The sequence below is a fragment of the Cribrihabitans neustonicus genome, from assembly GCF_048820895.1.
GTDB lineage: Bacteria > Pseudomonadota > Alphaproteobacteria > Rhodobacterales > Rhodobacteraceae > Cribrihabitans_A > Cribrihabitans_A neustonicus.
This window is the reverse complement of record NZ_JBMERQ010000004.1, coordinates 1-110,447: the sequence shown is the minus strand read 5'-3', so window position 1 is coordinate 110,447 and position 110,447 is coordinate 1. Positions and strand designations below refer to the sequence as shown.

Below are 110,447 nucleotides of genomic sequence, written 5' to 3'. Positions count from 1 at the left end.
ACCGAGCAGCCGCGCGAACAGGCCGACAGGCACTTCACGCCGCGCACGGTCACGCCCTCGGGGATGCCTGCTTCCTTGAGGGCTGCAAGCAGGATGCTGCCGGGGCGCGGCGCCTCGGGATCTGTGCCCTCGCGGCGGCAGGTCAGGCAAACGGTCAGGGTCACCGGGTCTTGCGGGCTGGCGGGGTCTGCCGCCTGATCATCAGCCATCTCGTGCGTCTCCTGTCGCGGCAGGCAGGCGGGGACGGCCAGAAAGGGGCGCACGGGTGCAGGCCCCTCAACCGGTCGCGGCACACCCCGTCCGCCCGTTGAATTCACGTCGCTGGCAGGTCTCCCGGCTTACGGATCCCAGAGCCGGTTGGCCCTGACGGTCATCCTGCCTTCCCGGCGCGCAGATGCGCGGCCAGTGGCATGGCAACCTCTCCGGTCACGGTCGCGGGGGCGGCTGTTCTTGAGCCCTCCCCCAAATTCATGGGGGCCGGGCCTTCACATTCCCTCTTCGCCTGCGGTTGCAGGAACCAGCAAAACCCCCTTGCGCTATCGCGGGCTTCTTTGTCAAGACATGGGTAAACCAGCAGGAGGCCCCCCGTGAGTGAAAAGTCTGAAACCGGCATTTCGGAGCAAGAAGCCGCCCGCCACGCGTCGAAGATGGCGAAGAAGAAGGCTGCGCGCGACCGGATGATGAAAACAAAGGAGGGCGAGAAGGGGCTGATCATCGTCAACACCGGCCCGGGCAAGGGCAAATCGTCCTCCGGTTTCGGCATGATCATGCGCTGTATCGCCCACAAGATGCCTTGTGCCGTGGTGCAGTTCATCAAGGGCGCCTGGGCCACCGGGGAGCGGACGCTGATCGAGGAGAACTTCGGCGATCTCTGCCAGTTCTACGCGATGGGCGAGGGCTTTACCTGGGAGACCCAGGACAAGGCCCGCGACATCGCTGCCGCGCAGAAGGGATGGGAGAAGGCCAAGGAGATGATTCTGGATGAGCGCAACGCAATGGTGCTCTTGGATGAAATCAACATCGCGCTGCGCTATGAATACCTCGATTTGCAGGAGGTGCTGGAGTTCCTGGTGGAGCACAAGCCGCCGATGACCCATGTGGTGCTGACGGGCCGCAACGCCAAAGAGGAGCTGATTGAGGTCGCCGACCTGGTGACCGAGATGGGCCAGGTGAAGCACCCGTTCCGCGCAGGCATCAAAGCGCAGAAGGGCGTCGAGTTCTGAGGATTTCGCGGCCGTTTTCTCCGGAGGCTCCGGCAGGCGGCATAAGCTCGGACGCGGCGCCAGGCCTTGAAACGTTCCGGCTTGGGGTATCTCGGCTTGCGTTGAAATCACCGGCTTGAGGTTTTGCGCTTTGCTTCGCAAATCGCGGGGGGCGGGGGCGGCGCCTGCGGCGCCGCCCCCGCCCGGCCCAACGCTTTCCGGGGCGCCGCGAGGCGCATCGCGGAAGGGGCGGGAGTGCTTCCGGTTCGTTCGGCACCTAAGGTCAGAAATGCTGCCCCGTTGTTTCGCGTGCGAAACATCGGGGCAGGCGGGCTGATACTTTTTGTAGGCGCTGCAGTGCCTGCGGGCGCGGATATCTGGGGCGGGGCAACGCGGGCAGGTGATATACCGGTCTGCCGGGCGCCAGCGGGCGGCAGGCGGTCCGGCACGGACCCGGCTTTGCCGAAACGGTGGAAGAGGAATAAAAGGGTGGAAGAGGAATAGAAGCCGCGCATCGCAGGCGCGCGCGGGGGCGGTCCATCGGGTTCTGGCTGCCAGTTTATCCCAGCCAAATCCGCACGCCCTTTCGAGGAACCGCTTTGCCGCAGCCAAACCGCCGCCGCGTGCGAGCGCGCCGGCGATGCGCGGCGGCCTCCGGCCTTGTTCCGCGCGTACCGGTGCTCAATGCCTGGCCTGCCCTTGATGGGGGCAACTGGGCGGGGAGAAACCGCGCGCCCGGCTGAAGGCCGGGGAGCGTGCGTCCGTGATACGCAGCCGGTGTTTCGCACCGGACCGAAGCCGCGCGCACCCTGCGCCTCAAGCCGCCAGCTGCGCGGCCTTGCCCTCGACATAGGCATCCACCGCCGAGCGCTGGGTCTCGTCCAGGCGCAGGCCGAGCTTGGTGCGGCGCCACAGGTAGTCGTCGCCGCTCCGCACCCATTCCCTCTGCACCGCCCAGTCCAGCTCGCGCGCGGTGATGGTGGCGCCGAAGTCCTGGCCCAGGTCCGCGGCCTCCCTGGCGTCGCCCAGCACCTGCCAGGCCTCGGTGCCGTAGGCGCGGATCATCCGGCCGGCCCAGTAGGGGGTGAGGAAGGGGTAGTCGGCCGCGAGCTTCTGCGTCAGCGTCTCGACCTCCGTCACCGCGAAATCGCCGCCCGGCAAGGCCACGCCCGTGGTCCAATTGCCCGGGATCTGCGGGAAGACCTCGCCGATCTTGGCAAGCGCGGCCTCGGCCAGTTTGCGGTAGGTGGTGATCTTGCCGCCGAAGACGTTCAGCAGCGGTGCTTGCGCCTTGTCCAGCGTCAGCACGTATTCGCGCGTCGCCGCAGTGGCGGAGCTGGCGCCGTCGTCATAGAGCGGGCGGACGCCGGAGTAAGTCCAGACGATATCTTCGCGCCGGACCGGCTGCTTGAAGTAGCCGGACGCGAAGTCAGCCAGGTACTGCTGCTCCTCGGGCGTGCATTCCGGGGCCGTGTCCGGGTCCGGGTGGTCGGCGTCGGTGGTGCCGATCAGGGTGAAATCGGTCTCGTAGGGAATCGCAAAGATGATCCGCCCGTCCGTTCCCTGGAAGAAATAGCAGCGGCCGTGGTCGAAGAGCTTGGGCACCACGATATGGCTGCCGCGCACCAGGCGGACGTTCTCGCGGCTGTTCTGGCCGAGCTTCTGGCGCAAGACATCGGCCACCCAGGGGCCGCCTGCGTTGACCAGCATCCTGGCGCGGCGCTCGAAGGTCTCGCCGGTGGCGCGGTTCTTCAGATGGATCACCCAGTGATCGGATTTGCGCTCGGCGCTTGTAACTTCGGTGCGGGTCAGGATCTCGGCGCCGCGGGCTTCGGCGTCGCGGGCGTTCAGCACTACGAGGCGGGCATCCTCGATCCAGCAGTCGGAGTATTCGAACGCGGTCTGGAACTTGTCCTGCAAGGGCGCACCCGCGGGGTCGGTGCGCAGATCCAGCTTGGCGGTGCCGGGCAGGATGCCGCGCTTGCCGAGACTGTCGTAGAGAAACAGGCCGACGCGGATCAGCCAGGACGGGCGGCGCCCCTTCATCCAAGGCATGAAGGTGGTGAGCAGCTTAGACGTCGGCGTATCGCTATCAAAGCGCATGTCCTTGTGGAAGGGCAGAACGAAGCGCATCGGCCAGGAAATGTGGGGCATCGCCTTGAGGAGGACCTCGCGCTCGATCAGGGCCTCGCGGACCAGGCGGAACTCGAAATATTCCAGGTAGCGCAACCCGCCGTGGAACAGCTTGGTGGAGGCCGAGGATGTGGCAGAGGCGAGATCGTTCATTTCCGCGAGGCTCACCGACAGACCGCGGCCGGCGGCGTCGCGGGCGATGCCGCAGCCGTTGATGCCGCCGCCGATAATGAAGAGATCCGTGAGCTGGGTGTCGTCAGGCATTTTCGCTGCTTTCGTTTTGGCTGGCGGTTTCGGGGGCGGTGGTTTCGGGCGAAGCGGTGACGATTCGGGTGCCTGCGGCGCGCGCCGCGGCGGCAAACTCCTGCGGCACCGGGCGGTCGGTGATCATCACGTCGAGATCGCAGACGTCGCAGATGCGCACCGGGGCGGAGCGGGTGAACTTGCTGCCGTCGCAGACCAGCACTTTCTGCCGCGCGTTCTTCAGGATCGCGCGGGCGACGGAAACTTCGCGGGCGTCATGGTCCAGCACCGCGCCGTCGGCATCCAGGGCAGAGGCACCGATGACGGCGAAGTCGACCTTGTAGCGGGAGATGAACTCCACCGCGTCCTCGCCCACCACGGCGCCGTCGCTTTGCCGCACAGTGCCGCCTGCGAGAATCAGCTCCTGCGGCTGGCCGCCCAGCATCATGTTGATGATGTTGATATTGTTGGAGATTACCGTGAGGCCCCGGTGGCCCGAAAGCGCGCGGGCGACCTGCTCGGTCGAGGTGCCGATGTTGAGGGTGAGCGAGCAGTTGTCGGGGATCAGCTCTGCCGCGGCCAAAGCCATTGCCTGTTTCGCTGCGGCGTTCAGCTTGCGGCGGTCGGCGTAGCCCTGGCTTGCGGCGGAGGAGAGCCGCACGGCGCCGCCGTGCACGCGGGAAAGCACGCCGCGGGCGGACAGGTCGCGCAGGTCGGCGCGCACCGTCTGGAGCGAGACGCCGAAGCGGCGGGCGAGCTCCTCCACCTCGACCCGGTCGTGCCGGTCGAGGAGCGAGACGATTTCGTTTTGGCGGCGTGTGGCGTCCATTTACTTTCCTTTCGCCGCCGATCACTAGCGTATCGCGTTCGATATGTCACGGGGCGTTTTCGTTTGGCGGCTAGGCCATATTTTTGCCGCCAGCGCGGAACAAGGCCGAAGGCCGCCGCGCATCGCCGGCGCGCCCCCTCGCGGCGGCGATTTGGCTGCTGCTTGGCGGTCCCTTTATGGGGCCTACGGACTTTGCGGACATGAACTGCCAATCATGCCAGTCGGGATCGCCCCCGCGCGCGCCAGCGAAGCGCGGCTTGCGGAGGCTCTGATGCCCGGGTTTTCCGTGTCGATCACGGCGGCAAGCGTGCGGAGGATTTGCCGCGTCGATCGGGCCAGAAGGCGAAGGCGCGGGGCAGAAAGCAAAAAGTGGTGGTTAGTCAGAGGCTTTCGAGGAAGGCGATCAGCGCGGCGCGGTCCTCGGGCGCGGCGCCCACGACGCGGGACTTTGCCGCCTCCGCCTCGCCGCCGTGCCAGAGGATGGCTTCCAGCAGGCTGCGGGCGCGGCCGTCGTGCAGATAGGTGGCGCGGGGCGAGACCTGCTGTGTGAGGCCGATTCCCCAAAGCGGCGCGGTGCGCCATTCGCGGCCCGTGGCGCGGCCCTCGGGGCGGCCGTCGGCGAGCCCTTCGCCCATGTCGTGAAGCAGCATGTCGCTGTAGGGCCAGATCAGCTGGAAGGAGTGCTCGGGCCGGTCCGCGAGCCGGTGGGTCACGAATTTCGGCACGTGGCAGGACGCGCAGCCGCTGGCGTAGAACACCTGCTTGCCGCGCAGCGCCTCTTTGGCCCCGGCGCCGCGGCGTGCGGGCACCGCGAGGTTGCGGGCGTAGAAGGTGACGAGATCCATGTTGGGCTGGTCTATCTCGGTCCCGCGCGCGTCGCCGCCGCCGTGCGCTGCGGCCCGGCAGGCGGCCTGGGCGGCGGTGCAGCCGCCCGCGTGGCCGGGGAACAGCGGAGTGGAGATGCCGATGTCGCCGGAGAAGGCGGCTGCGGATTGCTCGTGCACCGTGGGCATCCCTGCCTTGTAACCGAAGCGGCCCAGCATGATCTGGCCGAACTCGCGCGACCAGACCAGGCTGGCGCGGCCGGAGATGCCGTCGCCGTCCATATCTTCGGGGTCGGCGTGGGCTAGGATGTCTGCGGCGGGGATTGCCTCCAGAAGGCCGAGGCCGATCATCGGCGGCGCCATCCTGGGCGACAGCATCGCCTGCGGGTTCAAGGGGCCGTAGCCGAGGTCCGTGGCGGCATAAGTGGGGCGACGCAGGGTGGCGGTTTCGCCGCCGGCAAGCGGCACCTCGAATTCGTCATAGGTCACTTGCAGGCGGTATTCCGGGGCCACTCCGGGGGCGGAGAAATCTTGCATCTGGCCGCCGTAGGCCGGCTCCGGCGCGGTGCCGATGTAGTCCTTTATTGCGCTGAGCTCTTCCGGTACCTGGCCGGGGACGGAGACCCGCAGGAACATCGTGGAGGCAGCGTAATCGGGCTGCTCCGGCACGTGGCCGCGGCCGTCCTTCAGGTGGCAGCGCTGGCAGGAACGCGCATTGTAAAGCGGGCCGAGCCCGTCCGAGGCCAGGGTCGAGGCCGGGGAGAACACCCAGACCTTCTTGAACAGCCCGTTGCCAAGGTGGAAGGCAAGCTCCTGCTCGAAGCTGAGGTTGGCAGAGGGCAGGGAGAACGCCTCGGTATCCTTGCGGGCGCGCACGGTCGCGGCTCCGGCGGAGAGCGTCTCGAACCGCTCGGGTGCGGTGAAGTCCTGTGCGGCCGCGGTCACGGCGCGGATGCGGGCGCGTTCAGCGGTCGTGCGGGGCAACGCGGAGAGGTGAGGGTCTGAGACCGGAATGCCGGCGGCGGTGGCAGCGGGCTCGGGCGCGGAGGGTGTCGCGGCGTCGGGGGCGGCGGGTTCCGAGGCGGCAGGGGGGCAGGCGGCGGCCGCGAATACGGCCGCCAGGGCGGCGCTAGCCGCCGGCCTCTTCCATCTTGGTCGCGTTGAGCTGGGCATAGTTTTCCGCACCGATCCGGTCGTGCAGCTCGAGCTGCGTTTCGAGGAAGTCGATGTGGCCCTCTTCGTCCTTCATCAGCTCCTCGAACAGTTTCATCGAGACGTAGTCGCCGGCGCTGTGACAGGCATCACGGGCCTCCTTGTAGAGGTCACGGGCCTCGCGTTCGGCGGCCAGGTCGCATTCCAGGGTTTCCTTGGGCGTCTGCCCGATCCGCAGCGGGTCGAGCTTTTGCAGGTTCGGGTGGCCTTCCAGAAACAAAATCCGTTCAATCAATTTGTCCGCGTGCTCCATCTCCTCGATGCTTTCTTCGCGGCTTTTCTTGGCCATGCTTCCGAGGCCCCAGTCCTCCTGCATGCGGTAATGCAGCCAGTACTGGCTGACGGCCGTCAGCTCGTGGCGCAGGGCCTTGTTAAGGTAGTCGATGATTTTGGTGTCGCCCTTCATGAACTTCCTCCCGAATGTGGCCTGCGCGCAAATTCCGAAGGTGCGCAGGCACTTCCAGACTAGCGCTGGTGCGCATCGTGTCGAGGAAAAGGGGCATGCAGCCGCCGCAGTCGGCGGTCTTGCCCAGGGCGTGGTAGATCTTGCCGGGGGTAATAATCGTTGCCGGGTCTGCACTTCGCATCCAGTCGATCGCGGCGAGGATGTCGTGGTCCGAGATGTTGGTGCAGTGGCAGACGATCATGTCGCGGCGTCCTTACAGGGCGGCCCGGCGGGCAAGTGATTCCGTTGGTTAATCATATCTGACAGTTTTGCTGAGGTTTCAAGGGTGATCCAGAGTGTTTTGCTTTGGTATGGCGCGGCAGTTGGTCCCGGGCCCCGGCTGCGGGGGGATGGGGGGCTTCCGGAGCCCGGGGGGGGCGACGGCGCTTACTCGAATACCGCGCCCGGATTATCGAGGCTGTCGGAGCCTTCAATGCCGACCCCCTCCAGCTTCAGGGCCGCCACAACCTGTTCCAGCGTGCGGGTCTGGGCAATGAGCCCGTTGACGCCCGCCATAATCAGTTTTTCGCCCGCGTCATTACCCGGCGCCAGCATCTGATCGTAAGAGAAGCCGGCCTCAGCCGCGGTTTTGATACTGCCGAGCGCGCGCATGGTCTCCGACAGCTTGCCCTGCATCTGCGCGTCCAGCGCGGGGTCTGCGGCAGTGACCAGATCGCTCAGCGCCGGACCGGAGATTATTTCTCCGTTCAGCCGCACGTATTTGCCGAGGTAGACGTTCTGCACGCCCAAGCCGTTGTAGTAATGGCTGTTGTGGGTGTTGTCGGAGAAGCAGTCGTGCTCCTCCTCGGGGTCGTTCAGCATCAGGCCGAGACGCATGCGCTCGCCCGCCTGCTCGCCGTAGGAGAGCGAGCCCATGCCGGTGATGACCGCGGACAGCCCTGCGTCCGCGTCCGCCATCAGGGTGGCGCGGGCCGCGCCGCCGCCGGCCCATTGCGCGGCCATCCATTCGAGGTCGCTGACCAAAAGGTCCGTCGCGGCCTTCAGGTATCCGGCGCGGCGGGCGCAGCTGCCGCCGGTGCAGCCGCTGCCTTGCGCATAGTCGGTCCAGGGACGGCTGCCTGCGCCGTGTTCCGTGCCGTTCAGATCCTGACCCCAGAGCAGAAATTCAATGGCGTGGTAGCCGGTGGCAACGTTGGCCTCGATGCCGCCGGCCTCGTGGAGGGTGTTTTCGAGGAGCGCGGGGGTGATCTCTGAGGCGTCGATCTGCTGGCCGGAGAGTTCGAAGACCGGGTTTGCGATGACGTTGAGAGTGGCTTGCGCGTTTTCACTGCGCGTACCGCCGTAGGAGGCATCGACGTAATCGATCAGCCCTTCGTCCAGCGGCCAGGCGTTCACCTTGCCTTCCCAGTCATCGACGATGGCGTTGCCGAAGCGGAAGACTTCGGACTGCTGGTAGGGCACGCGGGCGGCGATCCAGGCTGCGCGGGCTGCGGTGAGGTTTTCGGCGGAGGGGGCGGCGATCAGCGCCTCGACGGCGGACTGCAGACGCTGCGCGGCGGTGAGGCTGTCCTGGTAGGCGGCTTCGGCGATGTTTGCGTAGGTGGCCAGAACCTCGGGTTTGCTGGCGGGCTGTGCGGCAAGGGCCGGGACGGCGAGGGTGAGCGCGGCAAGCGCGGTGCCTGCGCGGAAAAGCGGTTTCATAAAGTATGTCCTGATAACAGAGGTTTTGGAGGTGATTTCAGTGCAGGGTGCGGGCGAGCGGCACCGCGGCCTGCTGGAGCGGCGGCAGGGGCTGGTGCAGGAGATCGGCGTAATGTGCCGCAAGCTCCGCCAGCGCGGGGGCCTCCGCCGGGCGCACGATCAGCGCGGCGAGCAGCCGGGCGTCATCCTCCGCGCCCTCGGCGGCGGCGGCCACGAGGTTGGCAAAACAGGCCTCGTCTGCGCCGAGGCAGACGCAGGTGAGCCCGTGGCGCACCAGCGGGCGGCGGCCATGGGTGGCGCAGAAGTTGCAAAGCGTGCCGAAGGTTTCAAAGGCGGCTTGCCCGGCGGCTGGGCCGAGGGTGTCCTCGAAGTCCGCGCGCAGCTGCGCCCGCGCATCCGGGCCGGAGAACCAGTGGCGGAAGTTCACCACTGCGCCGGCCTCCAGCGGCGGCAGGGAGCCGAGCTGGCCGACCGCCGCGCCGCCACGGGGCTGAGGGCTTGCGCGGCTCATTTGGTCAGGATCAGCTTGCCGGCGCGGGTGATGCGCAGCGAGTAGATCTGGCCGTTGAGCAGGATGCGGGCCTGCACACCGCCGCGGGTCAGCTCCTCGGCGTGGTAGGTCGGGTAGACCTCGGCGGCAGCCGGGGCTGCGGCGGCGGCCGAGGGGGCGGGGGAAATCTGGTTCATGGGAGTAAACTGATTCATGACGGGCATCCGTTGCTGAATTCCGCCCGGTCCAGAAGCCAATCCAGACAGAAGCCGGACAGCACCCCGGAGGCCGCGAACACCCCGCGCCAGAGCTGGCGGGCGTCTTCAGGGTCCTGGGGGGCATGCTTGGGGCCGCGCGGGCGGCGGGAGTGGTCCGGCATGGGGCGATCTCGGTTTGTTTGCACAATTCGGGCTCGCCTGACGCGGAGCAGGCTGGCTGGAATGGGATTATTCCTGATCGGTTTGCTCGGGAATGTCAATCCGAGTTTTTTAGTCGGAATTAAATTTTTTTGCGGGAGGCTTCCGCGGAGCGGTGAGCCGCGCATTGCCGGCGCGCGCGGTGGCGATCCGAATGGGAGTGGCTGGCAGTTTATGTCTGCCAAGTCCGTAGGCCCTATCGAGGGAGCACCAAGCCGCAGCCAAACCGCCGCCGCGTGGGGGCGCGCCGGCGATGCGCGGCGGCCTGTCGGCCTGGTCCCGCGCTGGGAAGCGGTGGTGAGGGCGGATGCCTCCGGCGGGAGTATTTGGGGAAAGATGATAGGGGCGGGGGAGGTCAGCGGCCGGGGGTTTGCCCGGGAGGGGCGGGCACGGGATGTGAAAAGGCCGCCCCGGAGGGCGGCCCTTCATGTCAGCTGCGGGTGCCGGAGAAGCGGGACTGCCAGTCCTCGCGCTGCTCGTCGGTGATCTTGGCAAAGAGCACCTCAGGCACGGTGAAGCCGTGGCCTGCGGGCAGGGCAGAGAGCGCAGCCGCCACATCCTCCGGCCAGCTGCGGTCGTCAGAGTTCAGCGCCTCCATCAGCCGGTCGGCCGCGTGCGGGATGAAGGGGGCCGACAGCACCGCGTAGAGGCGGATCAGGTTGAGGCCGAGGCGGACCTGGGCGGCGGCGCGCTCGGGGTCTTCCTTGAACACCGACCAGGGGGCAGCGCTTTGCAGGTATTCGTTGCCGGCCACCCAGATCGCCCGCAGTTCCTGTGCCGATTTGCGGACCTCCATCGCCTCCATGTGCTTTTGATAGGCATGGATGCGGGTGGAGAGTTCCGCAATGAGGTTCTGCTCCTGCGGCCCGTATTCGCCGCCTGCGGGCACCTCTTCGCCGAACTTGGAGCGGCAGAACTTGGTGATGCGGGAGACGAAGTTGCCGAGCACGTCGGCGAGGTCCTTGTTCACCGACTGCTGGAAGTTCTCCCAAGTGAACTCGGAATCGCTGCTTTCCGGCGCGTGGCTCAGCAGCCACCAGCGCCAGTAGTCTGCGGGCAGGATCTCCAGCGCCTGGTCCATGAAGACGCCGCGGCCCTGTGAGGTGGAGAACTGGCCGCCGTCGTAGTTCAGGTAGTTGAACGATTTCAGGTGGTCGACCATCTTCCAGGGCTCGCCCGAGCCGAGGATCGTCGCCGGGAAGGACAGCGTGTGGAAGGGCACGTTGTCCTTGCCCATGAACTGCACGTAGCGCACGTCTTCGGCGCCTTTGTCGGTGCGCCACCAGCTTTGCCATTCGTCCTCGGACTTGCCGTTGGCCTCGGCCCATTCGGCGGCGCAGGCGATGTATTCGATCGGCGCGTCGAACCAGACGTAGAAAACCTTGCCCTCCATGCCCGGCCAGTCCTCGCTACCCTTCTTCACCGCGATGCCCCAGTCGAGATCACGGGTGATGCCGCGGTCCTGCAGCCCGTCGCCGTCGTGCAGCCACTTCTTGGCGATCGAGGTGGTGAGCACCGGCCAGTCGGTCTTGGTGTCGATCCAGGCGTCGAGCTGATCGCGCATCGCGGACTGGCGCAGGAACAGGTGCTTGGTCTCGCGCACTTCCAGGTCGGTGGAGCCGGAGATCGCCGAGCGCGGGTTGATCAAATCCGTCGGGTCGAGCTGCTTGGTGCATTCCTCGCACTGGTCGCCGCGGGCGCGCTCGTAGCCGCAGTTGGGGCAGGTGCCCTCGATATAGCGGTCAGGCAGGAAGCGGCCGTCGACGTTGGAATAGACCTGCTTCTCGGTCACTTCCTCGATCAGCCCGGCCTCGGCCAGCTTGCCCGCGAAATGCTGGGTCAGCGCGTGGTTCTGCGGGCTGGAGGAGCGGCCGAAATGATCGAAGCTGAGACCGAAGCCGCGGGCGATCGCGGATTGCACCCCGTGCATCTCGGCGCAGTACTCGGCCACAGGCTTGTCCGCCTTGGCGGCGGCGAGTTCGGCGGGGGTGCCGTGCTCGTCGGTGGCGCAGAGGAACATCACCTCGTGGCCGCGGCCGCGCTGGAAGCGGGCATAGAGATCCGCGGGCAGCTGGCTGCCGATCAGGTTGCCGAGGTGCTTGATCCCGTTGATGTAGGGAAGCGCCGATGTAATCAGAATGCGTGCCATGCCATCCATCCAGGTGAACTGTCAGCCGCCCGTCTAGCGCATGCGGCGGGGCGCGGAAACCCCCGGGCGGGCTTCGCACGGCAATTTACGGCGGCCCTGCCCGCGCCGGGCTAGCGGTTTTCGCGGGCGCGTTTCAGCAGGCGGCCGATGGTGAAGGAAGTGCGCGGGGCGTAGACGTAATGAGTGCGCGCCTCGGGCGCCGGCCGGGCGCGCATGCGGCCGAGGCCGAAAACGATCAGCAGCACATGGCCCAGTGCGACGAAGGCAAACAGCGCGCCCGGCCCGTAGGCGTCGATGAGCGCCGAGGAGACGTAGGGCGAAGCGATGGCGCCGAGCGCGTACCAGAACATCAGCGCAGCGGCGAGCTCGACCCGTTCCGGCGAGGAGGCAAAGTCGTTGGCATGGGCGGCGGAGACCGAGAAGATCGGGAAGGTGGTGACCCCGAAGAAGCTGGCCGCGAGCATCACCCCCAGCATGCCGGTGCCGCTTGCAGCAATGGTGACGGTGCAGCTGACGATAGCGGCGGCGGAGAGCCAGATCAGCACCCAGCGGCGGTCGTATTTGTCGGCAAGCCAGCCCATCGGGTATTGCGCCAGCGCGCCGCCCAGAACGTAGGCGGCGAGGAAGAAGGCGATCTGGCCGATTTCCAGCCCGACCTCCTGGCCGTAGACCGGACCGACCATGCGGAAGGACGCCGAGCTGAGCGCCGAGACGATCACCCCGGCCACCGCCAGCGGTGAGCAGCGCCAGGCCAGTTTCGGGCGCAGCCGCGGCGCCTCGGGGGTTTCCGGCTGGTTCGCCTTGGTCAGTGTCAGCGGCAGCAGCGCCGCGCAGCAGAGAATCGCCAGCAGGTTGTAGGAGACGTAATAAGCGGGCGGCAGCACCGCGATGATCAGCTGCGCGCTGAGCGAGGCGCTCATGTCGGCGATCCGGTAGGTGCCGGTGGCGCGGCCGCGGGTGGCGTTAGTGACCTTGGCGTTGAGCCAGGCCTCGATCACCGTGTAGCAGCCCGCAACGCAGGTGCCGGAGGCGATCCGCAGCAGCGCCCAGACATAGGGGTTCTCCGACAGCGTATGGCCGAGGATGCCCATCGCGCCAAGCGCGGTGCAGACGGCGAAGGCACGGGCGTGGCCGACGTCTCCCATCAGCCGCGGCGCCCACCAGCAGCCGATGAAGAAGCCGAAGAAATGCGCCGAGCCGAGGAGGCCGATCTGCTCCTTGCTGAAGCCGAGCGTGAGGCCGGAGATGGCATCGAGCGGGCCGACGCCTCCGGTGGAGAGCTGCAGCAGGATGACGGACAGGAACAGGGCGGCGAAGGAGATGATCAGGCGCATGACGCGCCGACCATGGCAGCCTCGCGGGGCAATGCCACCCCGGCAGCGTCCCGGGGGTGTCGGTTTCGGGCCGTCTGCGGGTTTTTTGGCGCGCGTGTTGCGGGTGGCTATCGGGGCAAAGGCGCGGGCGGCTCAGCCTGCGGCCAGCAGCCGGGCGCGGATATCCAGGCCGACGCGGTCGCCTACCAGATCCGGGTAGCCGCTGGCGCCGAAGGCCGCCCGGCTCAGCGCGCCGGAGAGGCGGATGTCGAGCAGAGCAAGGTCGGTGGGCGCGCTGCCGGGCGGGCGGTAGAGCGCCGCGGCGAGGCTCAGCGGCCGGGTCACCCCGCGCAGGGTGAGCAGCCCATGAAGCCGCGCCCCGCCCGAGAGCCGCCCGCCCGGCCCGAGCTGCACGCGCAGGGTCACATAGCGGATATTGGGAAAGTGCGCCGCATCAAGCACCTGCGGGCTGCGCAGGGCCTCGGTAGCGAAGCTGATCCCGGTGCGGGCCTGGTTCGCGGCGAGGGTGACGTCGGCGCGGCTCTGTGTAAGGTCCTGCGCGTCGATGCTGATGCGGGCGGCGGTGATTGGAATGCTGCCGCGCTGCGCCACGCCGTTGAGGGTGAAGATGAAGCCCGCACTGGTCGCCGCAGGGTCGAGCCGGTAGGGCCGCGGCGCCGCCTTGAGCGCGGGCGCGGGAAGGGCCGCCGCGGCGAGGGCGGCGGCGAAGGCGGCGGCGGCCTGCTTCAGAACCCTCCTGCGGCGGAGCATTGACGGCTTTCCTTTGCTGGGGCGGGCGCGGGCTTTGAACCTAGCGCGAAAGTGCTGCGCGGCAGATCACGTTGCCGCGGGCATTCGTGAGCAGGCGGCGCGCTGCCCCCGGTTGCGCCGGGCGCCGGGCGGGCGCCCGGCGCGGGCAGCTTGCAGACCGTGGGGCGGAGGCTTGGCGGGGGGCAGCTTGCGGGCGGTTTGCAGCCGGCCTGGAGTCCGCCAGCTCCAGCGCCAGCGTGGTCCGCGGGCGCGGCAGGGCTGGGTTCAATGCGCCGGGCTGGCGGAGTGCCGGGCTCGCGGGAGGACCGCTTGCGGGTCCGCCTCTGCGAGGGCGGGGACCGGGGCGGCGAGCAGCGGGGCGCCGGGGGCGGCCTGGCGGATCTGCCAGCGGCGCGGCGGGCTGGTGCGGGCGCGCAGGCATTGCAGCTGCCACTGCCGCGGCTGGGCCCATCCCGGGGCGGGTGCGGGGGAGGGGGCGTCCGGAACCACTGCGTGAGCCTCGCGGGGGGCGGCTCCGGGGGCATCTGCCCGCGCAGGGGCGCCAGCGGTCCGGGACACGGCTGCCGGATGGGCCGGGGCCAGGTGCCAGCGGCTTTCGATGCCGCGGGCGCCGCCCTCGCCCGGGGTGAGCAGCAGCCCCAGCGGCAGGCGCGGCGTGCGCCCGGCGTTTGCGCCGGCGCTTTCAGCGGCCAGGTGCAGGCGCCGCACCGGGGTCATCCCGGGCGGCTCGGGCAGCTCGGCCACCACCAGCGGCGCGGCGCCGCTGCGCAGGGCTTCCTCCATGCTCCACAAGAGATCCTCGGGCCGGGCGGCCTGCACGAAAAGAAAGCGGCCGGGGCCCGTGCACTCGGCCATGCCGTCGGGGTTCAGCCGGGTGCGGCTCCAGGCCGGGGCGATCCACAGCACCGGGCCTTGCACCGCGGCTGCGAGCCAGAGCGCAAAGCGGTGGCGGGCGGGGCCGCAGGCCTCATGCGCGCGGCCCTGCGCGAGCGTCACGCCTTTCAGCGGGGAGAGCTGCGGGCGGGCATGGCGGCTGCAAGCGGGGAACAGGTGAGTCGGCATGGGGGCATGATACGATGTTCTGCAATTGTTCTCAACCGCGGGCTGCGGGGGGGGAGGCGGCAGGGCCGGAGCGGAAGAAGAGCGGAGCGCAAGAAGAGCGGGGAGAGACAGGGCACACGGAGGGGAGCGCGCGGAGCGGCAGGCGGGCGGCTCCCGCCCGGCCCGGCACCGCCGCAGGCGGCACCGCGCCGGTTGGGCCGGGCGCCGCGCTGGCGCGCGGCGCGGGGTGGCGTGGGCGGCGGGCGGAGCGGCTACCCCGGAAGCCGGGCGCGGCGGGGCGCCGGAGAGTGGCAGGGCCGCGGCCTGGGGTAGTCGGGGGGCAGACTGGGGAGAGGGGGCTGGGGGCAGTGCAAGGCGGCAGGCCGGGCGGCGTCAGCCTTTGCGCGGGGCTGCGGAGCTTCAGCCTTCGCGCGGGACCACCGGGCCGCCCTGTTTGGCCCATTCGGTAAAGCCGCCTTCCAGGTGCATCACCGGCTTCAGCCCCATCTCCATCGCCGTCCTGGCGCTGAGCGCCGAGCGCCAGGCGCTGGCGCAGTAGAAAACATAGGTCTTGTCCTGGTTGAACACCGGCTTGTGGTAGGGGCTTTCGGGGTCGATCCAGAATTCCAGCATGCCGCGCGGGCAGGAGAAGGCGCCGGGGATCATGCCGGAGCGCTGCAGTTCGCGGATGTCGCGCAGGTCGATGAAGACGTAGGCCTCGTCCTGGGCTTTCTGCAGGGCTTCGGCCACCGGCATGGCCTGCACGGTCTGGTTTGCTTCGTCGAGGAGCGCCTTCACGCCCCTGGTGATGTGTTGCGGCATTGTCCCGGTCCTCTCTGTGCAGCCGGGCGCAGGCTGCCGGGGTTTTTGCCCCGGCGCAAGCCTCGCGGCGCTGCCGGGCGGGAGTGGCTGCCTCAGTGTGAGCAGCAGGGCGACAGTGCGCCCGCGCCCCCGTGCGCAGCCCCGGCTACCACCTGTAGGGGGCCGCGGCCCCGCCCGCGGCGATCCACGCCTCGAAGCCGCCTTGCAGGTAGGAGACCTTCTGCAGGCCCATCTCCATGGCCGTCTTTGCCGCCAGCGCCGACCGCCAGCCGTTGTCGCAGTAGAAGATAAACCTCCGGTCGCTGGCAAAGATTGGCTTGTGATAGGGGCTTTCCGGGTCGATCCAGAATTCCAGCATGCCGCGGGGGCAGGAGAAGGCGCCGTCGATGGTCCCGGTCCTTTCGACTTCGCGGATGACCCGCAGGTCGATGAACTTGGTCTTCGGGCGGGCCTGCGCCGCCAGCGCATCGGCAACGGTAGTGCAGGGCACCACCGCTTCCGCTTCGGCGATCAGGTCCTTGCTGCTTTTTGTCATGGCTTTCGTCATCAGGGACTCCTCTTAACCCGCGAGGGCAGCTGGTGCAGGTGTTCTTCGGCAGCCGTAACTGTAACACGCGCAGGTAAATACACTCTGTAGCTGGAACGGGGTTTTTTGCAGGGCCCTCCCGGGCGGGGCAGCCGGTTGCACTCCCGCCGTGCCCGGGTAGTCTGCGCGCCAGACCCCTACCTCCCCGTCCCGGAAAGGACCGCGCAGATGAAGATGAACCCGCTTGGCCGCACCGGCATCATGGTCTCGGACCTGTGCCTCGGCACCATGACCTTCGGCACCCAGACCCCCGAACCGGAGGCGCATCAGCAGATCGACCGCGCGCTGGCGGCGGGGATCAACTTCCTCGACACTGCGGAAATGTACCCGGTGAACCCGGTCAGCAAGGAGACAATCGGCCGGACCGAGGAGATCATCGGCAACTGGAACGCAAAAACCGGGCGGCGCGGGGACTATGTGCTCGCGACCAAGCACTCGGGCGCGGGGCTGGAAGCGGTGCGCGATGGCGCGCCGATCACCTCCGAGACGATCGCGCCCACCATCGAGGGCTCGCTCCGGCGGCTGAAGACCGATTATATCGACCTCTACCAGTTCCACTGGCCCAACCGCGGCAGCTACATGTTCCGGCAGAACTGGAGCTATGACCCTTCGGGGCAGGACCGCGGGGCCACGCTGGCCAATATGGAGGACTGCCTGGAGGCGCTGCAGCGGCAGGTTGAGAAGGGCAGCATCCGTGCCTTCGGGCTCAGCAACGAGACCGCCTGGGGCACGGCGCAGTGGCTGCGCATTGCCGAAGAGCGGGGCTGGCCGCGGGTGGCGTCGATCCAGAACGAGTATTCGCTGCTGTGCCGGATGTTCGACACCGACCTTGCGGAGCTGAGCGTGAACGAGGATGTGGGGCTCCTGGCGTTCTCGCCGCTGGGCACCGGGCTTCTGACCGGCAAGTACGAGGGCGGCGCGGTGCCGGAGGGCTCGCGCAAGGCGATCAACCCCGAGCTCGGCGGGCGTGAAACGCCGCGGGTGCACGGGGCGGTCGCGGCCTACCTGGAAATCGCGCGGAAGCACGGCCTGGACCCGGTGCATATGGCGCTGGCCTGGTGCCGGGAGCGGCCGTTCATGGCGTCGGTGATCTTTGGCGCCACGACGCTGGCGCAGCTGGAGCATGCGCTGGGCGCGGCGGAGCTGAGCCTGAGCGCGGAACTGCGCGAGGAGCTGGACGCGGCGCACAAAGCGCATCCGATGCCCTACTGAAGGGAGTACCGGGGCGGGGGCGGCACACGCCCCCGGGCGCTCTGTGGCGTCCGCGGGGAGACGCTCTGCCGGGTGGTTCCCGCGCCTGCAGCTGCACCGGCTGCCCCCGAGCACCGCTTGGCGGCCTGCGGCGGCACGGGAGAGGCCGCCACGGCATCGGAGCCGCCGAGGATGTTTCCGATTGTAAATTAGGAGCCTGCGAAGCCGGGCCGGAGGCGTTTGGCTGGCGTTGCAGACGGTCCATGAAGCGGATCAGGCGGCCCGGGATTTGCCGGGCCGCCTGCCAGCGGGTGGGCGCGGGCGCAGGCGGCCGGCACCCGCGCTGACTGGGCCTTCCGGGCGGCAGTCCGCGCCTTGTCCTTCTCGCCTGCGGCTCTCAGTGCGCTGGCGAACGCGGGTAGGGCTGCCCTGCGGCGGTACCGCTGCCGGTACGGCCGTAGGCGCCTGCACCCTCGCGGCTCTGGCGCAGCTCGCGGGCCGAGGTGCCATGCGCGGTGCGGAAGGCGCGGGCGAAGCTTGACTGCGAAGTGAAGCCGGTCGCCATCGCCACCTCCATCAGCGGCAGGTCGGTATCGGTCACGAGGCGCCGCGCCTCAGCCAGGCGCAGCTGCAGGTAGTGGTCCTGCGGCGTGGTATTGAGTCGCAGGCGGAACTGCTGCTGCAAGCTGCGCGGGCTGGTGCCGAGGCGCTCGGCAATTTCGGCAAGCGGCATCGGCTCGTCCAGCGAGGCCTCCATCAGCGCGTTGGCCTTGGCCGTCAGGGCAGTGTGCTTCTGGCCGCCAAGACGGCTTTGCGGCCGGGTCCCGGCGGTGAGCCCGTCGTAGAGGAAGAGACCCGCCACACGGGCGGCAAAGCCGGCCCCGTGGCGGGCGGCGATGATGTGCAGCATCATCTCGATCGCGGGGGTGGCGCCGCCGGAGGTGAGACGGCCTTCCGAGACGGTGAAGCGGTCGTTGCGGCAGTCGACCTCGGGGAAGCGGGCGGCGAAGTTTTCCAGATCCTCCCAATGGGTGGTGGCGGCGTGGCCGTCGAGCAGACCGGCCTCCGCCAGGAGCCACGGGCCGCCGTCGATCCCCGCAAGCGTGGCGCCGGTGGCAGCGATGCGGCGCAGGCCGGCCAGCAGGCTGGGGGTGGCATGGCGGGCAAGCTGGAAGCCCGCCACCACGATCAGCAGCTCGCAGCCCTCCAGCCGGGCCAGCGGGATGCTGGGCACGGTGAGGCCGCTGGTCAGCATCGGCGGCTCGGCGGTGGCGCTCACGTAGTCCCAATCGAACGCGCCGCGGCCCGCCAGCCGGTTGGCCGCGCGCATCGGATCGACGGCGGCTGCGAAGGAGAGCGTGTTGCACTCGTCCAGCACCAGCACCGCGGTCTTCAGCGGGCGGTGTTCGGGCTGGAGGATGTTTTTTGCGGATTTCATCAAGTTCGATTCGCATGTTGTGAAGTTCAGGTATCAAGGCTGCGGCACAGTCGGCTTCAGCGCAAATCGGAATCTGGGGAGCAGCCTGGGGATAACCCGCTGCAAAACCCTGTACATCGAGGGGAAAGGCAAAATGCCTCTGAATATGAACCGTGAGGTCTTCATCACCTGTGCCGTGACCGGCTCCGGCGGCACCCAGGACCGCAGCCCGCATGTGCCGCGTTCGCCCAAGCAGATTGCCGAGTCGGCCATCGCCGCGGCGAAGGCCGGCGCCGCGGTGGTGCATTGCCACGTGCGCGACCCGGAGAGCGGCGCGCCGTCGCGGGATCTCGGGCTTTACCGCGAGGTGACGGAGCGGATCCGCGAAGCCGAGGTCGACGTGGTCCTGAACCTGACCGCGGGGATGGGCGGCGACATGGTGTTTGGCGATCCCGAGAACCCGCTGCCCCTGAAGGAGGCGGGTACCGACATGATCGGCGCGGCCGAGCGGGTCGCCCATGTGGCGGAGTGCCTGCCCGAGATCTGCACGCTCGACTGCGGCACCATGAACTTTGCCGAGGCCGACTACGTGATGACCAACACGCCGGGCATGCTGCAGGCGATGGGCCGGATGATGACCGATCTCGGCGTGAAGCCCGAGATCGAAGCGTTTGATACCGGGCATCTTTGGTATGCCAAGCAACTGGTGAAGGACGGTATCCTGGACAGTCCGGCGCTGGTGCAGCTCTGCATGGGGGTGCCCTGGGGCGCGCCGGATGACCTCAACACCTTCATGGCGATGGTGAACAACGTGCCCAAGGACTGGACGTTCTCCGCCTTCGCTTTGGGGCGGAATCAGATGGCCTATGTGGCGGCTTCGGTGCTTGCAGGCGGCAATGTGCGGGTCGGGCTGGAGGACAACCTGTGGCTGGACAAGGGCGTGCTGGCGGAGAATTGGCAGTTGGTGGAGCGGGCCGGGACAATCATCGAGAACATGGGCGCGCGGGTAATCGGCGCCCAGGAGGTGCGCGAGAAGCTGGGGCTGGTGAAGCGGGCGCCGGCGTCGAAGTAGGCCGTGCAGGGCGGTGACATCTATGCACCGCCCGTACACCCCCCGTACAGCGCCGCGCTGCGGCAAAAGGGGCGGATTGGGGGCTAGCCCCCAAACCCCCAGGATATTTACGGCAAGAAGAAGAGCCGGATGGGTCGCAAAGGAAGTCACATGAAAACAGCAGCAATCATCGGCGGCGGGGTGATCGGCGGCGGCTGGGCCGCGCGGTTCCTGCTCAACGGCTGGGACGTGCGGGTGTTCGACCCGGACCCGGAGGCCGAGCGCAAGATCGGCGAGGTACTGGAGAACGCGCGCCGCTCCTTGCCGGGGCTTGGAAACGTGGCGCTGCCGCCGGAAGGCGCGCTCTCGTTCCACGGCACGCTGGCCGAAGCCGTGCAGGGCGCAAGTTGGGTGCAGGAAAGCGTGCCGGAGCGGCTGGACCTGAAACAGAAGGTCTATGCCGGGCTGCAAGAGCATTGCGAAGCGGATGCGGTGATCGGCTCCTCCACCTCGGGCTTCAAGCCCTCGCAGTTGCAGGAAGGGTGCGCAAACCCTGGCCAGATCGTGGTCACGCACCCGTTCAACCCGGTTTACCTGCTGCCGCTGGTCGAGCTGGTGACTACGGACGCGAATTCCGAACGCACCATCGCGCGGGCAAAGGAGATCATCTCTGCCATCGGCATGTACCCGCTGCACCTGAGGAAGGAGATCGACGCCCATGTCGCTGACCGTTTCCTGGAGGCGGTCTGGCGCGAGGCGCTGTGGCTGGTCAAGGACGGCATCGCCACCACCGAGGAGATCGACAACGCGATCCGCTACGGCTTCGGCATCCGCTGGGCGCAGATGGGCCTGTTCGAGACCTACCGGGTGGCTGGCGGCGAAGCGGGCATGAAGCATTTCATGGCGCAGTTCGGCCCTGCCCTCAGCTGGCCCTGGACCAAGCTGATGGACGTGCCGGAGTTCACCGAGGAGCTGGTCGATCTGATCGCCGGGCAGTCCGATGCTCAGTCCGGCCAGTATTCGATCCGCGAGCTGGAGCGCATCCGGGATAGCAACCTCGTCGGCATGATGCGGGCGCTGTCGGCGAACGATTGGGGCGCGGGCGCCTTGCAGAACGCCCATGACGCGGGCCGGATGGGCGAGGCGGGGCTGGCACGCCGCCTCGAGGAGGTCGCGGACCTGTCCCAGCCGGTGCTGACCCAGTCGCGCGTGGTGCCGCTGGACTGGACCGACTACAACGGCCACATGACCGAGAGCCGTTATCTGGATGCCTTCGCGCAATCCACCGACCGGCTGATGGAGATCATCGGCTGCGATGCGGAGTACATCGCCTCAGGCGGCAGCTATTTCACCGCCGAAACCCATATCCGCCACCTCGACGAGGTGCATGCGGGCGACGCGATCCAGGTGCGCACGCGGGTGATCATGGGGCAGGGCAAGAAGATGCATTTGTGGCATGAGATGTTTGCGGGCGAGCGCCTCTTGGCGACGGGGGAGCATATGCTGCTGCATGTGGATCTGAAAACCCGCCGCTCGGCCCCGCCCGCGCCGCATGTCGAGGCCAATCTGATCAAGCTGGCCGAGGCGCATGCCGCTTTGCCGGCGCCGGAGGGGCTGGGCCGTGCAATCGGGTCGCCGCGCTGATGGCGCGGGTGCTGATCACCGCCGGTGGCTCTGGCATCGGACGGGCGATGGCGGAGGGCTTCTCCGCCGCCGGGCACGACGTCTGGATAACGGACGTGAACGCGGAGAGCCTCGCGGGTTTGCCGCAGGGCTGGCGCGGCAGCGTGGTGGATGTGGCGGATGAACCCGCGATGCGGGCACTGTTTGCCGAGGTGTCGGACACTTGGGGCGGGGTGGATGTGCTCTGCGCCAATGCCGGCATCGCCGGGCCCACCGCGCGGATCGAGGACGTGGACCTCGCCGACTGGCGCGCCTGCGTCAGCGTCAACCTGGAGGGCGCCTTTCTTGCCGCGAAATATGCAGCGCCGATGATGAAGGCGGCCAATAGCGGGTCGATCATTATCACCTCGTCGACGGCGGGCCAGTACGGCTATCCCAACCGGGCGCCTTATGCGGCAGCGAAGTGGGCCGTGATCGGGCTGATGAAGACCTTGGCGATGGAGCTCGGCCCCTTCGGCATCCGCGCCAATGCGATATGCCCCGGCGCGGTGGAAGGGCCGCGCATGGAAGGCGTGCTGGAACGCGAGGCCGCGGCCAAGGGGATGACTCGCGATCAGGTTTATGCAGGCTATGCCGCGGGCACCTCGATGGGGCGTTTCGTGGAGGCGCGCGATATTGCCGGTATGGCGGTATTCCTGGGTTCGGACGCGGCGCGGCTGGTCTCCGGCCAGGTGATTGCGGTGGACGGGCACACGGTGAATCCGGACCCGAAGGTGTAGCAGCCGTTCTTCGCGTTCCGTGCCCTCTTGGAGCCGGTACCCGGCAGGTTGTACACCTGCATAGCCTGAGCCTGGGCCGGGCGCCTGCTGCCGCACGACGGCTCAGGACGATTATCTTCTGGTACAGTTTCCGGATGACGGGTGCGCGGCGGTCTTGGACCGTGCTGCGCGCCGGGCATTTCTCCCGCTCACCCCCCGATCGCGGCCCTCAGCGCCCTGAGCCGGCCGGGCAGCTGGCGCGCCGTGATCGTCGCCTCGCGCACCAGCTGGTCGAAATGGCTGGTGAAGGTCTCGATCCGCTCCTTGTCGCGGAAGGCCATGTAGTGTGTGCCGGGATAGAACACGCACAGGAGCGGCCCGAAGATGGTCAGCGGTGAGGAATAGAGCCGTCTGGCATCGAACAGGTAGATCCTGAGCCGGGGGTAGAGCTGTTCGCAGATCTGCTCGAACTGCGCCAGCTGCTCCAGCCGCACCTCCAGCGGCAGCCCCTCGTAGTACCCAGTGGCATGGGCAAAGCTGTCAAGCTCATAGAGCGGCATGGCGATTTCATAGTCCGAGGGCGAACGGCGCATCCAGGTGAGCCGGTCTTCCGACGCGCCGATGGCCTGATCGGCGGTGCGGCCCAGGTGCGGGGAGTATTCCCATTCCAGCAGCGCGCGCGTCTTCAGCATGTCGGGCAGGGCGGCTGGCACGTGGCGGATCTTGTAGCCCGCAGCCTCCTGGTGCCATTCGAAAATGCGCTCGTCCACCAGCGCCCGCGGCGCTTCGGTCAGGGTGAGGCTGGCAGCCAGCAGCTCCGCGGCGCTTTCGGGCCGGTCGGAAAGCGACAAGAGCCAGTCGGCCGAAACCCCGAGCGCAGCGGCGCAGGCGCCGATCACATGGGCATTGGGCAGCCGCGCGCCTTCGCCGGTAAGGAGCTGCGAGATGGTGGAGCGGTCGACGCCCACGTGGCGCGCGAGGGCGCTTTGGCTCAGCCCGCTGTCGCGCAGCGCAATGGTGAGCCGTTGCCGGAATTGTTCTGCGCGTACTCGTTTGTCGATATTTGCCTGCATGTGTTGATCAATATCATCATTGCGGGATTTTGTTAACCGCATTCGGAATTCCGCACACCCCGTTACAAGCGTACCCTGCTGACAGGACGTATCCCGAAAATCTACACCCGATAACCTAGGGAGGCAGCATGGAAACGCGCAAGCGCTCCATCGTGAAGGCAGTGATCTGGAACCTCATCGGCCTGGTGTTGATGACGCTGGTGGGGCTGGCGGCCACCGGCTCGGCCAAGGCGGGCGGGGCGATGGCGCTGGTCAATACCGGTATCGGTTTTGCGGCCTATCTGCTTTATGAGCGGCTCTGGGCCCGGATCGGCTGGGGGCGGCGGCATGTCTGAGCACACCGCCCCGGAGTGGACGCCTGCCGAGGCGCTGCCCGGGCTGGCGCTGCCGCGCGCCTATCTGCCGGACGGAGTGGAATGGGGCACGCTGGCGCTGGCCTCAGGGTGTTATGGCGGCTGGCTCGCCGCGCTGTGGCTGCTGCCGGAAGTGAGCCTCGTCCTGACCGCCCTGGCGCTGGCACTGCTGGCTGCGCTGCATTCCTCGCTTACTCATGAGGCACTCCACGGCCACCCGTTCCGGCGGGCTTGGGCCAATGAGGCGCTGATGTTCCTGCCCTTGAGCCTCGCGGTGCCTTATGGCCGCTTCCGCGACACCCACCTGGCGCACCACCGGGACGAGCGGCTGACGGATCCCTATGACGACCCGGAGAGCAACTTTCAGGACCCGGCGGTTTGGGCGTTGCTGCCCGGATGGCAGCGGCGGCTATTAGCGGCGAACAACACGCTGCTGGGGCGGATCCTGCTGGGGCCGCTGATCGGGCAATGGGCCTTCATGCGCGGCGACTGGCGGCTGATCCGGGCGGGAGACAGTGCTGTGCTGCGCGACTGGCTGCTGCATGCCGTAGGCGCAGCGGTGGTGCTGGGCGTGGTCTGGGCCTCGCCCGCGCCGCTTTGGACGGCGCTTGTCGGCGCCTATGGCGGGCTGGGGCTGTTGAAGATCCGCACCTTCCTCGAACACCGCGCCCATGAGGCCGCCCAGGGCCGCAGCGTGGTGATCGAGGACCGCGGGCTGCTGGCATTCCTGTTCCTGAACAACAACCTGCATGCGGTGCATCACCGGCACCCGGGGGTGCCCTGGTACGCGCTGCCGCGGCTTTACCGGGCGCGGCGGACAGCCTATCTCGAGGCCAATGGCGGTTACGTCTACCGCAGCTACATGGAGATTTTCCGCAACTACCTGCTGCGCGCGAAGGACCCGGTGCCGCATCCGCTCTGGCAACGGGAGAAGTAAGGCCGGATAAGCGGGGGCATGATCACCTGGGTCCCCGTCACCATCGCCGCCGCGGCGTTCCAGACCGTGCGCTTCATGCTGCAGAAGGTCCTGAGCAGCGTCACCCTGTCGCCGGGGGGCGCGACCTTCGCGCGGTTTGCCTATTCGGCACCCTTCATCCTTGCAGGGCTTGGCGCCTACCTTGCGCTGTCGGGCCGCAGTTTGCCCGCGCTGCCCGCGTCCTTCTGGGGGTTTGCGGCGGTGGGGGGGCTTGCGCAGATCCTCGCCACCGTCTGCGTGGTGGCGCTGTTCAAGGCGCGCAATTTCGCGGTCGGCATCACCTTCAAGAAGACCGAGGTGATCCAGACCGCGATTGTCGGCCTTTTGGTGCTGGGCGATGCGATCAGCGGCTGGGGATGGGTGGCGATCCTGACCGGGCTTTTCGCCGTGCTGGTGCTGTCGCGCACGCCCGGGGCGGCGGGACCGTGGTGGCGGCATCTGACCGGGCGGGCCTCGCGGCTGGGGCTGGGCTCGGGGGTGCTGTTTGCGTTTTCTGCGGTGAGCTACCGCGGGGCGTCGCTCGAGCTGGGGAATCTGGAGCCCGCCTTCCGCGCCGGGATCACTCTTGCTGCGGTGGTGGTCCTGCAGACGGCGATGATGCTGGTCTGGCTCGCCCTGCGCGAACGCGGCGAGATCACCCGGGTCTGGCGGGCGCGCAAGGTGGCGCTTTGGGTGGGGCTGACCAGCATGGGCGGCTCGTTCTGCTGGTTCTGGGCCTTCACGCTGCAGAACGCGGCCTATGTGAAGGCGCTGGGCCAGGTGGAGCTGGTGCTGTCGCTGATGGCCTCGGTGCTGTTCTTCAAGGAGCGCATCACGGCGCGCGAAGTGGCGGGCATCGCGCTCCTGGTCTTGTCGATCCTGGCGCTGGTGCTTGCCGTCTGAGCCGCTCCGCCCGCCGCGGGCGCCGGAAAACGCTAGGCCTCCTGAGGCATCGGGTAGCCTTTGAGGCGCAGGAACAGGCTGGCTTCGTCATTGTTGTGGAAATAAGGCACGCTCTGCGGCGGGTTGGCGTCGCGGATGCGGCGGGTGACCTCTGCCAGCACCACCTCTGTGATGAAGGGCAGATCGAAGCTGCGCACCCGGCTGAGCGGGATCCATTGCAGATGCGCAAGCTCATCCTGAGCCTGGGAGAAATCATCGTTGCTGCCCGCGATCCGGTCGGCATCCACCAGGAAGAAACGGGCATCGAACCGCCGCGGCCGGCCCGGAGGCGTGAGGGCGCGGAAGACGAACTGCATCGCCTCAGCCGAAGGCAGGTGGCCGGTAGCGGCAAAGCCCTTCCAATCGGCGGGCACCGGTCCGGGCCACTGCCCGGGCGCGCCGAGGATCAGCCCGGTCTCCTCCCAGAGCTCGCGCACGGCGGCCACCGCCAGCGCGTGGGCCGTGCCTTCGGGGGCGTGATCGTCGAGCCGCGCGCGGCAGACCCCGCTGATGGGCGCGGCGAGCGGCACGCTGGCGTCTTCTGGGTCCACCGCGCCGCCGGGGAAGACGAACTTGTTGGGCATGAAAGCTGCCTTGGCACCGCGCTGGCCCATCAGTACCTGCGGGTCATCGCTCAGCCTCCCGCGCACGGCGATCACCGTGGCCGCGTTGCGGATGGCGGTCTTGTCAGTGCTGGTGATCCCGCTCAGGGGGGTGCCTGCAATGGTGCTGCCTGTCATGATCCTGCCTGTCCTTCTTTGGTTTCTGCTTTCGCGCCCGGAGTCCCTGCGGCCTCTGCGGGCGCCTCCCTGCCGAAGCCATGCATGCGGCGCGCCCATTGCCAGGCCACCACCACGCCCTTCATTCTCGGCAGAAGATACAGCGAAGCGGCGAGGCAGCCAATCGCGAAGACGGAAAAGGTGACGAGCGGCGCCGGGCGCCACGCGAAATAGACCACATGCATCAGCGGCGCCATCAGGTGGCCGACCAGGAGGATGGTGAGGTAGGCCGGCCCGTCGTCGGCGCGGGCATGGTGCAATTCCAGTCCGCAGTGGCCGCAGCACTCGTGGATCTTGAGGTAGCGGTGCAGGAGCGCGCCTTCGCCGCAGCGCGGGCAGCGCAGCCGCCAGCCCTTGGCCAGCGCGGGCAGAGCCGGGCGGTCGGCCGCAGCTGAGGCGGGGTGGGGGACAGTCATCGGGGGCGGGCTCCTCCATGCGGGGCTGCGGATGATCATCGCAGCCCGCGGCCGCCAGCGCAAACGGCAGGATGGCACACGGGGGCGCCAATTCACAGAGGTCCGGACACCGGTGCGGGCCGGAGATGTGCGGCTTGGGATGGGCGGCTCGCGGTAACGGATCCCCCTCCTTTCAAAATTTTTCTTCCCTGCCCGCGACGGAACGGCAGGCCCCGGGCGTTTGTCTTCTCACATAGGGCAGCGAGGGGCTGCCGCAGGACCAGAGGAAAGAGCATATGAAACATACCGCATTCATCGCGATGATCCTTGCCGCTGCCGGAACCATCGGCGCGGGCGCCGGAATGGCCAGCGCGGGCCATCATGGGCATGGGCCCATAATGACGTTCGAGGAGATCGACGCCGACGGCAACGGCGAGATCACCAAAGCTGAGATGCAGGCGCTGAAGCAGGCCCATTTTGCCAAGGCCGATACGGATGGCGATGGCAAGCTGACCCTCGCGGAGATGCAGGCCCAGGCGCGCGAGATGGCCGATGCCCGCGCCGCGCGGATGCTGGAACGCTTTGACAGCGACGGCGATGGCGCGTTGACTGAGGCGGAGCTGCCTTCGCCGCCCCGCGCGGGCCGGATGTTCGGCCGCGCTGACAAGGATAACAGCGGCGGGCTTTCGAAGGCGGAGTTCGATGCGGCGCGGGAGCGTCATGCGGACCGCCCCGGCGGGGGCCACAAGCCCGGACAGGGCAAGGCAGGTGAGATGGAGGCGGAGCAGAACTGATCGGCCGGACGTGCTGCAGAAGCCAAACACCGGATTGCGCCGGCCTCCCACGGGGAGGCCGGCTGCGGTGAGCGTGCCGTCCGGGGAACTGGACGACGCGGCGCTGCTAGCGCGCTTCGCCGCCGGAGATGGCGCTGCGGCGGCGGAGCTGACCCGGCGGCTGGGGCCGCGGGTCTTCGGAGTCGCCATGCGGGTTCTGGGCAGCCCCGCCGAGGCCGAGGACATCACTCAGGAGGCGATGCTGCGGCTGTGGAAGATGGCACCGCGCTGGCAGGAGGGGCAGGCGCAGGTTTCGACCTGGCTCTACCGGGTGGCGATGAACCTCTGCATCGACCGCAAGCGGCGCGCCCGGGGCGGCCATGTGGATCTCGACGCGGTGCCTGAGCCGCCGGATCCGGGTCCCCCTGCGGCGGAGCGGCTGCAGGAGGGCGCGCGCCAGGATGCGCTGCAGGCGGCGCTGATGCAGCTGCCCGAACGGCAGCGGCAGGCGGTGGTGCTGCGGCACCTGGAGGAGCTTTCGAACCCGGAGATTGCCGGGATCATGGACATCAGCACCGAGGCGGTGGAGAGTCTCACTGCCCGGGGCAAGCGGGCGCTGGCAGCGGCTCTGGCCGGGCGGCGCGCGGAATTGGGGTATGGCGATGGCTGACAAGGACAAGAGGCCTGACATGGGGGCCGGCATGGGTACTGACCCGGGCCTGCGGGAGCTCGAGGACCTGTTCGCGGCGGTGCGCGCGGAGCGCCCCGGGCTGCCCCGGAAGCTGGAGGCGGCGATCCTGGCTGATGCGGTCCGGGTGCAGCAGAGCTATGCGGAAAAGGGCCGGGCGCCAGGCGGGCGTGCCTCCCGGACGCGGCCCGGGCCGCACCGGCAGGGCTGGCGCCAGCTTGCGGCGGCGGTTGGCGGCTGGCCTGCGATGGGCGGGCTGGCGGCAGCGGGCCTTGCCGGGCTGTGGCTGGGGCTGGCGCCGCCTGACTTCGTGCCGGACCCGGTGGCGCTGGCCGGGCTGGACACGGCGGGGACGGAGGCGGATTTGCCCTACGACGGTTTCGACCTTGCCATCGTGCTGGACGGGGATCTGCAATGAGCGAAGAAGGAACGACCGGCATGAAACCCTGGCAGAAATGGCTCCTGGCGCTCTCGCTGGCTCTGAACCTCGCGGTCATCGGCCTCGCCGCAGGGGCGGCGATCCGCTTTGCCGGGCATGAGCGGGGCTGGCACCGGCCGCCGTCGGTCGGGGCGATGATTTTCCGTGAGCTGGACCCGGGCACCCGCGCGGCGCTGCGGCGCGAGGCGGGCGGCGGCCATGGCAGCTTCCCGGCGCGGCGGCGGGCCGAAGCAGAGGCGGTGATTGCGGCGCTCAGCCGTGAACCGTTCGATGCAGCGGTGCTGATGCAGCTTCTGCAGGAGCAGGCCGCGGTGCGGCACCGGTTCCATCTGCGGATGCAGGAAGCCTGGGTCAGCCAGGTGAGCGCGATGACGCCGGAAGCGCGTGCGGCATTTGCCGCCCGGATGCAGGCGCGGCTGGAGCGGCGCGGCAAAAAGGCCGGCAAAGCGGGCGCCGGAGAGGGCTGAGGCCCGCCTACAAGCCGCTGGTGCTGGCCGGATCCGGACCGCCGCGCGGACTCCGCCTCTCAGGCGGCTTGAGCCCGGCCTGGTTTGGGGCCTATCGCGCCGTCCTCTCCGCCTTGGTCAGGCGGCGGCGGTGCAGCCGGGCCCAGCGGCGTTGAGCGTCACCTGGTTGCGGCCCGCGTGTTTGGCGTCATAGAGCGCCTGGTCTGCCTCCTCGATCAGCCGCGCCGCCGGAGGGCGCTGCCTCTTGGGGCCGCCGCCGATCACTGCGCCGATGCTGATGGTGATCTCCACCGGCGCCTCCGCGCCCGGGACCTCGAAAGGGGTGGAGTTGATCGCGTTGCAGAGCGCGAGGGCGGCGAGGCTGGCCTCGGCCTCGGCAGCGCCGGGCAGGATGATCATGAACTCCTCGCCGCCGATCCGCGCCAGCATGTCCTGGGCCTTGAGTTCCGCACCGAGCCGCCTGGCGGTTTCCATCAGCACCGCATCGCCCGCGGGGTGGCCGTAGAGGTCGTTGATCCGCTTGAAGTGGTCAAGATCGGCAAGCATCACCGCGAATTTGCTGCCGCTGGCCTCTGCTTCGCTGGCAACGCGGTCGAGGAAGGGCGTGGCGTAGCGGCGGTTGTAGAGCCCGGTCATCGGGTCCTGCACCGCGGCGCGCAGGCCGTTGCGGAGGCTGTCGCGGAGCTGGTCGTCGTGGCGCTTGCGGGTGAGCTGGGCGGAAAGGCGCAGCGCCAGCTCTGCCGCGTCGAAGCCTGCGTGTAGCACGTCGTGGGCGCCGCGGTCCAGCGCCTCGGCGGCGGTCTGGGCGTCTTCGGGCGCGGTGACGGCGATCACCACCGAGCGGCGGGTGGCGGCGCGGGCGCGCAGCTCGGCCAGGAGGCGCAGGCCGGGCGCGGCGGTGGCGGCATCCAGACCGATCACGAAGACTTCCGGCACCGGCGCGTCCATCAGCGGCTGGATGTCGCCGAAGGGGTGGCAGCGGATCGAATGAGGCAAGGCTTCGGCCAGTGCCGCTTTCCAGTCACCGGCCAAAACGCTGCTGCCGGTGACCACCGCGGTAAGCGCAGGGGCGGTCAGCTCCCGGGAGGCCGCGGCAGGGCCGCCCTCCGGAAGAGGCGGCAGCCAGTCCTGCGAGGCAGCGCGCTGCAGGGTCAGCTCCTCGCTGCTGCTGGCGCTGCGCATGAGACCGCGCAGGCGCGCCTGCAGCAGCCCTTCGTCGACCGGCAGCAGGAGAACGTCGTCGATGCCTGCCGCAAGTGCCGCGATCCGCGCCTGCGGGGCAGGCGTGCAGGTGACGGCGATGACGGGCAGATCGGCGAGCGCTTCCTCATGGCGCAGCCCCCGTTTCACCGAGACCGCGCTGCCGTCGGGCAGGGAGAGGGCGGAAATCACCAGGTCGGGGCGGCAGCGGCAGGCTTCCGCGAGCCCGGCGGCGGCGGTGTCTGCCTGCACCACGTCGTAATAGGCTGCGGCAAGCTGAGCTTTCAGCATGATGCGGCTGGGGCCGCTAGCGCCGATGAGCAGGATGGTGCCTTGCACGCGGTATCCTTTCGCCCCTTGCAAATCCTCTGCTTGGAAGTCTTCCTGAGACTGGTTAAGAAACTCTTTCGGATTTTTACTAAATTGGCAGCAATGTGCCGGGAATAAGGTGAAGATGCAGCTTTCCGCCGACAAAGCAGAGACCCTGGCGCTGACCGCGCTGGCTTGGCTGGCCGCAAATGAGGAGTTAATGCCGGTGTTTCTGGGCGCAACCGGCGCCAGTGAGGCCGACCTCAGGGCGCGCGCTGCGGAGCCGGAGTTCCTGGGCTCGGTGCTCGATTTCTTATCGATGGACGACGCCTGGGTGATTGCCTTCTGCGACGCGCAGGGGCTGCCGTATGAAATGCCGATGCAGGCCCGGATGTCGCTGCCGGGCGGTGCGCAGGTGAATTGGACCTGATAGGGTTGCGGCGGTAAGGGCCGCGCGCCGCGGCTGAGCCCGCGCCAGGCTTATCCTGCCCGCGGCATTCTGCACAAAGGACACCTCATGCCCGTTGATGCCTTCCTGTTCGACAAGGACGGAACCCTGTTCGATTTTGCCGCCACCTGGAACGGCTGGGCCGCGGGGGTGCTGGAGCGCCTTTCGGAGGGCGACAGTGCCCGCAAGGAGGCGATGGCGGCCGTGATCAGCTATGATCTGGAGCGGAAGGCCTTCAACCCCGACAGTTTGGTGATTGCCGGTTCCAACGACGAAGTGGCGGCGGTGCTCGCGCCGTTCGTCCCTGCGATGAGCGCGCTGGAGCTGGCGGATTTCCTGGCGCTCAGCGCGGCGGAGGCCGAGCTGGCGCCCGCGGTGCCGCTGGCGGAGTTTCTCGACGGGCTGCTGGCGCGCGGCAAGGTGCTGGGCGTGATGACCAATGACGCCGAACTGTCGGCGCGCAGCCAGCTGGAGCGGGCGGGCGTGCTGGACCGCTTTGCCTTTGTTGCGGGCTGCGACAGCGGCCATGGCGCAAAGCCGGATCCGCAGCCGCTGCTGGCGTTCTGCGCTGCCACAGGCGTGGCCCCGGGGCGTACCGTGATGGTGGGCGACAGCTGCCACGACCTGGAGGCCGGGGCGGCGGCCGGCATGCTCCGGATTGCGGTGCTGACCGGCATGGCGCTGCACGACGAACTGGCGCCGCACGCCGATACGGTGCTGCCCGACATCGGCCATATCCCGGCCTGGCTCGACCGCTGAGAAGCCCCCGTATCCCGCTGCCGGAGGCGGGCAGGGGCAAAAGAACCGGCGCAGGATTCCCGTGCGCCGGTTCTTTTTCGCGGCGTACTGGGCATAAGTGTACAGAAAAATCCCCGAGCGCCGGATTTTCGCGCGAAAACGACAGCCTTGGTCGGGAACGGACAGGTTGCGGCGGGTGGGATTGGCAGAGTGGATGGCAATCGGCACTTGCGGAATTCGGATCAAGGGGAGACCGGCATGGCAGAGACAAGCCTTCGCAGAAAACGCGGCGGCGGCAGGGCAGGGGCAGCGGCGCGGCGCGGCAGTGCGGTGCTGGAGCAAATGCCCTGGCAGATTCCGGTCAACATAGACCGCCCCACCGAACCCCTGAGCGAGGATGCGGTGCAGGCGATCCACGACGGCGCCATGCGCATTCTCGAGGAGATCGGTGTCCTGTTCCTGAACCCCGAGGCGCTGGAGATCTTCAAACAGGCGGGCGTGAAGGTCGAGGGCGAGCTGGTCAGGATGGACCGCGATTTCGTGATGGAGATGGTCGGCAAGGCGCCACGCGAATTCTCGATTACGCCGCGCAACCCGGACCGCGTGCTTCCCCTTGGCGGCAATCACATGCTGTTCGGCAACGTGTCCTCACCGCCGAACTACTGGGATTTGGAGCTGGGCAAGAAGGTTCCCGGCACCCGGGAACATTGCGCCAATCTGCTCAAGCTGACGCAGTATTTCAATTGCATCCACTTTGCGGGCGGCTACCCGGTGGAGCCGGTGGACCTGCATGCCTCGACCCGGCACCTGGATGTGCTGTTCGACAAGCTGACCCTCACCGACAAGGTGATGCACGCCTATTCGCTGGGCAAAGAGCGGGTCGAGGACGTGATGGAGATGGTGCGCATCGCGGGCGGGCTCAGCCACGAGGAGTTCGAGGCGCGCCCGCATATGTATACCAACATCAACTCCACCTCGCCGCTGAAACACGACTTCCCGATGATTGACGGCTGCCTGCGGCTGGCGCGGCGCGGCCAGGCCATCGTGGTCTCGCCCTTCACCCTCGCGGGCGCGATGGCGCCGGTGACGATGGCGGGTGCGGTGGCGCAGTCGATTGCTGAGAGCCTTTGCGCGATAGCCCTGTTCCAATACGTCCGGCCAGGCACGCCTTGCGTGATCGGCACCTTTACCTCGAACGTCGATATGAAGACCGGAGCGCCCGCCTTCGGCACGCCGGAATACATGCGGTCGACCCAGATGACCGGGCAGATGGCGCGGTTCTACGGCCTGCCGATGCGCTCGTCCGGTGTCTGTGCCGCCAACGTGCCGGACGGGCAGGCGGTCTGGGAGACGTCCAATTCGCTCTGGGCGGCGGTTCAATCGGGCACCAACATGGTCTACCACGCGGCCGGCTGGCTGGAAGGCGGGCTGATCGCGAGCCCCGAGAAGTTCATCATGGACTGCGAGATCCTGCAGCAGATCGAGCGCTACATGCAGCCGCAGATCACCGCCGCGGGGCCGGACGAGATCGCGCTGGATGCGATCCGCGAGGTCGGCAACGACGGGCATTTCTTCGGCATCCAGCATACCCAGGACCGCTACACCGAGGCTTTCTACCAGCCTTTCCTGAGCGACTGGCGCAACTACGAGGCCTGGGAGGCGGCGGGGGGCACCTGGACCGCGGAGCGCGCGCACAAGCTGTTCAAGGCGATTGTCAACGAGTTTGAGGCGCCGCCGATGGACGCGGGCATCCGCGAGGAACTGGCCGATTTCGTGGCCCGCCGCAAGGCCGAGGGCGGCGCGCCTACAGATTTCTGACCGCGCCGGCCCCGAGGCGCCCCATTAAAGAAAACAAGCCCGCGCCGCGCCGCGGGCTTGTCTTCCATGTGGTCTCCAGTGCACTACAGGTCCTGGCCCGCCAGCAAGATACCGCCGCCGGAACGGGCGCGCGGTTGCGGCTTGTTGCGGAACGCGCTGCAAAAAGTGAATAAATCCGCTTGCGGGTACGTTTTGTTGGGCCTTTTTTAAGAGACACGCGCCAAAACTGAGGCATGGGTAAAGAGGGGCCAGAACATGCACGGTCTGATCAACAGAGCGATCCAGGCTTTTGTGACCAGTACCTACGGCGCGGACCGCTGGAAGGCGGTGATGGATACTGCGGGGCTCGGCTTCACCGATTTCGAGGCGATGCTGTATTACAGCGACGATCAGTCCAGCCGCATGCTGGCGGCGATGGAAGCGGTGCTGCTGCGCCCGCTGCCCGGTATGCTGGAAGATCTCGGCACCTTTCTGGTCTCCAACCCTCAGCTTGAGGCGCTGCGGCGCCTGCTCCGCTTCGGCGGGGTGAACTACGTTGATTTCCTGCATTCTTTGGATGACCTGCCGGACCGGGCCCGGCTGGCGGTTTCCGATCTGGAGCTGCCGGGGCTGGAGCTGGTGGAGCAGGCGCCGGGGCAGTTCGAACTCATCTGCCAGCCCGGCCTGCCTGGCTATGCCCGGGTGATGATGGGAATATTGCGTGCCATGGCCGATGACTACGGCGACCTGGTCTTCCTTGACCACAGCGGCAGCCAGGACGATGCCGAAGTGATTTCGATCAGTCTCGTGGAAACCGAATTTGCCGCCGGGCGGGCCTTCGATCTGGGGGCGCATTCGTTATGATGACGGTGCAGGAGCTGGCCGTGCTGGCCGATACCGTCTGCCCGATGCATGCGATGGTGGACGCCAAGGGGCGCATTACCCGGGCCGGGCCGACGCTGCGCAAGCTGCGCCCGGGCCTCCGTTGGGAAGGGCGGCGCTTCTTCCGCGTGTTCGACCTGTCGCGGCCGCGCTGGGTGCGCTCGATGGAGGATCTCGAGCGCACCGCGGGCAGCAAGCTTCACCTGCATTTCCGCGATGCGCCGCAGACCGGCCTCAAGGGCGTGTTTGCGCCGCTGCCGGACTCGGGGGGAGCCTTTATCAATCTGTCATTTGGCATTTCCGTGCTGGAGGCGGTGCGCGACTACGATCTTACCGGCGCGGACTTCGCGCCCACTGACCTCACCATTGAGATGCTCTACTTGGTGGAGGCGAAATCCGCCGCGATGGAGGCGTCCCGCCAGCTCAATTTGCGCTTGCAGGGTGCCAAGATCGCAGCCGAGGAGCAGGCTTTCACCGACACGCTGACCGGGCTGAAGAACCGCCGCGCGATGGATCACGTGCTGGCCCGGCTGATTGGCAGCGGCCGGGATTTTGCTCTGATGCATGTGGACCTTGATTTCTTCAAGGAGGTGAACGACACGCTCGGCCATGCCGCGGGCGATGCCGTGCTGCAGCAGGCCGCGCGGATCATGGTGGAATGCACGCGGCAGACCGACACCATCGCCCGGGTCGGCGGCGACGAGTTCGTGATGATCCTCGAAGGCGTTCTGGACCAGACCAAGCTGGAAGCAGTGGCGCAGCGGCTGATCCGCCGCCTGGAGGAGCCGATCCCCTTCGCCGGCAAGACCTGCCGGATATCGGCCAGCGCGGGCACCACACTTTCGACCTGGCAGCAATACCCCGACGCGGCGACGCTGCTGAACCAGGCCGACCTCGCGCTTTATGCCGCCAAGCGGGCGGGCCGGGCACAGCACTGTTTTTACCGCGGCGGCATGGAGAAGGGCGGCAGCGGCGGCAGGGCCGCCGGGGGCTGAGTCCGGGTCGGCCGCAGCGCAGAGGGCCTGGCCGTCCGCCTCGGTAAGTTCGGCGGAGAAGGCGCAGCGCCGGCAGTTCCACGGGACGGCAAGCACTTCGCGCTTTTGACCGGGCATCGCCCATCCCACGGTTGCTGCGGGCGCTATCCGGCGGGATCGCTCTTTTTTCCTGTCCTCGAATCCCTCGATTGCTTTCACGTAAGCCTCCGGGCACGGCTGACCGCCCCCGCGCGCCCCAACAGCCTGGCCGGCGGCATCCCCATATGCGGGCGGTGGAAGCGGTCCCGCAGCGCAGACGCGAGGCTGTCGGGCAGCAGGGCAGATTATTCGGGGTAAAGGCGCAGAGCCCAGGCGGCCCGGGCGTTTCCGCATGGCCGAATTGGCAGCATGTTTGTCAGCGCCGCATTCAGGAGGACGAGGGTGCGGCGGCGGGAGGGTGTTCTTGAAATACCGCCGGAATTTCGCAGCCAAGCTGACCAAGGCCCGGGTTTGCGGTTCGAAGAAATGCTGCAAAATCAGGGGAAAGTGGCAGCCCGTAGGGGAATCGAACCCCTCTTTCCAGGTTGAAAACCTGGCGTCCTAACCGATAGACGAACGGGCCACTCAGTGCGTGAGGCGGGTTCTACTGATTGCGCGGGGCGGGCGCAAGGGGATTTTTGCCGAAGGCAGAAGTTTTTTTGCGGCTCAAATTTTGGCTAAGTGACTGACGCCAAAACGGAAAAGCCGCTCGATGCAGCGCCGGTCCGGTGTGGGTATCTCTGGGGAGAAGTGGCAGCCCGTAGGGGAATCGAACCCCTCTTTCCAGGTTGAAAACCTGGCGTCCTAACCGATAGACGAACGGGCCACTCAGTGCGTGAGCGGGTATTTAGTGGGAAGGGCTGCGGCCCGCAAGAGGAAAATCACGGAATTGCGATTTTTCTTATCCACAGGCGGCAAGCCGTTGATAACTCACGCTTCGGCGGCGTCTTCGAGGCGCAGCTGGGGGCTCTGGCGGCCGCCCCATGTATTCACTTCCAGGCGGCCTGCGAAGTGGAAGCGCGCGCCGCCGTGCTCCAAAAGCCGCGGTCCCAGGGGGCTGTCGAAGGCGCCGAAACAGATTGCATCCACTCCGCCGCCCATGCCGTCGCTGAGCGACAGCTTCAGGTGGCTTTCACCCACGCGCTTGGCAAAGCGCACCTGCAGATTGGGCAGCGCGTAGCGCGGGGCGGGGGCGGCGGCGCCAAAGGGGCCCGCCTGTTCGATCTGTCCGATCAGTTCCACGCTCACAGCGCGGGGCATCAGGGTGCCGTCGAGCTTCAGGTCGGCCGGGCCGCCCTGGCCCGCGCCCTGTTTGGCGAGCAGCTCGGAGAGCCGCTCCATCGCCGGTTCCAGCTTGTCGCGCATCACGGTGAGGCCCGCCGCCATCTTGTGGCCGCCGCCCTTCACCAGCAGGCCTTCGGCGGCGAGCTTCTGGATCGCGGCGCCCAGATCGACGCCGGAGACCGAGCGGCCGGACCCTTTGCCCTCGTCGCCGTCAAAGCCGATCACCACGGCGGGGCGGTTGGCGCTTTCCTTCAGGCGCGAGGCGACGATGCCCACAACGCCGGGATGCCAGCCTTCGCCCGCGGCCCAGACCAGCGGCGCATCCAGCCCGCGGGCTTCTGCCTGCTCCAGCGCTGCGGCGCGCACCGCGTTTTCGATTTCGCGGCGCTCGGTGTTGAGTTCATCGAGCCGTGCAGCGAGGCCCTGCGCCTCCTGCGGGTCGGCGGTGGCGAGAAGGCGCGCGCCGAGGTCGGCCTTGCCGATGCGCCCGCCCGCGTTGACCCGCGGTCCGAGCAGGAAACCGAGGTGATAGGCAGCAGGCGCCGAATCCATCCGCGACACGTCCGACAGCGCGACTACCCCGGGGCGGTTGCGCGCGGCCATTACCTTCAGCCCCTGGCGCACCAGGGCCCGGTTCGCACCGATGAGCGGCGCCACGTCCGCCACGGTGGCCAGTGCCACCAGGTCGAGGAGCTGCATCAGGTCCGGCCCGCGCGCACCGGCGGCGCGCAGCTGGCGGCCGGCCTCGGCCAGCATCAGGAAAACCACGCCCGCGGCACAGAAATAGCCGAGGTCGCCGCTTTCGTCCTGCCGGTTCGGGTTTACCACGGCAACGCAGTCGGGCAGCGTCTCGCCGCCCAAGTGGTGGTCAAGCACGATCACATCTGCGCCTCTGGCGGCGGCGATCGGCTCGTGGCTGAGGGTGCCGCAATCGACGCAGATGATCAGGTCGTGCGCGGCCGCCAGCTCCTGCATGGCCGGCACGTTGGGGCCGTAGCCCTCGTCGATGCGGTCAGGGATGTAGAGCGTTGCGGAGAGTCCCATTTCGCGCAGCCAGACCAGAAGCAGCGCGGCGGAACTGCCGCCGTCGACGTCGTAGTCGGCAAAAACCGCGATCCGCTCCTTGCGGCGCACGGCCGCGAGGAAGCGCTCTGCCGCCGCCTCCATGTCCTTCATCTTGCGCGGGTCGGGCAGCAGGTCGCGCAGTTTGGGCTCCAGAAAGGCCTGCGCCTCATGCGCGGGCACGCCGCGGCGCGCAAGCACCTGGCAGACCGCGCGCGGCAGGCCGGTCTGCTGTGCCATCATCTCCGCGGCGCGGTCCATTTCAACCCCGGGGCCGACCCAGCGGCGCCCGCTCAAGGATTGCTCAATGCCCAAAAAGCTCATCATCTGCCCCCATACGCAAAAGCCGGACCCAATCGGATCCGGCCCTTCTTGTGGCCTTCAATATCCCCGCCGGAGGCAGCGGCGCAAGCCGCTTCCCGGGCGTTCGGATTCCATCCGGCGCTTACATGTGATGCGGGGCCAGCGGGGTGCGGTAGGACATGCGGCGCACCGAGCCGGTTTTCGAGCGCATCAAGAGGGTGGTGGTCTCGACCCAGCCGGGCTGGCGCTTGATACGCGGCAGCAGCGAGCCGCCGGTGACGCCGGTGGCGGCAAAGATCACGTCCTGGGTCACCATCTCGTCACGGGAATAGATGCGGTCGAGGTCGGTGATGCCGGCCTTGGCGGCGCGGGCTTTCTCGTCGTCGTTGCGGAACAGCAGGCGGCCGAAGATCTGCCCGCCCATGCATTTCAGTGCCGCGGCCGCCAGCACCCCTTCCGGGGCGCCGCCCTGGCCCATGTACATGTCGATGCCGGTCACCTCGGCTTCGGCGCAGTGCATGACGCCTGCGACGTCACCATCGGTGATCAGCCGGATCGAGGCGCCGGTCTCGCGCACCTCGGCGATCATCGACTCGTGGCGGGGGCGCTCCAGGATGCAGACGGTGATGTCGGAGGGCGCGCAGCCCTTGGCCTTGGCCAGTGCCTCGACCCGCTCGCGCGGGGACATTTCCAGCGACACCACGCCTTCGGCGAAGCCCGGACCGATGGCCAGCTTGTCCATGTAGGTGTCGGGTGCGTGCAGCATCGAGCCGCGCGGGCCCATGGCGATCACGGTAAGCGCGTTGGGCATGTCCTTGGCGGTCAGCGTGGTGCCTTCCAGCGGGTCCAGCGCGATGTCCACGCCGGGGCCGTTGCCGGTGCCGACTTCCTCGCCGATGTAGAGCATCGGGGCCTCGTCGCGCTCACCCTCGCCGATGACCACGACGCCTGCGATGTCGAGCATGTTGAGCTGCTCGCGCATGGCGTTCACGGCGGCCTGGTCAGCGGCCTTTTCGTCGCCGCGGCCGATCAGGGAGGCTGAGGCCAGCGCTGCCTGCTCGGCCACCCGGGCCAGGCCCAGCGACAGCATGCGGTCATGGAAGGGCGCGTCGGAGGTGTTCGAAGTCATACCGGAAATCCTGTGTCAGCGGGGAATGAGTGTATTTGCGTCTACTGCCGAATAGCGCGCCCGGGGGGCGGCTCGCAAGGGGCGATGGCGGGCGCCCCGCCATGAAAGCCCCGCGGCGGCGGCAGCACTGCCGCTTTCCGCCTGCCGCGGGGAAGGGGCGGCGGTCCGGGAACCAGAGCCGCCGCCGCGCGGTCAGACTTCCTCGATCCGCAGCGCCACCGGGTCGCCATCGACCACGTTGGTGGCAGCGAGCCCTTCGAGGGCTGCGTCGAGCGTTGCGCGGGTGCATTTGTGGGTCACGATCAGCACCGGGGCGACCGGCGCGGAATGGCCGTACTGGCGCATCCGGTCGATCGACACGCCGGCCTCGCCGAGCACCGAAGCGACCTTGGCCAGCGCGCCAGGTTTGTCCAGGAGCCCCATGCGCAGGTAGAAGGGCGCGGGCAGGCCGGTTTGGGCTGCAGGAGTGTCCTCCAGCATCGCCGCGGGCTTGCCGAAGGTCGCGATGCGCAGGCCGCGGGCCAGGTCGCAGACGTCGCCCATCACCGCGCTGGCGGTGGGGCCTTCGCCGGCACCAGGGCCGCGCAGAACCACCTGGTCGATCGCGTCGCCTTCGATCACCACCATGTTGGTGCCGCCTTCAAGCTGGCCGAGCGGCGAGTCGGCGGGCACCAGGCAGGGCGACATGCGCTGTTCCAGCCCGCGGGGCGAGCGCTGCGCCACGCCCAGCAGCTTGATGCGGTAGCCCATGTCGGCGGCGGCCTTGATGTCCTCGAGCTGAATGCGCTGGATGCCTTCCAGCTGCACGTTCCCGAAGGCAGGCTTGGTTCCGAAGGCGATGGACGCCAGCAGCGCCAGTTTGTGGCCCGCGTCGATGCCGCCGACGTCGAGGTTGGGATCGGCCTCCAGGTAGCCCAGGCGGCCGCATTCCTCGAACAGGGCGTTGTAGCCCTGGCCGGTGGCCTGCATCTGGGTGAGGATGTAGTTGCAGGTGCCGTTCATCACCCCCATCACGCGGGTGATTTCATTGCCGGCCAGGCCTTCGGTCAGCGACTTGATGATCGGGATGCCGCCCGCGACCGCGGCCTCGAAGCGGATCACCCGGCCCGCGGCCTCGGCCTTTTCGGCAAGCGCCTGGCCGTGGATCGCCAGCAGCGCCTTGTTGGCGGTGACCACGTCCTTGCCCGCGGCCAGCGCGGCCTCGGTTGCGGCTTTGGCGGCGCCCTCGTGGCCGCCCATCAGCTCGACAAAGACATCGACATCATTGCGGGTGGCCAGTGCCACCGGGTCGGATTCCCAAGCGTAGTCCTTCAGCGACACTCCGCGGTCCTTGGCCGCGTCGCGGGCGGAGACTGCGGAGATCACCACCGGGCGGCCGGTGCGCGCTTCCAGCAGCGCGGCATGGCGGCGGATGATCCTGACCACGCCGATGCCAACCGTGCCCAAACCTGCGATCCCAAGGCGAAGCGGTTCTGTCATAGCGGGTGGTCCTCTGTTCCGGTGGGTTCACGGCCCCGCCTTAGCCGGTTCGGCGCAAGCGTGCAACGGCGCAGCGGCAGGCAGGGCGGGCGCGGTGGCGGACGGCGGCGCGCAGGCATCAGAATTCGGCGTTTCTGAGCGCCTCTGCCCGCTGCTGCAGCCGCCTGTTGCGGGCCTCGAGTTCCGCCGGTTCCACCTGCACTTCCCGAGCGCGCTGGGGCAGAGCACGTGCCCGCCTTTGCAGCCGGCTGCTGCGGGCCCCGAGTTCCTGCTCCAGCGCCTCGCTTTGCTGGCGCGGCGGCGGCAGCGGCTCCAGCGCGGTGCCGAGCGGCAGCAGCTCCGGGTAAGGGGCATCGCGCAAATCGGGGGTGAGCCGGTCCTCAAGCTCGGGCACGCGGGTGCAGGCCGCCGCCGCGGCGAGGGCGAGAAACCCTGTCAGTTGCAGCAGCTTGCGCATGGTCGCGTTTTCCCTCCGGCACGATCCGCCGCGGCCCGCGGCGTTTCCCCTGCCGGTTCTAGGCGCTTCCTCCGGGGGGTACAAATGAATTCAATCTGTTCATGCAGGGCGCAATATTTGTTCTTTTTTCTGAACACTTGTTCAGTTATCGTCCGCTCATGGCACGCACGCAAGGTTCCCATTCCGACATCACCGGGCCGCGCATCCGCGAGGCGGCGCTCAGGCTGTTTGCCCAGCACGGCTATGCCGCGGTCTCGATGCGGCAGATCGCGCGCGAGGTCGGGGTCCAGGCCGGTGCGCTATACAACTACACGCCGGACAAGCAAAGCCTGCTGTTCAGCCTGATGGAGGGCCACATGGCGGACCTGAAGGCGGCTTGGGCCGGCGCGCCGCGGGCGCCGGATGCGCGGGCGCAGCTGCGGGACTTCGTGCGCTTCCACATCCGCTTCCATCTGCAGCGGCCGGATGCGGTGTTCATCGCCTACATGGAGCTGCGCAATCTCACCGAAGAGAACTTCGCGCTGATCGAGAGGCTGCGCCGCGACTACGAAAACGGCCTGGAGGCGATCCTGAAGGCGGGGCAGGAGGAAGGCGTCTTCGACATTGCCGACACCAAAATCGCGACGCTGGCGGTGATTGCGATGCTGAACGGGGTCAATACCTGGTACCGCTCCGAGGGGCGGCTGTCGCTCGACGAGGTCGAGCGGGTCTACTGGGAGATGGTGCGCAAGGCGGTGAGCGCGTGAGCTTGCTGGACCTGCAGACGCCGCGGCTGCGGGCGGGTCGCTGGCAGGACCTGGCGGAGGGTGATCTGGCAACGCTGTTTGCGGACCCCGTGGTGCGCTGGCTGCCGCCCGGGTTTCAGGGGCTTTCACAGGCTGCGGCGCAGCGGGGATTTCTGGGTGGCTTGGCGGAACAGGCGGAGGTGGCTGCTCTGTTCGACGAAGCCGGCCGGGGCGCCGGGCTGGTGATCCTGTCGCTTCCCGAGCCGGGGAGCCGCATCCGCAGCCTAGGGTATCTGCTGGCGGAAGACGTCTGGGGCAGGGGGCTGGCCGGAGAGCTGCTCGCTGCCCTGCAAGCACATTTCCACGGCAGCGGTGTCACCTTGCGCGGCGGGGTGATGCAGGCGAATGCGGCCTCGGCGCGGGTGCTGGCGCGCGCTGGGTTTTCTGCGGAGGCGCAGGCCGGCGAAACCGTCTACAGCTGGACTGCGGAGGCGCCCGGACACTGACGCCCGGAAACTGGTGCCCGGAGCTGGCTGACCGCGGCTGATCCGGCACAGCGGACGGGTCAGGTCAGCAGGCCGATCATGTCGTAATGCTCGATCTCGCGGCTGATCACCAGCGGGTCTTCCTCGGGCAGCACATGCGGCTGTTCCCAGTCCTCGCCCGCGAAAGCCTTGAGTGCAGCGATGCTCTCCCAGACCATCACGACGCAGAAGGTGGCTGGTGCATCCGGGCGCGGCAGCCCGGCGGTAATAGACACCAGCCCTTTCTGGCGGCGCACATGCGGCACCGCGGTGTCCTTCAGGAACGTCTTGAATTCTTCGATCTTGTCATCGCGGACCGTGGCGCGGAAGACGCGGATAATCATTGCTCCCCCCATGCTTCAATTGCATGGGAGGAGTATAGCACAAAAAACGGGTCCTATGATCATGCGCCGGGGGCGGATTTCCTGCCGTTCCGGCGCTGTCAAAACGCTGCTAATGCGCGGGCTTGATGAAGGTGCCGTTGCGCAGCTCGCGGAAGGCCTGCTGCAGCTCGGCCTGGGTGTTCATCACGATCGGCCCGTGCCAGGCCACCGGCTCCTCGATCGGCGCGCCGGAGATCAGCAGGAACCGCACGCCCTCGGGCCCCGCCTGCAGGGTGATCTCGTCCCCGGTGCCAAAGCGGATCAGGCTGCGGTTGCCGGACATGTCGCGGATGTTCACCTCCTGGCCCGCGACCTCCTTCTCCAAGAGAACCCCCTGCGGCGCCGAAGCATCCGCGAAGGCGGCGGCGCCTTCGAACACATAGGCAAAGGCGCGCCGGTAGGTGTCGATGCGGAAGGTCTTCTTCACCCCCGCGGGCACGTGGATGTCGAGGTACTGCGGATCGGCGGCGATGCCGTCCACCGGACCGCGCTTGCCCCAGAATTCGCCGGTGATCACCTTCACGCGGGTGCCGTCATCGTCGATCACCTCGGGGATCTCGGTGCCCTTCACGTCCTGATAGCGCGGCGCGCACATCTTTTGGCCCGACGGCAGGTTGCCCCAGAGCTGGAAGCCGTGCATCTGGCCCTGCGCGTTGCCCGCGGGCATCTCCTGGTGGAGGATGCCGGAGCCCGCCGTCATCCACTGCACGTCGCCCGCGCCCAGCGTGCCGCGGTTGCCGAGCGAGTCGCCATGCTCGACGGTGCCGGAGAGCACATAGGTGATGGTCTCGATGCCGCGGTGCGGATGCCAGGGGAAGCCGCGCAGGTAGTCCTCGGGGTTTTCGTTGCGGAAGTCGTCGAACAGCAGGAACGGGTCGAGCTCGGACGGATCCTGGAAGCCGAAGGCGCGGTGCAGCTTGACGCCGGCGCCTTCGATATGCGGCTGGGCGGTGCGGATGCCCGCAATGGGTCTGAGCGACATGGGCTTGTCTCCGGTTGGTGTGGCCTTGAAGGGAAGATAGGGGCGGCGGGGGCAGCTGGAAACCGGCCCGGCGTCACGGGGCCTGTGCGCGGATGAACAGAGCCCGGCCGGCGGCGCTCCGACCGCCCGGCCCAACGGGAAGCGATGCCGCAGGCGGCGCTGACGGGCGGGAGGTTCTCCGGTGTGCCTGACGCGGGACGGTCAGCCTTTGGCGAATAGTCCTGTGACCCAGTCGCGCACCCGAGCGGCCTCGGGGCTGCTGCCTGCACCTGCGGCGGCGGGCAGCAGGTAGTGGCCCTGGCCCATCGGGATCTCCGCGCCGGGCACCTGCGCGAGCCGCCCCTGCGCCAAGGGCAGTGCTGCGTAGCGGCGCATCAGCATCGCCACGCCGCCGCCCGCAGCGGCAATCTCGATCGCCGCAAGCGAGGTGTCGACGGAGACCGGCGGGGCCTGATCTGCGAGCGCCAGCCCTTCCTGCTGCGCCAGCCGCAGCCAGTGGTCCTGGTAGCCGTGGATGTGGATCAGCGTCTGTGCGGCCAGCCGGTCCAGCCCGGTAATACCCGCCGCCACCTCAGGCGCGGCCACCGCGATCACGCGCTCCGCCGACAACAGGTGCGCGCTGCGCTGGTAGCGGCCGGGCGGGCCGAGGCGCAGATCGACATCGACCTCTGCATCCTGCGCGCTGCCCGCCCAGACGGCGGAGACCAGGCGGATGCGGATCTGCGGATGCGCGGCATGGAAAGCGCCAAGCGCGGGCGCGATGCACAGGACTGCAGTGGAGACCGGCGCCCGCAGCGTCACGGTCCGCGCCTCGCCCGGCCCCAGCAGGCCGCGGGTGGAGTAGGCCAGGCCGGACAGCGCCTGGGCCACCGCCGGGTAATAAGCCTCACCCAGGTCGGTGAGCTCGAGGTGGCGCGGACGGCGGATGAAAAGCGAGACGCCAAAGCTCTGCTCCAGGCTGCGCACCTGGTGGCTCACCGCGGCCTGGGTGAGTCCGAGCTCGGCCGCGGCGGCGGTGAAGCTTTGAAGCCGCGCCGCAGACTCGAAAGCGCGCAGCCAGACGAGATTGGGAAGGCCCTGCATGTGTCACAAAAAATCCGGGGGTCAGGCGGCGTTATTATTCGTTTCGTTTTTGCGTTTGGTCAAGCTAGCGATAATGCAAAGAGGCGTAAATGCGGGAGCGCGCGGTGGCATGTGATCTGAAAGTAGGCTTCATCGGCCTTGGCAACGTCGGCGGCAAGCTGGCTGGGAGCTTGCTGCGCAACGGGGTGGACCTGTGTGTCCACGATCTGAACGCAGATTTGGTGCAGCGCTTCTCTGCGAAGGGCGCGCGGGCAGGCGGGAGTGCTGCCCGGATGATGCGGGAATGCGATGCGGTGATCACCTGCCTGCCGTCGCCCGCGGCTTCGGACGTAGTGTTGCAGCAGATGCTGCCGGAGGTCACGGCAGGCAAAATCTGGATGGAAATGTCGACCACGGATGCCGCCGAGGTGCAGCGGCTGGGCGCGCAAGTGATCGCGCGCGGCGGGCTCGCGGTGGACTGCCCGGTTTCGGGCGGCTGCCACCGGGCCGATACCGGCAATATCTCGATCTTCGCGGGCTGCGGGCGGCAGACCTTCGAAACCATCCTGCCGCTGCTCACCACCATGGGGCGGCGCATCCTGCATACCGGCGATCTCGGCAGCGCCTCGGTGCTGAAGGTGGTGACCAACTACCTCGCCACCGTGCATCTGGTGGCCAATGCCGAGGCGCTGGTGGTGGCGAAGGCGGCGGGGATGGATCTGAACGTGGCCTATGAGGCGATCCGGATCAGCTCGGGCAATTCCTTTTCGCATGAGACCGAAAGCCAGGTGATCCTCAACGGCAGCCGCGACATCTCCTTCACCATGGATCTGGTGAAAAAGGATGTTGGCCTGTTCCAGGAGGTGGCGGACCGGGCCGGGGTGCCGTTGGAGGTGAGCCCGCTAATGGTGAAGATCTTTGACGACGGCATTGCGCGCTACGGCGAGCGGGAGCTGTCGCCCAACATCATCCGCCGCCTGGAAGAGGCGACGGGGCTCGACATCCGCGCCCCGGGCTTTCCGGCGGAGATGACGGATGACGAGCCGGAAGCGCCCGGCTACGAGGTGCACGTCCGCCGCGCCGCCGCAGAATAGAGGCGGCAGGGGCTGTATCCGGCTGCGATTTCAAGCTATGCCCCGGCCGGCAGGCTGAGGGAGCAGATGATGAGCAGCGAGATTCTGGCAACGGTGGAGGCCTCGGCCCCGCGCCGGGTGATGGGCACGGTGATGCTGGGCACGGTGGGTGCCGTGCTGGTTTATGTGGCGCTGGCGGTGCCGCCGGCGCCGGTGTGGATCGTATTCCTGCTGGCGGCGGGCACGGGTGCCTTATGGATGGCGGTGCGGCTGTGGCAGGCGACCCGGCACCGGATCGAGCTGACGGAGGAGGAGCTGCGCTGCTCGGACGGGACGGTGATTGCGCCGGTCGCTGAAATCGAGGCGGTGGACCGCGGCGTCTTTGCCTTCAAGCCTTCGAACGGCTTCCTGATCCGCACCAGCACGCCGGGACCGCGCGCCTGGATGCCCGGTTTGTGGTGGCGGGCCGGGCGCCGCATCGGCATCGGCGGCGTCACCCCGGGCGCGCAGAGCAAGACGATGTCGGAAGTGCTCGCCATCATGATCGCCAAGCGCGGCTGAGCGGGTCGCGCGGCGGCGGGTCACTTCACTTTTTCGGCGTTATCATTGTGGCCGTTGCCGTTGCCTTTGCTTTCGACGAAGACCACCTGCGGCGCAAAGCGCGGCCGGGTGAAGATGAAGTTCTCGATCGCCAGTGATGGCAAGCCGATGTTGAAGGCCGGCTCAACACTGTTTTTCGTCTCGACCAGGATCACCCGCTCCTGATCGGGCATCGCGGGCAGCTTGTCCTTCACGGTGTTGATATTGGCGTCCACCCATTCTGCATAGGCTGCGCCGCGCACCTTGGACCAGTCGACGTAGTAGCGGTTGTCGGTTTCGTCCCAGCGGATCACCGAGATGCGGGTCGACAGGGCGGTGTCGCCGCGTACCAGCAGCCCGGCCAGCGCATGCATGCTGTCAATGTAGGCCTCGTTCACGTAGTTCGTTTCCCGCGAAATGAGATCCGAGATCGTATATGCGGCCTTCAGGTTCACGTTCTCCTGCCGGAATGCGTCGAAAAAAGTGTAGATCGCCGCAAACAGACTGAGCAGCAGTGGGGCGTAGAATGCGAACTCAATCGAAACGCTGCCGCGGGTGTCACGGGCGAATGAGCCGAACCGGCGCGCCAGCGCCTGGCAAATCCTGCTTTCAAACTTGCTTCGCGTGAGGGCTGTCAGCATGGTCTACCTCGGCTCTTGAACGAATGCGGAAGCGGCGGTGAGGCTGATGCGGCCGTCCGCGTCCTTGCCAAGGCTGCCGCCGAGGCCCCAGGCCGGGAAGATCGGTTTGAACTTCATGCAGGCGCGGACAACCATCAGCTCGTTCGACCGCCCGTTCTGGAAATTGCGCACCGGCTGGACATTCTCGATCTTGTCAACGCAGTCCGGCACCGGATCGATTCCGGTCCAGGCAAAAGGATCCATCTGCAACAGTTCCAGCCGCAAGGATGTCGTGCAGTCCTCGATAAAACCGGAGCGGGTGCAGACCTGGTCGCGGATCTGATTGTGGGTCATGTCGGCCCCGGTGCTGAGCCGCATGCTGCGCACGGTTTCGTCCAGAGCGCGCTCCAGCTGCGAGTGGCGGATGTTTATCAGGCCGAGCTCGACCGTGGACATCAGGATCATAAGGAAGGCGGGAATGACGATGGCGAATTCAACCGTCGCGTTGCCGTCCTCACGGGTGCGGAACCGGCGCAGCAGTGCTGACGCGCGGGCGGTCATTGGGTGAGCCTCAGCTGCCGGATGGAGGTGGCGATGGAGGAGAAGGCGTCGCTGATTTCCAGCCCTTCAACGTCGAAGAAATGCGCGGGCGAACTGGCGCAGTCCTCCAGCACCCGCATACCGTTGGACGGGGCTTCAAAGCCCACCGAATAGATGATCACCCCCTGTTTTTTGGTGATGCCGCAGATGGCCTTGGTGTGCTGGTCCTTGGCGGTGCGGTTATGAAAGTAGCGGCCCGCGGTGAACCAGTCCGACCAGGCGCTGCTGCTGAATTCGTAGATGTAGCGGGCTATCCAGGCGAGCGAGGCGCGGGCGAAGAGCTCGGGGTATTCGAGGCGGGTGGCCGTGCCTTCTTCCTGCACCGTTTGACACCCGTAACTATCGCAGACTTCATATGTGCCGTTGCCGTAGGGGTGATCCTCCCACCGGTTCATATGCGCCCAGTAATAGCTTTTCTGCCCGTTCGAATGGTACACGGAGTAAGCCCCGGCCCCGTCGTTGCCCGGGTAAGTGTTGGCATCCGGGTTATGCCAGACGTCCGACAGGCCCTCGCGGCGGGAGGGGTTCAGCATGTACTGGTTGGTGTTCTGGCCGTCCGACATCAGGATGATGATCTTCAGCGTGTCGCCGCTGCCGTAGTCCGTGGGGCGGCCGGAAAAGGCCGGGTCGATCTCGCCTTCGGCAATCAAATCGCTGACCACGCTGCGCGCGGTCGGGTCGAGCAGGGCGCTGCCCCACTTCATGCCGATATCGATCGAGGTATTGCCCTCCGCCGTCAGCGTGTCGATGTAGGCATGCAGCGTGGCCGCGTCATTGGTGAAAGGCAGGATCTGCGAGCCTGCGCGGGTCGGACAGACAGGGGAGGAGATCATGTTCTCCGAATAGGTGAACGTGTCGAAATGCGCGGTGCGCTCCAGCGGTTCGGTCCGGCTCAGCGTATGCTTGCTGAACTGGTCCTTGATGAAGTTCACGCAGAAGGAATAATTGTGTTCCTGCGAGGCGTTGTACTTGCTCAGCAGGGGTTCGCCGACGTTCACCTGCGTGGCGTAGGGAATGATCGAGATCGACAGGTTGCTGACGTCGGTGTTCTGGGTGATCTGGTCGACAAAGCTGTGCGCGGCGGTCTTCAGGTTGGTAAGGCGGTTGTTCGAGCGCATCGAGCCGGAGATATCGAGCACCATCGAGATTTCGACGCTGCCGATCGTTTCCTCGGCCCGGGCGTTGGCGTAGAGCGGCAGGTTGTCGCCGCCCGCGAATTTCAGAAGATGCGCAGGGAAGGTGGTGTCGATGGTGCTTTCCACGCTTTTGTAGCCGAGCCCCTCCTGCACCACCGGCGCCTGGTAGTAGTCTGCCAATCCGGCTTTGCTCAGGTAGTCCTGCACCACCACTGCCGGTGCCTTCGGCTGGTCAAGGTCGGCCGCCGCCAGCACCGCGCGGTCCAGCGTGTACTGCAGCACGGTGCGGTCGCGCTCCATCCGCATCAGGTCGACTCCGATACCGCCGACCGCGAGCATCGACAGAAAGAAGAACACCAGCGGCTTGGCCAGCACCCCGTCCTCGCGCTGCCGGAAGGCGCGGGCGCGCGCCAGCAGGCGGCTGGTGAGGGCGGTGGTATTGCGATGGCGTGCAGACATGTGGACATCCCCCGGGCGGCAGAGCACTGCGCGGCGCAAGGCGGGCTGCGCAATTCCTATATGTTAATGCTTGGTGAACATGGCCGAATTGGGGCGGAAGCGGGCCGCAATGCGTACAATTGTTCCGGATCCGGCGGTCCGGTACCCCGGGTTCGGCCGCCCGCGAGGGCCAGCAGCGGCGCCGGGGGGCGGGACCGAATCAAAAAAATTGCGGTGAAGGAGTGATTCTTTGCATTGGAAAAGGGTCAAAAAGGTCGCACTCGGTAATCGTCTCTGCATAAAGTGAGGGCACCATCGGCAGCGAGTCGATGTTTGAGTACGGAGAAGTTTATATGAGCAGCCGCACAGAGCCCAGTTTCCGCGAAAGCGTGGACCTGATGTTCAACAGAGCCGTTTCCCTGATGGACCTGCCGCCCGGGCTGGAGGAGAAGATCCGCGTCTGCAACGCGACCTATGTCGTGCGGTTCGGGGTCCGCCTGCGCGGTGCCATGCATACCTTTACCGGCTACCGCTCGGTGCATTCGGAGCATATGGAGCCCGTGAAGGGCGGCATCCGCTACTCGCCCGCGGTGAACCAGGACGAGGTGGAGGCGCTGGCGGCGCTGATGACTTACAAATGCGCGCTGGTGGAAGCGCCCTTTGGTGGCTCCAAGGGGGGCTTGTGCATCGACCCGCGCGAGTATGAAGAGCACGAGCTGGAGCTGATCACCCGCCGCTTCGCCTATGAGCTGGCCAAGCGCGACCTGATCAACCCGTCGCAGAACGTGCCCGCCCCCGACATGGGGACCGGTGAGCGGGAGATGGCCTGGATCGCCGACCAGTACGCGCGGATGAACACCACCGACATCAACTCGAAGGCCTGCGTCACCGGCAAGCCGCTCAACGCCGGCGGCATCTCCGGCCGGGTCGAGGCCACGGGGCGCGGCGTGCAATACGCCCTGCGGGAGTTCTTCCGCCACCCCGATGACATGGCCGCCGCCGGACTGACCGGCACCCTGGAGGGCAAACGCGTCATCGTGCAGGGGCTGGGCAACGTGGGCTACCACGCCGCAACCTTCCTGGCCGGGGAGGACGGCGCCCGCATCACCGGCATTATCGAGCGCGACGGCGGGCTTTACAGCGCCGACGGGCTCGACGTGGAGGCGGTGCACAACTGGATCGTCAAGCACGGCGGCATCACCGGCTACCCCGACGCCCAGTTTGTCGAGAACGGCGCGGTGCTCCTGGAGGAGGAATGCGACATCCTGATCCCGGCGGCGCTGGAAGGGGTGATCAACCTCGAGAACGCCGAGCGCATCAAGGCGCCGCTGATCATCGAGGCCGCAAACGGCCCGGTCACCGCGGGCGCGGACGAGATTCTGCGCAAGAAGGGCTGCGTGATCATCCCCGACATGTATGCCAACGCCGGCGGCGTGACCGTGTCCTATTTCGAGTGGGTCAAGAACCTCAGCCACATCCGCTTTGGCCGCATGCAGCGGCGCCAGGAAGAGGCGCGCCACCAGCTGGTCATCGACGAGCTGGAGAAGCTGTCGGAGAGCCTGGGCAAGACCTGGACGCTGGATCCGCGGTTCAAGGAAAAATACCTGAAGGGCGCGGGCGAGCTGGAGCTGGTGCGCTCGGGGCTCGATGACACCATGCGGGTGGCCTACCAGTCGATGCGCGAGGTCTGGCACAGCCGGGACGACGTCACCGACCTGCGCACCGCCGCCTATCTGGTGTCGATCGACAAGGTTGCCAAGAGCTACCACGCCAAGGGCCTGTAACCAGGGCTGTCGGCGAGGGATTACGGGGCGGAGGGGAAACCTTCCGCCCCGTTTTCCTTTCATTGGGCTGCAGGGCGCACTGCCAGGTATTGGGGAATGCTGGCCTGCTTTCAGGCGGTAGACCGGGCATCCCCGGCATGCGGCGCCCTACGGCCTTGTTCCGCGATAAAGGCGGAACCGGCTTGGTGTTTGGCGCGGGCAGGATCGTGTAGGGGGCAGGATCGTGTAGGCTGTCTCCCGGAGCGGCTCGCGGCGAGGCGGGACAATGCCAGAGCCGACCTTTGCGCCTGACAGCGCGCTGACCTGCCCGGAGTGCGGGCACGCGGCAGACGCCTGCCAGCGGTTTTATGGGTGCCCTACTTTTGGGCCCTGCTGCGGCCAAAGGTGGGGGATTGCTGCGTCACTCGCTCTTATGGCACGGTGCCTTGTCGGCCGGGGCAACAGGGAAAGAACTGCTGCGGGTGATCCGGCCCTCCCGGAAGGCGGACACAGGGTGGTAACTTTGGACTGGACAGATGTGCTCAGTTCGTATGTCCTGCGGCCAGCCGCGCTGCGGGGCCATTGGCGGCGCACTGATGGGGAGAATGAGCATGCGGTTTTCGGGCTGGCGCGTGCTGCGCGAGGGGATCACCGGCAACAAGGGCTGGCGGCCGCAGTGGCGCGACCCGGAGCCCAAGGCGCAATATGACGTGGTGATCGTCGGCGGCGGAGGGCATGGGCTGGCCACCGCCTATTACCTTGCCAAAGAGCACGGCATCACCAATGTCGCGGTGCTGGAGAAGGGCTATCTCGGCGGCGGCAGCGTCGGGCGCAACACCACCATCGTGCGCGCGAACTACTACCTGCCGGGCAACTCCGAGTTCTATTCGCATTCGCTGAAGCTCTGGGAGGGGCTGGAGCAGGACCTTAACTACAACGCGATGATGTCGCAGCGCGGTATCCTGAACGTCTTTCACAACGACGGCCAGCGCGATGCGGCGGTGCGCCGGGGCAATGCCATCGTGAACCAGGGCGACGATGCCGAGATCCTGGACCGCGGGCAGCTCCGCAGGCTGGCGCCGTTCCTGAACTACGAGAGCAACCGCTTCCCGATCATGGGGGCGCTGATGCAGCGCCGGGCGGGCACCGCGCGCCATGATGCGGTGGCCTGGGGTTATGCCCGCGGGGCGGACATGCGCGGGGTGGACCTGATCCAGAATTGCGAGGTGACCGGGATCGACGTGGAGGGCGGCAGGGTCACCGGCGTGCAGACCTCGCGCGGGGTGATCCGTGCCAAAAAGGTGGCGCTGGCGGCGGCGGGGCGCTCGGGGCAGGTGGCGGCGATGGCGGGGCTCACCCTGCCGATCGAAAGCCACGTGCTGCAGGCCTTCGTGAGCGAGGGGCTGAAGCCCATCATCAACCACGTGATCACCTTTGCCGAGGGGCATCTTTATATCAGCCAGTCGGACAAGGGCGGGCTGGTGTTCGGCAGCTACCTGGATTTCTACGCGTCCTACGCGGCGCGCGGCAACCTGCCGATGGCGGAGCACACGATGGAGGCCTGCATGGCGATGCTGCCCGCCATCGGCAAGGCGCGGCTGCTGCGCAGCTGGGGCGGGATCATGGACATGACGCCGGATGGCTCGCCGATCATCGATCATGCGCCTGTCGACGGGCTCTATCTGAACTGCGGCTGGTGCTATGGCGGCTTCAAGGCGACGCCCGGCTCGGGCCATGCCTATGCGCATCTGATTGCCACCGGCCGCCCGCATCCGGCGGCGGAGCGGTTCCGGCTCGACCGGTTCCGCAGCGGCCGCGGGCTGATGGATGAGGAGGGGACCGGTGCCCAGCATAACATGCATTGAACCGGCCGCTGCTGCGAAAGGGGGCGCTGCCCCCTCGGCCTGGCGGCCTCACCCCCGGAGTATTTCCGGCAAGATGAAGGAGCGGGGGACATGAGGGTCTGCTGTCCGATCTGCGGTGAAAGAGACCGGCGGGAGTTTTCCGTCAAGGGGGCCGCGGTCGTGCGGCCTGCGGAGAATGCCGGGCTGGAGGCTTGGCACCGCTATCTGCACCTGCGCGGAAACCCGGCCGGGCGGCTGGATGAGCTTTGGTATCACGAGATGGGCTGCGGCACCTGGCTGGTGGTGACCCGCGATACCGTGAGTCACGCGGTGCTGGGCGTGCAGCTGGCGGCGGATGCCGGGCTGGGAGGCGCGGCATGAGGCTGGCGGGCAAGGGGCTGAACCCGGAGGCGCGGCCGGTCTCCTTCTCCTTCGACGGGCGCCATATGATGGGGCTTGAAGGCGAGCCGCTGGCGGCGGCGCTGCTGGCCAACGGGGTACATCTGGTGGGGCGGTCTTTCAAGTACCACCGCCCGCGCGGTGTGCTGACCGCGGGCAGTGAGGAGCCGAACGCGCTGGTCACCATCGGCGGCGGCGCGCATCAGGATCCAAACGTGCGCGCCACTCGTCAGGAGCTCTACGACGGGTTGGAGGCGCGGAGCCAGAATCGCTGGCCGTCGCTGGAGCGGGACCTGCTGGCGGTGAATGACCTCGCCGCGCCCTTTCTTGGCGCCGGGTTCTACTACAAGACCTTCATGTGGCCCGCTGGGTTCTGGGAGAAGCTTTACGAGCCCGCGATTCGCCGGGCGGCGGGACTGGGTGCGCTTTCGGGCGAGGTGGACGCGGACACTTATGAGAAGGCCTATGCCTTCTGCGACGTGCTGGTGATCGGGTCCGGGCCGGCCGGGCTGATGGCCGCCTTGCAGGCCGGGCGCGCCGGGGCGGATGTGATCCTCTGCGAGGAGGACAGTCATTTCGGCGGCCGCCTGCTGGCCGAGCGGGATGAGGTTGGCGGCAAGCCGGGGCACCTGTGGGCAGAGGAGGCCGTGGCGGAGCTCGCGGCGATGGAGAACGTCCGGCTGATGCCCCGCACCGCCGTCACCGGGGCCTATGACCAGGGCACCTACGGCGCCTTGGAGCGGGTCTCCCACCACCTGCCGCGCAGCCATGCGGCAAAGGGGAGCAAGCTGCCGCGGGAGTGTTTCTGGCGGATTGCCGCGAAGCACGCGGTGCTGGCGGCGGGTGCGATCGAGCGGCCGGTGGCCTTCCGCAACAACGACCGGCCGGGGATCATGATGGCGGGTGCGGTGCGGACCTACCTGAACCGCTGGGGCGTGGCGCCGGGCGAGCGGGTGACTGTTTTTGGCAACAACGACCAGGCGCACCGCACCGCGCGCGATCTGGCGGCAGCGGGCGTGCATGTGGCGGCGGTGATCGACAGCCGCCATGACGGCCCCGCCGAGCGCGGCGGCGGCAGTTGGCCGGTGATCCGCGGCGCGCAGGTTTGCGACGCGGCGGGGCGGCGGCGATTGGAAAGCATCACCCTGCGCTCGGTCCGCGGTGAGGAGAAGATACAGACCGACTGCCTCGCGATGTCGGGTGGCTGGAACCCCTCGGTGCATCTCACCTGCCATCTGAACGCGCGGCCGGTCTGGCGGCGCGATCTGGCGGCTTTCGTGCCTGCCGAGGGGGCGGTGCCAGGGATGCTGGCGGCGGGGGCCTGCAACGGCGCCTTCTCCACCGCGGGCTGCCTGCGGGAGGGCGCGGCGGCGGCGGAGCAGGTGCTGGAGGCGCTGGGCCGGCAAGCGCCCGCGGCGGAGCTGCCGGAAGCGGAGGACGATCCCTACCGCATCACGCCGCTTTGGGCGGTGCCCGGCAAGGGGCGTGCCTGGCTCGACTTCCAGAACGATGTGACTGTGAAAGACGTTCAGCAGGCGGCGGCGGAGAACTTCCGCTCGGTCGAGCACATGAAGCGCTATACCACGCAAGGCATGGCGACCGATCAGGGCAAGAACTCGAACGTCTCCGCGCTGGCCGTGCTGGCCGATGCCACCGGGCGCACGATCCCGGAGACCGGCACCACCACCTTCCGCCCGCCCTTTGTGCCGGTGGCGATCGGGGCGATGGGGGCGGGGGCCGCGGATGCGGGTTTCAAGCCGCAGCGTTTCCTCACCTCGCACCGGGAGAGCGCGGCGCGGGGTGCCGAGCAGCTGGAGGCTGGGCTGTGGTACCGGGCTGCCTGGTTCCCCAAGGCAGGGGAGACCCATTGGCGCCAGTCCTGCGACCGCGAGGCTGCGATGGTGCGCACCTCGGTGGGGATCTGCGACGTCTCGACCCTCGGCAAGATCGACATTCAGGGGCCGGATGCGGGCAAGCTGCTGGATTTCGTCTACACCAACACGTTCCGCACCTTGAAGCCGGGCCGCGTGCGCTATGGGCTGATGCTGCGCGAGGACGGGTTTGTCATGGATGACGGCACCACCGCGCGGCTGGGGGAGAACCACTATGTGATGACCACCACCACCGCCGCCGCGGGGGAGGTGATGGCGCATCTGGAGTTTGCCTCCCAGGTGCTGCGGCCGGAGTGGAACGTGCGCTTTACCTCGGTCACCGAGCAATGGGCGCAGTTTGCCGTGGCCGGGCCGAAGTCCCGGGAGCTTCTGAGAAACCTGCTGGAGCAGGAGCTTGACAGTGCAAGCTGGCCCTTCATGGCCTGCGGCGAGGTCTCCGTGCTGGGCGTCCGGGGGCGCTTGTTCCGGATCTCCTTCTCGGGCGAGCTGGCCTATGAGCTCGCCGTGCCTGCGCGCTATGGCGAGAGCCTGTACCGGGAGCTGCTGAAACGGGCCGAGGGCTTGGGCGGCGGGGCCTACGGGATGGAAGCGCTGAATGTGCTCCGGATCGAGAAGGGGCTGATTACCCATGCAGAGATCAACGGCACGGTGACGGCTTTTGACCTAGGCCTGCAGGGAATGCTGTCGAAACAGAAGCACTTCATAGGCAAGGCAATGGCCGCGCGCGAAGGCCTGGTGGCGGAGGACCGGATGCGGCTGGTCGGCTTGAAGCCTGCGGGTGCGGCAAAAGAGATCACCGCGGGCGCGCATCTTTTCACCCCCGGCGATCCGGTCGAGCGGGCGGCGGATCAGGGCTATGTGACCTCGGCCGGTTTCTCCCCCGCGCTGGGCCATCCCATCGGGCTTGGCTTCCTGAAGGAAGGGCCGGAGCGGATTGGCGAAACGGTGCGGCTGGTCGACCACATGCGCGGGGTGGATACGCTGTGCGAGGTGGTATCTCCGGTATTTGTTGACCCCGAAGGAGGGCGGGCGCGTGGCTGAGTTGGTAGCAAGAAGTTCCTGCGCGGGGCTTCTGCCCGCAGTGACCGGCGGTATGCGGCTGAGCGAGGAGCATGTGGGGGCGATGTGGAGCGTTGCGCCCTACACGGGCCGGCAGGACGCGCTGGGCAAGGCGATGGAGGCCGCGCATGGCGTGGGCTTTCCCGAGCCAAACCGCGCCCTGACACGCGATGGCGTAGAGGCGCTGTGGTTCGGGAGGGACATGGCGCTCCTGCTCGGTGCGGCGCCGGATGCGGGGCTTGCGGGACATGCCGCCCTCACCGATCAGAGCGACGCCTGGGCGGTGGTGCGGCTAGAGGGCGAGCGCGCGGAGGACGTGCTGGCGCGTCTGGTGCCGGTGGATTTGCGGGCGCGCGCCTTCCCCGAAGGCCATACCGCGCGCAGCGAATTGAAACACATGATGGCCTCTATCACGCGCGTGGGGCCGGACGCGTTCCGCATCATGGTGTTCCGCTCGATGGCGGCGACTCTGGTTCATGATCTGAAAACAGCCATGGAAGCTGTGGCGGCGCGGGGGTAACCTCCGTGGATCACGAACTGATTCCCGGAGCTGATCCATGATCCGCATTTTCCTCGCCGCTGCGCTGCTGGCGGCGCCGGCCTATGCTTCTGAAACCAAGGAAGAAAGCTGCAAGTATCAAGGCCAGGTGATGGCCGCGGTGCAAAAGGCGCGGCTCGACCGGGTGCCGCAGGAGGAGGTGGAGCAGGTGATTCTGGCCAGCGGGCCGGACTGGCCCGACGCCTACTCCAATGCGATCCCGCAGCTTTCTGCGCATGTCTACGCGATGAAGCGGCGCGACCTGCGCAATGCGGATCTGGGTGCCATCTTTGAACAGCAGTGCCTGGAGAACTGGGATCAGATCCAGGAAATGAAGAAACATCTGAAGTCGAACTGATATGTCTCTGCCGCCCGGCTTTCTTGATGAACTCCGCACCCGGGTCAGCCTGTCTGACGTTGTCGGGCGCAAGGTCATGTGGGATCAGCGCAAGTCGCAGCCGGGCAAGGGCGACTACTGGGGACCGTGCCCCTTCCACCACGAGAAGACCGCGTCCTTCCATGTCGAGGACCGCAAAGGGTTCTATTACTGCTTCGGCTGCCATGCGAAGGGCGATGCGCTGAAGTTCGTGCAGGAGACCGAAAACGTCAGCTTCATGGAGGCGGTGGAGATCCTTGCGGGCGAAGCGGGGCTGGAGATGCCCAAGCGCGACCCGCGCGCGCAGGAGAAGCAGGACCGCCGGGCGCTGCTCGCCGACGTGATGGAGCAGGCGGTGCAGTTCTTCCGCCTGCAGCTCAAGACCGGCGCGGCGCAGGACGCGCGCGCCTACCTGCAGCGCCGGGGGCTGACGCCGCCCGCGCTCGACCGCTGGGAGATCGGCTTTGCCCCGAACGGCTGGCAGAACCTCTGGGACCACCTGCGCGGCAAGGGCGTGGCGGAGGACCTGATCCTTGGCGCGGGGCTGGGCAAGCCCTCGAACAAGGGCGGCAAGCCATACGACACCTTCCGCAACCGGATCATGTTCCCGATCCGCGACGCGCGCGGCCGGGCGATTGCCTTTGGCGGCCGGGCGATGGACCCGAATGACAGCGCAAAATACCTGAACTCGCCCGAAACCGAGCTGTTCGACAAGGGCCGCAGCCTCTACAACCACGGGCCTGCGCGGGCGGCCTCGGGGCGCGGCGCGCCCTTGATCGTGGCCGAGGGCTACATGGACGTGATCGCGCTGGCCGAAGGCGGGTTCCCGTCCTCGGTGGCCCCCTTGGGCACCGCGGTCACCGAGAACCAGCTGCAGATGCTGTGGCGGATGTCGGACGAGCCGATCATTGCGCTGGATGGCGACACCGCGGGCCTGCGCGCGGCGATGCGGCTGATCGACCTGGCGCTGCCGCTGCTGGAGGCGGGCAAGTCCCTGCGCTTTGCCTTGATGCCCGAGGGCAAGGACCCCGACGACATGATCCGCAGCGAAGGGCCCGAGGCCGTGCAGGCGGTGCTGGACCAGGCGATGCCGATGGTGAAGCTCCTGTGGCAGCGGGAGACCGCGGGCAAGGTCTTTGACAGCCCCGAGCGCAAGGCGGCGCTCGACAAAGCCTTGCGGGAAAAGATCCGGCTGATCCGCGATCCCTCGATCCGCAAGCACTACGGCGACGACATCAAGGAGCTGCGCTGGCAGCTGTTCCGCGGCAATCGCGGCAGCAGCAGTGGCGGAAGCAAGGGCAGCTACCAGCTGAAACCCGGCGGGGGCGGCGGATTCCGCGAGGGCGTGCGCGCGCCCTGGCGCGGCAAGGGCTTTCCCGGCCCGGTGCCGCAGCCGCGCGCCACTACCCGCGCATCGCTGGTCGCGGCGGCGGATGAGACTGCCTTTGCCCGCATGCGCGAGGCGGTGATCCTGGCCACCGCCATCACCACGCCCGCGGTAATCGCAGAGTTTGAAACGCGGCTGGAGCGGCTGCAGTGCGCCGACCCCGATCTGGCGGCGCTGCGTGACCTGGTCTTGCGGGTGGGGATTGAAGCGCCGGAGCGGCTGCGCGAGGAAATAGATTGGGCGCTGGGCCCGCATGCCCTTGAAAACCTCTATGCGCTGCGCCATGTGGCAATCATCCCCAGCCTGCGCAAACCCGGCGACACCGAACTGGCCGCAATGACCCTGGCAGAGGAATTTGCGAAACTGGAAGCAGGGCGCGGGCTGGACGCGGAACTGGCGGAGGCCACCGAGGATCTGAGCGGGCTGGCCGACGAGGCCCTGACCTGGCGCCTGGGCCAGGCCGCGGAGGCCCGCAACCGCGCGGTGCGCAGCGAAAATGAGGATAAGGCGCAGTATGATGTGGGTGAGAACGGTGCGCGTCTCAATCGCGAGGAACGCGACGCCTTTGGCGCCCTTTTGGACCGGATCGGCTTTTCCGGCAAATGACACAGCCACAGACGCTGATGCGTTTTGCTAAGGAAGAGCAAAAGAAAATTGGGTAAACCGGGTGACGAATCAGATCATCGCGCACATGATTCGCGCGACCCGAATCGCCCCGCAGCCCCTGATGAGGAGCAATGAATGGCCGCCAAAGACACCGACGACCGCAAGCCTGACGATCAGGAGCCCGAAATTTCCCTCGACATGAGCCAGGCTCAGGTCAAGAAGATGATCGCGGAAGCCCGCGAAAAGGGCTACATCACCTATGATCAGCTCAATCAGGTGCTGCCGCCGGATCAGGTCAGCTCGGAACAGATCGAAGACGTGATGTCGATGCTCAGCGAGATGGGCATCAACATCATCGAGGACGAGGAAGCCGAGGAAGAAGAGAACAAGGGCTCGACCGATCTGGTCACCACCGAGGGCCCGCGCGAGGTCGCGCTGGCCGGCGCGCAGGCCGAGAAGCTCGACCGCACCGATGACCCGGTGCGCATGTACCTGCGCGAGATGGGCTCGGTCGAGCTCTTGTCCCGCGAGGGCGAGATCGCGATCGCCAAGCGCATCGAGGCCGGCCGCAACACGATGATCGCGGGGCTTTGCGAAAGCCCGCTGACCTTCCAGGCGATCACCATCTGGCACGACGAACTGCTGTCCGAGGACATCCTGCTGCGCGACGTCATCGACCTGGAAGCCACTTTCGGCAACCAGCTCGACGAAGAGGGCGGTGTCGAGGAGCCGGTGGTCGACCCGTCAGCGGTGCAGGCGGCCAAGCCCGCCAAGGAAGAAGGCCCCGAGCTCGACGCGGACGGCAACCCGATCTCCCGCGAGGAAGACGAGGACGAGGACGAGCAGGCCAACATGTCGCTCGCCGCGATGGAGGCCGCGCTCAAGGACCGGGTGCTGACCACGCTGGACCGGATCTCCACTGACTTCGCCGAGCTGAGCGAGATGCAGGACAGCCGGATCTCGGCTACGCTGAACGAGGACGGCTCCTTCAGCGCCGAGGACGAGGCCCGCTATCAGCAGCTGCGTTCGGAGATCGTCGAGCTGGTGAACGGGCTGCACCTGCACAACAACCGCATCGAGGCGCTGATCGACCAGCTTTACGGCATCAACCGCCGGATCATGCAGATCGACAGCGCCGTGGTGAAGCTGGCCGATCAGGCCCGGATCAACCGCAAGGAATTCGTCGACGCTTACCGCGGACGCGAGCTGGACCCGAACTGGCTGTCGGAAATGGCTGAAAAGCCGGGCCGCGGCTGGCAGATGTTCATCGAGCGCTCCACCGACAAGGTGGAGGAGCTGCGCGCCGACATGGCGCAGGTGGGCCAGTATGTCGGCCTCGACATCTCGGAATTCCGCCGCATCGTGCAGCAGGTGCAGAAGGGCGAGAAGGAGGCCCGCCAGGCCAAGAAGGAAATGGTGGAAGCCAACCTGCGCCTGGTGATCTCCATCGCCAAGAAATACACCAACCGCGGGCTGCAGTTCCTTGATCTCATTCAGGAAGGCAACATCGGCCTGATGAAGGCGGTCGACAAGTTCGAATACCGCCGCGGCTACAAGTTCTCGACCTATGCGACCTGGTGGATCCGCCAGGCGATCACCCGCTCGATCGCCGATCAGGCACGCACTATCCGGATCCCGGTGCACATGATCGAGACCATCAACAAGCTGGTCCGCACCGGCCGCCAGATGCTGCACGAGATCGGCCGCGAGCCGACCCCGGAGGAGCTGGCCGAGAAGCTGCAGATGCCGCTGGAAAAGGTCCGCAAGGTGATGAAGATCGCCAAGGAGCCGATCTCTCTCGAAACCCCGATCGGGGACGAGGAAGATTCGCAGCTTGGCGATTTCATCGAGGACAAGAACGCGGTGCTGCCGCTCGACAGCGCCATTCAGGAGAACCTGAAGGAAACCACCACCCGGGTTCTGGCCTCGCTCACCCCGCGCGAGGAACGTGTGCTGCGGATGCGATTCGGCATCGGCATGAACACCGACCACACGCTGGAGGAAGTCGGCCAGCAGTTCAGCGTGACCCGCGAACGGATCCGCCAGATCGAGGCGAAGGCGCTGCGGAAGCTCAAACACCCGAGCCGCTCGCGCAAGCTGCGGTCGTTCCTGGACCAGTGATCCAAGACCCCCCTGACAGCCATGGCCGCGCTCCCAGCGCGGCCATTTCTATTTTATGGGCTAAGATTGGCCGCGAATGGGCGAAATGCCGAGCGAAGCCGCGCGTCGGCGGCGCGCGCGGTGGCGATCCTGACCGGAGCGACTGGCAGTTTATCCCGGCCAAGTCCGTACGCCCTCGCGAGGGCACGTCCAGCCTCAGCCAAATCGCCGCCGCGAGGGGGGCGCGCCGGCGATGCGCGGCGGCCTTCGGCCTGGCTCCGCGTTGGCGGCAAACTGAGAGCAGCGCAGGTCGGTCATGCGGCAGGTGAATGATCACACCGGAAGCCTCATCGTCTTCGATGGCGACTGCGTGCTCTGCTGCAGCTGCTTCCGCTTCGTGCTGCGCCACGACCGGGCGGAGCGGTTCTCCTTTGCGCTGGCGCAGTCGCCCCTGGGGCAGCGGCTCTACCGGGCGGAGGGGCTGGCTGGCGATGATCTCGGCACCATGCTGGTGGTGGCGGAGGGCCGCGTGCTGCAGCGGCTGGATGCGGTCGCAGCGGTGCTGCGGGGGCTTGGCGGGCCGTGGCGCCTGCTGGCGCTGTGCCGGTTCCTGCCGCGGCGGGTGAAGGACGCGCTGTACGGTCTTATCGCGCGCAATCGCTTCCGGCTCTTCGGGCGGCGCGATGCCTGCCTGCTGCCGCCGCCGGATCTCGCCCTCCGTTTTGCGCCCGAGGGGCTGGCAGGGTCGGACGGCCTCGGGAGCGTCGGCCGTTAACCATTTGGCAACAACTTGGATTGTCCGCGGTTTCAACGCGCTTTATCGTAAAATTCACATCAAAGAGACAATGGTCCGGGGGGATGAGATGTCTGCTTACCGTGATGCGGATGCGGCGCTGGGGGCGCTGGACGCGAAATTGCAGGAATTGAACGGGCTGGTGCTCGCCAATGGCTTTTTGGCGGGTGTGCTGCTGGCGCAGGGGGACGCGCTGAAGCAGATGGGCGCGGAGGAAACCCGCGAGATGCTGCGCGCGCAGGCGCGGGCGGAATACGGGGAAAGCGGCCGGGTACCCGATGCCGCCGTGATGCAGGTGCTCGAAGGCGTGCTGGGGAGCCGTCCGAGCGCCGAAGTCATCCCGTTTCCCGCCCGCGGCTGAGCCGCGCTTCGCGGGAAGGGGGCTTCCTGCGCGCCATAATACCCCTGCAGCAGTCCTGACCGGCCGCTGCAGGGGTATCTTCTTGTGCGGTGCCGGTCAGCCGCATTTGGATCCAGTGAGGCAGGCGGAGAGCCGCGCGTCGGCGGCGCGCGCGGAGGCGGTCCGAACCGGAGTGGATGGCAGTTTATCCCGGCCACGTCCGTGAACCCTCCCGAGGAACCTCCTGGCCGATGCCAAGTCGCCGCCGCGTGCGGGCGCGCCGGCGATGCGCGGCGGCCTTCGGCCTCGTCCCGCGCTGGCCAAACCCGGCCTTCGGTCGTGCCCCGCTGCTTTCCGCCGCCCCAGCCCCACGGCGCTGTGATTTGCCCGTGTTGGCGCGCGCCTTAGTCTTTCCCGTGACACCGGCGGGGCTCACACTGTGCTGCGGTCCGCCCGATCCCGCATCCCCCGCCGCAGCGATGAGAAGGGAGGCCTCTCATGAAACTGCACGCGTTTCTTACCGTTGCCCTGACGGGCGCTTGTGTGGTGGCGCCGGGTGCCTCGACGGCCTGGTGGTCCTGGAACCGGCACGAGGTGTTTCCGGTAGCCGACGGCGTCTGGGAGGTTGTGAGCGAAGTCGGCGCCATGCCGCGGGACTACTGGTGCGCCTCCGGGGATTATGCCTTTCGCGAGCTGGGCGCGCCGCTGAGCCAGCGTATCTATATTTGGCGCGGCATCGGCCCCTCGCTGAGCCGCCCCACCCACAAGGCGGTGCAGTTCTCTTTCGCGCCGCCGCCAGGCGCGGATCTGTCGCCGCGGCACTCGCTGAACATCACGGCGGCGGGCAACAGCAGGAGCACGGGCTCGGCCTACAACCGCTGCTTCGACCGGCGGCCCCGTCACGGCATCTTCCTCGACTGATCCGGTCCCTGGCAGCCTCCGGCCTTGGGTGCCGCCCCGCTTGCCCGGCGCGCGGCTTTAGTCCAGAACGAACCCATGCAGCAGCGCTTCACCATCGCCACCCGCGGCCAGGGGCTTTACGAATTCACCGCCGATCTCCGCACCTGGGTGGCGGGTCAGGGCATGCGCGACGGGCTGCTTACCCTCTTTGTGCGCCATACGTCCTGCTCGCTGCTGATCCAGGAAAACGCCGACCCCGCGGTGCAGGGCGATCTGCAGGCCTTCTTCTCCCGCCTGGTGCCGCCCTCGGACCACCCTTCGATGCGTTACTTGCGCCATACCTACGAGGGGCCGGATGACATGCCCGCCCATATCAAGGCAGCGATGATGCCGGTGAGCCTGTCGATCCCGGTGAGCGGCGGCGCGCCGGTCTTGGGGCGCTGGCAAGGGGTTTACCTGTTCGAACACCGCGATGCGCCGCACCGCCGGGAGGTGGTGGCGCACCTCGGGTGAACCTCTTTATCTAGCGGCATTATTTCACCTCTACCCAAATTCTGGAGGGTGCCCTATAGTTGTGGATAACCGGGGAAACCCGGACACAAGTTAAAGGCTGACAGGATTGAGGATACCGGCGGATGCGCTGCCCATTTTGCGGAAATATCGACACTCAGGTCAAGGATTCCCGGCCCGCCGAAGATCACGTCTCGATCCGGAGGCGGCGGTTCTGCCCGGCTTGCGGCGGCCGCTTCACCACCTATGAGCGGGTGCAGCTGCGTGACTTGGTGGTGATCAAGACGTCCGGCAAGCGCGAGGACTTCGACCGCGATAAGCTGGAGCGCTCGATCCGCATCTCCATGCAAAAACGCCCGATCGAGCCGGAGCGCATCGACCAGATGATCTCGGGCATTGTGCGGCGCCTGGAGAGCATGGGCGAAACGGACATCGCCTCCAAGAAGATCGGTGAGATCGTGATGGAGGCGCTGGCCCGGATCGACACTGTCGCCTATGTGAGATTTGCCAGCGTTTACAAAAACTTCCAGGCCGCGGACGATTTCGAGGACTTCGTCCACGAGCTGCGCCCCCATGTCGCTCCGGAAGAGTGATGGATCCCGATCACCGTTTCATGGCGCTGGCCCTGTCGCTGGGCCGGCGCGGGCAGGGCAACTGCTGGCCAAACCCGGCGGTGGGCTGCGTCATCGTGCGCGAGGGGCGCATCGTGGGGCGCGGCTGGACCAAGCCGGGCGGGCGCCCGCACGCCGAGACAGAGGCGCTGGCCCAGGCCGGTGAGGCAGCACGCGGGGCAACGGCCTATGTGACACTTGAGCCCTGCGCGCATCACGGCAAGACCGCTCCCTGTTCGCAGGCGCTGATCGACGCTGGCATTTCCCGGGTCGTGGCGGCCATCGAAGACAGCGATCCGCGGGTCTCCGGCCAGGGCTTCCAGATGCTGCGCGACGCGGGCGTCGAGGTGGTTTCGGGCGTCTGGGGCGCGCAGGCAGCGCGGGATCATGCCGGGTTCTTCCTCAAGACAGAACAGGGCCGCCCGCTGGTGACGCTGAAGCTCGCCAGCAGTTTCGACGGCCGTATCGCTACCGGTTCGGGGCAGAGCCAATGGATCACGGGGCCGGAGGCGCGCCGCGTGGTGCATGCAATGCGGGCGCGCCATGACGCGGTAATGGTGGGCGGCGGCACTGCGCGGGCGGATGACCCCTCGCTTACCGTGCGCGATATGGGCGTGGCGCGGCAACCGGTGCGGGTGGTGATATCGCGCCATTTGGACCTGCCTCTGATGGGGCAGCTGGCCCGGACCGCCCGCAAAGTGCCGGTCTGGCTTTGCCACGGCCAGGGCGCTGCGCCGGAGCGGATAGAGGCCTGGCAAGGGCTGGGCGCGCGGCTGATCCCCTGCGCGGCGCATGGCGTGCAGCTCGACCCGGGCGACGTTTTGCAGCAGCTGGGTGCGGCCGGGCTCACGCGGGTGTTCTGCGAGGGCGGCAGCGCCCTGGCGGCGTCTTTGCTGGCATTTGACCTGGTGGACGAGCTGATCGGCTTTACCGCGGGCCTCGGCATCGGTGCCGAGGGACTGCCCTCGATCGGGGCGCTGGGGATCGGCAAGCTGGCGGAGGCGCCGAGGTTCGAGTTGATCGAGGCCCGCCGTACCGGGGGCGACATCCTGCACCGTTGGACGCGGGAGCTGCGATAACGGGCATTGGGGGCGCTGCCTCTCGGCCTGACGGCCTCACCCCGGGGTTTTCAGGTCAGAAAGCGGCGGGGGCGGGGGTGTCAGCGCCAGAGGGGGGCGCAGCTGGCAAACAGGCCTTGCAGCTTGGAGAGCAAGCGGTTGGCGGCGCCGGGGTGCGGCAGCGGGCCGTGTTTCAGACGCATCACGGCGGCTTCGGCCGGGCAGGGCTCACCGGTAACGGGATCGCGGTAGCGCGGGTAGTCGATCAATGCGGCATGGGCGAGGCCGAGGAGCGAAGGGCGCGCCCGGCGCCAGGCAGGCTGCTTTGCCAGATCGCGGGTCAGCCCCCAGCCCGCGTAGAAGGGCCGGCCGAGCGTGGTCACGGGAATGCCGCGCAGCAGGGCCTCGAAACCCATTAGGGAGGTCATTGTCCACACCTCCTGCACCTGGGCCAGCAGGTCTGCCGGATCGGCCTTTACGGCGATCACATCGGCGAGGCCGCCGCCATCGATCTCACCCGCGCGCAGGCCGGCCTCCACATCCGGGTGCGGTTTGTAAATGATAACGGCTTCCGGGTTGGCAGCGCGCACGGCTTGGAGCAGGGCGCTGTTATTGTTGACCTCAGCTGCGCCGCAGAGGATCGAGGCGTCATCCGCGACCTGGCCCGGAACCAGGATTCGGTGGCCGTCGGGCAGAGCCGGGGCGGGGCCTCCGAGATTGTATTTCGACAGGCCGCCGCCGGTGAGGCTCTTGATGAGGGCCTCGGTGCGGCGGGTCTGGGCCCCGGTCAGCGTGCTGCGGCGGGCGATCAGGTGGTCGAGGTCCGAGGGCTGGCGCGGGTCGTAGTAGATGCCGCGCCAGTCGGTCACCAGCGACAGTGGCGGCACCAGCTCCGCTCCCAGCCCGCGGGAGCGCAGGAAACCGTCCTCGACCCGGGCGGCGCCCGCATGGGCTTCGCTGGCCTTGCCGGCCCAGACCATGCGCTTTCGGCCCTGTGCTTTGCCTGCGTCTTCGGTGAAGCGCACGCGCTTCTCGCCGCCATAGAAGGCCTGCAGCGGCTCGCGTTTCCAAAGCCGCATGCCGGAGGCGGCCCAGCCAAGACGGTCCTCGCGCCAGGCGCGGGCCCTGGCTTCCAGATTGTCGAGCGCGGTTTCCAGCTCGCAGAGCTCATCGCGGAAGGGATCGTACCATGTAGGGTAGAGGATCATCGCGGCAGCGAAGAGCTGCGCGCGGGTGAGGTTCCGCTGCCGCCGCGCGGGCGGGGCGTCGTCAGTGCTGAGCCCCCAGCCGGCATAGAACGGCTGGCCGAAGACGCGCGGCTTGTGGCCGGCGAGGATCGCCTCGAATCCCAGTTGCGAGGAGACGGTATAGACCCCGACCGCGCCCTCCAGCAGCGCCCAGGGGGAGGCCCCGCCGGTGTAGAGCTGCACGCGGCCCTGGGCGTCCGCGGCCTCGAAGTGGCCGGGGCGGTAGCCGCGCAGGGTTTCGGGGTGGGTTTTGAGCAGCACCCGCGCGCCGGGGTTTTCCTCCTGCGCGTAGGCGAGCATTTCGAGGAACCGCGCCCGCCCGGCGCCGGAGGCAATTACCGAGGCGTCGTGGCGGGCCTGGTCGGCCACCAGGACATAGCCGGGATCGGGCGGCGCAACGGCGGGGTCAAAGCCGCTGTATTTGCTGAGATGGGCCTCCCGCATGCGCGCGATGGCGCCGCGGGCGCGCCGCAGGAGGTGGCTGTCGTCGAGCGGGTGGGTGGCAAGCAGGCGCTCAAGCTCCGAGGGGCTTTCCGCGTCGAAATGCACGCCCTCGCGGTCGAGAAGCAGCCCCAGCGGCGGCTCGCCCGCGCGGCCCGGGTGCAGGGAGCGCAGGAAGGCGTCCTCCACCCTGAGCAGCCCGCAGCCGCGCCGCGCTGCGACCGCCCGGCCGCGGTGCGCGGTGGGGGAGGCCCCCCAAATGCCGACCATGTCCTGCGGCTGCGGCAGGCCGAGGCGGACCCGGTAGCCGGCAAGCGACAGGATCCGCCGCAACCGCTTCTGGCTGAGGAAGCCGCCGTTATAGACGAACAGCCGGGACGTTTCCGCCCCGGCTGCTCCTTGCGTGTCTTGCGGGCCCGGGCCCGGGGTCACCATCCTCAGCCTTCAAAGGCTGTGGAGACGCTCGACAGCGAGCCGACCGGGCTCAGCAGAAGCGAGATGGTCTTGGTCCACTGGGTGTAGGGTGCTTCGGTGACATAGAGCGTGTCGTCATCGCGGATTACGAAGTCACGGGCAATGAACAGCCCGTTCGGCTGGGTCAGGTTCAGCACATAGACCATGCGCTGCGCGCCGATCAGGTCGTCGCGGCCCAGCACCTGGTTGGCGATCTCGGCCGGCTCATTGCGCAATACGAAGACGCCGGTGGGATCCGAGGCGGTGGAGATCAGGCCGCCAACCTGTGCAATGGCCTCGAGCGCCGAGAGGTCCTGGCTTTCGAACGGCACCCTTGCCTGGGCGGTGGTGGCGCCAAGTGCGGTGAAGGAGCGGGTGTCTTCCTCGACCAGGATGCGGTCGCCGCCGCGCAGGGCGACATCGAGCTGCGGGTTGTCGTAGAGATCCTGAAACCAGATCTTGCCCTTCTGGCCGCCGCGCAGGATGGTGACCTGGGCAATCTCGGGCTGGATGGTGACACCGCCGGCCTGAGCCAGCATGGCGGAGAGCGTGCGGGTGGGGCGTTCGATTGGGTAGACGCCCTGGGCACCGATGGCGCCGGTAAGGCTGACCGTGGCGCCATCGCCTGCGAGGCGGCGCACCTGCACCTGCGGATCCGGCGTCTGGTCTTCGAGCTTGCGGGTGATGGCCTGGCGCAGCTGCTCCGGCGTGTTGCCGGCGGCGCGCAGGCGGCCTGCGTAGGGCACGAAGATGAAGCCCGCGCTGTCGACCTGCACCTCCTCCAGCGTGGTGGCGTTGCTGGCTTCGGCCGCCAGCAGCCCGTCATCGACGTTTTCCCAGACCGTGAGGCCCAGCACGTCGCCGGGCCGGATCACGTCGGAGGTGAGCACCCCGGCGGAGGTGAAGCCGTCAGAAAAGCCAAGCGCGGGCACCACGGCGGTGGCCCGGGCCACGCGGTCGTTGACCGAAACGATGAAGGCGTCGCCCTCGCGCTGCACCGAGCCTGCGAAGATCTGGCGCTTGCTCGGGCCCACCTTGGGCAGCCCGCAAGACGCCGCCAGGGCCAATGCGGCCAGCAGGGCTGCGGGGCGCGCCCAGCGAAGGGAAACGGATGTCACTGCTCGGTCTCCTGACCTGTTATTGTTTTGCCTCAATTTTTACGGCCAAGGTAACCGGGCAGAAGGTGAAAATCCAGTCCCGCAGGAGCGGGCGCTCAGGTCACCGCGCGCAACTGTTGCCGCGGGGCCGCTGTGCCGCGGCTGAGGGCGTCGTAGGGATCGTCTGCCGCCAGCATCATGTCGGCGACCTGGCGCAGGAGCTGGCGGCGGCCGCGGCGGGAGTAGTAGCCCCCCGCGAGCTGCGACGTTTCCAGCAGGAACCGGCGGTAGTCGCGGTAGGCGCGGGCGTCCGGGCGGCGTGGGGCGGCGAAGAAGTCGCGGGTGGTTTGCGGGGAGACGAACTCCGGCTTGCCATAGACGGCGCGGCCGAAGATTTTCAGCGGGATGCCGCGCCACAAGACCTGCTGGCCCGCGGTGGAGTTCACGGTGACGGCGCTGCGGGCCTCGTTCAGCAGCTGCGCGAGCTTGCCGCCGCGCACGTAATGCACCCGGCCTTCGAGGCCATGCTCGCGGGCGAGCTCGCGCAGGGTGCGGCGCAGCGGGACCCGGCCGTCCTCCAGCGGGTGCGCCTTGATCACCAGGTGGTGGTGGCGCGGCGCGCCTGCGGCAAAGCCGGTGATTACCTCTCCGAGGAAATCGCGCATCGAGGCAAAGGGCGAATGCGCCTGGAAGGAGCTGTCATGCTCAAGCTGCAAAAGCGCCAGGTGGTAGGGAAAGCCGCCGTTGCGGATGCGCCGCTCGGCCAGGCGGCGCTCCAGTGCCTGGGCGGGCATCAGCAGCAGGCGGCGCAGGTAGAGCTGGAACTCCCTTGTGACCGGCAGCGCCCGGTGCGGGCGGAAATTGCGGTAGCGGCGGTTCCGGAACATTACGAACCAGTGGTAGAGCGCGCCGTAAAACACGTGCTGGCGCATGTCGCCCCAATGCGCGGGCGGCAGCGGGGCTTCCATGTCGGAGCGGGCCAGCGCTTCCTGCATCCCGGCAACCTGCATCTGCATCAGCCGCGAATGGCCATTGGCGCCGCCGCGCTCGTAGGTGACCCAGTAGGGGCGCAGGTAGCCCTCCTCGAAGACATGCACGGTGAGCCCGCGGGCGCGCGCGGCCTCTACGGCGGCGGCGTGGATTGGCCTGGTGTCGCCGTAAAGCACGATGTCGGTCACGGCATGGGTATCCAGCAGCCCGCCGAGCGCCTGCGGCCAGTCCTCGGAGGGGCCTTGATAGGCGTGGTATGTGGTCTTGTCGGGCCAGAAGGCGGCATCGCCCGCGTTGAACCCCACCCTCAAAATCCGGGCACCCGCAGCCTGCAGCATCGCGCCCAGCCCGGCAAAGAAGGGCCCGTGCGGGCCTTGCAGGAAGAGGAAGCAGCGGCGGTCGGTCATCGGAGGCATCATCTGGGGTATCCAGGGGGCGGGGATTACTGAAAATTGCAGCCCAGCCTGCGCACCGAAGGCGGCAAAACTAAGGCCGCGGCGGGCGCGCGGGAAGGCAGGGGCAAGCCAGGGCTTGTGGCGCCGGTCCTGCGCCGCTACCTGTTTGCCTCAGAACGATCCGTGCCCGCAAGGAGGTCCCTTACATGTTCACCGGCATCATTACCGATATCGGCACCATTGCCGAGCTGGAGCAGCAGGGCGACCTGCGCGCCCGCATCACCACCGCCTATGACACCGCCACAATTGACATCGGCGCCTCGATCGCCTCGGACGGGGTGTGCCTTACGGTGATTGCGCTGGGAGAGGACTGGTACGATGTGCAGATCTCGGCCGAGACCGTCTCCAAGACCAACCTCGCGAACTGGCAGCCGGGCAAGCGGGTGAACCTCGAGCGCGCGCTGAAGGTGGGCGACGAGCTCGGCGGCCATATCGTCTCGGGCCATGTCGACGGCACTGCGGAGGTGATCGGGGTGGCGGATGAGGGCGACAGCACCCGTTACACCCTGCGGGCGCCCGAGGCGCTGGCCCGCTTTATCGCGCCAAAAGGTTCGGTGGCGCTGAACGGCACCTCGCTGACGGTGAATGACGTGGAAGGCCAGGACTTCGGCATCAACGTGATTCCCCACACCCAGGAGGCAACCACCTGGGGCGAGGTGAAGCAGGGCGATCTGGTGAACCTGGAGATCGACACCCTGGCCCGCTACGTCGCGCGCCTGAGCGAAGCGGGCTGAACGCCCCCGGCGCCGCCCTGCCGCGCCGATCCCGGGGGTGAGTGGGCATAGGGGCGAAAGAACTCTTCCAGGCCCGCCACTTTCTGACCGGAAATACCCCGGGGTGAGGCCGTAAGGCCGAGGGGCAGGGCCCCTGCCGCAGCGTTTCCGCCGGCGATGGCGCCTGCCGCCGCCGTCAGGCTCCCGCCACCTGGCCGCAGTGGCGCGGATGCCGTGGCAGGCGTTGCGCCGGGCGCGCCGCTCGCGCGGCGCGCGTCACCACATGTCGCCCACAGTGTAGCCCGTGGGGAACGGGTCGCTTGGATCCAGCGTGTAGCTTGAGAGCCCGTAGTTCCAGCCCTGGCCGGACAGGGTGGGGACAATGGCCCTGAACGGCCCGACCTGCGTTTCCTCCACGATGCGGCCCGTGAAGGTGGTGCCCAGCGGACCCGCATTCACAAATTCCTGCCCTGCCCCCAGCTGGCCGCGGGCGTGCAGCACCGCCATCCTGGCACAGGTGCCGGTGCCGCAGGGGGAGCGGTCGAGAATGCCGCTGGCGTCGTTCGGGCGCGCCGGGTCGAAAGGGCCGGTCGAAATGGTGACCGCGTTGCGCCCATGCGTGCCTTCTGCCACCGGCGCGCCCCAGAGGCTGGTGATTGTCGGGCCAGTGATCTCGGGATTGTCCGGATGCGCCACCGGCAGCTGCTCTGCGGCGGCGTGGCGGATCGCCTCGGAGACACGCACGATCTCCGCGCCGTTCTCCGCCTCAAGCGCAACGCCCAGCCGCTCCGCATCCGTCAGCACGAAGAACATGCCGCCCCAGGCCACGTCGGCCGCGACCGTGCCCAGTCCGGCCACCTCCACCTGCGCATCGAGGTGCACGGCGAAAGCTGGAACGTTTTTGAACTCGACCCGTGTCACCTTGCCGCCGTGGCACTCGGCACGCACCCGGATCAGCCCGGCGGGTGCTTCCAGCGTCAGTTCCGTCACCGGCTCGACCATCGGCACGATGCCGGTCTCCAGCAGCACCGTTGCCACGCAGATCGTGTTGGAGCCCGACATCGGCGGGTATTCGGTCTGCTCGAAAATGATGAAACCCGCGTCTGCCTCCGGGTGGCAGGGCGGCACGATGGCGTTGCCGCAGAGGCCCGGGTTGCCGCGCGGCTCGCGCAGCATCTGCAGGCGGATGTCGTCGTGGCTGGCGGCCATGTGCTGCATCTTCTCGAACACGGTTCGGCCCCGCAGCAGCGGCATGCCGCCGGTGATCACCCGGCCCGGCTCGCCCTCCGCATGCGCCTCGACCGCCTGGATAATGCGGGATGCGCGGATCTGTTACTCCCTCCCCCGAAAGCTCCACGGCATGGGCCCGGCAATGGGCCCTCAAGGAACCCGGCAATGGGCCCTCAAGAAAGTTGTGCACGGATGCACAGGGCGCGTCGAGGCCCTGTGCCGTCGTTTGCGGGTCTGGCATTTGCTGCCGCCCTGGGGTATTTCGCATGCAAGGAACCTGCGGCGCCCCGGGGCGCTGCCCGTGCGCATCGAAAGGCTGGCACATGAGCTTTGAAACACCGGGGCCGGTTGAGGCGCGTCTCAAGGGCGCCATCAGCCCGATCGAGGAGATCATCGAGGAAGCCCGCCAGGGCCGGATGTTCATTCTGGTCGACCACGAGGACCGCGAGAACGAAGGCGACCTGGTGATCCCGGCGCAGCATGCCGATGCTGCCGCGATCAACTTCATGGCCACCCACGGCCGCGGGCTGATCTGCCTGACCCTGCCGGCCGAGCGCATCGAAGAGCTGGGCCTGCCGATGATGGCGCTGCACAATTCCTCGCGCCATGAAACCGCCTTCACCGTGTCGATCGAGGCACGCGAGGGTGTCTCAACCGGCATTTCCGCCGCCGACCGGGCGCTCACCGTGGCCACCGCCATCGACCCGCAGAAGACCGCGGCCGATATCGCCACCCCCGGCCATGTCTTCCCGCTGCGCGCGCGCCGGGGCGGGGTGCTGGTCCGCGCCGGTCATACCGAGGCGGGCTGCGACGTAGCGCGGCTTGCAGGGCAGTACCCGGCTTCGGTGATTTGCGAGATCATGAAGGAAGACGGCACCATGGCGCGGCTTCCGGACCTGGTGGAATACGCTGAAAGGCACGGGCTGAAGATCGGCACCATCTCCGACCTCATCACCTACCGCGCGCGCAACGACAACCTGGTGGTGGAAACCTCGCGCCAGACCGTCACCTCGGAATTCGGCGGCGAGTGGGAGATGCGGCTGTTCACCGACCAGACCCACGGCATCGAGCACGTGGTGATGATCAAGGGCGACATCACCACCCCGGAGCCGGTGCTGGTGCGCACCCACGCGCTGCATGAGGCGACCGATATCCTGGGCCTTGGCCCGAAATCCGCCCGCCAGCTGCCCCGCGCGATGGAGATCATCGCCGAGGAGGGCCGCGGCGTGGTCACCCTGTTCCGCCAGCCGCGCAACGCGCTTTATGCCAACGAGGATGAGGGCCCGCGCACGGTCACCATCAAGCAGACCGGCATCGGCGCGCAGATCCTGTCCTCGCTCGGCCTGCACGAACTGGTGCTGCTCACCGACTCGCCCTCCACCAAATACCTCGGGCTTGACGCCTACGGGTTGTCGATCACCGGCAGCCGCCCCATTCTGAAGGACGCTTGATATGGCCGGACATGAGACCCACTACACCCTGCCGCGCGCTGAGTTCGACAAGCCGGTGAAGATCCTGATCGTCGTCGCGCCCTACTACAAGGACATCGCCGACAACCTGGTCGCGGGCGCGGCGGCGGAAATCGAGGCCGCGGGCGGCACTTTCGAGATTGTCGAAGTGCCGGGCGCGCTGGAAGTGCCCACCGCCATCGCCATCGCCGACCGCTCGTCGAACTTTGACGGCTACGTGGCGCTGGGCTGCGTGATCCGCGGCGAGACCACCCATTACGACACCGTCTGCAACGACTCGAGCCGCGCGATCCAGCTGATGGGCCTCCAGGGGCTGTGCATCGGCAACGGCATCCTCACTGTCGAGAACCGCAGGCAGGCCGAGGTGCGCGCCGACCCGCAGGACCAGAACAAGGGCGGCGGCGCGGCGGCCGCGGCCTTGCATCTGATCGCGCTCACGCGTAAGTGGGGCGCCCAGACAAAGGGCATCGGCTTCAAGGCGCCAAACGAGGCGATCCAGCTGGCTGCCAAAGACAACGGATCCACCAACGCATGAGCACCTCAGACGGCCGCGCCCAGGGCGGCGGCAAGAAGAAACAGATGAGATCGGCGGCGCGGCTTTACGCGCTGCAGGCGCTGTTCCAGATGGAGCAGAGCGGCCAGACCTTCGACCAGGTTATCGTCGAGTTCGAAGACCACCGCTTCGGCGCCACCTACGAGGGCGACGAGATGGCCGAGGGCGACACCGCGGTGTTCCGCAAGCTGGTGCGCGAGGCGGTGAACTACCAGGCTTCGATCGACCAGATGACTGACCGGGCGCTGGTGGCAAAATGGCCGATCGCGCGCATCGACCCGACGCTGCGGGCGCTGTTCCGCGCTGCGGGAGCCGAGCTGACGCAGTCGGACACGCCGCCGAAGGTGGTGATCTCCGAGTTTGTCGACATTGCCCGCGCCTTCTTCCCTGAGGGCAAGGAGCCGAAGTTCGTCAATGGCGTGCTGGACCATATGGCGCGGGAGGCGCGTCCGGAGGCCTTCTGAAGTCTTCTGCCCGGTCCGGCAATCTTCCGCAAAGGGCGCGCCTCCGGGCGCGCTTTTTCCTGTTTGTGGGGCTTGGCAAAGCTCCGCGCAAAGCCACCGGCAATTTCCGCCGATCGCCGCCGCAAGCTCTGGACGGCGCCGGAAAGGCTGCTAACCTCGGTCTTCCATACTGGAGGACCACATGCCTGAACTGGTGAAACTGTACATTCGCAACGTTGCGGCCGGCCTTGCCGTCGCGGCCGTTTTCGCAACAGTGCTGCCGGGATTTGACGTGATCAACCTGCGGCCGCTGGACGCGGGCTTCGGTGGCGGGGTGCTGGCAGTGGTTCTCCTGTGGGGCCTTCGCAGCGTCGACTTTGCCGGGCCGCGGCGCGCCGCGCCGGTGCGGGTGCGTGCCGAGGCACATTCGCGCCGGGACCGGCAGCTGCCCCTGCGCCGCTGACCGTCGCCCGCCCGCCCGGGCGGGCGTGGCTGCCTGAGAGCCCAATACACTGACACCCGCGCCTTCCGGATGGAGGGCGCGTTTCTTTAGTGCAGGGAGGCCGGTTCCGTGACGCGGCCGGGGCCACGAACAGACGATGCGGGGAAGGGGAGAGGCAGTGGCGGGACCACCAGTCAACCGTGAGGCTTTGATTCCCGAGGACCTGTATGTACAGGTGGGCGCCAGGTAACTGGACCAGGATCCAGCCAGAGCCAGCTCCCTCGGAATTGCTTAAGGCCACCGGAATGCTGCCTGTCACGAGAAGGGCAGAACCCGCCACGGTCTAGGTAGTCCTCCGCCCGGTCCGTTACAACCCCGCACAGGAGAGAATTTGCGGGCCGCGTGCGGGCCTTCAGGAAAGGGTGGCGTGGCGTGCGGGATTGTCATTTGTTCCCTAATTGTTCACAATGCCGCGCATGATGGATCAGATGCAGCCGGGCCAGAAGCTGGCCCGCGGCGTGTCCCGCTGCCTGCGGGAACTGGGGTTTGCGCCGCTGGAGGAATTTGTGCCGGCCCGCGGGTTGCGGGTGGATGTGATGGGGCTTGGCCCCAAGGGCGAGCTGTGGGTGGTGGAATGCAAATCCAGCCGCGCCGATTTCCAAACCGACGGCAAATGGGAAAGCTATCTGGAGTGGTGCGACCGCTACTTCTGGGCGGTGGACATGGACTTCCCGGTGGAGCTGCTGCCGGAAGGCACCGGGCTGATCTACGCCGATGCCTATGACGGCGAAATCATCCGCATGGCGCCGGAGGACAAGCTGCCTGCGGCACGGCGCAAGAAAGTGACGCAGAAGTTCGCGATGGACGCAGCGCGGCGGCTGCAGGCGCTGCGTGATCCGCCCGTGGGGCGGGACGGCGCGCTGCTCACGATACAGCCCGGGCTTTCCGGTACTGAGGGGTGAGTGATGCAGAAGCGGTGGCGCTCCTCTGCCCGCGAATGCCCGGCTGCGCCGGGGCTCCCTGCGGGGACTTGGACCAGGCAGCACGCCCGCGGCCCGCTGCTGTCGAGCCGCAGTTGGGCAGGCAGTGCCGCCGCCGGCGGTCCGCAGCGGCCGGGAGCGTCTGGATGCTGCGCGCGGTCAGCTTTGGACGCTGCGCGCCGCTTGGGCGGCGGCGAGGATTTCGGCGGCGATTTCTTCGGCTTCCTCGGGGTCGAAATCCATCGGGATCTCCTGCCCGCCGGCTTCGACGAAGATCCGCACCATGCCCTGATCGGTCGGGCCGATTTGCAGGTTTGCCTCGATATCGCGTTCGGTATTGATGCTCATCTTGCACTCCTATTGCTGCCCGGCGGCGGACCCGCAGTCAGGTGAACGGTGCTAGCCCGGCACCGGCTGAAACGCAAGCCATGTTGCTGTTATGATGGGGCATGATGGATGTGAGCTTGCGCCGATTCGTTCCGAGTGACATGCAGTGGGTGGTGGCCCGGCATCAGGATCTCTATGCCCGCGAGGCCGGGTTCGATGCGTCCTTCGGGGTTCTGGTGGCGGATATCCTGCAGCGCTTCTGCGCCAGCCACGACCCGGCCTGCGAACGCGGCTGGGTGGCGGTGGGCGGCGGCGAGCGGCTGGGCACGATCTTCTGTATGAGAGAAGACGCAGAGACCGCGCGGCTGCGGCTGTTTCTGCTGACGCCCAAGGCACGCGGGCAGGGGCTCGGGAAGCGGCTGTTGCGTGAATGCGTGGGCTTTGCCCGGGCGGCGGGTTACGGTGCGATGGTCCTGCACACCCATGAAAGCCACCGCAGCGCCCGGGCGCTCTACCAGGCGTTCGGCTGGCAGATGACCGGCGCGGGCCCGGTGCACAGCTACGGGCAGGATCTGGTCCAGCAGACCTGGCGGCTGCAGCTGCGCACGGACGCTGGCTGAGGCTGCCGGGGCTGGCAGAGTGCCATCTTCAAGGGATCTCGCTTGGCGGGAAAGCTGGGCGATTGCAATCTGTTGCGCGGTGATCCTGCGGTATGCCCTCAAAGGGTCTCCCCTGCCGCCTGGAATTTTCAAGCTGCATGGAAAATCCTTCAAAAACGCTCTTGCGCTCCCTCTGGGTGTGCTATAAATGCCCCCTCAGTGCCGCCTTAGCTCAGTTGGTTAGAGCGCTGGATTGTGGATCCAGAGGTCCCCCGTTCAAGCCGGGGAGGCGGTACCATCTCCCCCTCCAAGAAACCTTGTGTTTGACCCAGGCCAAGCCACCGTGCGCCTGCGGTGTTCCGCTGTCTGCGGTTCCGTTCCGCCACGGTCGCCGGCCGCATCGCGAAACTGTTCCGCAAGCGGCGGAAGCTCCTCGGCGGATACAGTCCGGCAATGCCAAAAAAGAACCCGCAGCACCCGCGAAGGACAGCGCGGGTGATGCGGGCGGGCCTCCCTGACGCCCGGCGTCCTTCCGGGCCGGGATGACGTGCAGGGCCGGTCCTCAATTCCGCCGCCGGAGTTAATCCCCGGCGGTCGTCGTCGTAGTAGTCGTCGTCGTTGTCGTGCCGGCTGCGCCGCCGTCGTCATTGGCGATCACTGCCAGTGCCGCTGCTGCGGCCAGCACGCCTGCGGCGGTCCCGGGGGCAAGCCCGGTTTGCGGCAGGCCTTGGGGCGCCGCGCGGCAGGTGACGCTGAGGGCGCCGCCCGGCAGATACTCTGCGGAGACCGGTGTGCCGGAGCCGCAGGCCGCCCGGCTGTTGGCGTCGGCCAAGGCTTGGGCCGCGCTTTGGGCGAGAGCGGAAGAGGCCGGGACAGTCAGGGCCATGACCATCCAGGCGAGGCGTAAGGCGTTGCTACGCATCGGAAAATAACCTTTGTTACTCGTACGGTTAAAGCTTAGTAAAAGGCCGCGCGCCGGGCAATAACGCCGTTCTGCGTCCGGTGCGATCAGCGGCATGCCGCGCAAAGGCTTCGCAAAATGCTGCCGGGGGCGGTGCCGTGGCGCAGGCCCAGGGAGCTGTAAACAGGTGAATGCGGTGCGGTCCGTGGCCTGGTGATGCGTCTGCGGTCAGTCGGCGATCTCGACTTCCTGCTTCAGTGCGCCAGTCGCACGGTCGAAGATCAGGATCTTGTTCTCGGTGCTCACCACCGCGATCCAGCCGCGGCCGAGAGTTACCGCCTCGGCGGTCACGCCTTCGGGCAGAGTGATTTCCGCAGGCAGTGCCAGGTCCTCCCCCGACAAGCGGATGACAAGCAGGGCGATTACCACTAAAAGCCCGCCAATCATCACCACGGTCAGCGTGGTCACCAGCCGCCGCAGGAACCTGATCTGCGGCGGTTCCTGTTGAATGTCACTCTCGGAAGGATCAGTCATGGGCAGCCGCCGGATTGAGTTTGTCATCGCGGAGAACCCGCCTAACCGGCTTGATAAAGCGGTTTCGCGCGATGTGCCAGAGGAGGCATCCTTGTCGCGCACCCGTCTGGCCCGGCTGATCGCTGAAGGCGCGCTGAGCGTGGACGGCGCCGTGGTGCAGGACCCCAAAGCCAGGGTTGCCGAGGGCGCCCAGATCGCGATCGAGGTGGAGGAGGCCGAAGACAGCCATATCGGCCCTGAGGACATTCCGCTGGAGATCGTCTTCGAGGACGAGGATCTGATTGTGATCAACAAGCCCGCGGGCATGGTGGTGCATCCGGCGCCGGGCTCGCCCTCGGGCACGCTGGTCAACGCGCTGCTGCATCACTTCGGCGGTAATCTCTCGGGCGTCGGCGGCGTCAAGCGGCCCGGGATCGTGCACCGGATCGACAAGGACACCAGCGGCCTGCTGGCGGTGGCAAAGTCCGATGCCGCGCATCAGGGATTGGCGGAACAGTTCGAAAGGCACACCGTGGAACGCTATTACCAGGCGGTCTGCTATGGGGTGCCCGACGGCAATGACCCGCGGCTGCGCGGAGTGAAGGGCGCGAGTTTCGAGGCAGGGAATATCCTCAAGCTCACCACCCAGCTGGCCCGCCACAAGACTGACCGGCAGCGCCAGGCGGTGCTGTTCCAAGGCGGCCGCCATGCGGTCACGCGGGCACGCATTCGTGAAAGCTTCGGGAGCCCGGCCTGCGCGGCGCTGATCGAGTGCTGGCTGGAGACCGGGCGCACCCATCAGATCCGCGTCCATATGGCGCATGCGGGCCACGCGCTGGTCGGCGATCCCACCTATGGCGGGCGCCGCAAGCTGCCGCAAAAAGCCTTGAGTGCACGCGGGTTGCTGGCGGTGCAGCACTTCCCGCGACAGGCGCTTCACGCCGCGGTCCTGGGCTTTACCCATCCGGTCACCGGCGCCCCGCATAGGTACGAGGCACCGCTTCCGCAAGACCTGGCGGAACTGATCGAGGCCTTGCGGAGTTAACCCGCCGAAAGCAAACGCTTCCCGCCTGTGATGCAATTCACAGACCTGCCGCCTGCGTCTAACGTAGGGGTACAGCTCACGTCGTCCTTGAAAGGGCTTTAGCGCTAACCCATATGGGTTAATGTTAAGTCCTTATACATTTGGAGGGGCATTTAGACATGGCAAATTTTGCTAACCTGCCTGCACCGTCACCGGAAGGTGGCTTGAACCGGTATCTTCAGGAGATCCGCAAGTTTCCGCTGCTGGAGCCGGAAGAGGAATACATGCTGGCCAAGCGGTGGGTTGAGGAACAGGACACCGAGGCCGCGCATAAGATGGTGACCTCGCACCTGCGTCTCGCAGCGAAGATCGCCATGGGCTACCGCGGCTATGGCCTGCCGCAGGCCGAGGTGATTTCCGAGGCCAACGTCGGGCTGATGCAAGCGGTGAAACGCTTTGACCCGGAGAAGGGCTTCCGGCTGGCCACATACGCGATGTGGTGGATACGCGCCTCGATCCAGGAATACATCCTGCGATCCTGGTCGCTGGTGAAGCTCGGCACCACCTCGGCGCAGAAGAAACTGTTCTTCAACCTGCGCAAGGCCAAGGCCCGCATCGGCGCGCTGGAAGAGGGCGACCTGCATCCCGACAGCGTCAAGCGGATCGCCAAGGACCTCGGCGTAACCGAGGATGAGGTCATCTCGATGAACCGCCGCATGTCGGGCGGGGACGCCTCGCTCAATGCCACCGTCGGCAGCGAAGGCGAGGGCACGATGCAGTGGCAGGATTGGCTCGAGGACGAGGACGCCGACCAGGCCAGCGACTACGAGGCGCGGGACGAACTGGAGGCCCGCCGCGAGCTGCTCGCCGAGGCGCTGGACGTGCTGAACGACCGCGAGAAAGACATCCTGACCCAGCGCCGCCTGGCCGACCAGCCGAAGACGCTGGAGGAGCTGAGCACGCAGTATGACGTCAGCCGCGAGCGCATTCGCCAGATCGAGGTGCGGGCGTTCGAGAAGCTGCAGAAGAAGATGCGCGACCTGGCCCGCGACCGGGGCATGCTGGCCACGGTCTGAGCAAGGCTGGACATCGGAAACGGTGCAATAGGCGGTGCTGCGGCATCGCCTTTTCTTTTCGCCTTCCCGCGCGTTGGTCTGGCGGGTCTGGCGGGCCGGCAGGCTGGCGGCAGAAAAGCTGGCTGGAGAGCTCGCAGCGGTGCATCTGGCTGGCGTGTCCGGATCCGGTGGCTGGCGGCGCTGGCGGTCTGGCTGGCCCGGAGGCGTGGCGGGAAAGCTGGCAGCTTGCGGCCGGTCTGGGCTGGCTTGCTGTTGCTGCATTTTTGGTACCGGGCCGGGAGATTCGGATCAAGAAAGAATTTAATGATTTCAATTAGTTGATAGATTTTCTCGGGAATGGACTCTGGTGCAGGCGCGCGCCGCGGCCCGCGAAGGCTGGCCAGAGGGCGCGGGGCCGCCTAAATTTGAGGTCTGTAGCCAAGGGAGGATGCGGCATGGCCGGCGGATGGGCGCAGGATGGCGCAGTTAACGAGCAGATCGAAGCCTCGATCAACGACGAGCTGGAGCGGATGAAGGCGCTGAAGCGCCCGGTGGGGGAGAGCCTCACTCATTGCGCCGATTGCGAAGAGCCGATCCCCGAGGCCCGGCGCAAGGCCATTCCCGGCGTGAAGCTCTGCATCGACTGCCAGCAGGAGCGCGACGGCGCCTACAAGGCGCGGGGCGGTTTTAACCGGCGCGGCTCCAAGGACAGCCAGCTGAAGTAGGCAGCGCTACTTCGGTTTGCGCCGCTGCCGCCCGCGCAGGCGGCGGTAGAGGCGGATGTCCATGGCCGCAATCATGATGCCCAGCGGAATCATCCAGAAGCCGAGCACGGGCAGGAAGCCGAAGATGCCGCCGAGGATCAGCAAGCCCCCCACAACCAGCCGCAGGCCGCGCGGAATATTGCGGCGTACCCAGGAAAACACCGGGCGGAACCGTTCCTTCAGGGTTTGCTTTGCAGTCACCTGAGCCTCCGTCGGCCCTCTGCTGACTGGGCGGCGCCGGAGGGCGCCGCCCCACCGGGATACTTACCCCTCCATCGCTTCCAGCTCGTCGATCAGGCCGGAGATCATGCTGAGCCCCTTGTCCCAGAATTTCGGGTCCGAGGCGTCGAGACCGAAGGGCGCGAGCAGCTCCTTATGGTGCTTGGAGCCGCCGGCCTTCAGCATCTCGAAGTACTTGTCCTCGAACCCTTCGGCGCCGGATTCGTAGACCGAGTAGAGCGCGTTCACCAATCCGTCGCCGAATGCATAAGCGTAGACGTAGAAGGGCGAATGCACGAAATGAGGGATGTAGGCCCAGAAGGTCTCGTAGCCGTCCATGTAGTCGAAGGCCGGCCCGAGCGATTCCGCCTGCACCGACATCCACAGGGCGTTAATGTCATCCGGGGTCAGCTCTCCGCCGCGGCGTGCCTCGTGCAGCTTGCACTCGAAGTCGTAGAAGGCAATCTGGCGCACGACCGTGTTGATCATGTCCTCGACCTTGCCCGCGAGCAGCACCTTGCGCTCGTTCCGGTCCTTGGCGCCCTCCAGCATCTTGCGGAAGGTCAGCATCTCGCCGAAAACCGACGCGGTTTCCGCCAGCGTCAGCGGGGTGGAGGAGAGCATTTCGCCCTGGTCCGCCGCCAGCACCTGGTGCACGCCGTGGCCAAGCTCATGCGCGAGGGTCATCACGTCGCGCGGTTTGCCGAGGTAGTTCAGCATGACGTAGGGGTGCACGTTGGTGACGGTCGGATGCGCAAACGCGCCTGGCGCCTTGCCCGGTTTCACGCCGGCGTCGATCCAGCCCTTGCCGAAGAAGGGCGCGGCCAGCTCACCCATGCGGGGGTCAAAGGCGCTGTAGGCCTCCATCACGGTCTTTTGCGCCTCGTTCCAGCCCACGGTGCGGGTGGTTTCCATCGGCAGCGGCGCGTTGCGGTCCCAGACCTGCATGCGGTCGAGCCCGAGCCATTTGCGCTTCAGCTCGTAATAGCGGTGGCTGAGCTTGGGGTAGGCGGCGACCACGGCCTCGCGCAGCGCCTCGACCACTTCAGGCTCCACATCGTTGGAGAGGTGGCGGCCCATCTGCGGACTGGGCATGCCGCGCCAGCGGTCGATGATTTCCTTTTCCTTGGCCTGCGTGTTGTGGACGCGGGCGAAGGTCTTGATGTTGTCCTGGAACACATTGGCGAGTTCGCGCGCGGCGGCTTCGCGCTTGCTGCGGTCCTGCTCGGTCAGGAGGTTCAGCGTGCCCTCGATGTTCAGCTCCTCGCCGTCGACGGTAAAGCTGAGGCCCGCGATGGTCTCGTCAAACAGACGCTCCCAGGCGTCGCCGACCACGCCAAGGTCGTGCAGGAACTTTTCCAGCTCGTCCGACAGCTGATAGGGCTTCATCGCACGGATCCGGCGGAAAACGGGGGCGTAGCGGGCAAGCTCTGCGTTGGCGTCGAAATGCGCCTGCAGGGCGGCTTCATCGATCCGGTTAATCTCCAGCGTGAAGAACACCAGCGGCGTGGTGAAGTTGGTGACCTTCTCCTGGCAGTCCGACAGGAACTTGGCGCGGCCGGCATCGGTGGTGAGCTGGTAGTAGCGCAGGCCTGCAAAGGACATCAGCCGCCCGGCGACCTGGTTGATCTTCTCGTTGCGCTGGACGCATTCGAGCAGGCCTGCGGCATCGAGTTCCGCCAGCTTGCCCTCGTAATCCGCCGCGAAGGCGGCGCATTCCTGTTCCAGCCAATCCAGGTCGCGGGCCAGTTCGGGGGCGTCTTCGCCGGTGTAGAGATCGCTGAGATCCCATTCCGGCAGGTTGCCGAGGCCGTCAGAGCCGGCGGAGGCATTGGCGTCGCGGACGGGAAAGGGAAGTTGGAACATGGGGGCTCCTTGGAATGAAATGCTCTGCTCCCACATCTAAGCGGGCGCCTGCGGGATCACAAGCGGCGCGCCGGATGCAAGATTTTCGGTAAGCGGAAACGGGCGGCAGGCGAAGGGGGGCTCAGCCGCCGTATTGCGCAAACAGCCGGGTGATGCGGTCCATCACATCGGCGCGGATGGCGGGAGTCTCCATCAGCACCTCGTGGCGGCCGCCGGGCACCATCACCAGCTCGCCGCCGGGCCAGCGGTTCATGCGGTCGTGGATGGCTTGCGTGTTGACGATCTCCTCCTCGGAGCCGAGGAAGGTGACGCAGGGCAGGGCGGGGGAGGCCTCACGGGCGAGCCGCGCGCATTCCTTCATGCCCTCGGCCAGCCAGTGCACGGTGGGGCCGCCAAGCGCCAGTTCCGGCTGGGCGGCAAGCTGGTCCTGCATCATCCGGTACATTGCGGGGTCGGATGTGAGCATGTTGCCCTCAAACGGGCTCATCAGCACGTATTGCTCGACCGAGGTGGTGGGCACCAGCCGCCCGCCGAGCCCGAGACGCGGGCCGAAGCTGCCGAGGAAGCGCGCGAGCGGCCCGAGGCCGCGCGGGATCTGGATGCCCCACATCGGGCCGGTGAAGCAGCAGGCGCTGACCTCCAGTCCCTCAAGCAGGGCGCGCAACCCGATGGCGCCGCCCATGGAGTGGCCGATCAGGAACCAGGGTTTCGGCAGCTCAATTTGCTGCGCCATCCCTGTCAGGGCAGCGACGTCCTTCTGGTAGTCGGCGAAATCCGAAACATGGCCGAGGCGCGAGTCCTTCAGCATCCGCGCCGCCAGCCCTTGGCCGCGCCAGTCCACCGTCAGCGTGGCATAGCCGTGCTGCGCCAGATCGGCGGCGAGGGGGCCGTATTTCTCGATATATTCTGTGCGCCCGGGGAACAGCAGGACGGTGCCCTTGGCCTCCCCCTCGGGGCGCCAATGGCCCGCGCGGATGCGCAGGCCATCGTTTGTTTTGACCCAATGGGCCGCACCGCCTCCGGGCCCCATCGCGATCTCCGCATAGAGGGGGGCGGGCTGCAGCTCCATCGGGGCGCCGTCCATCAGGAGAGGACCGCCGCCAGTTTCATCGCGGTGCCCATGTCGCCGTCGATGGAGAGCTTGCCGGACATAAAGGCGGCGGTCGGGTTCAGCTCGCCTTCGAGGATCGCCTGGAAGGTTTCGGCGTCCGCGGTCATGGTGACCTCGGTCTCCTCATCGGCGACGCGGGCTCCGGTGCTGTCCAGCACGATGGTGCCCAGATCCTCGATCTGGAATTTGGCAGACGAATCAAATGCCTCCCCGTCCAGTTTTTCGTTCAGGGCGGCCGCGGCCTGTTCCAGTGTCACGCTCATGTCTCATCCTCGATCAGTTGCGCGCGCAATCTGCACTTTCCTGTGAAGCTTTGGCTTCCCGCTCTGGAAAATGCTGCGGGCGGGATTACACTGGGGGGCATCATGAGGGCAATCCGTGCAAATCTCAAAGCTATCGTGGCGGCAACGCTGCTGGCTGCTGCGGCCGCTGTGCCGGGGCCGGGCCGTGCGCAGGAGCTTAACGAAACAACGCTTCTCGCGGAACTGGCCAGGAGCGATTCCGCGACAGCTGCGGCAATCGACCGCGAGTTGCAGGCGCTGTGGTCGCGCAGCGGCTCTCCGGCGATGGACCTGTTGCTGCGGCGCGGCCGCGACGCGCTGGAGCGCGGCAGCTTCGGCGAGGCGCTGGAGCATCTGACCGCGCTGACCGACCATGCGCCGGAATTCGCCCGCGGCTGGCACGCCCGCGCCCGCGCCTACCATGCGCAGGGGCTCTACGGGCCGGCGGTCGCCGATCTCGAGCGGGCGCTGGCGCTCAACCCCCAGGATTACGACGCTATCTTCGCGCTTGGCGCGCTGCTCGAACAGTTCGGCACGCCCGGCCGCGCCTATCAGGCCTATTTGCGGGCCAAGGCTATACATCCGCACCACAAGGAAGTAACCACCGCGCTGAACCGACTCAAGCCCTTGATCGAGGGCAGAGAACTCTAGGCCCCGGCTGGGGCGGGGGCTGACGCGATGGCAAGCACATCCCGGATCGTGGCCGTGCTGGGCCCGACCAATACAGGCAAAACCCATTACGCGATCGAACGCATGCTGGGCTACCGCACCGGGGTCATGGGATTCCCGCTGCGTCTACTCGCACGCGAAGTCTACGACAAGGTGGTCGCGGCCCGCGGGCCCTCGGTGGTGGCGCTGGTCACCGGCGAGGAGCGCATCGTGCCGCCGCGCGCGCAGTACTGGATCTGCACGGTGGAGGCGATGCCCGAAGGCATGGGCTGCGACTTCCTGGCGGTGGACGAGATCCAGCTCTGCGCCGACCCGGAACGCGGCCATGTTTTCACCGACCGGCTGCTAAGGGCGCGGGGCACGCACGAGACGCTGTTCCTCGGCGCTGCCACCATGCGCGGGCCGATCGCGGCGCTGGTGCCGGGGGTCGAGTTCATGCACCGCGAGCGGATGTCGGATCTGGTCTATGCAGGATCGAAGAAGATCAGCCGGATGCCGCCGCGCTCGGCCATCGTCGGCTTCTCGGTCGACAGCGTCTATGCCATCGCCGAGCTGATCCGGCGCCAGAAGGGCGGCGCTGCGGTGGTGATGGGGGCGCTTTCCCCGCGCACCCGCAACGCGCAGGTGGCGCTTTATCAGAACGGGGAGGTCGACTACCTGGTCGCGACCGACGCCATCGGCATGGGGCTGAACCTCGATATTGACCACGTGGCGTTTTCCTCCACCTCGAAGTTCGACGGCCGCCGGATGCGCGAGCTGGCCCCGAACGAGCTGGCCCAAATCGCGGGCCGCGCGGGCCGCGGTATGAGCCACGGCAGCTTCGGCGTCACCGGCGATGCGCGGCCCTTGGACGAAGGCACCGCGCAGGCGATTATGGAGCATCGCTTTACCCCCTTGAAGAAGCTGAACTGGCGCTCCGCCGATCTGCGCTTCGGCACCGTGGAGGCGCTGATCGACTCGCTCGAATCAAGCCCCTCGGATGAAAATCTGATCAAGGCGCGCGAGGCGGATGACCTTGGCGCGCTGAAGATGCTGTCGCGGGAGCCCGGCATCATCGCCCGCACCACCAATGCGCAATCGGTGCGGCTGCTGTGGGACGTCTGCCGCATTCCCGATTTCCGCGGCATCAGCCACGCGGAACATTCCTCGCTCCTGGGCGTTATATTTGAGTATCTGCACGGCAAAGGTGTGGTGCCGGACGACTGGTTCGCCCGCCAGATCAAGCGAATCGACCGGACCGACGGCAACATCGATGCGCTTTCCAAGCGGCTCGCCTACATCCGCACGTGGACATATGTCGCGCAAAGGAATGGCTGGCTGCGTGACGAAAGCCATTGGCGCGGCGAGACTCGCGCGGTAGAAGACAGGTTGTCAGATGCGCTGCACGAGCGCTTGACTCAAAGATTTGTGGACCGGCGCACATCCGTGCTTCTGCGCCGGCTCAAGCAGAAGGAGGCCCTTTTGGCCGAAGTGAATGACAAGGGTGAAGTGACCGTCGAAGGCGAATTCGTCGGCCGTCTGGAAGGGTTCCGGTTCAGCCCGGACAAGAGCGCGCAGGGTGCCGAGGCGAAGGCCTTGAAATCGGCCTCGCTGCAAGCGCTGGCGCCGCAGTTCCATTTGCGCGCGGACCGCTTCTACAATGCACCCGATACCGAAATTGACTTTACCGAACAGGGCGGCCTGATGTGGGGCGATAGCGCGGTTGGCAAGCTGGTTGCCGGTCAAGACGCGCTGAACCCGCGGATCGAGGTATTCGTGGATGAGGCCGCAGGGCCGGATGTAGCGCAGAAGGTGGAGCGCCGCCTGCAGCATTTCATCAGCCGCAAGATCAGCGCGCTGTTTGAGCCGCTGCTTAATCTGCAGAAGGACGAGGCGCTGACCGGGCTTGCACGCGGCTTTGCCTTCCGTATGGTCGAGGCGCTGGGCGTGCTGCCGCGGCAGGACGTGGCGCAGGAGGTCAAGGACCTCGACCAGGACGCCCGCGGCGCGCTGCGCAAGCACGGCATCCGCTTCGGTCAGTTCACCATCTTCATGCCGCTTCTGCTGAAGCCCGCGCCGACGCGTCTGCGCCTGGTGCTGTGGTCGCTCGCGAAGGGCCTGCAGGACTTCCCCGAAGCGCCGCCGCCGGGCCTTGTGACCGTGCCCGCTGCGCCGGATGCGCCGAAAGGCTATGACACCATGTGCGGCTACCGCGCCGCGGGCGAGCGGATGATCCGCATCGACATGCTGGAACGGCTCGCCGACATGCTGCGGGCCGAGGACAGCCGCGGCGGCTTCGAGGCCAAGGCCGACATGCTGTCGATCACCGGGATGACGCTGGAGCAGTTCGCGGGTCTGATGCAGGGCCTCGGCTACAGCGCCGAAAAAGGCGAGCGCCTGAAGGTGAAGCCCGCCGATGAGGTGGTGGCTGAAACCGGCACGCCGGCGGCCGCACCCGAGGCTGATGTTCCGGTGATGGATGTGGCCGCCGAGGTCGAGAACACTCCTGCCGCGGCTCCGGTCGAGCCGGGCGAGGGCGAGCCGCTGGACGCTGCCGCGGACCGGCCTGCCGATGTGCCTGCGGATGTGGCGGATATTGCTGACGCGGGCGTCGCACCTGTGGCCGAGGTCCCGGCCGAGCCCACGCCTGAGGATCCGGTGCCGGAAACCCCGGCCGAGGAGCTGCCGGTGGGCGAGGCTGCGGATGCCCGTGTCGAGGAGCCGGAGCTCGAGGTCTTCTACACCTTCACCTGGGGCCGCACCCGCCAGGCCGGCGGCAGCCGCGGCCAGAACCGGCGCGGCCAGCAGGATGGCAGGGGCGGCGGCAAGGGCCGTTCCCGCGGACCCAAGGGCGGCGGCGAGGGCGGCGGTGGCCGTCCCGGCAAAAAGGGCGGTCCGCGCCCGCCCAAGCAGGGCGGCAAGACCTACTCCGCGCGCCCGCCGAAGAAGGAAAAGCAGATCGATCCCGACAACCCCTTTGCCGCGGCACTGATGGGGCTGAAGCAGGACGACTGATCCCGCCATGACGGAACCCGCGCCGAAGATCCGCATCGACAAGTGGCTGTGGCAGGCGCGGTTCTTCAAGACCCGCAGCCTGGCTGCAAAGCAGATCGGCGCGGGCCATGTGCGCATCAATGGCGCCAAGGCCTTGAAACCGGCACAGAGCGTCGCTCCCGGCGACGTTCTGACGTTTGCCCAGGGCCGGGTGATCCGTGTCGTGCGGGTGGAGGCGATCGGCGCCCGCCGCGGCCCCGCGCCGGAAGCTCAGGCGCTGTACTTCGACATGACGGAGCCGCAGGAGAAAATACCTGCCAACCCGAAATTCGAGGGAAAAGGTCGTCCGGATAAAAAAGCCCGCAGGGCGCTTGATCTTACCCGCAAGCAGGATACCCTTTGACGGCTTGAAGCCCCGCCCGGAGTGGATTAGCAAGGCCGTAAACGCAATACGGGACCCGATACGATGACCTATGTGGTGACGGAAAACTGCATCGCCTGCAAATACACCGACTGTGTCGAGGTATGCCCGGTTGACTGCTTCTACGAGGGCGAGAACACCCTGGTGATCCACCCCGACGAATGCATCGACTGCGGCGTCTGCGAACCGGAATGCCCGGCCGATGCGATCCGTCCCGACACCGAGCCGGATATGGACAAATGGGTCGAGTTCAACCGCAAGTATGCCGAGATCTGGCCGGTGATCGTCTCGAAAAAGGACCCGATGCCGGAAGCCGAGGAGCGTGACGGCGAAGAGGGCAAGCTGGAGAAATACTTCTCCGAGGCCCCGGGCGAAGGCGGCTGAGCCGCGCCCGTTTGCCTCTGGTTCGGCCGCGGCGGCAAAATGCCGCCGCAGCGCAGCACAAAATTCCGGGCCTTCCCGGACAGCCGCCTTCCGGAGGGCGGTTTTTTGTGGTATGCTGCCTTCTAGAAACGACATAAGCGATCGGACCCGCCCCGAAATGCGCTCGGCTACGTGTGCACTAAGGGCGGTATTTCTGCGGGAGAATGCCTGCGCGGCGGCACTACTGGCCAGCCCGGCGCGCAGCATTTGCCCGTTTAAAGGCCGGCTCCCCCCCGGCCAAGAGTGAGGAAAAACCTGTATGACCAAGTCGAAGAAGCCTGAATTCCGCCCCAATGATTACGTGGTCTACCCGGCGCATGGTGTCGGCCAGATCATCTCGATCGAGGAGCAGGAAGTCGCCGGCTTTGCGCTGGAACTCTTCGTAATCACCTTTGAGAAGGACAAGATGACCCTGCGGGTGCCCACCAACAAAGCCTCCGAAGTTGGGATGCGCTCGCTCAGCACGCCGGACGTGATCGACCAGGCGATGAAAACCCTGAAGGGCAAGGCCAAGGTCAAGCGCGCGATGTGGTCGCGCCGGGCGCAGGAATATGAGCAGAAAATCAATTCCGGCGACCTTATCTCGATTGCTGAGGTGGTGCGTGACCTGCACCGCACCGATGACCAGCGCGAGCAGAGCTACTCCGAGCGCCAGCTCTACGAAGCCGCGCTGGAACGCCTGACCCGCGAAGTCGCAGCCGTCTCCGGCAACGACGAGATCGCCGCCGCCAAGCAGGTGGACGAGGTACTGACCTCCCGAGCCGCCTGATCCAAGACGCCGTCAACTGGCGGGGCCGTGCCTGAGAGGGCGCGGCCTTTTTTGTTCCCAAGGCCGGCTTCAGCCGAAAACGGCGAGGAGGGTGAGCAGACCGGCGATCTCGGCAAGCAGCTGGGACGCACCGAGGATATCCCCGGTCTGGCCGCCGATCTTAGCTTTGGCCAGTACCCCCAGCCCCAAGGCAGCGGCGGCCATCCCCATTGCGGTGCCAATGGCTGCAGCGCCGATCAGCGGCAGCGACAGGGCCAACGCGAGCAGCACGCCGAGCCCGCAAGTGAGGGCAGGGGGGCGGCCTACCCTGCGGGAGAGCCCCTCACCGCGCGCATTCGGCAGCGCCGCCATCAGCGGGGGCATCGCCGCGCGGCTCATCATCGCCAGCGCCAGCAGAACCCAAGAACCGGTAAGCGGCAGCAGCGCAGCCAGCGCAGTCCAGCGCAGGCCGAAACTCAGGATCAGCGCGATCACTCCATAGGCGCCGATGCGGCTGTCCTTCATAATCTCCAGCCGCCGCGCCCGGTCGGACCCGCCCCAGAGCCCGTCGGCGGTATCGGCCAGGCCGTCCTCATGCATAGCACCGCTCAGCAGCACTTGCACCGTGAGCGCAAGCCCTGCGGCAACCGCCGCTGGGAGGTCAAGGGCCAGCGCCAGCCAAGCCAGCAGCGCCGCGGGCAGCGCCACCGTGAGCCCCGCCAGCGGGAACGCCCAGACCGCGCGGGCCTGGCGCTGGAAGGCATGCGGCGGCAGGTGCGGAAGCGGCAGCCGGGTCAGCAGCGTCAGCGCGAGCAGCACGTCACGGCGGAAGATGTCGTTTTTTCGCATTTGCGGGCCTCTTGCGGGGCTTGCAGCAGGGCTGCCAGCGGTTAAACAGATTGCAAATCCGCTTTATCCGCGTCCGCGCCGCATATGCAACGAGGCTTTCCCATGCTGCCACCCCTTTCTTCCCTAGATGATTTCCGCGCGGCCCTGGCGGCGGCGCCCAAGCCCGATGGGGAGGCCCGGGATCAGGCGGCTGCGCGCAATGGCCAGCTGACCAAGCCCCCGGGCGCGCTGGGGCGGCTGGAGGATCTGGCAATCTGGTACGGCGGCTGGCGCGGCAGCGCCCGGCCGCAGGTTTCGGCGCCGCAGGTGATCGTCTTTGCCGGTAACCACGGCGTCACAGCGCGGGGTGTCTCCGCATTCCCGCCGGAAGTGACCGCGCAGATGGTGCTGAACTTTCAGCATGGCGGCGCGGCGGTAAACCAGCTCGCCAAGCTTGCTGGCGCGCGCATGGATGTGCACGCGCTGGAACTGGAGCGCCCGGTCCGGGATTTCACGGAAAGCCCGGCGATGAGCGCCGAGGAGCTGCTGGCGGCATTGAAAGCCGGCTGGGAAGCAGTGGACCCCACCGCCGATCTGCTGGTGGTGGGTGAAATGGGCATCGGCAACACCACCCCGGCGGCGGCGCTCGCCTGCGTGCTGTTTGGCGGTGATGCAGGGGACTGGACAGGCCGCGGCACCGGCATCGACGATGCGGGGCTTGCTGCCAAGACCCGCGTGGTGGCCGAAGGCGTGGCCTTGCACCGCGGCGCGGTCCGCGACGGGCTGGACGCGCTGGCTTGTCTCGGCGGGCGCGAGATCGCGGCCATGGCGGGCGCTATCGCGGCTGCCCGCTGCCTGCGCATTCCGGTGATCCTCGATGGGTTCATCTGCTGCGCCGCCGCTGCCTGTCTCGCACAGACCGCCGACGGCGCGCTGGATCACGCGGTGGCTGGCCATCAAAGCGCCGAAACCGCGCATCGGGCGCTGCTGGAGCGGCTCGGCAAGACACCGCTGCTGTCGCTGGGCCTGCGGCTGGGCGAAGCTTCGGGCGCGGCGCTTGCGATACAGGTGCTGAAGGGGGCGGTGGCCTGCCACAGCGGTATGGCAACCTTCGCCGAGGCGGGCGTCTCGGACGGCTGAACGGCGGCAGGCGGGACCCGCACCCGAGCGGTTATTCCGCCGCGTCCGTGCTTCTTTCCCGCTCCCCGCGCCGATCCCGCTCGCCGAGCTCACCCCGCTCGCCGCGCTTGCGCTCCGCCATCTCAAAGATCGCGCTCTCGATCGCCTTCTCCAGCTCCTGCGCGCGGGAGATGTAGGCGGGGTTCTGGCTGGCGAGGGTGCCGGGGATCCAGTGCTCCGCCAGGTCGCGCAGGTTCTGCCGGTCGTGGGCGTAGAAGGTGCGCGCCGCCTGGGCGGCCTCGTATTCGCTGAGCCCCATATTCTCCAGCACGTAGCGGCCCGCGCGCACCGAGCTGTCGAAAAGCTCGCGCACGATGTCATCCGCGCCGGCCTGGTAGAGCTCATAGACGTGGTTGCGGTCCTTGGCGCGGGCGACGATGTGCAGGTCCGGATAGGAGCGCCGCACGTAAGCGACCATCTGCACAACCCGCTCCGGATCGTCGAGCGCAACCACAAACACCTTGGCCTTGGCGATGCCCGCAGCCTTTAGCAGCTCGGGCCGGGTCGGATCGCCCAGGAAGCTCTTGACTCCGAAGCGGCGCATCAGCTGGACCGCTTCCATGTCGTGATCGAGTACCACCGTCTTGAACCCGCTGGCCTGCACCAGGCGGTTCACAATCTGGCCGAAGCGGCCGATACCTGCGATGATGACGGGCGCTTCCTCGTCGATCTCGTCCGGCTCATACTCCTGCCGGGCCTCGGCCATGCGCTTCGACAGCTGGTCGTAGAGGATGAACAGCAGCGGCGTGATCAGCATCGAAAGCGCGATCACCAGCAAGAGCTTTTCCGTCAGTGCGGACGGGATCACGTTGAGCTGGCTGGAGAAGGTAAGCAGCACGAAACCGAACTCGCCCGCCTGCGCGAGGCTCAGCGTGAACAGCCACAGATCGCGCCGCTTGAGGCCGAAAATCTTGCCGGTAATAAACAGGACCAGGCCCTTGGCCAGGATCACCAGAAGCGCCAGGCCGAGGAGATCGGCCGGATCCGTAAGGAACAAACGGTAGTCGATGCCCGCGCCCACGGTGATGAAGAACAGGCCCAAGAGCAGCCCCTTGAAGGGGTTGAGGTCGCTTTCGAGCTCGTGCCGGAACTCGGAGTTGGCCAGCACGACGCCCGCGAGGAAGGCGCCAAGCGCGGGGGATAGCCCTACAAGCGTCATCAGGAAGGAGATGCCGACCACGATGACAAGCGCCAGCGCGGTGTACATCTCGCGCAGCTTGGAGCCGTGAATGAAGCGGAACACCGGCCGTGTGAGGTAGACGCCGGCGAGGATGATCGCGGCGATGGCACCGATGGTGACCAGGGTAACGCCCCAGCCCGGCAAGCCTTCGACCAGCGACAGCGAGCCGTGGCCGCCAGCGCCGCTGCCGTGCCCGCCGCCTTGGCTGTTGCCCTCGGCAAAGGCGATCGAGCCATTGGGGGTGAAATGCGCTACCGCATGGGAGCCCAAAAGCGGCAGCAGCGCGAGGATCGGGATCACCGCGATGTCCTGGGTCAGCAGCACCGAGAAGGAGGATCGCCCGCCGCTGGTTTGCATCAGCCCCTTTTCCGACAGCGTTTGCACCACGATGGCGGTGGAGGAGAGCGACAGCGCAAGGCCGATGGCGAGGCTCACGTTCCAGGTCTGCCCGGCCACCATTGCGGCGCCCATCAGCACCAGCGCGGAGGCGATGACCTGCATACCGCCCAGACCCAGGAGTTTGTGCCGCATGGCCCAGAGAACGCGCGGCTCCAGTTCCAGGCCGATCAGGAACAGCATCATGACGACGCCGAACTCGGCAAAATGGCGCAAATCTTCGGCTTCGGCGCCGGTCAGGCCCAGGATCGGGCCGATCACGATACCGGCCGCGAGATAGCCGAGCACCGAGCCAAGTCCCAGCCGTGCCGCTAGCGGCACCGCAATCACCGCGGCGGCGAGGTAGACTGTGGCCTGGTACAGAAACACTTCCATAAAACAGGTATCGCGCGCGGGCCCGGGCGAATGCAATGGCTTTCCCGCCGGGCTGTGCGTCCGGCAAGCGGTATTGCGCCCGGCCGGGACCGGGCGCACAAATTTACTGCTCCATCAGGCGGATTTCGGTGCTGAGCTTGCCGATCCGGTCCAGCCGCCGGGAGATCCGTTCCTGGAAACCGCCGAGCTGGTCGATGATGTCGGCCAGGGTGCCGCCCGATTCCGGCAGCCGCGCGCTTTCGATCTTCAACAGCACCCGGGTCGAGCTGAGGCCGAGGAAATGCCGGTGCATGATCTGGCAGGCGCTGGTGATGCGTGCCGCTTCGCGCTCCACCTCGGCGAGGCCTTGGGCTGCGCGTGTCAGCTGGCTGTCGACCAGGTCGGCGAGGATCTTGCGTTCCGAGTCCATGTCGACGCCGCTCAATTCGCGGCGCTCCTTCTGCAGCTGCTCGTCGCATTCGATCAGAATGCGGGCCATGCCCTCGACAAACAGGCTGGCGCTGACCGAGGATTTGATCTTCGCGAAATTGCTGTCTTTGCCCATCACGTGTGCGGCGAACCAGTCCGACATTTCCCGCGACATGGAGCCGTAGTTCTGCGACAGCACCGTCACCGGGCCGCCTGACGGCTCGATCCGCGAGGCCAGCACCCGCAGGTTGTGCGGGATCGTGTGCATGGCATCGAAATCGGTGATCAGCCCCTCCGTTTCGGCGACCAGCTTGTCGGCGTTTTCCAGCATCAGGATGAAGTCGGAAATCTTGGCGTCCGGCGGATTGCCGAGGCCGGTGTCGCGCGCGATCAGTTCCTGGCTGAGCGCGTCGACCGCGAACTGCTGGTAGCTTTCATACCCCTGGCCGCGCAGCCAATCCAGCAGCACCTCCGCGCTTTCGTCCGGTTTCAGGCCTTCGTTCTTCTCGCGTTTGAGCAGCTGAGCATAGAACTCGCGCACCTTGGGAAACAGCGCGCTGGTCGGCCGGATGCGGGCGGAGAGATAGCCGTCGCCGCAGGGCACCACCACGGCAAAGACCCAGTAATAGAGCCCGTCCTTGGCGCGGTTCTTCACATAGGCGCCGATGGTGTTGCCGCCTTGGATTACGTCCCAGAACAGGGAAAACACGCCCTTGGGCATGTCGGGGTGGCGGATCACCTTGTGGGGCGAGCCGATGAGTTCGTCCCACTCAAAAGCCGCAACGCGGCGGAACACGTAGTTGCCGGCCTCGATCACCCCGCGCGAGTCTGTTCGCGAGAAGAAGACCTCGTTCAGAGCAAAAGGAGCCTCCCCGCTGGATGGGCGTTGTTCGATTCGGCGGTCAACGAAAGACACGGCGCGTTCCACTTGTGTGAGTTTCTTTGCCATCTCTCTTAAAGCGGGAATCTTTGCGGAGAGTTAAGTCGGCAGCGGCGCGTCCTGTTTTAACTGCGCCATGACGATCTGGCTCTGAACCCGCGCAACTCCCGGATGCGGCAGCAAAACTTCGTGGATCAGCGTGTTGAGCGCCTGCAGTCCGGGGCAGTATACGCGCAAGAGGTAATCGGCCTCGCCGGTCATGGTCCATGCGGAGGTGATCTCGGCGCGGCTGGCGACCAGCCTGGCAAAGCCTGCCGATTGCTGCGGGCCGTGGCTGGCCAGATGCACCTGAATGAACCCCTGCACCGTGAGCCCCAGCCGCGCCGGGTCCAGCCGCGCGGCGTAGCCGGTGATATACCCTTCCGCCTCCAGCCTCTGGCGGCGCCGTCCGGCCTGGCTGGGCGAGAGGTTGAGCAGCTCGCCCAGCTCCTGTGCGGTCAGATGCGCGTTCTTCTGGAGGGCGGCCAGGAGTTTCAGATCGGCTGGGTCAAGCATGCGTGATTTATCCGTGTTTTCGATATTTCGCGCGTGGATCACGCGAAAATCAAGTGGTGAATGCCCAAGAACGCGCAAACCCTGCATGTGGAATTTGGTATCCTCGATGCAGCAAAAGACACCCCCGGCAGGCAGTTCCAGCCGCCCCGGCACAGAGGAGAACCAGCATGGGCCCGTTCCCGCACAATGCCCCCAAGTCCGAGATCACCGAAGAAAACCCGGCCGGTACCGACGGCTTCGAATTTGTCGAATTCGCCAGCCCCGAGCCGCAGGAGCTGCGCGACCTGTTCACCAAGATGGGCTATGAGATGGTCGGCCGCCACAAGGAAAAGCCCGGCATCGAGCTGTGGCAGCAGGGCGACATCACCTACATCCTGAACGCCGAGCCCGGCAGCTTTGCCGAACAGTTCGTAACCGAACACGGCCCCTGCGCCCCTGCGATGGGCTGGCGCGTGGCGGATGCGCAAAAGGCGTTCGAACATGCCGTCTCCAAGGGCGCCGAGCCTTACGAGGGCCCCGGCAAGACCATGGAAGTGCCTGCGATCAAGGGCATTGGCGGCTCGCTGATCTATTTCATCGACCAGTATTACGACACCTCGCCCTACAACGAGGAGTTTGAGTGGCTGAAGCAATCCAAGCCGCGCGGCGTCGGCTTCTACTACCTCGATCACCTGACCCACAACGTCTACAAGGGCAACATGGACAAGTGGTTCAAGTTCTATGGCGACTTGTTCAACTTCAAGGAGATCCGATTCTTTGACATTGAAGGCAAATACACCGGCCTGCTGAGCCGCGCGCTGACCTCGCCCTGCGGCCGCATCCGGATCCCGATCAACGAGGACCGGGGCGAGACCGGGCAGATCGTCTCGTACCTGAAGAAGTACAAGGGCGAGGGCATTCAGCACATCGCCGTCGGCACCGAGAACATCTATGACTCGACCGATGAGATTTCGGAGCGCGGCATCAAGTTCATGCCGGCGCCGCCGGATGCCTACTACGATCTGAGCCATGACCGGGTGGCGGGCCACGAAGAACCGATCGGCCGGATGAAGAAGCATGGCATCCTGATCGACGGCGAGGGCGTGGTTGACGGCGGCGAGACCAAGATCCTGCTGCAGATCTTCTCTAAGACCGTGATCGGGCCGATCTTCTTCGAGTTCATCCAGCGCAAGGGCGATGACGGCTTCGGCGAGGGCAACTTCAAGGCGCTGTTTGAATCGATTGAGCGCGAGCAGATCGAAAGCGGCGAGATCGAAGCGACCGGATAGGGCGCTGAGAAAGGCGCCGGGACCGGGGGCCGCGTCCCCCCAGCCTCCGGTCCCCAAGCGCCGAGATCCCCCGGCATCGTCCCAAACGGTGCCATGTCCCTCGGGATCGGCCGGGCCTGCGATGCGGGCCCGGTTTTTCTGTTCTTGATTGAGCGTTCCTGCCTGCGCAAGGGCAGGGGCGGCACGCGGGCGGATCAGCCGTTTGGCATCTCCAGGGTCCGGTTGCGGCCGCTCTTCTGGTATTGCAGCCGGCTTTCGCCGATGGCGATCACCCGGCCGCCGTCGATGCGGTCGCCGACCTTCACCTTCTTGTAGCGCCCCGATGGCAGGCGGACGAGGGCGCGGCGGTCCGAGGGCGTTCCGTAGACACCGATCAGGTTCAGCTTGCGCAGGTTGAGTGCGTTGCCGGTGGTGGCGCGGCGGGCGACAGAGGCGCTGGAGGGGATGCGCGGCGCTGGCGCGGCTGCGGCAGCGGGTACAGCGGCCACTTGTGCCGAAGCGGTTTCATTGGCGCCATTGCGGCGGGCACGGTCGACAAGGTTGGCGAAGTTCGCGGGGCGCGCGCGCGGCAGTTGCGAGCTGCGCACCGCCTGGGCGGTGGCCGGCAGGCGGTCCTCGTCCGAGGGCTTCCGGCTGGCCGGGCGCGGGCGCGGCCGCAGCGAGGCCAGTTCGGCGCGGCTGAGACCGCCGTGCTGCGCCCGTTCTGCTGTCTCGGCCAGGTCGTCAGGCCGCGGCCGCGGGCGTTTCTGCGACAGCACACGGTCGCGCGCGGCGGCTTCGGCGGCGGTTTCGGGGGCCGGGTCGGGGCGGTCAGGCGTCTGCGGCGGCACCGCCTTGGGGCGGCCGAGATATACCATCACCCCATCCGGGTTCAGCGTGCCCCCGGGGGTTGGGGTGACCAGTCCGCGGCTGTCGAGCTCAAATGTGGCGCCCGCCGCGGCCGGGGAGGCGCGCGGGTCCGGAGCGGTGTCGGCGGCAAAGCTTTCGGCGGGCGGCAGTGCCACGGCATCCTGCGATAGCTCGCCATTGTCGATGGAACCCACGAAGATGCCGTCCGAGCCTGCCTCGGGCCCGGCAGGTGCAGCGGGGGCGGCGATCTCTGGCGCCAGCTGCCAGATGCCTGTGGCGGCATATTGTGCGGTTCGGGTCAGCGCGAGCTGCTCCGCGTCCCGGGAGACCGCGGCCGCTTCAGCGTCTTCCGGGGCGGCGGCTTCCTCGCTTTCGGCTTCGAACGCCAATTCGCTGTCTTGCAAAGCGTCCGGGCCGCTGCCGTCCAGCGTTTCGCCGGTCTCGCGCAGGCCCGGGTCGGGCTGATCTGCCAGAACGCCGACCTGCGGGGCAATCGGCGGTTCCTCCCCGATCCCGGCTGCGGCGGTGCCAGGCAGGCCTTCTTTGCCGGTGTCCGGGGCCTCTGCGAGTTCCGCCTTCAGAGCCGTGCCGCTGCTGGCCGCCCCCTCGGGGCCACTGGCGGCCACCAGCGTTATCGCCGCGGCCCCCGCGACCGCCAGCAGCGCCAGCACGGAGAGGGTCAGCCGGCGCGAGCGGGGCAGGCTGCGCACGGCAGCCGGGAGGAACCGGGGCGCCGGCTGACTAGGCGCGCTGTGTTTGGCGGTGATGGTGTCCCTCGCGGGTTTGGCGCTGGGGGCCTGCAGCAGCTTTGCTGCGGAGACCGGGGACGGCGGCGGCACCGGCGTCGCGGCCGCGGGGGCGGCAGGCTTTGCCGGGGCGGGAGCGGCTCCGATCCGGCCCCCTGCGATTGCCCCGGTTTGGCGGGGGGAAGGCAGGACCGCGTCAGGCGCTTTGGCCGGCGGGGCCTGCGAAGCGCCCGGTGCGGAGAGTTCCGGCGCGGAGGGCACCGCGGGCGCGGCGGCTGCCGCCTTGCGCGGGGCCTCTGGCTGATCCGGGGCGTTCGCCTCCGTTGGGTTGCCGCGGCGGCTGGTGAAACCGGGGTCCGGTCTATATTCGGGTCCGGCTTCCGGTGCGGTGCCGGACTGATCCGCGGCAGCATGGCTGCCAGCTTGCTCCGCGCCGGCGGCGGGCGTTTCCGGCGCAATTTCGGCCTCCACTGGTCCGGCGGTGTCCCCGGGCCCAGCCTTGCCTGCGCCATCGGAGGCGGACGGGGCTGGCGGCAGGGGACTTGCACCGGCCTCCGGCGCAGACGGAAGGTCTTCCGTCTCAGCGGCTTCCGCAGGCATGGTTCCGGCCCCGGGGGCTTGCGGTGCCGCCTCTGCTTCAGCCTGCAGCGTGGCGGCAGGTTCTTCGGGCTCAGGCGAGGGTGCGGCGGAATCACCGGGGGCCGTGGCCTCGTCTTTCTGCGCATCCTTGGGCGGGGCTTCTGCGGCGGGCTCCTCTGCTGCGCATTGGCCGAAGTCTGGTGCTTGCTCGAAAGCAGTGCCCTCCGGATCCGCGGTAAAGCAGACCGGGGTGAAGCCGTGGGCGCGGGCAAAGCTGTCGGCCTCGGCCAGAGTCTCCTTTGCGGCGGCGGCGATATGGGTCTGTCCGCCGTCCGCGCTGATGACGATGGCCAGATCCGCCACCGGGTAGGGCGTGGCGCCTTCCAATGCCCTCGCCGCCTGCGTCCGCCGTTCCGCATCCGCAACCTCGCCGGTCTCGATGGTGAGGTAACGCACGACCTCGGGCGGCAGCACGATTATGGAGCGCAGGTTTTTCATCACGCCGTCCGAAACCTGCTCGCGCAGTGCGGCCAGCGCCTGAGGCAGATCGGGCGCCGCAAAGGGCGTGCTGCCCACGTCTTGCCAGCCGCCCTCCTCGGTACGGGCGCGCAGAGTGATTTTCTCAGGAGACAGAGAGAGAGCGAAGCCCGGTGTCATAAGTGCGGTCAAACCATCCAAATCCTTGCCGCCCGCGCCGGTCTGACATTGCCTGTACTGCGCGCCCCGGGCCTTGCGGCCAGACCTTAAAGCAGCTCCCTGCCGAGTTAAAGGAAAAGAGAGCCGAACCATCTTGCAGGCAAGGGTTTGCCGCTCCCATTTAGAGAGTATTGAGAAGGAGCATTTCGCATGAAACCACAAAGACTTCTGGCCGCCGCCCTGATGCTGGCGCTGGCCGCCCCCGGACTTTCCGCAGAGGAGCTGCCGCCGCGGCAGGTGACAGTCACGGGGGAGAGCCGGGTGCAGGTGGCGCCAGAGATAGCCACGATCACGCTGGGTGTGACCGAGGAGGCGGAGGAGGCTTCAGCGGCGATGGCGGCCGTTTCGGAAGCAATGAATGCGGTGATTGCCGAGCTGAGGGCGGCGGGTATTCAGCCTGCGGACATGCAGACCCAGCGCATCGCCATGCATCCGGTCTGGAGCCAGCACCGCGATCCGGGCGAGGGCCACCGGCGGGAGATTACCGGGTTCGAGGCCTCCAATACGCTGCTGGTACGGGTGCGCGACCTGGGGCGGCTGGGCACGGTGATGGATCAGGTGCTGAGCGCCGGAGCGAACCAATTCCAGGACCTGAGCTTTGCCGTTTCTGATCCGGCAGCGGTGCAGGACCAGATTCGAGCCGACGCGGTGCGCGACGCTGTGCGCAAGGCGCGCCAGCTCGCGGAGGCGGCGGAGATGCAGCTGGGGCCGGTGCGCTCGATCAGCGAGAATGGCGGCGGCGGCGGCCGGCCGATGATGGCGCGGGAGATGGCGATGGCGGATGCGATGCCGGTGGAGGCGGGCGAGCTGAGCTTCACCCACAGCGTCACCGTGGTCTTCGATCTGCTGGAGCCTGCGGCTGAGTAAGCGCGCATGGATGAAAAGGCCGGGCGCTTGCGGTGCCCGGCCTGGTCTGTCGCAGTATGATCAGCCGCAGGCCTTGGCCAGCGCCTGGTCGAGATCGCGGATCAGATCGTCGGCATCCTCGATCCCGATCGAGATCCGCACCACGCCCGGCCCGGCGCCCGCCGCTTCCTGCTGCTCGGGCGTCAGCTGGCGGTGGGTGGTGGAGGCCGAGTGAATGATCAGCGAGCGGGTGTCGCCGAGGTTCGCCACATGGCTGAAGATCTCCAGCGAATCCACCAGCTTGATGCAGGATTCGTAGCCGCCCTTCACCGCAAAGGTGAACAGCCCGCCGGTGCCCTTGGAGTAGTGCTCCTTCGCGCGCCCGTAATAGGGCGAGGAGGGCAGCCCGGCGTAGGTCACGTAGTCGACACGGTCATCCTGCTCCAGCCAGGCCGCGACCTTTTCGGCGTTCTCGCAGTGCTTACGCATCCGCAGCGACAGCGTCTCGATCCCCATCAGCGTGTAATGCGCGCCCTGCGGGTTCATCGTCATGCCGAGGTCGCGCAGGCCGATGGCGATGCTGTGGAAGGTGAAGGCGAGGGGTCCAAAGGTCTCGTGGAACTTGAGCCCGTGGTAGGCGGGTTCCGGCGCAGATAGCGAGGGGAACTTGTCATTAGCCGACCAGTCGAACTTGCCCGAATCCACCACGCAGCCGCCGGTCACGGTGCCGTTGCCGGTGAGGTACTTGGTGGTGGAATGCACTACCAGCGTCGCGCCCTTCGCAATCGGGTTGCACAGGTAGGGCGTGGCCGAGGTATTATCGACGATCAGCGGGATGCCCGCCGCATCGGAGATGTCCGCCAGCGCGCGGATGTCGGTAACGTATCCGCCGGGGTTGGCGATGGATTCACAGAACACCGCGCGGGTGTTTTCGTCGATCGCCGCCTTCACCGCCTCCAGATCGTCGGTGTCGACAAACTTTGCCGACCAGCCGAAACGTTTGATGGTCTGGCTGAACTGGGTGATAGTCCCGCCGTAAAGCCGGGTCGAGGCGATCACGTTGCAGCCCGGTCCCATCAGCGGGAACAGCGCCATGATCTGTGCGGCATGGCCGGAGGAGCAGCAGACCGCGCCGACGCCGCCCTCGAGAGTTGCGATCCGCTCCTGCAGCACCGCGACGGTGGGGTTGGTCAGGCGCGAGTAGATGAAGCCCACTTCCTGCAGATTGAACAGCGCCGCCGCGTGGTCGGCGTCGCGGAACACATAGGAGGTGGTCTGGTAGATCGGCGTCTGCCGCGCGCCGGTGGCCGGATCCGGCTTGGCGCCGGCGTGGATCTGCAAGGTGTCAAAGCCGTAGGACGGAGCGTCTGACATGAGCGGGTCTCCCTGTTTAAATCGCTTGCGCAAGCTGTAGGGCAGCCGCGCCGCACTGGCAACGCTAACCGCCGCGGGTGCGGCAGTCTGGCCGCGGGCCGGGGCGGCAAGGAGCGCATACGCGGGCTGCCGGGCAGGGCGGCTCAGCGCATCCAAAGTCCGGCCGCCTTGATCCGGTTGCGGATCGCCTGTTCGCGCTTGGGCAGGCTGGACTGGTCGAACAGCGCCCGTACCTTGCGGCCGCGGCCCTGGTAGACCATGCGCCTGATCGGCTCGTATTGCTTCAGCACCTTCTTGATCCGGTTCGGCGCTGCGGCCTCCTCCAGCAGCTGCACGACGCGGTCCGCTTCGCGCGCATAGAGCAATGGAAACAGCCGGTAATGGCAGCTCACCGAACCGTCGAGGTAGCCCGCGGGCAGGCCGTCGCGGCCGCCGCCGAAGGAATGGATCACCAGCGGCAACGCCACCTGGTCGAGCCAGGGATCGAGCGTCTGGCAGGTGAGCTCCGGTGGCGGCGCGTCGCGGATTGATTGCGCATACGCCAGGAAGCGCTGCCCGAAAGCACGCGGGCAGGCGCCGTAGAAGAAACCGGCGTTAAAATAGAGGTAGCGCTGCCAGTATTCCGCAGGCTGGCTGAGATCGAGGCTGCTTTCAAAATCCAGCCCGAAGCGGTCATACAGAGACCGCCAGATGCCCTCGTAGCCTGGCCCGTAAAGCGTTGGCCTGGGCCACGTGCCCTCGCAGCGGCGGGAGGCGGCGGGGCGGGCGAAGTCGAAAGGCACCGAGGTAAGCTCGCCGGTGATCAGCGTATCGGTATCGAAGAAAACGAAAGGCTCGCCATCGGGCAGCGCCAGCAGAGCCTCGATTTTGTTGCCATGGGGGTAGGCGGATCCAAAGACGCGGGAGTGGAACGGCAGGATTTCCGCGCCAAGATATTCCAGCGCCGCCAGCACCTCGCCGCTGCGGATTGCCGGGTCCTTCCCCCAAAGTGGTCCCGCCTGCGGCACCGCCACAAAGAGCCGGCCGCGAAAGCCCGGCGACGCGTGCCGCAGCGAGGCGGCAAACAGCAGCGCCTCGTATTGCAGCCGCCCCGATTGGCCCACGACCATCACATTGAAGCTGTCACCCGCCATCGCTGCCCTCTGCCTGCTGCGCGTCCTGCCACCCTTATGCAGCCCGCAAGAGGGGCGGCCCCCGTAGCGGCGGCGGCGGCGTCTTGCTCTCAGCTATACGCCGGAGCGGCGCGGGGAAAAAGCCCAAGCCGGAGCAGGCGGCGCGTCACGCAGGGAGGGAGGGCTCGATCAGTGTCACGCCTGGGAGGGCGCGGATCGCCGCGAGGTCGGTCTCGTAAAGCGCGGTGAGCTGGTCCACCAGGGCGTCATTCCAGCCGGGCAGGTCCAGCTCCTCTTCCACCGCATCCTCCAGCGCGTATTTGGCCAGGAAGGCGGCAAAGACCCGCTGTTTATGCGGCTCCCGCATTCCGGGGTGCGCATCCAGGAACGCGCGCAGCCTCTGCATCCCCGCGGCTGGCATCAGGGAGGCCAGCAGGTCCAGCCCGCCCCGCAGCCGGGCCTCGGGCGCGAGACCCGCCATCCGGCGCAGCACCGTGCCCCAGATCAGCGGCGCGTCCTCGAAACACCAGACCGTCAGAGTGATCTCAGGCGCGGCGGCGCGCATCCGCGTGAGCAGATCAGACCAGCGCAGCGCGGATGGATCGCAGGCGCCAAGCAGATCGCGGCGGGTGGCAGGGGAGACCTTGGCCAGGAGCGCCGGCAGGAAGCTCGCCGGGTTGCGCAGCGCCAGAAACACTTCCAGGCGGTCGCGGGGAAACAGCGCCTGCAGCGCCCGCAGCCGCGCCTCCGCCTCCGGGTAGAGCCGGCTGCCCGAAAGCCCGTGGCGCTGGGAGCCGAAGAAATGCGGATTGGAAAGCACGGCGCAGCGGGCCTCGCCGCCTTCCAGGATCGCGTCCCACAGCACTTCGGATGCGTTTGGCGCCGGCTCGCCGGTTTGCAGCGCGGCGATGCACTCCCTCAGCAGCGTCCGGTAGCGGCCCGGCCCGGGCACCTGCGTGCCGTGCCGCGCCAAGTCACCCGTGTTCTTCAAAAGCGATTTCAGCAGCAGGTCTTCTTCGGTTGCATGCGCGCCGCAGTGGAGAATGACCTGCATAAATTGGACCTGCTTGTGCCGTTTGGGTTTGCAAGCCTTACTGAAGCGGCCCCGATAGGTCAAACCGGGCCGGAGCTTGCGGCTGCCGCGGGTGAGATTTAACTGCACGCCTTGGGCGGATTTTTGATCTTGCACGCCGCGCCCGGAGCCGTTAATTCCGTCGCCAAGGCCCCTATAGCTCAGCTGGTAGAGCAACTGATTTGTAATCAGTAGGTCCGCGGTTCGAGTCCGTGTGGGGGCACCACCAAATCTCCTAAAGCATTGTTTTGCATCGGCTTTTGCACTGGGTAAGGCGAGGCGTAGAACAAATTGGAGAACATTTCCCGCAGCTATATCTTCGTGAAGGAAGGCATCTATTATTTCTGTCGTCGTGTCCCGGTGGACCTTCGGCACCACTATTCTTCGGGCAAGATCTCTTACTCCCTGCGGACCAGATCCCGTGCTGTCGCTATCTCGAGGGCGAACAGGGCTGCCTGCAAGCTGGACGAATACTGGTATCACCTTCGGACCCAGGAAGCCGAACTGCCGGGCAAGCATCTTCTTCGACATGGATTGAGCAGACCGTCTTCAGGACAGGAAAATGATCCTACTGTCACATCTGACGCCTTGACCCTGTCGGAGGCTGTGTTGACATACCTCCGTCTCAAGGGTCAGGGACGGCCTGAAACCTTTCACCGTGCAGCACATCGGTCTTGCGGCTATGTAATCGACGTCTGCGGGGACAAGCCCCTGCCGGATTATACCAAGGCAGATGCTAATAAATTTCGGGATGCGCTGATAAAGCGTGGTCTCGCTGGGAGTAGCATCACCCGAATCTTCGGCACCGTCCGTGCGGTGTTCAATTTCGCCGTGGCTGAGGAAGGGCTATCGATCACCTCTCCATTTGCCAACGTATACTATGACCGTAACATAGGGGTTTCGGGCCGTAGTTCCATCCCCGTGGAAAACATCCGCACCGTTCAGCAGAAATGCCGTGAAATCGATGACGAGATGCGTTGGCTGGTGGCAATTGTGGCTGACACCGGCATGCGTCTGGCCGAGGCTGCAGGACTGTTGCGGGAGGATATCTTTCGGGACGAAGACGGGCAATGGGTGGCCAGGATTGTTCCGTACCCGTGGAGGAGCTTGAAAACGGAAAGCAGCAAGCGGCTGGTGCCGCTCGTTGGCTCTGCCGAGTGGGCGGCAGAGCGGATCCAAGCGCAACAGACAAAAAGCAAATTCGCCTTTCCCAGGTGCAACACCACGGGGAAGACCAATGCTAATTCAGCCAGTGCCGGGCTGAACAAGTGGCTGAAGGACTACGTGCAGAAGGGGGCGACCATGCACAGCTTCCGGCATTCGATGCGAGACCGGCTACGGGCGGTCGAATGCCCCGCCGATATCGCCGACCAGATTGGCGGCTGGCACACGGATGGCGTGGGGCATGGTTACGGCAGGGGGTACCCGACTTCCGTGCTTAGGAAGTGGCTCGAAACCGCATGTTAAGAGAGTAACAACGCCCCTTGCTACGCCCAAGTTATTACCCTAAGTCATTTATTTTAATCGATTTTAGAATCTCCCTACAGTCAATCGCGCATCCAGTTCAGCTTGGAGAAATATTCCTATGTTGATCCCATCCTGCCTGACCAAACCTCACATGGTGTATTGGGGCCGTCTGCCAACCTTCGACAATCCTTTTCGTGAGGGATACATCGGTGTAACCATGCTACAGTTGCACGCTCGCGTGGCTCTTCATTTTTCCAGCCCTACCAATCATGCGTTGAAAAAAGCCCTCGCCGAACATGGCAAGGAAATAGAGTGGCTCCCCCTACACGCCAATTTGCCATGGTATGTTGCTTACCAGATCGAACGGATCTACAGGCCGAAACCGGACATCGGCTGGAATGCAGGCTTTGGCGGCAGCCGGTACAAGAAGCGTCGCGAAGGGTGGCTGGTAAGCCCTCTTGGCTCCATTCTCCTCGAGAGTGACTACCGAACTCCATCGATCATCGCACCAAGGCCCAACAACGGCTACACGCCTTGCCTTGCCCAGTGCAAAAGCCGATGCAAAACAATGCTTTAGGAGATTTGGTGGTGCCCCCACACAGTTACGGGACCGTGTGAAACCGGGTTCGAGACCCGTTACAGGCACCGTCAGCACGGTGAGCATCAGCAAAATAAGGGATATCAGCCCCGTGGCGTCCCGGTCAACATGCACGAATTGTACTACGGTTTGTTCTACGGCTGGGTGAGGCCGTTTCCCCCACCAGGTCGGGCATCCGTACTGTGGTCAGGCTGCAGGGCTGTCAGGATCGGCAGTCCGTGAAGGGCTGTTTCCGGTGCGACGGGTGACTCGTAGAAGGCTGGAATGGCTTGGCGGGTGGTACCCTAGTCGGCAGGCCTTTCCGGGGCTGTACGAGTCCCTCTGCGCGTGGGAATGGCCCTTCATTTTGCCGGGGTACGGAGGGGGCGAGTGCCACCCCACCCCGTAGGGATATCGTATATGGCCTCGGCAACAGATTAGGGTTTTGAGGTCGTCAACCTGCCGAGAATGGCTTCTTCGAGGACTGACGGGATACGAGGTACGGCAGAGGGCTAGTTGACGAAACTGACAGGAAGGTGGGGTGTCGGGTTGATGCTCCTAACTCCCATTAGTATGGGGAAGGGCGGCCCCCCCAGGCGGCACCTGACCCCCTGAACATAAACGGAAATAACCCCCGAAGTAACTGAGGTTGAGTGGCTTGGTCACGGGCCACCTTGTCTGTCATTACAGCACTCCGCATCTCATTGTCCTGCTGGAACATCCGCACCATCCCCTTAAAGAAGGCTCGTTCGAATGCCCCGTAGACGACGTCCGCCGGGTTGTTGCGCATCATGTCTGTTAGTTCCTCATCCATGATCTCCCGGTTGACCCGCTCGAACCGGAGGAAGTCCTCCCTTGAGAAATTGGTGCCGTGCCTCTCGTTGAAGGAGGCGATAATCTCAGACAGTGAACGCTCTTCCTCCTCTGTGTAGCGGTTCGCGCCAAATTCGCTAATGGCAGACAGCTTGGTGGTATCCCCTGATTGAAGGGAGGCTGACCCTGCTTCCCCCTTCTGCACCCGGAGTGCAGAGAGCTGCACCATGTCCTCCGTGATCGATATGTCCGCAGGGACATCGCGCGACGGCAACAGGCGTGACAGCCAGGACACATAGGCGAAAAGCTTCTCGAGCCACGGATCCCCCAGGGAGACGATTTGAGCCACGAACGAGTAAAACCGGATGTAGCTGCGAAGGAGCTGCCGGAACTCCTCCTGCTGTGCCTCGTCGTCATCCATTTCGAAACGCCCAACGGCTTCCTTGACCATGCCTTCGAGGCGGATTCTGTCCTGATTGCTTAGATTGCCCATGAAGAACGTTTCGGCAAAACGCTCAACATCTTCGCCAATGATGTACGGCGAGGACGAAATACGGCTTTCAAGGTCGTAGATCTGATTGAGGTCCGTCCGCTCCTCCAGTTCCGTGGCCTCAAAGAATGGGGCAAAGGCGTCACGGATTTCCTCCATCGTGTTCTGGAAGTCCAAGACGAAGGTCCGCTCTTTGCCTGCGTAGGTGCGGTTCAGTCGGGCGAGGGTTTGCACCGCTTGCAGTCCCGCCAGCTTGCGGTCGACATACATCGCGACCAGCATCGGTTGATCAAAACCGGTCTGGTACTTCTCCGCAACGAGCAAAACCTGGTATTCGTCCGTATCAAATCGCTGCGGCAGTTCCGTTTCCGGGAAGCCATTCGCTGCGGGCTCGGTCCAGTCGTTGTCGTCGATGCGCAGGTCACCTGAGAACGCCACCAGGGCTTTAAGGTCTGAGTACCCCTTGTCCTCGATATAGGCTTTGATCTGTTGCCAGTAGCGGAATGCATGTTCCCGGCTTTGCGTAACGACCATGGCCTTGGCCTGTCCGTCGAGTTCGCTTCGCACATGGCGGCGGAAGTGTTCGACGATGATCTCCACCTTCTGAGCTATCGCGGTCGCATGTAGGGATGCGTATCTCGCAACGGCCCGCTGAGCGTTTTTGCCCTTGAAGGCCGGATCCTCTTCGATGGCCTTCTCAAGCTTATAGTAGGCCGAGTAGGTCTTGTAGTTCTGGAGGACATCCAGGATAAACCCTTCCTCGATGGCCTGACGCATCGAGTAGAGGTGGAACGGATACGGGTTGCCATCTTTGCCCGTGCGTCCGAACCGTTCCAGGGTGACATTCCGGGGGGGCGCGGTGAACGCCAGGAAGGAGATGTTCTTCTGCGGGCCTCTCGCCGCCTGATGGGCAAGGATCATGTCCTCGATATCTTCGGAGGAAGTCTTCTCCCGTGTCAGGGCGTCGCTCATCGACTGTGCAGCCTTCCCTGACTGGGACGAATGCGCCTCGTCGATGATCACGGCGAAATTCTTGGAGGACTGGCCGGAGATGGTGGCCAGATGCTCTGTACCGAATTTCTAGTTGGTGGTGATGATGATCCGCTTGCCCTGTTCGATGGCCTGCTTCAGGTCACGGGAGGTGCCGTCGATCTTCTTGACCACACCCTCGGTCTGGGCGAAGCCGCTGATCGTGTTCTGGAGCTGGCGGTCCAGCACAAGACGGTCGGTCACGATGATCGCCGTATCGAACAAGGGCCGGTCGTTCTCGTCATGCAGGTTGATGATCTGATGGGCGGTCCAGGCAATGGTGTTGGACTTGCCGGATCCCGCGCTGTGCTGGATCAGGTAGTTCTGTCCTGCACCATTCCCCCAGGCATCTGCTAAGACACGCCGAACAGCGTCCAACTGCTGGAACCGGGGGAAGATCAGCACCTCCTTGCCGCCAGACCGCTCCAGATGGATGAAACGCCCGATTAGGTCCAGCAGCACCTCTCGGGAGAGGACGGCTCTGGCCCCTGGCAGATCCTTGTAGAGGTAGGCAACCCGGTTTTCCCCCGACACATCCGGGTTCCCGGCACCGCCGTTCCGGCCACGGTTGAAGGGCAGAAAGCGTGTCTTGCCGTTCATAAGCCTTGTGGTCATCGACACGTTGTCCGGGTCCACGGCGAAATGGACGATGGCCCCGCGTTTGAAAGTCAGAAGCGGCTCACCGGCGGGAGAGCGGTCCTTGCGGTACTGGGCTTCAGAGTGTTTGAAGGTCTGCCCGGTCAGGGGGTTCTTGACCTCCATCGTGGTCACGGGGATGCCGTTCACGAAGGTCACGATGTCGATGGCATTGGCGTTCTTCGAGGAGTACCGCACCTGCCGCATCACCGACAGGATGTTGGCCTCGTAGAGCCGGGACAGTTCCGGGTTCAGGTTCGAGGCGGGCTTGAAGTAGCAGAGCTGGAAGCGGATGTTCGGGACCAGCTTGATCCCCTGGCGCAGCACCTGGTGGGTGGGCTGCTCCTTCAGAGCCTTTTCCAGCCGTTTCAGCACCTCGGCTTCGGCCTGGGTGCTGTAGTGATCCTCCAGCGTTTGCCACGCCTCGGGCTGGGTGTCCCGCAGGAAGCGGAACAGCAGCTCGCGATCCAGCGCAAAAGCCACGTCGTAATCGGTGGCAGGATCGCGTTCGAGGTAGCCCAGTTCCGCGGTCAGGCAGCCCACGATATGGGCCTCGAAGACCTTTTCCTGGTGAATGTCGGTGGCGGTGTGCTGTCCGGTCAACATGGCGGTTCCTGCAAATTACTAGGTCAATAGGTGGGTCAAAATCTCGTCGGCATCGGCTTGGGTCTTCACGCCCAGGCGGATGAGGTCGTGGCCATGAAAACCCTCATAGCCACGCAGGTTGCTGTTCGCGCCTTTGCCGTCCGGGCTGGCCCATTTCCCGCCTGCCCAGGCCTTTCGGGTAGTCTTCACCCCGCCAGGAATGTTCGCGGGAGCCTCCGACGCCCAGACCCACATGTTCACGACAGTTTTGTGGTCCAGCTCGACGCCAATCGGACGGCGTTTTCCCCGAGTAAGCCAAACCGATAGGTGGACCTGATTGCTCGTAGACGTCTTCGGAGGAACCGGTTCGCAGTTCGCCCGAAGCTGCGCAGTGATTAATGCCTTCACATCGGAAATAGGATCGCTCATGCCTCCATCTCCTCCTGAATGGCCTCCAGCCGCCGGTCCACGGTGCCGGACTTGCCGTAGGTCTGCACGTCGATCTGCCCGGTGACAGCGTGATCCTCCCCCAGTGAAGTGGTCCGCCGTTATGTTTAGGAAAACGGAGGATCAGAATGGGAACGAAGCGGCACAAACCTGAAGAAATTGTCACGAAGCTGCGGCAGGTTGAGGTGCTTGTCGGGCGAGGGATGGCGCGG

107 protein-coding genes, 4 tRNA genes and 1 riboswitch (1 of these 112 running past the window's edge) are annotated in these 110,447 nt (G+C 66.7%); of the genes, 57 read left to right on the top strand and 54 right to left on the bottom strand.

What is annotated here, in order from left to right; translation table 11 throughout:
* Positions 1–209: the 5' portion of a DUF1636 family protein gene (locus ACOHWE_RS11910; protein WP_420666616.1), read on the bottom strand. Its footprint begins 202 nt before the window's first position; the window shows 209 of its 411 coding nt (coding positions 1–209); it begins with the start codon at positions 207–209; the stop codon falls past the left edge of the window.
* Positions 210–306: 97 nt separating this feature from the next.
* Positions 307–537: riboswitch (cobalamin riboswitch) on the bottom strand.
* Between the two features lie 50 nt (positions 538–587).
* On the opposite strand from ACOHWE_RS11910, the gene cobO reads away from it, so the two are divergent.
* A complete protein-coding gene (gene cobO, locus ACOHWE_RS11905) occupies positions 588–1,223 on the top strand; it encodes a cob(I)yrinic acid a,c-diamide adenosyltransferase (RefSeq protein ID WP_420666614.1) in 636 nt (211 codons plus the stop codon).
* A 795-nt stretch (positions 1,224–2,018) separates the two neighbouring features.
* Here the strand turns inward: cobO and glpD are convergent.
* The 14 genes from glpD to ACOHWE_RS11835 all read right to left on the bottom strand — a co-directional run bounded on the left by glpD (position 2,019) and on the right by ACOHWE_RS11835 (position 16,099).
* On the bottom strand, positions 2,019–3,599 hold the full coding sequence (gene glpD, locus ACOHWE_RS11900; RefSeq protein ID WP_420666613.1) for a glycerol-3-phosphate dehydrogenase: 1,581 nt from the start codon (positions 3,597–3,599) through the stop codon (positions 2,019–2,021).
* Entirely contained in the window at positions 3,592–4,407 is an 816-nt protein-coding gene (locus tag ACOHWE_RS11895; protein WP_420666611.1) for a DeoR/GlpR family DNA-binding transcription regulator, read from the bottom strand. Before ACOHWE_RS11895 ends, glpD begins: the two co-directional genes overlap by 8 nt.
* A gap of 380 nt (positions 4,408–4,787) precedes the next feature.
* The gene (locus ACOHWE_RS11890) at positions 4,788–6,404 is read right to left on the bottom strand and encodes a di-heme oxidoreductase family protein (protein WP_420666610.1); all 1,617 of its coding nucleotides are present in this window, start codon (positions 6,402–6,404) and stop codon (positions 4,788–4,790) included.
* Entirely contained in the window at positions 6,361–6,849 is a 489-nt protein-coding gene (bfr, locus tag ACOHWE_RS11885; protein WP_420666609.1) for a bacterioferritin, read from the bottom strand. Before bfr ends, ACOHWE_RS11890 begins: the two co-directional genes overlap by 44 nt.
* Entirely contained in the window at positions 6,815–7,090 is a 276-nt protein-coding gene (locus tag ACOHWE_RS11880) for a (2Fe-2S)-binding protein (protein WP_420666607.1), read from the bottom strand. Before ACOHWE_RS11880 ends, bfr begins: the two co-directional genes overlap by 35 nt.
* 185 nt (positions 7,091–7,275) lie before the next feature.
* Positions 7,276–8,550 carry an imelysin family protein gene (locus ACOHWE_RS11875; protein ID WP_420666605.1) on the bottom strand — a complete coding sequence of 425 codons (1,275 nt, stop codon included), beginning with the start codon at positions 8,548–8,550 and terminating at the stop codon, positions 7,276–7,278.
* A gap of 37 nt (positions 8,551–8,587) precedes the next feature.
* Positions 8,588–9,061, bottom strand: a complete 474-nt coding sequence (locus tag ACOHWE_RS11870; protein WP_420666604.1) for a hypothetical protein — start codon at positions 9,059–9,061, stop codon at positions 8,588–8,590.
* The gene (gene hemP / locus ACOHWE_RS11865; RefSeq protein ID WP_420666603.1) at positions 9,058–9,237 is read right to left on the bottom strand and encodes a hemin uptake protein HemP; all 180 of its coding nucleotides are present in this window, start codon (positions 9,235–9,237) and stop codon (positions 9,058–9,060) included. The genes ACOHWE_RS11870 and hemP overlap by 4 nt, the downstream gene beginning before the upstream one ends.
* Before the next feature lie 649 nt (positions 9,238–9,886).
* Positions 9,887–11,605 carry a methionine--tRNA ligase gene (gene metG / locus ACOHWE_RS11860; RefSeq protein WP_420666601.1) on the bottom strand — a complete coding sequence of 573 codons (1,719 nt, stop codon included), beginning with the start codon at positions 11,603–11,605 and terminating at the stop codon, positions 9,887–9,889.
* A 110-nt stretch (positions 11,606–11,715) separates the two neighbouring features.
* Complete coding sequence (locus ACOHWE_RS11855) at positions 11,716–12,939, bottom strand: MFS transporter (protein WP_420666599.1); 1,224 nt, start codon at positions 12,937–12,939, stop codon at positions 11,716–11,718.
* 132 nt (positions 12,940–13,071) lie between these two features.
* Positions 13,072–13,689, bottom strand: a complete 618-nt coding sequence (locus ACOHWE_RS11850; protein ID WP_420666598.1) for a YceI family protein — start codon at positions 13,687–13,689, stop codon at positions 13,072–13,074.
* A 264-nt stretch (positions 13,690–13,953) separates the two neighbouring features.
* Positions 13,954–14,751, bottom strand: a complete 798-nt coding sequence (locus ACOHWE_RS11845; protein WP_420666596.1) for a hypothetical protein — start codon at positions 14,749–14,751, stop codon at positions 13,954–13,956.
* Between the two features lie 399 nt (positions 14,752–15,150).
* Positions 15,151–15,552 carry a rhodanese-like domain-containing protein gene (locus tag ACOHWE_RS11840; protein WP_420666594.1) on the bottom strand — a complete coding sequence of 134 codons (402 nt, stop codon included), beginning with the start codon at positions 15,550–15,552 and terminating at the stop codon, positions 15,151–15,153.
* Between the two features lie 145 nt (positions 15,553–15,697).
* Positions 15,698–16,099, bottom strand: coding sequence for a rhodanese-like domain-containing protein (locus ACOHWE_RS11835; protein ID WP_420666593.1), 402 nt, complete (start codon positions 16,097–16,099; stop codon positions 15,698–15,700).
* A gap of 207 nt (positions 16,100–16,306) precedes the next feature.
* On the opposite strand from ACOHWE_RS11835, the gene ACOHWE_RS11830 reads away from it, so the two are divergent.
* A complete protein-coding gene (locus ACOHWE_RS11830) occupies positions 16,307–17,350 on the top strand; it encodes an aldo/keto reductase (RefSeq protein WP_420666592.1) in 1,044 nt (347 codons plus the stop codon).
* A 376-nt stretch (positions 17,351–17,726) separates the two neighbouring features.
* Here ACOHWE_RS11830 and ACOHWE_RS11825 read toward each other — a convergent pair whose 3' ends face one another.
* Positions 17,727–18,767, bottom strand: coding sequence for a GlxA family transcriptional regulator (locus tag ACOHWE_RS11825; protein WP_420666591.1), 1,041 nt, complete (start codon positions 18,765–18,767; stop codon positions 17,727–17,729).
* Between the two features lie 133 nt (positions 18,768–18,900).
* Between ACOHWE_RS11825 and bcoG the strand changes: the two genes are divergently transcribed.
* The 3 genes from bcoG to ACOHWE_RS11810 all read left to right on the top strand — a co-directional run bounded on the left by bcoG (position 18,901) and on the right by ACOHWE_RS11810 (position 22,199).
* Positions 18,901–19,818: a 3-dehydrocarnitine:acetyl-CoA trimethylamine transferase BcoG gene (gene bcoG, locus ACOHWE_RS11820; protein ID WP_420666590.1), complete on the top strand. Its 918-nt coding sequence runs from the start codon at positions 18,901–18,903 to the stop codon at positions 19,816–19,818.
* A gap of 150 nt (positions 19,819–19,968) precedes the next feature.
* Positions 19,969–21,441, top strand: a complete 1,473-nt coding sequence (locus ACOHWE_RS11815; RefSeq protein ID WP_420666589.1) for a carnitine 3-dehydrogenase — start codon at positions 19,969–19,971, stop codon at positions 21,439–21,441.
* Complete coding sequence (locus tag ACOHWE_RS11810) at positions 21,441–22,199, top strand: SDR family oxidoreductase (protein ID WP_420666587.1); 759 nt, start codon at positions 21,441–21,443, stop codon at positions 22,197–22,199. Before ACOHWE_RS11815 ends, ACOHWE_RS11810 begins: the two co-directional genes overlap by 1 nt.
* A gap of 188 nt (positions 22,200–22,387) precedes the next feature.
* On the opposite strand, the gene ACOHWE_RS11805 is transcribed toward ACOHWE_RS11810, so the two are convergent.
* Positions 22,388–23,251, bottom strand: coding sequence for a helix-turn-helix domain-containing protein (locus ACOHWE_RS11805; protein WP_420666586.1), 864 nt, complete (start codon positions 23,249–23,251; stop codon positions 22,388–22,390).
* 128 nt (positions 23,252–23,379) lie between these two features.
* On the opposite strand from ACOHWE_RS11805, the gene ACOHWE_RS11800 reads away from it, so the two are divergent.
* The 3 genes from ACOHWE_RS11800 to ACOHWE_RS11790 are packed head-to-tail and all read left to right on the top strand — an operon-like array spanning position 23,380 to position 25,462.
* Positions 23,380–23,586, top strand: a complete 207-nt coding sequence (locus ACOHWE_RS11800; RefSeq protein ID WP_420666584.1) for a DUF2061 domain-containing protein — start codon at positions 23,380–23,382, stop codon at positions 23,584–23,586.
* Entirely contained in the window at positions 23,579–24,541 is a 963-nt protein-coding gene (locus tag ACOHWE_RS11795) for a fatty acid desaturase (RefSeq protein ID WP_420666583.1), read from the top strand. The genes ACOHWE_RS11800 and ACOHWE_RS11795 overlap by 8 nt, the downstream gene beginning before the upstream one ends.
* A gap of 18 nt (positions 24,542–24,559) precedes the next feature.
* On the top strand, positions 24,560–25,462 hold the full coding sequence (locus tag ACOHWE_RS11790) for an EamA family transporter (protein WP_420666581.1): 903 nt from the start codon (positions 24,560–24,562) through the stop codon (positions 25,460–25,462).
* A 32-nt stretch (positions 25,463–25,494) separates the two neighbouring features.
* Here the strand turns inward: ACOHWE_RS11790 and ACOHWE_RS11785 are convergent, their stop codons facing one another.
* The gene (locus ACOHWE_RS11785) at positions 25,495–26,241 is read right to left on the bottom strand and encodes an NUDIX hydrolase (protein WP_420666580.1); all 747 of its coding nucleotides are present in this window, start codon (positions 26,239–26,241) and stop codon (positions 25,495–25,497) included.
* On the bottom strand, positions 26,238–26,696 hold the full coding sequence (locus ACOHWE_RS11780; protein WP_420666579.1) for a DUF983 domain-containing protein: 459 nt from the start codon (positions 26,694–26,696) through the stop codon (positions 26,238–26,240). Before ACOHWE_RS11780 ends, ACOHWE_RS11785 begins: the two co-directional genes overlap by 4 nt.
* Before the next feature lie 275 nt (positions 26,697–26,971).
* Here ACOHWE_RS11780 and ACOHWE_RS11775 point away from each other — a divergent pair, with 275 nt between their 5' ends.
* The 4 genes from ACOHWE_RS11775 to ACOHWE_RS11760 all read left to right on the top strand — a co-directional run bounded on the left by ACOHWE_RS11775 (position 26,972) and on the right by ACOHWE_RS11760 (position 29,042).
* Positions 26,972–27,469, top strand: a complete 498-nt coding sequence (locus ACOHWE_RS11775; protein WP_420666577.1) for an EF-hand domain-containing protein — start codon at positions 26,972–26,974, stop codon at positions 27,467–27,469.
* A 67-nt stretch (positions 27,470–27,536) separates the two neighbouring features.
* Positions 27,537–28,118 (top strand): RNA polymerase sigma factor, encoded by a 582-nt coding sequence (locus ACOHWE_RS11770; protein ID WP_420666575.1) that lies wholly within the window; start codon positions 27,537–27,539, stop codon positions 28,116–28,118.
* Positions 28,105–28,554 (top strand): hypothetical protein, encoded by a 450-nt coding sequence (locus tag ACOHWE_RS11765; RefSeq protein WP_420666574.1) that lies wholly within the window; start codon positions 28,105–28,107, stop codon positions 28,552–28,554. Before ACOHWE_RS11770 ends, ACOHWE_RS11765 begins: the two co-directional genes overlap by 14 nt.
* Positions 28,551–29,042, top strand: coding sequence for a periplasmic heavy metal sensor (locus tag ACOHWE_RS11760; protein ID WP_420666573.1), 492 nt, complete (start codon positions 28,551–28,553; stop codon positions 29,040–29,042). The genes ACOHWE_RS11765 and ACOHWE_RS11760 overlap by 4 nt, the downstream gene beginning before the upstream one ends.
* A gap of 117 nt (positions 29,043–29,159) precedes the next feature.
* Here ACOHWE_RS11760 and ACOHWE_RS11755 read toward each other — a convergent pair whose 3' ends face one another.
* The gene (locus ACOHWE_RS11755; protein ID WP_420666571.1) at positions 29,160–30,581 is read right to left on the bottom strand and encodes a diguanylate cyclase; all 1,422 of its coding nucleotides are present in this window, start codon (positions 30,579–30,581) and stop codon (positions 29,160–29,162) included.
* A gap of 115 nt (positions 30,582–30,696) precedes the next feature.
* Here ACOHWE_RS11755 and ACOHWE_RS11750 point away from each other — a divergent pair, with 115 nt between their 5' ends.
* From ACOHWE_RS11750 to ACOHWE_RS11730, 5 genes are all read left to right on the top strand, one after another.
* Positions 30,697–30,981 (top strand): DUF3572 domain-containing protein, encoded by a 285-nt coding sequence (locus tag ACOHWE_RS11750; protein WP_420666792.1) that lies wholly within the window; start codon positions 30,697–30,699, stop codon positions 30,979–30,981.
* Between the two features lie 87 nt (positions 30,982–31,068).
* A complete protein-coding gene (locus ACOHWE_RS11745; protein WP_420666570.1) occupies positions 31,069–31,758 on the top strand; it encodes an HAD family hydrolase in 690 nt (229 codons plus the stop codon).
* A gap of 237 nt (positions 31,759–31,995) precedes the next feature.
* A complete protein-coding gene (locus ACOHWE_RS11740) occupies positions 31,996–33,555 on the top strand; it encodes a trimethylamine methyltransferase family protein (protein ID WP_420666569.1) in 1,560 nt (519 codons plus the stop codon).
* Between the two features lie 255 nt (positions 33,556–33,810).
* Positions 33,811–34,398: a heme NO-binding domain-containing protein gene (locus tag ACOHWE_RS11735; RefSeq protein ID WP_420666567.1), complete on the top strand. Its 588-nt coding sequence runs from the start codon at positions 33,811–33,813 to the stop codon at positions 34,396–34,398.
* Positions 34,395–35,411 carry a diguanylate cyclase domain-containing protein gene (locus ACOHWE_RS11730; protein ID WP_420666565.1) on the top strand — a complete coding sequence of 339 codons (1,017 nt, stop codon included), beginning with the start codon at positions 34,395–34,397 and terminating at the stop codon, positions 35,409–35,411. The genes ACOHWE_RS11735 and ACOHWE_RS11730 overlap by 4 nt, the downstream gene beginning before the upstream one ends.
* 526 nt (positions 35,412–35,937) lie before the next feature.
* On the opposite strand, the gene ACOHWE_RS11725 is transcribed toward ACOHWE_RS11730, so the two are convergent.
* The 6 genes from ACOHWE_RS11725 to ACOHWE_RS11700 form a co-directional block, all read right to left on the bottom strand.
* Positions 35,938–36,012: transfer RNA gene (locus ACOHWE_RS11725), tRNA-Glu, on the bottom strand.
* Positions 36,013–36,180: 168 nt separating this feature from the next.
* Positions 36,181–36,255: transfer RNA gene (locus ACOHWE_RS11720), tRNA-Glu, on the bottom strand.
* A 104-nt stretch (positions 36,256–36,359) separates the two neighbouring features.
* Positions 36,360–38,099: a single-stranded-DNA-specific exonuclease RecJ gene (gene recJ, locus ACOHWE_RS11715; RefSeq protein WP_420666564.1), complete on the bottom strand. Its 1,740-nt coding sequence runs from the start codon at positions 38,097–38,099 to the stop codon at positions 36,360–36,362.
* A gap of 121 nt (positions 38,100–38,220) precedes the next feature.
* Positions 38,221–39,207, bottom strand: coding sequence for a class II fructose-bisphosphatase (gene glpX / locus ACOHWE_RS11710; RefSeq protein WP_420666563.1), 987 nt, complete (start codon positions 39,205–39,207; stop codon positions 38,221–38,223).
* A 192-nt stretch (positions 39,208–39,399) separates the two neighbouring features.
* The gene (locus ACOHWE_RS11705; protein ID WP_420666561.1) at positions 39,400–40,686 is read right to left on the bottom strand and encodes a homoserine dehydrogenase; all 1,287 of its coding nucleotides are present in this window, start codon (positions 40,684–40,686) and stop codon (positions 39,400–39,402) included.
* 118 nt (positions 40,687–40,804) lie between these two features.
* Positions 40,805–41,143, bottom strand: a complete 339-nt coding sequence (locus tag ACOHWE_RS11700; RefSeq protein ID WP_420666559.1) for a hypothetical protein — start codon at positions 41,141–41,143, stop codon at positions 40,805–40,807.
* Positions 41,144–41,301: 158 nt separating this feature from the next.
* Here ACOHWE_RS11700 and ACOHWE_RS11695 point away from each other — a divergent pair, with 158 nt between their 5' ends.
* Complete coding sequence (locus ACOHWE_RS11695; protein ID WP_420666558.1) at positions 41,302–41,889, top strand: TetR/AcrR family transcriptional regulator; 588 nt, start codon at positions 41,302–41,304, stop codon at positions 41,887–41,889.
* Positions 41,886–42,374, top strand: coding sequence for a GNAT family N-acetyltransferase (locus tag ACOHWE_RS11690; RefSeq protein WP_420666557.1), 489 nt, complete (start codon positions 41,886–41,888; stop codon positions 42,372–42,374). The genes ACOHWE_RS11695 and ACOHWE_RS11690 overlap by 4 nt, the downstream gene beginning before the upstream one ends.
* A 59-nt stretch (positions 42,375–42,433) precedes the next feature.
* Here the strand turns inward: ACOHWE_RS11690 and ACOHWE_RS11685 are convergent, their stop codons facing one another.
* The 3 genes from ACOHWE_RS11685 to ACOHWE_RS11675 form a co-directional block, all read right to left on the bottom strand.
* Positions 42,434–42,736 (bottom strand): antibiotic biosynthesis monooxygenase family protein, encoded by a 303-nt coding sequence (locus ACOHWE_RS11685; RefSeq protein WP_420666555.1) that lies wholly within the window; start codon positions 42,734–42,736, stop codon positions 42,434–42,436.
* A gap of 109 nt (positions 42,737–42,845) precedes the next feature.
* Entirely contained in the window at positions 42,846–43,757 is a 912-nt protein-coding gene (locus tag ACOHWE_RS11680; RefSeq protein ID WP_420666554.1) for a pirin family protein, read from the bottom strand.
* Positions 43,758–43,958: 201 nt separating this feature from the next.
* The gene (locus ACOHWE_RS11675) at positions 43,959–44,840 is read right to left on the bottom strand and encodes a LysR substrate-binding domain-containing protein (protein WP_420666552.1); all 882 of its coding nucleotides are present in this window, start codon (positions 44,838–44,840) and stop codon (positions 43,959–43,961) included.
* A gap of 116 nt (positions 44,841–44,956) precedes the next feature.
* Between ACOHWE_RS11675 and ACOHWE_RS11670 the strand changes: the two genes are divergently transcribed.
* Together ACOHWE_RS11670 and ACOHWE_RS11665 are read left to right on the top strand one after the other, a co-directional pair.
* Entirely contained in the window at positions 44,957–45,913 is a 957-nt protein-coding gene (locus ACOHWE_RS11670; RefSeq protein WP_420666790.1) for an NAD(P)-dependent oxidoreductase, read from the top strand.
* Positions 45,914–45,982: 69 nt separating this feature from the next.
* On the top strand, positions 45,983–46,453 hold the full coding sequence (locus ACOHWE_RS11665) for a hypothetical protein (RefSeq protein WP_420666550.1): 471 nt from the start codon (positions 45,983–45,985) through the stop codon (positions 46,451–46,453).
* Between the two features lie 20 nt (positions 46,454–46,473).
* On the opposite strand, the gene ACOHWE_RS11660 is transcribed toward ACOHWE_RS11665, so the two are convergent.
* The 3 genes from ACOHWE_RS11660 to ACOHWE_RS11650 are packed head-to-tail and all read right to left on the bottom strand — an operon-like array spanning position 46,474 to position 49,286.
* Positions 46,474–47,112, bottom strand: coding sequence for a TadE/TadG family type IV pilus assembly protein (locus ACOHWE_RS11660; protein WP_420666548.1), 639 nt, complete (start codon positions 47,110–47,112; stop codon positions 46,474–46,476).
* Between the two features lie 3 nt (positions 47,113–47,115).
* Entirely contained in the window at positions 47,116–47,652 is a 537-nt protein-coding gene (locus ACOHWE_RS11655; protein WP_420666546.1) for a TadE/TadG family type IV pilus assembly protein, read from the bottom strand.
* The gene (locus ACOHWE_RS11650) at positions 47,649–49,286 is read right to left on the bottom strand and encodes a TadE/TadG family type IV pilus assembly protein (protein ID WP_420666545.1); all 1,638 of its coding nucleotides are present in this window, start codon (positions 49,284–49,286) and stop codon (positions 47,649–47,651) included. The genes ACOHWE_RS11655 and ACOHWE_RS11650 overlap by 4 nt, the downstream gene beginning before the upstream one ends.
* Before the next feature lie 332 nt (positions 49,287–49,618).
* Between ACOHWE_RS11650 and ACOHWE_RS11645 the strand changes: the two genes are divergently transcribed.
* The 14 genes from ACOHWE_RS11645 to ribD all read left to right on the top strand — a co-directional run bounded on the left by ACOHWE_RS11645 (position 49,619) and on the right by ribD (position 65,462).
* Positions 49,619–51,049 carry a Glu/Leu/Phe/Val family dehydrogenase gene (locus ACOHWE_RS11645; protein WP_420666544.1) on the top strand — a complete coding sequence of 477 codons (1,431 nt, stop codon included), beginning with the start codon at positions 49,619–49,621 and terminating at the stop codon, positions 51,047–51,049.
* 590 nt (positions 51,050–51,639) lie between these two features.
* The gene (locus ACOHWE_RS11640; RefSeq protein ID WP_420666788.1) at positions 51,640–52,893 is read left to right on the top strand and encodes a sarcosine oxidase subunit beta family protein; all 1,254 of its coding nucleotides are present in this window, start codon (positions 51,640–51,642) and stop codon (positions 52,891–52,893) included.
* A 90-nt stretch (positions 52,894–52,983) separates the two neighbouring features.
* Positions 52,984–53,253, top strand: coding sequence for a sarcosine oxidase subunit delta (locus tag ACOHWE_RS11635; RefSeq protein WP_420666543.1), 270 nt, complete (start codon positions 52,984–52,986; stop codon positions 53,251–53,253).
* Positions 53,250–56,204, top strand: coding sequence for a sarcosine oxidase subunit alpha family protein (locus ACOHWE_RS11630; protein ID WP_420666542.1), 2,955 nt, complete (start codon positions 53,250–53,252; stop codon positions 56,202–56,204). Before ACOHWE_RS11635 ends, ACOHWE_RS11630 begins: the two co-directional genes overlap by 4 nt.
* A complete protein-coding gene (locus tag ACOHWE_RS11625) occupies positions 56,197–56,742 on the top strand; it encodes a sarcosine oxidase subunit gamma (RefSeq protein WP_420666540.1) in 546 nt (181 codons plus the stop codon). The genes ACOHWE_RS11630 and ACOHWE_RS11625 overlap by 8 nt, the downstream gene beginning before the upstream one ends.
* 37 nt (positions 56,743–56,779) lie before the next feature.
* Positions 56,780–57,118 (top strand): hypothetical protein, encoded by a 339-nt coding sequence (locus ACOHWE_RS11620; protein ID WP_420666539.1) that lies wholly within the window; start codon positions 56,780–56,782, stop codon positions 57,116–57,118.
* A gap of 1 nt (position 57,119) precedes the next feature.
* Positions 57,120–59,129, top strand: coding sequence for a DNA primase (gene dnaG / locus ACOHWE_RS11615; RefSeq protein WP_420666538.1), 2,010 nt, complete (start codon positions 57,120–57,122; stop codon positions 59,127–59,129).
* Between the two features lie 135 nt (positions 59,130–59,264).
* Positions 59,265–61,250 (top strand): RNA polymerase sigma factor RpoD, encoded by a 1,986-nt coding sequence (gene rpoD / locus ACOHWE_RS11610; RefSeq protein WP_420666536.1) that lies wholly within the window; start codon positions 59,265–59,267, stop codon positions 61,248–61,250.
* Positions 61,251–61,545: 295 nt separating this feature from the next.
* On the top strand, positions 61,546–62,004 hold the full coding sequence (locus ACOHWE_RS11605) for a thiol-disulfide oxidoreductase DCC family protein (protein WP_420666534.1): 459 nt from the start codon (positions 61,546–61,548) through the stop codon (positions 62,002–62,004).
* Between the two features lie 88 nt (positions 62,005–62,092).
* Positions 62,093–62,383, top strand: coding sequence for a hypothetical protein (locus tag ACOHWE_RS11600; protein WP_420666533.1), 291 nt, complete (start codon positions 62,093–62,095; stop codon positions 62,381–62,383).
* A 477-nt stretch (positions 62,384–62,860) separates the two neighbouring features.
* On the top strand, positions 62,861–63,283 hold the full coding sequence (locus ACOHWE_RS11595) for a hypothetical protein (RefSeq protein ID WP_420666532.1): 423 nt from the start codon (positions 62,861–62,863) through the stop codon (positions 63,281–63,283).
* A 75-nt stretch (positions 63,284–63,358) separates the two neighbouring features.
* Positions 63,359–63,775 (top strand): secondary thiamine-phosphate synthase enzyme YjbQ, encoded by a 417-nt coding sequence (locus tag ACOHWE_RS11590; RefSeq protein WP_420666530.1) that lies wholly within the window; start codon positions 63,359–63,361, stop codon positions 63,773–63,775.
* 122 nt (positions 63,776–63,897) lie between these two features.
* Positions 63,898–64,365 carry a transcriptional regulator NrdR gene (gene nrdR / locus ACOHWE_RS11585; protein ID WP_420666528.1) on the top strand — a complete coding sequence of 156 codons (468 nt, stop codon included), beginning with the start codon at positions 63,898–63,900 and terminating at the stop codon, positions 64,363–64,365.
* Positions 64,365–65,462: a bifunctional diaminohydroxyphosphoribosylaminopyrimidine deaminase/5-amino-6-(5-phosphoribosylamino)uracil reductase RibD gene (ribD, locus tag ACOHWE_RS11580; protein WP_420666527.1), complete on the top strand. Its 1,098-nt coding sequence runs from the start codon at positions 64,365–64,367 to the stop codon at positions 65,460–65,462. The genes nrdR and ribD overlap by 1 nt, the downstream gene beginning before the upstream one ends.
* Positions 65,463–65,542: 80 nt before the next feature.
* On the opposite strand, the gene ACOHWE_RS11575 is transcribed toward ribD, so the two are convergent.
* From ACOHWE_RS11575 to ACOHWE_RS11565, 3 genes are all read right to left on the bottom strand, one after another.
* Positions 65,543–67,564 (bottom strand): capsular polysaccharide biosynthesis protein, encoded by a 2,022-nt coding sequence (locus tag ACOHWE_RS11575; protein WP_420666525.1) that lies wholly within the window; start codon positions 67,562–67,564, stop codon positions 65,543–65,545.
* A 2-nt stretch (positions 67,565–67,566) separates the two neighbouring features.
* The gene (locus ACOHWE_RS11570; protein WP_420666524.1) at positions 67,567–68,700 is read right to left on the bottom strand and encodes a polysaccharide biosynthesis/export family protein; all 1,134 of its coding nucleotides are present in this window, start codon (positions 68,698–68,700) and stop codon (positions 67,567–67,569) included.
* Between the two features lie 95 nt (positions 68,701–68,795).
* The gene (locus tag ACOHWE_RS11565) at positions 68,796–70,085 is read right to left on the bottom strand and encodes a capsule biosynthesis protein (RefSeq protein ID WP_420666523.1); all 1,290 of its coding nucleotides are present in this window, start codon (positions 70,083–70,085) and stop codon (positions 68,796–68,798) included.
* Between the two features lie 185 nt (positions 70,086–70,270).
* On the opposite strand from ACOHWE_RS11565, the gene ACOHWE_RS11560 reads away from it, so the two are divergent.
* Positions 70,271–70,858, top strand: a complete 588-nt coding sequence (locus ACOHWE_RS11560) for a riboflavin synthase (protein ID WP_420666521.1) — start codon at positions 70,271–70,273, stop codon at positions 70,856–70,858.
* 255 nt (positions 70,859–71,113) lie between these two features.
* On the opposite strand, the gene ACOHWE_RS11555 is transcribed toward ACOHWE_RS11560, so the two are convergent.
* The gene (locus tag ACOHWE_RS11555; protein WP_420666786.1) at positions 71,114–72,148 is read right to left on the bottom strand and encodes a proline racemase family protein; all 1,035 of its coding nucleotides are present in this window, start codon (positions 72,146–72,148) and stop codon (positions 71,114–71,116) included.
* 242 nt (positions 72,149–72,390) lie between these two features.
* On the opposite strand from ACOHWE_RS11555, the gene ribB reads away from it, so the two are divergent.
* From ribB to ACOHWE_RS11530, 5 genes are all read left to right on the top strand, one after another.
* Entirely contained in the window at positions 72,391–73,518 is a 1,128-nt protein-coding gene (ribB, locus tag ACOHWE_RS11550) for a 3,4-dihydroxy-2-butanone-4-phosphate synthase (protein ID WP_420666520.1), read from the top strand.
* A gap of 1 nt (position 73,519) precedes the next feature.
* Positions 73,520–74,071: a 6,7-dimethyl-8-ribityllumazine synthase gene (locus tag ACOHWE_RS11545; RefSeq protein ID WP_420666518.1), complete on the top strand. Its 552-nt coding sequence runs from the start codon at positions 73,520–73,522 to the stop codon at positions 74,069–74,071.
* Positions 74,068–74,553 (top strand): transcription antitermination factor NusB, encoded by a 486-nt coding sequence (gene nusB / locus ACOHWE_RS11540; RefSeq protein WP_420666517.1) that lies wholly within the window; start codon positions 74,068–74,070, stop codon positions 74,551–74,553. Before ACOHWE_RS11545 ends, nusB begins: the two co-directional genes overlap by 4 nt.
* Positions 74,554–74,734: 181 nt before the next feature.
* On the top strand, positions 74,735–74,995 hold the full coding sequence (locus tag ACOHWE_RS11535; RefSeq protein ID WP_420666515.1) for a hypothetical protein: 261 nt from the start codon (positions 74,735–74,737) through the stop codon (positions 74,993–74,995).
* A gap of 455 nt (positions 74,996–75,450) precedes the next feature.
* Positions 75,451–75,936 carry an MmcB family DNA repair protein gene (locus ACOHWE_RS11530; protein ID WP_420666514.1) on the top strand — a complete coding sequence of 162 codons (486 nt, stop codon included), beginning with the start codon at positions 75,451–75,453 and terminating at the stop codon, positions 75,934–75,936.
* 177 nt (positions 75,937–76,113) lie between these two features.
* Here the strand turns inward: ACOHWE_RS11530 and ACOHWE_RS11525 are convergent, their stop codons facing one another.
* Positions 76,114–76,302 carry a DUF6324 family protein gene (locus ACOHWE_RS11525; RefSeq protein ID WP_420666512.1) on the bottom strand — a complete coding sequence of 63 codons (189 nt, stop codon included), beginning with the start codon at positions 76,300–76,302 and terminating at the stop codon, positions 76,114–76,116.
* A gap of 101 nt (positions 76,303–76,403) precedes the next feature.
* Here ACOHWE_RS11525 and ACOHWE_RS11520 point away from each other — a divergent pair, with 101 nt between their 5' ends.
* Positions 76,404–76,901: a GNAT family N-acetyltransferase gene (locus ACOHWE_RS11520; protein WP_420666511.1), complete on the top strand. Its 498-nt coding sequence runs from the start codon at positions 76,404–76,406 to the stop codon at positions 76,899–76,901.
* Between the two features lie 200 nt (positions 76,902–77,101).
* Positions 77,102–77,178 (top strand) — tRNA-His (locus tag ACOHWE_RS11515).
* A gap of 282 nt (positions 77,179–77,460) precedes the next feature.
* Here ACOHWE_RS11515 and ACOHWE_RS11510 read toward each other — a convergent pair.
* A complete protein-coding gene (locus ACOHWE_RS11510) occupies positions 77,461–77,898 on the bottom strand; it encodes a hypothetical protein (protein WP_420666509.1) in 438 nt (145 codons plus the stop codon).
* Between the two features lie 111 nt (positions 77,899–78,009).
* The gene (locus ACOHWE_RS11505) at positions 78,010–78,315 is read right to left on the bottom strand and encodes a DUF6476 family protein (protein WP_420666507.1); all 306 of its coding nucleotides are present in this window, start codon (positions 78,313–78,315) and stop codon (positions 78,010–78,012) included.
* Between ACOHWE_RS11505 and ACOHWE_RS11500 the strand changes: the two genes are divergently transcribed.
* From ACOHWE_RS11500 to ACOHWE_RS11490, 3 genes are all read left to right on the top strand, one after another.
* A complete protein-coding gene (locus ACOHWE_RS11500) occupies positions 78,314–79,339 on the top strand; it encodes an RluA family pseudouridine synthase (RefSeq protein WP_420666505.1) in 1,026 nt (341 codons plus the stop codon). The genes ACOHWE_RS11505 and ACOHWE_RS11500 overlap by 2 nt on opposite strands.
* Positions 79,340–79,497: 158 nt before the next feature.
* Positions 79,498–80,394, top strand: coding sequence for an RNA polymerase sigma factor RpoH (gene rpoH, locus ACOHWE_RS11495; RefSeq protein ID WP_420666503.1), 897 nt, complete (start codon positions 79,498–79,500; stop codon positions 80,392–80,394).
* 434 nt (positions 80,395–80,828) lie between these two features.
* Positions 80,829–81,098, top strand: coding sequence for a DksA/TraR family C4-type zinc finger protein (locus ACOHWE_RS11490; protein WP_420666502.1), 270 nt, complete (start codon positions 80,829–80,831; stop codon positions 81,096–81,098).
* Between the two features lie 6 nt (positions 81,099–81,104).
* Here the strand turns inward: ACOHWE_RS11490 and ACOHWE_RS11485 are convergent, their stop codons facing one another.
* From ACOHWE_RS11485 to ACOHWE_RS11470, 4 genes are all read right to left on the bottom strand, one after another.
* Complete coding sequence (locus ACOHWE_RS11485; RefSeq protein WP_420666501.1) at positions 81,105–81,338, bottom strand: hypothetical protein; 234 nt, start codon at positions 81,336–81,338, stop codon at positions 81,105–81,107.
* 63 nt (positions 81,339–81,401) lie between these two features.
* On the bottom strand, positions 81,402–83,222 hold the full coding sequence (locus ACOHWE_RS11480; RefSeq protein WP_420666499.1) for a M3 family oligoendopeptidase: 1,821 nt from the start codon (positions 83,220–83,222) through the stop codon (positions 81,402–81,404).
* Positions 83,223–83,343: 121 nt separating this feature from the next.
* On the bottom strand, positions 83,344–84,306 hold the full coding sequence (locus tag ACOHWE_RS11475) for an alpha/beta fold hydrolase (RefSeq protein WP_420666497.1): 963 nt from the start codon (positions 84,304–84,306) through the stop codon (positions 83,344–83,346).
* Complete coding sequence (locus ACOHWE_RS11470) at positions 84,306–84,596, bottom strand: SCP2 sterol-binding domain-containing protein (protein ID WP_420666495.1); 291 nt, start codon at positions 84,594–84,596, stop codon at positions 84,306–84,308. The genes ACOHWE_RS11475 and ACOHWE_RS11470 overlap by 1 nt, the downstream gene beginning before the upstream one ends.
* Before the next feature lie 102 nt (positions 84,597–84,698).
* Here ACOHWE_RS11470 and ACOHWE_RS11465 point away from each other — a divergent pair, with 102 nt between their 5' ends.
* From ACOHWE_RS11465 to ACOHWE_RS11445, 5 genes are all read left to right on the top strand, one after another.
* The gene (locus ACOHWE_RS11465; RefSeq protein ID WP_420666493.1) at positions 84,699–85,265 is read left to right on the top strand and encodes a tetratricopeptide repeat protein; all 567 of its coding nucleotides are present in this window, start codon (positions 84,699–84,701) and stop codon (positions 85,263–85,265) included.
* Positions 85,266–85,292: 27 nt separating this feature from the next.
* Positions 85,293–88,277 (top strand): helicase-related protein, encoded by a 2,985-nt coding sequence (locus ACOHWE_RS11460; protein ID WP_420666492.1) that lies wholly within the window; start codon positions 85,293–85,295, stop codon positions 88,275–88,277.
* Positions 88,278–88,284: 7 nt separating this feature from the next.
* The gene (locus ACOHWE_RS11455) at positions 88,285–88,659 is read left to right on the top strand and encodes an RNA-binding S4 domain-containing protein (RefSeq protein WP_420666490.1); all 375 of its coding nucleotides are present in this window, start codon (positions 88,285–88,287) and stop codon (positions 88,657–88,659) included.
* A 63-nt stretch (positions 88,660–88,722) separates the two neighbouring features.
* Positions 88,723–89,061, top strand: a complete 339-nt coding sequence (fdxA, locus tag ACOHWE_RS11450) for a ferredoxin FdxA (RefSeq protein WP_420666488.1) — start codon at positions 88,723–88,725, stop codon at positions 89,059–89,061.
* A gap of 298 nt (positions 89,062–89,359) precedes the next feature.
* On the top strand, positions 89,360–89,869 hold the full coding sequence (locus ACOHWE_RS11445) for a CarD family transcriptional regulator (protein ID WP_420666486.1): 510 nt from the start codon (positions 89,360–89,362) through the stop codon (positions 89,867–89,869).
* Between the two features lie 69 nt (positions 89,870–89,938).
* Here the strand turns inward: ACOHWE_RS11445 and cobS are convergent, their stop codons facing one another.
* Entirely contained in the window at positions 89,939–90,697 is a 759-nt protein-coding gene (cobS, locus tag ACOHWE_RS11440) for an adenosylcobinamide-GDP ribazoletransferase (RefSeq protein ID WP_420666485.1), read from the bottom strand.
* Between the two features lie 102 nt (positions 90,698–90,799).
* On the opposite strand from cobS, the gene cobT reads away from it, so the two are divergent.
* Positions 90,800–91,816: a nicotinate-nucleotide--dimethylbenzimidazole phosphoribosyltransferase gene (cobT, locus tag ACOHWE_RS11435; protein WP_420666483.1), complete on the top strand. Its 1,017-nt coding sequence runs from the start codon at positions 90,800–90,802 to the stop codon at positions 91,814–91,816.
* Positions 91,817–91,847: 31 nt separating this feature from the next.
* Here the strand turns inward: cobT and ACOHWE_RS11430 are convergent, their stop codons facing one another.
* The 3 genes from ACOHWE_RS11430 to ACOHWE_RS11420 all read right to left on the bottom strand — a co-directional run bounded on the left by ACOHWE_RS11430 (position 91,848) and on the right by ACOHWE_RS11420 (position 95,649).
* Entirely contained in the window at positions 91,848–93,806 is a 1,959-nt protein-coding gene (locus ACOHWE_RS11430; protein ID WP_420666481.1) for a monovalent cation:proton antiporter-2 (CPA2) family protein, read from the bottom strand.
* 103 nt (positions 93,807–93,909) lie between these two features.
* Positions 93,910–95,130, bottom strand: coding sequence for a PAS domain-containing protein (locus ACOHWE_RS11425; RefSeq protein WP_420666784.1), 1,221 nt, complete (start codon positions 95,128–95,130; stop codon positions 93,910–93,912).
* Positions 95,131–95,193: 63 nt separating this feature from the next.
* The gene (locus tag ACOHWE_RS11420; RefSeq protein WP_420666479.1) at positions 95,194–95,649 is read right to left on the bottom strand and encodes an Lrp/AsnC family transcriptional regulator; all 456 of its coding nucleotides are present in this window, start codon (positions 95,647–95,649) and stop codon (positions 95,194–95,196) included.
* Positions 95,650–95,816: 167 nt separating this feature from the next.
* On the opposite strand from ACOHWE_RS11420, the gene hppD reads away from it, so the two are divergent.
* Positions 95,817–96,917 (top strand): 4-hydroxyphenylpyruvate dioxygenase, encoded by a 1,101-nt coding sequence (hppD, locus tag ACOHWE_RS11415; RefSeq protein WP_420666477.1) that lies wholly within the window; start codon positions 95,817–95,819, stop codon positions 96,915–96,917.
* A gap of 194 nt (positions 96,918–97,111) precedes the next feature.
* On the opposite strand, the gene ACOHWE_RS11410 is transcribed toward hppD, so the two are convergent.
* Positions 97,112–99,760 (bottom strand): hypothetical protein, encoded by a 2,649-nt coding sequence (locus ACOHWE_RS11410; RefSeq protein ID WP_420666475.1) that lies wholly within the window; start codon positions 99,758–99,760, stop codon positions 97,112–97,114.
* A gap of 177 nt (positions 99,761–99,937) precedes the next feature.
* On the opposite strand from ACOHWE_RS11410, the gene ACOHWE_RS11405 reads away from it, so the two are divergent.
* Positions 99,938–100,654, top strand: a complete 717-nt coding sequence (locus ACOHWE_RS11405) for an SIMPL domain-containing protein (protein WP_420666474.1) — start codon at positions 99,938–99,940, stop codon at positions 100,652–100,654.
* Between the two features lie 60 nt (positions 100,655–100,714).
* Here the strand turns inward: ACOHWE_RS11405 and ACOHWE_RS11400 are convergent, their stop codons facing one another.
* The 3 genes from ACOHWE_RS11400 to ACOHWE_RS11390 form a co-directional block, all read right to left on the bottom strand.
* A complete protein-coding gene (locus tag ACOHWE_RS11400) occupies positions 100,715–102,007 on the bottom strand; it encodes an O-acetylhomoserine aminocarboxypropyltransferase/cysteine synthase family protein (protein WP_420666472.1) in 1,293 nt (430 codons plus the stop codon).
* 143 nt (positions 102,008–102,150) lie between these two features.
* On the bottom strand, positions 102,151–103,140 hold the full coding sequence (locus ACOHWE_RS11395) for a hypothetical protein (RefSeq protein ID WP_420666470.1): 990 nt from the start codon (positions 103,138–103,140) through the stop codon (positions 102,151–102,153).
* A 145-nt stretch (positions 103,141–103,285) separates the two neighbouring features.
* Positions 103,286–104,173, bottom strand: a complete 888-nt coding sequence (locus ACOHWE_RS11390; RefSeq protein ID WP_420666468.1) for a hypothetical protein — start codon at positions 104,171–104,173, stop codon at positions 103,286–103,288.
* A 168-nt stretch (positions 104,174–104,341) separates the two neighbouring features.
* On the opposite strand from ACOHWE_RS11390, the gene ACOHWE_RS11385 reads away from it, so the two are divergent.
* The 3 genes from ACOHWE_RS11385 (at position 104,342) to ACOHWE_RS11375 (ending at position 106,235) form a co-directional block, all read left to right on the top strand.
* Positions 104,342–104,417, top strand: a tRNA-Thr gene (locus tag ACOHWE_RS11385).
* A gap of 65 nt (positions 104,418–104,482) precedes the next feature.
* Entirely contained in the window at positions 104,483–105,658 is a 1,176-nt protein-coding gene (locus tag ACOHWE_RS11380) for a DUF6538 domain-containing protein (RefSeq protein ID WP_420666466.1), read from the top strand.
* Positions 105,659–105,776: 118 nt separating this feature from the next.
* Positions 105,777–106,235, top strand: a complete 459-nt coding sequence (locus ACOHWE_RS11375; RefSeq protein WP_420666464.1) for a hypothetical protein — start codon at positions 105,777–105,779, stop codon at positions 106,233–106,235.
* A 568-nt stretch (positions 106,236–106,803) separates the two neighbouring features.
* Here ACOHWE_RS11375 and ACOHWE_RS11370 read toward each other — a convergent pair.
* From ACOHWE_RS11370 to ACOHWE_RS11360, 3 genes are read right to left on the bottom strand one after another with little or no spacing between them, the layout of a single operon-like run.
* On the bottom strand, positions 106,804–108,561 hold the full coding sequence (locus tag ACOHWE_RS11370) for a type I restriction enzyme subunit R domain-containing protein (protein ID WP_420666462.1): 1,758 nt from the start codon (positions 108,559–108,561) through the stop codon (positions 106,804–106,806).
* 57 nt (positions 108,562–108,618) lie between these two features.
* Positions 108,619–109,809 (bottom strand): type I restriction endonuclease, encoded by a 1,191-nt coding sequence (locus ACOHWE_RS11365; protein WP_420666460.1) that lies wholly within the window; start codon positions 109,807–109,809, stop codon positions 108,619–108,621.
* Between the two features lie 18 nt (positions 109,810–109,827).
* Complete coding sequence (locus ACOHWE_RS11360; RefSeq protein ID WP_420666459.1) at positions 109,828–110,217, bottom strand: hypothetical protein; 390 nt, start codon at positions 110,215–110,217, stop codon at positions 109,828–109,830.
* Positions 110,218–110,447: the final 230 nt, after the last annotated feature.

Coding starts and splice junctions, on each gene's coding strand:
- nusB (WP_420666517.1), top strand. CDS start 74,068: ATGAGCACCTCAGACGGCCGCGCCCAGGGCGGCGGCAAGAAGAAACAG.
- ACOHWE_RS11395 (WP_420666470.1), bottom strand. CDS start 103,140: ATGGCGGGTGACAGCTTCAATGTGATGGTCGTGGGCCAATCGGGGCGG.
- ACOHWE_RS11565 (WP_420666523.1), bottom strand. CDS start 70,085: ATGCCTCCGATGACCGACCGCCGCTGCTTCCTCTTCCTGCAAGGCCCG.
- ACOHWE_RS11500 (WP_420666505.1), top strand. CDS start 78,314: ATGGGCAGCCGCCGGATTGAGTTTGTCATCGCGGAGAACCCGCCTAAC.
- ribB (WP_420666520.1), top strand. CDS start 72,391: ATGAGCTTTGAAACACCGGGGCCGGTTGAGGCGCGTCTCAAGGGCGCC.
- ACOHWE_RS11870 (WP_420666604.1), bottom strand. CDS start 9,061: ATGAGCCGCGCAAGCCCTCAGCCCCGTGGCGGCGCGGCGGTCGGCCAG.
- ACOHWE_RS11455 (WP_420666490.1), top strand. CDS start 88,285: ATGACGGAACCCGCGCCGAAGATCCGCATCGACAAGTGGCTGTGGCAG.
- ACOHWE_RS11430 (WP_420666481.1), bottom strand. CDS start 93,806: ATGGAAGTGTTTCTGTACCAGGCCACAGTCTACCTCGCCGCCGCGGTG.
- ACOHWE_RS11680 (WP_420666554.1), bottom strand. CDS start 43,757: ATGTCGCTCAGACCCATTGCGGGCATCCGCACCGCCCAGCCGCATATC.
- ACOHWE_RS11600 (WP_420666533.1), top strand. CDS start 62,093: ATGTCTGCTTACCGTGATGCGGATGCGGCGCTGGGGGCGCTGGACGCG.
- ACOHWE_RS11790 (WP_420666581.1), top strand. CDS start 24,560: ATGATCACCTGGGTCCCCGTCACCATCGCCGCCGCGGCGTTCCAGACC.
- ACOHWE_RS11640 (WP_420666788.1), top strand. CDS start 51,640: ATGCGGTTTTCGGGCTGGCGCGTGCTGCGCGAGGGGATCACCGGCAAC.
- ACOHWE_RS11740 (WP_420666569.1), top strand. CDS start 31,996: ATGGCAGAGACAAGCCTTCGCAGAAAACGCGGCGGCGGCAGGGCAGGG.
- ACOHWE_RS11835 (WP_420666593.1), bottom strand. CDS start 16,099: ATGACGAAAGCCATGACAAAAAGCAGCAAGGACCTGATCGCCGAAGCG.
- glpD (WP_420666613.1), bottom strand. CDS start 3,599: ATGCCTGACGACACCCAGCTCACGGATCTCTTCATTATCGGCGGCGGC.
- ACOHWE_RS11490 (WP_420666502.1), top strand. CDS start 80,829: ATGGCCGGCGGATGGGCGCAGGATGGCGCAGTTAACGAGCAGATCGAA.
- ACOHWE_RS11445 (WP_420666486.1), top strand. CDS start 89,360: ATGACCAAGTCGAAGAAGCCTGAATTCCGCCCCAATGATTACGTGGTC.
- ACOHWE_RS11465 (WP_420666493.1), top strand. CDS start 84,699: ATGAGGGCAATCCGTGCAAATCTCAAAGCTATCGTGGCGGCAACGCTG.
- ACOHWE_RS11375 (WP_420666464.1), top strand. CDS start 105,777: ATGTTGATCCCATCCTGCCTGACCAAACCTCACATGGTGTATTGGGGC.
- ACOHWE_RS11520 (WP_420666511.1), top strand. CDS start 76,404: ATGATGGATGTGAGCTTGCGCCGATTCGTTCCGAGTGACATGCAGTGG.
- ACOHWE_RS11390 (WP_420666468.1), bottom strand. CDS start 104,173: ATGCAGGTCATTCTCCACTGCGGCGCGCATGCAACCGAAGAAGACCTG.
- ACOHWE_RS11730 (WP_420666565.1), top strand. CDS start 34,395: ATGATGACGGTGCAGGAGCTGGCCGTGCTGGCCGATACCGTCTGCCCG.
- ACOHWE_RS11635 (WP_420666543.1), top strand. CDS start 52,984: ATGAGGGTCTGCTGTCCGATCTGCGGTGAAAGAGACCGGCGGGAGTTT.
- ACOHWE_RS11460 (WP_420666492.1), top strand. CDS start 85,293: ATGGCAAGCACATCCCGGATCGTGGCCGTGCTGGGCCCGACCAATACA.
- ACOHWE_RS11840 (WP_420666594.1), bottom strand. CDS start 15,552: ATGCCGCAACACATCACCAGGGGCGTGAAGGCGCTCCTCGACGAAGCA.
- ACOHWE_RS11745 (WP_420666570.1), top strand. CDS start 31,069: ATGCCCGTTGATGCCTTCCTGTTCGACAAGGACGGAACCCTGTTCGAT.
- ACOHWE_RS11480 (WP_420666499.1), bottom strand. CDS start 83,222: ATGTTCCAACTTCCCTTTCCCGTCCGCGACGCCAATGCCTCCGCCGGC.
- rpoH (WP_420666503.1), top strand. CDS start 79,498: ATGGCAAATTTTGCTAACCTGCCTGCACCGTCACCGGAAGGTGGCTTG.
- ACOHWE_RS11675 (WP_420666552.1), bottom strand. CDS start 44,840: ATGCAGGGCCTTCCCAATCTCGTCTGGCTGCGCGCTTTCGAGTCTGCG.
- ACOHWE_RS11695 (WP_420666558.1), top strand. CDS start 41,302: ATGGCACGCACGCAAGGTTCCCATTCCGACATCACCGGGCCGCGCATC.
- ACOHWE_RS11645 (WP_420666544.1), top strand. CDS start 49,619: ATGAGCAGCCGCACAGAGCCCAGTTTCCGCGAAAGCGTGGACCTGATG.
- ACOHWE_RS11620 (WP_420666539.1), top strand. CDS start 56,780: ATGATCCGCATTTTCCTCGCCGCTGCGCTGCTGGCGGCGCCGGCCTAT.
- ACOHWE_RS11470 (WP_420666495.1), bottom strand. CDS start 84,596: ATGAGCGTGACACTGGAACAGGCCGCGGCCGCCCTGAACGAAAAACTG.
- ACOHWE_RS11665 (WP_420666550.1), top strand. CDS start 45,983: ATGAGCAGCGAGATTCTGGCAACGGTGGAGGCCTCGGCCCCGCGCCGG.
- ACOHWE_RS11535 (WP_420666515.1), top strand. CDS start 74,735: ATGCCTGAACTGGTGAAACTGTACATTCGCAACGTTGCGGCCGGCCTT.
- ACOHWE_RS11605 (WP_420666534.1), top strand. CDS start 61,546: ATGCGGCAGGTGAATGATCACACCGGAAGCCTCATCGTCTTCGATGGC.
- ACOHWE_RS11785 (WP_420666580.1), bottom strand. CDS start 26,241: ATGACAGGCAGCACCATTGCAGGCACCCCCCTGAGCGGGATCACCAGC.
- recJ (WP_420666564.1), bottom strand. CDS start 38,099: ATGAGCTTTTTGGGCATTGAGCAATCCTTGAGCGGGCGCCGCTGGGTC.
- ACOHWE_RS11575 (WP_420666525.1), bottom strand. CDS start 67,564: ATGGTGACCCCGGGCCCGGGCCCGCAAGACACGCAAGGAGCAGCCGGG.
- ACOHWE_RS11510 (WP_420666509.1), bottom strand. CDS start 77,898: ATGCCGCTGATCGCACCGGACGCAGAACGGCGTTATTGCCCGGCGCGC.
- ACOHWE_RS11890 (WP_420666610.1), bottom strand. CDS start 6,404: ATGCCCAGCTCAACGCGACCAAGATGGAAGAGGCCGGCGGCTAGCGCC.
- ACOHWE_RS11805 (WP_420666586.1), bottom strand. CDS start 23,251: ATGCAGGCAAATATCGACAAACGAGTACGCGCAGAACAATTCCGGCAA.
- fdxA (WP_420666488.1), top strand. CDS start 88,723: ATGACCTATGTGGTGACGGAAAACTGCATCGCCTGCAAATACACCGAC.
- ACOHWE_RS11685 (WP_420666555.1), bottom strand. CDS start 42,736: ATGATTATCCGCGTCTTCCGCGCCACGGTCCGCGATGACAAGATCGAA.
- ACOHWE_RS11660 (WP_420666548.1), bottom strand. CDS start 47,112: ATGCTGACAGCCCTCACGCGAAGCAAGTTTGAAAGCAGGATTTGCCAG.
- ACOHWE_RS11735 (WP_420666567.1), top strand. CDS start 33,811: ATGCACGGTCTGATCAACAGAGCGATCCAGGCTTTTGTGACCAGTACC.
- ACOHWE_RS11475 (WP_420666497.1), bottom strand. CDS start 84,306: ATGGACGGCGCCCCGATGGAGCTGCAGCCCGCCCCCCTCTATGCGGAG.
- ACOHWE_RS11765 (WP_420666574.1), top strand. CDS start 28,105: ATGGCGATGGCTGACAAGGACAAGAGGCCTGACATGGGGGCCGGCATG.
- ACOHWE_RS11360 (WP_420666459.1), bottom strand. CDS start 110,217: ATGAGCGATCCTATTTCCGATGTGAAGGCATTAATCACTGCGCAGCTT.
- ACOHWE_RS11405 (WP_420666474.1), top strand. CDS start 99,938: ATGAAACCACAAAGACTTCTGGCCGCCGCCCTGATGCTGGCGCTGGCC.
- ACOHWE_RS11810 (WP_420666587.1), top strand. CDS start 21,441: ATGGCGCGGGTGCTGATCACCGCCGGTGGCTCTGGCATCGGACGGGCG.
- ACOHWE_RS11365 (WP_420666460.1), bottom strand. CDS start 109,809: ATGTTGACCGGACAGCACACCGCCACCGACATTCACCAGGAAAAGGTC.
- ACOHWE_RS11595 (WP_420666532.1), top strand. CDS start 62,861: ATGAAACTGCACGCGTTTCTTACCGTTGCCCTGACGGGCGCTTGTGTG.
- ACOHWE_RS11775 (WP_420666577.1), top strand. CDS start 26,972: ATGAAACATACCGCATTCATCGCGATGATCCTTGCCGCTGCCGGAACC.
- metG (WP_420666601.1), bottom strand. CDS start 11,605: ATGGCACGCATTCTGATTACATCGGCGCTTCCCTACATCAACGGGATC.
- ACOHWE_RS11525 (WP_420666512.1), bottom strand. CDS start 76,302: ATGAGCATCAATACCGAACGCGATATCGAGGCAAACCTGCAAATCGGC.
- ACOHWE_RS11875 (WP_420666605.1), bottom strand. CDS start 8,550: ATGAAACCGCTTTTCCGCGCAGGCACCGCGCTTGCCGCGCTCACCCTC.
- ACOHWE_RS11815 (WP_420666589.1), top strand. CDS start 19,969: ATGAAAACAGCAGCAATCATCGGCGGCGGGGTGATCGGCGGCGGCTGG.
- ACOHWE_RS11850 (WP_420666598.1), bottom strand. CDS start 13,689: ATGCTCCGCCGCAGGAGGGTTCTGAAGCAGGCCGCCGCCGCCTTCGCC.
- ACOHWE_RS11505 (WP_420666507.1), bottom strand. CDS start 78,315: ATGACTGATCCTTCCGAGAGTGACATTCAACAGGAACCGCCGCAGATC.
- cobT (WP_420666483.1), top strand. CDS start 90,800: ATGCTGCCACCCCTTTCTTCCCTAGATGATTTCCGCGCGGCCCTGGCG.
- ACOHWE_RS11895 (WP_420666611.1), bottom strand. CDS start 4,407: ATGGACGCCACACGCCGCCAAAACGAAATCGTCTCGCTCCTCGACCGG.
- ACOHWE_RS11655 (WP_420666546.1), bottom strand. CDS start 47,652: ATGACCGCCCGCGCGTCAGCACTGCTGCGCCGGTTCCGCACCCGTGAG.
- glpX (WP_420666563.1), bottom strand. CDS start 39,207: ATGACTTCGAACACCTCCGACGCGCCCTTCCATGACCGCATGCTGTCG.
- ACOHWE_RS11700 (WP_420666559.1), bottom strand. CDS start 41,143: ATGCGCAAGCTGCTGCAACTGACAGGGTTTCTCGCCCTCGCCGCGGCG.
- ACOHWE_RS11855 (WP_420666599.1), bottom strand. CDS start 12,939: ATGCGCCTGATCATCTCCTTCGCCGCCCTGTTCCTGTCCGTCATCCTG.
- ACOHWE_RS11545 (WP_420666518.1), top strand. CDS start 73,520: ATGGCCGGACATGAGACCCACTACACCCTGCCGCGCGCTGAGTTCGAC.
- nrdR (WP_420666528.1), top strand. CDS start 63,898: ATGCGCTGCCCATTTTGCGGAAATATCGACACTCAGGTCAAGGATTCC.
- bfr (WP_420666609.1), bottom strand. CDS start 6,849: ATGAAGGGCGACACCAAAATCATCGACTACCTTAACAAGGCCCTGCGC.
- dnaG (WP_420666538.1), top strand. CDS start 57,120: ATGTCTCTGCCGCCCGGCTTTCTTGATGAACTCCGCACCCGGGTCAGC.
- bcoG (WP_420666590.1), top strand. CDS start 18,901: ATGCCTCTGAATATGAACCGTGAGGTCTTCATCACCTGTGCCGTGACC.
- rpoD (WP_420666536.1), top strand. CDS start 59,265: ATGGCCGCCAAAGACACCGACGACCGCAAGCCTGACGATCAGGAGCCC.
- ACOHWE_RS11800 (WP_420666584.1), top strand. CDS start 23,380: ATGGAAACGCGCAAGCGCTCCATCGTGAAGGCAGTGATCTGGAACCTC.
- ACOHWE_RS11705 (WP_420666561.1), bottom strand. CDS start 40,686: ATGACAGAACCGCTTCGCCTTGGGATCGCAGGTTTGGGCACGGTTGGC.
- ACOHWE_RS11760 (WP_420666573.1), top strand. CDS start 28,551: ATGAGCGAAGAAGGAACGACCGGCATGAAACCCTGGCAGAAATGGCTC.
- ACOHWE_RS11650 (WP_420666545.1), bottom strand. CDS start 49,286: ATGTCTGCACGCCATCGCAATACCACCGCCCTCACCAGCCGCCTGCTG.
- ACOHWE_RS11590 (WP_420666530.1), top strand. CDS start 63,359: ATGCAGCAGCGCTTCACCATCGCCACCCGCGGCCAGGGGCTTTACGAA.
- ACOHWE_RS11750 (WP_420666792.1), top strand. CDS start 30,697: ATGCAGCTTTCCGCCGACAAAGCAGAGACCCTGGCGCTGACCGCGCTG.
- ribD (WP_420666527.1), top strand. CDS start 64,365: ATGGATCCCGATCACCGTTTCATGGCGCTGGCCCTGTCGCTGGGCCGG.
- ACOHWE_RS11830 (WP_420666592.1), top strand. CDS start 16,307: ATGAAGATGAACCCGCTTGGCCGCACCGGCATCATGGTCTCGGACCTG.
- hemP (WP_420666603.1), bottom strand. CDS start 9,237: ATGAACCAGATTTCCCCCGCCCCCTCGGCCGCCGCCGCAGCCCCGGCT.
- hppD (WP_420666477.1), top strand. CDS start 95,817: ATGGGCCCGTTCCCGCACAATGCCCCCAAGTCCGAGATCACCGAAGAA.
- ACOHWE_RS11400 (WP_420666472.1), bottom strand. CDS start 102,007: ATGTCAGACGCTCCGTCCTACGGCTTTGACACCTTGCAGATCCACGCC.
- ACOHWE_RS11560 (WP_420666521.1), top strand. CDS start 70,271: ATGTTCACCGGCATCATTACCGATATCGGCACCATTGCCGAGCTGGAG.
- ACOHWE_RS11530 (WP_420666514.1), top strand. CDS start 75,451: ATGATGGATCAGATGCAGCCGGGCCAGAAGCTGGCCCGCGGCGTGTCC.
- ACOHWE_RS11795 (WP_420666583.1), top strand. CDS start 23,579: ATGTCTGAGCACACCGCCCCGGAGTGGACGCCTGCCGAGGCGCTGCCC.
- ACOHWE_RS11880 (WP_420666607.1), bottom strand. CDS start 7,090: ATGATCGTCTGCCACTGCACCAACATCTCGGACCACGACATCCTCGCC.
- ACOHWE_RS11825 (WP_420666591.1), bottom strand. CDS start 18,767: ATGAAATCCGCAAAAAACATCCTCCAGCCCGAACACCGCCCGCTGAAG.
- cobS (WP_420666485.1), bottom strand. CDS start 90,697: ATGCGAAAAAACGACATCTTCCGCCGTGACGTGCTGCTCGCGCTGACG.
- ACOHWE_RS11780 (WP_420666579.1), bottom strand. CDS start 26,696: ATGACTGTCCCCCACCCCGCCTCAGCTGCGGCCGACCGCCCGGCTCTG.
- ACOHWE_RS11845 (WP_420666596.1), bottom strand. CDS start 14,751: ATGCCGACTCACCTGTTCCCCGCTTGCAGCCGCCATGCCCGCCCGCAG.
- ACOHWE_RS11420 (WP_420666479.1), bottom strand. CDS start 95,649: ATGCTTGACCCAGCCGATCTGAAACTCCTGGCCGCCCTCCAGAAGAAC.
- ACOHWE_RS11630 (WP_420666542.1), top strand. CDS start 53,250: ATGAGGCTGGCGGGCAAGGGGCTGAACCCGGAGGCGCGGCCGGTCTCC.